A 115343-nucleotide genomic window follows, 5' to 3' on the forward strand; every position below is an offset into this window, starting at 1 on the left:
AACCGCCCTAACTCCCTGTCAGGCGGTGCCTTTTCAAAACGAAAGCCGCAGTTTAATATCACGCCACGCCGCGCAAGAAAGGCCCACGCTTATGTCCAAGACCAAGATCGCCGTTGTCGGTATCGGCTACGTCGGGCTTTCGAATGCGGTGCTGCTGGCGCAGCACAACAACGTGACGGCGGTCGATTTGAACGCAGAACGGGTGGCGCAGGTGAATGCCCGCCGCGCGCCAATCGTCGATCCTGAGATCGAGCAATATCTCGCGGAAAAGCCCCTCACCCTCGGGGCCACGACCGATGCCGAGGCGGCATATCGCAACGCTGATTATGTGCTCATCGCCACGCCGACCAACTATGACCCACGCACCAATGTCTTCGACACCTCCAGTGTTGAGGCGGTGGTGCGGGATGTCTTGGCGGTCACGAAAACGGCCACCATCGTCATCAAATCCACCGTCCCGGTGGGCTATACTGCGGGCCTCTCCGCCAAGGTGAACAGCGACCAAGTCATCTTCAGCCCGGAATTCCTGCGCGAGGGCCGCGCGCTCTACGACAACCTCCACCCCTCGCGCGTCGTCGTCGGCGAAGACAGCCCGCGGGCCCGGCGCTTTGCGGAATTGCTGGCCGAGGGGGCAATCGACGACGACATTCCCATGCTCTTTACCGGTGCGTCCGAGGCAGAGGCGGTCAAGCTCTTCGCCAATACCTTCCTTGCCATGCGGGTGGCCTATTTCAATGAGTTGGACAGCTACGCGTTGACCAATGGGTTGGACACGCGGCAGATCATTGACGGTGTCTGCCTCGACCCGCGCATCGGTGGGCATTACAATAACCCGTCCTTCGGCTATGGCGGTTACTGTTTGCCAAAGGATTCCAAGCAGTTGCTGGCCAATTACTCTGACGTCCCGCAAAACCTGATCAACGCCGTGGTCGAGGCAAACCGCACCCGCAAGGATTTCGTCTCGGAGCAGATTCTGGCGCTTGGCCCTCAGCGGGTGGGCATCTACCGGTTGGTGATGAAGGCCGGGTCGGACAATTTCCGGCAAAGCTCGGTCCAAGGCATCATGAAGCGGCTCAAGGCCAAGGGCATCGAGGTGATCGTTTATGAGCCCGTATTGCAAGAGGAACGCTTCTTCGGATCCGAAGTCACCCGCGATCTAGAGGCGTTCAAGACGCGCGTGGATGTGATCGTGGCCAACCGCAATCACCCAGATCTGGCAGATGTCCCCGACAAGGTCTTCACCCGCGATCTTTTCGGTGCGGATTGACGCACCAACGGCACCCCAAACTCTCGAAGGCAAAATGCGCAATACGATCGACAGCAAGAACTGGTGGACCCTGCCCACGGCGCCACAAAATACCATCTGCGATGTCGCGGGGGTGCGCGTGGGCAGCCAAGACCTACGCGGGGAGGGGCTTTGCTCCGGGGTGACGGCGGTTCTGCCGCATGAAGGTGATCTTTTCCGCAATCCTGTGCCTGCGGGCGTCGCCGTGTTGAACGGTTTCGGCAAAAGCGCGGGCCTGATACAACTGGCCGAACTGGGTCAGATCGAGACGCCGATCCTGCTCACCAACACCTTTGGCGTCGGCCCCTGTAGCACGGCACTGATCCGGCGGGCGATTGCAGAAAACCCCGAGATCGGGCGGGGCCTTTGCACGGTCAACCCGCTGGTTTTGGAATGCAACGACGGCACGGTGAACGACATTCAGGCGCTGGCGGTGACCGAGGATCACGCGCAGGCGGCGATTGCGGCTTGCGGGCCAGCGTTTGCGCAGGGCACCGTCGGGGCGGGCAGCGGGATGAAGACCTTTGGCTATGCCGGTGGCCTCGGCTCCGCCTCGCGACAGGTCACCCTGCCGGGCGGCGCGGGTTTCGACCTTGGCGCGCTGGTCCTGTCGAACTTCGGCCAGCAAAGCGCGCTGCGGGTCTTTGGCCAACAGCTGCCGCCGCCGGGGCAGGGCGATGCCCCCGACAAGGGCTCGATCATCGTCATACTGGCGACCGACGCGCCGATGGGGTCGCGGCAGTTGACCCGCATGGCCCGGCGCAGCGCCGCGGCCCTTGGCCGGTTGGGCAGCCACATCGGCCATCAAAGCGGCGACATCGCGCTGGCCTTTTCAACCGCCAACCGCATCACCCGTGGGGGGGCCGACACGCAGAGCGGCGAGCGGTTGAACGAAGACCGGATGGATGCCTTCTTTATCGCCGCGGTCGAAGCGGTTGAGGAGGCGATCCTCAACGCGCTTTGGCATGGCGTCCCGCACCGGGGCTATGATGGCAGCCTTTTGCCCGCCTTCCGCGACCGGATGGCCGAGGTCTATCGCGGTTAAGCCGCGCTCACCGGGTCCATTGGGGCGAGGTCGAGCCCCCCGACCTGCGCCAGATGCGCCAGCAGCGTGTCGATCCCCTCGCCGGACTTCAACGCACAGAAGACCGTCGGCAGGTCCGGGCGCATCCGCGCGCTGTCGCGCTGCATGACGTTGAGCGAGGCGCCGACATGGGGGGCAAGGTCGGTCTTGTTGATGACCAGAATGTCGGACTTGGTGATCGCCGGACCGCCCTTGCGGGGGATCTCCTCCCCCGCCGCCACATCGATCACATAGAGCGTCACATCCGCCAGTTCAGGGCTGAAGGTGGCCGACAGGTTGTCGCCGCCGCTTTCGATCAAGACCACTTCCACATCCGGGTGCCGCGAAACCATCTCCGCCACGGCGGCAAGGTTGATCGAGGCATCCTCGCGAATTGCCGTATGCGGGCAGCCGCCGGTCTCGACCCCGATGATCCGGTCTTGGGGCAGCACCTGCATGCGCATCAGCGCCTCGGCATCCTCTTGGGTGTAGATGTCATTGGTGATCACGCCGATCGACAGCCGATCACGCAGCGCGCGGCTGAGCGCGGCGGTCAGAGTGGTCTTGCCCGCGCCCACCGGGCCGCCGATGCCGACGCGCAAAGGGCCGTTGTTGCGTTTCATGTGCGGAAAATCCTTGAATATTGGGTTTCGTGTTTCATCGCAGCGATGTCGCTGAGAAAGGCGGTGGAGGAGAGATCGTCGAGCGTGCCGTCCTCTGCCGCTGCGGCGATCTCAAGACAGAGCGGCGCAAGGTCGCGGATGACGATCTGCCCCTCGGTCTGCCCCAAGGGGATAAGGCGCATGCCCGCGGTGGCGAGGTTGGTGGTGAAGGCGTGCAAGAACATCTCAAGCGTTTGGCGCAGCGGCAGCCCTTGCAGCCGTGCGGCGCGTCCGACGGCCACGGGATAGCAAAGCGGCGGCATGTCCTGCTGCCAGATCGCGGCGCTGGTGCGGGCAAAGGCTTCGCCCTGTAGCACGGTCTCTTTCAACCGCTCGGCAGAGGCGGCAAAGGCGCGGGCCTGCGCGTCGATCTCCGATGGGTCGTTGGCGCGGTACGCGGCTGCGAGGAACAGCGCATCCGCCTGACCCGACCCGTGCCGCAACACCGTGCGCAGCCAGCCGTCCAACGTTTCTTGGTCCGTCACATCCCCGTTCTGCACCGCCCATTCCAACCCATGGCTATAGGCGAAGGCCCCCACCGGGTAGGAGGGCGACAGCAACTGCACCAAGGTCAGAAGCGCGTCGGCCTGTAGGGTGTCAGCCATGCGCATGGTCATGCGGGTGGTCGTGATTGTGAACAGCGTGGTGGACATGGCCGTGGTCATGCCCATGGGTGCGCCCATGGCCATAGGCACCGCCTTCGGGGCGGAAGGGGCCGGTGATCTCTCGCGCGGTGGCACCGATCTGGCCGAGCATCTTGGCGATCACATGATCGCGCTGGATCACCAGCCGGTCGGCGTCGATTTGACAGGGGGTGTGGCGGTTGCCGATGTGCCACGCGATGCGCGGCAGGTCGGGGCCGGTCACCTCCAGCAGGGCTTCGTCGGCAGCCACAACTTCGACCAGACGCCCGTCGGCCAGCACGAAAGCATCGCCGTGGTCGAGCGAGGTGGTCTGCGCCAGATCGACCAGAAACGTCAGCCCGTCCGCCGTGGTCAGCACCTTGCGGCGCAGAAAGCGCCCGTCATAGGTCAGCTCGACCCGATCACTGGCATCGGACCACGCTCCGGCGCGGCGCATCTCTTGGCAAAGGATTGGGGTCATCTCGGTCTCTTCAAAACAGGAAATAGCGCTGCGCCATCGGCAGCACAGAGGCGGGTTCACAGGTCAGCAATTCACCATCCGCGCGCACCTCATAGGTCTCGGGGTTGACTTCGACCTCAGGCAGCGCGTCGTTCAACTTCAGATCGCGCTTGCCGATCTTACGGGTGTTGCGCACCGCAAGCGTCTGTTTGGCAAGGCCGAGGCTGCCGCCCACTCCCGCGGCCTCCGCCGCTTCGCTGACAAAGACCACGGCGGAATTTTCCACCGCCCGGCCATAGGCGCCGAACATGGGCCGCGAATAGACCGGCTGCGGCGTGGGGATCGAGGCGTTGGGGTCGCCCATCTGCGCGCAGACGATGCTGCCGCCGAGCAAGACCATCTCGGGCTTCACCCCGAAAAAGGCGGGGTTCCAGAGCACCAGATCGGCGCGCTTGCCCTCTTCGATGCTGCCGATATGGGTCGAGATGCCATGAGCGATGGCGGGGTTGATGGTGTATTTCGCAATGTAGCGGCGCACACGGAAATTGTCGTTGTCGCCCGTTTCCTCGGGCAGCCGCCCGCGCTGCTTTTTCATCTTGTTAGCGGTCTGCCATGTGCGGATCAAGACCTCTCCGACCCGGCCCATGGCCTGACTGTCGGAGGCGATGATCGAGAACGCCCCCATGTCATGCAGGATGTCTTCGGCGGCGATGGTCTCTCGCCGGATGCGGCTTTCGGCAAAGGCCACATCCTCGGGGATCGATTTGTCGAGGTGGTGACACACCATGAGCATATCCAGATGCTCTTCCAACGTGTTGACCGTGAAGGGCCGCGTGGGGTTGGTCGAGGAGGGCAGCACATGCTCTTCGCCGCAGATCTTGATGATATCTGGCGCATGGCCCCCGCCCGCGCCTTCGGTGTGGAAGGCATGGATCGTGCGGCCTTTCATGGCTTTTACGGTATGTTCGACAAAGCCGCTTTCGTTCAGCGTGTCGGTGTGGATCATCACCTGCACGTCCATCGCATCGGCCACGCCAAGGCAGCAGTCGATGGCCGCCGGGGTGGTGCCCCAATCCTCATGCAGTTTCAGCGCGCAGGCGCCCGCGTTGATCTGCTCTTCCAGTGCTGCGGGTTGCGAGGCGTTGCCTTTCCCCGCGAAGGCAAGGTTCATCGGAAAGGCGTCGGCGGCCTGCATCATGCGCCCGATATGCCAGCCGCCCGGCGTGCAGGTGGTGGCCAAAGTGCCATGCGCAGGGCCAGTGCCGCCGCCGAGCATGGTGGTCAGCCCCGAATGCAGCGCGTCTTCGATCTGTTGCGGGCAGATGAAATGGATATGGCTATCAAACCCCCCGGCGGTGAGGATGCGCCCCTCGCCCGCGATCACCTCGGTCCCCGGCCCGATGATGATATCGACCCCCGGCTGCGTGTCGGGGTTGCCTGCCTTGCCAATCTTGGCAATGCGCCCGTCTTTCAGGCCGACATCAGCCTTGTAGATGCCGGTATGATCGACGATCAGCGCATTGGTGATGACCGTGTCGACGGCCCCGCCCGCGCGGGTGACCTGCGACTGGCCCATGCCGTCGCGGATCACCTTGCCGCCGCCGAACTTGACCTCTTCGCCATAGGCCCGGCCCTCGCCGGTGGTCAGGTCACGTTCGACTTCGATAATAAGGTCCGTATCGGCCAGCCGCACCCGGTCGCCCACCGTGGGGCCGAACATGGCGGCATAGTCACCGCGTTTGATCTGTGCAGGCATCAGAGGTCTCCCATCACCGCGCTGTTAAAGCCAAAGACCCGCCGCGCCCCGTCGATCGGGATGAGCGCGACCTCGCGCCGTTGGCCGGGCTCGAAACGCACCGCAGTCCCCGCCGCGATGTCGAGGCGCAGGCCCCGCGCGGCGGCGCGGTCGAACTCAAGCGCGGGGTTGCTCTCGGCAAAATGGTAGTGGCTGCCGACCTGCACCGGGCGGTCGCCGGTATTGGCGACCATCAGCGTGATCGCCGTGCTGTCGGCATTGAGGGTCAACAGGCCCTCCGCCGGAATGATCTCTCCCGGGATCATGCTTTGGCGGTCTTCAGACGCCGCAGGACGAGGATCCCCCCCGACAGCGCAAAGGCCGCGGCGGCGATCAGGTAGACGGCGAGCGATCCGTCGCCCTCTCCGCCATGGCTGTGGGGGAGCGGCGCGCTATGGGCGAAGGCCGCCATGGCGAGCGACATAAGCGGCAGGGCAAGAAGGGGGGAAAAACGCGGCATGGGATATCCTATCTGATGGGGTTGTGCACGGTGACCAATTTGGTCCCGTCGGGAAAAGTGGCTTCGACCTGCACCTCGGAGATCATCTCGGCCACCCCCTCCATACAGTCGTCGCGGGTGATGACATGGGCGCCCGCCTGCATCAGATCGGCCACGCTGCGGCCATCCCGCGCGCCTTCGACCACGGTGTCGGTGATGAGGGCGATGGCCTCGGGGTGGTTCAGCTTGACCCCCCGCGCAAGGCGCTTGCGGGCGACCTCGGCGGCCATGGAGATCAGCAGTTTGTCTTTTTCTCGCGGGGTCAGTTGCACGTCAGGTCATCCATGATCGGGGAAGGGTGTCACCGCTCAACGCGCCCAAGATCGGGACGAGCGATTGGCGAAGGTCGAAACTATCTGCGGCGAGGATCCGGGCGACCAGCAGGTCAGGACCGATGAGGCTGGCCCCGGCGCTGTTGGGCAATTGGGCGCGGAGCCGGGGCAGCCGCGCTTCGGCATCGGGGGCCACATAGATCAGCGTGGCAAGGGCACCGGCCCCCGCCGCGATATGAGGGGCCGCCAGATGGGCGGTGACATCGCCGCTGAGTGTCATCGCATCGTGAAAAAGCGGCTGGCCCGCGCGGTTGACCTCGATCCGGTCGCGGAAATAAGCATGACGCAGCGCTTCACCCATAGCGGCGCGGCCAAAGACCAGCGGCTCCACCAGCAGGAGAGAGGCGTCTTGCGCCAGGTCGACCGTCAGATGCCGCCGCAGGGCGCATCCGTCGTAGAGAATGGACTCTTGCGGCAGCCAATGCAGCGTCGCGCCGGAGTCGACGGTAAGGGTGTTGCGCAGCGCCGCCACTTGCCCCGGTTGCGCGCGATAGGCGCGTTCGGCGGCCTGCGTGGTGAGGCTGAGCGCCGCTTGCGCCTCGGCGCGGGCGTTCAGGGTAAAACTATCGCCGCCGGTGATGCCGCCTGCGGTATTGATGACGATGGTCTGCAACAGCGCGGGATCGGGGCGGGGGAAGAGCAGCTTCATCGCGCCCGACTGGCGCAATTCGCCGATTGTCGACCCGCCCCGCGCAGCCTTGGCCGAGACCATCGCAGCACCAAGGGCGCGTGGCTGCACCGGGGTCGCTTGGGGGCTGTTTATGCTGCTGTCGATGAGAATGAGGAACGCTCCGCCCGGTAAAGTCTGATGATTTTTTAATCACCATAGAGACGGGGGAGTGTCATCGCCGAGGCGGTTCAGAGCCGCCTGCGCGGCGGGTTTGCTTGAAAAATGGGCGGCAAATCGCGGTGCTGTCCGAAACTTGGGCATTCCGCGCATGGGGCGGCGGCCCCGGGGAGGGAGGGCCGCCGCTGTCGTCAAATCCCGATCACGGGCGGAGCATGACCTTGCCGCCACGGCCCGTGGTCAGCGCGGCTTTCATCGCCTCGGTCACCTCGGCCAGCGGGTAGATGCCGCCGGTGTCGAGGGGCAGTTGGCCCTTCGCGGCCAGTTGCACCAATTCGCCAATCAGGCGGCCCCGCGTCTCAGCCGCCATCTCGCCGCTCACGCGCGAGCCCCAGAAGCCTTTGACGGTGATGTGCTTCATGATCAATTCGCCCGAAGACATGGTGAGCGGCTGGCCCGTCGCCGTGCCGAAGACGATCAGCTCACCGTCCTTGCCTAGCAGTTCGACCAGTTGGCCGCCCAACTCGCCGCCGACGGAATCGATGGCCGAGACCGCGCCGTCTTTGCCGATCAACTCACGCGCTTTGCTTTGCCAATCCGCATCTTCGGTGGAGAGGACATGTTCCGCGCCGGTGTCGCGCATCTCTTCGGCGGCGCCTTCGCGGCGGACGAGGTTCAGCAGGTTGACGCCGCGCGCCTTGGCCAGACCGACCATGATCTTGCCGACCGCGCCATTGGCGGCGGTTTGGATCAGCCAATCGCCTTCGCCGACCTTGAGGGTCTCCAACAAAGACAGGGCGCTGAAGGGCATGGCAATCAACTGCGCGCCCGCTTCGTCCGAGATCGCCTCGGGCAGGGGCAGCAGGCCCGCGGCAGGGGCGGTGAAATACTCGGCCCATGCGCCGTGGAAGCCAGCCGCGGTGACGCGTTTGCCGATCAGCGCCTCATCAACGCCTTCGCCCACGGCCTCGACGATGCCAAGCGCTTCGGAGCCGCCGATGGCGCCGGGCAGTTCGGGCTTGTAGCCATAGTTACCGCGCACGGTCCAAAGGTCGTGGTTGTGGATGGGCGAGAGCACCATGCGCAGCAGCGCTTCGCCTGCGGCGGGCGCGGGCTTGTCGGTTTCGCGGGTGGTCAGAACCTCGGCGGGCTCGCCGAATGTGTCGTGGATGGCAGCGAACATGCTGTTTCCTTTCAGGTTGGGAATTGGCCCCCGGTGAGGGAGAGTTGGGCAGAGGTTTCAGCGCGCGCCATGCGCAGGGGCGCATCGCTGCGTGCCAGTTTGGCCAGCACCGCAGCGCCGAGCCATTTGGCATAGAGCATGCGGGCTGTGGTCTCGGGGTCTTCGAGCACCCGGACGGTCCCATCCTCTGCGCCTTGGCGCAGCAATTGGGCAATCCGGGCGACCAAAGCATCGACACCCTGATCGAGCGTTTCGCGCATCGTTTCCGACAGGTCGGCAACTTCGGATCCGAGTTTCACCACCAAACAGGCGCTGGCGATCCCCGGGGCGCTGGATTGGCTGAGCCATGCATCCCAGAAACTGTCGAGCTTATCGCCTGCCGTTCCCGGGGCCGCGATCAGCGCATCGACACGGTCGAGATAGGCCTCGACGTAATCTGCCAACATCGTGGTGCCAAAAGCCTCTTTCGACGCGAAGTAATAGTAGAACGAGCCCTTGGGCACGCCGCTTTCGCTCAGAATGCGCGACAGGCCAACGCCAGAGAACCCGTGCCGCAACACGAGGCTGCGCCCTATGTCCAAAATGCGTTGCCGCGTCTGATCCGATTTCTTTGCCTCTGTCATACCGGGGCATCTAAGGAATAATAGACCGGTCGTCTAGTGCGCTCGCGCGAATGTGAGACAGCCAAGTTGAACGAGGCGCCAAACCAGAAAATAGCGAAAAAACCTATTCTTGCGCGATCATATATATTAGATTCCACACAACGGCCCGGAGGGCGATGACAGGGATGGAATGAGAAGATGGATCAAAAGATTGCTCTGATAACAGGGGCCGGAAGCGGGGTGGGCCTTGCCTGTGCGCAGCGTTTGGCGAAGGACGGTTTCACCCTCGTGCTGACGGGGCGGCAGCAGGATAAGATCGACGCGGCCTGCGCGACGCTCGACGGGCAGGGGCATATCGCCGTGGCCGCCGATGTTGGGATCGAGGCGGAGGTCGATGCGCTTTTCGAGCGGGTGGAGACGACCTTTGGGCGGCTGGATTTGCTGTTCAACAATGCCGGGCGCAATGGCTCGGCAGTTGAGGTAGACGGCTTAAGCGTGGCGGAGTGGAACGACATCGTCGCGACCAATCTGACCGGGTCATTCCTCTGCGCCCGCGCGGCTTTCGCCCTGATGAAACGGCAGAGCCCCAAGGGCGGGCGGATCATCAACAACGGTTCAATCAGCGCTCATGTGCCGCGCCCTCTGTCGGTGCCCTATACGGCGACGAAACACGCGATCACCGGGTTGACCCGCGCGCTGTCGCTCGACGGGCGGGCGCATGACATCGCCTGCGGGCAGATCGACATCGGCAACGCGGCGAGCGAGATGACCGAGCGGATGAAGGAGGGCATTCTGCAACCCAACGGCAGCCGCATGTCCGAGCCGCGCATGGATGTGAACGACGTGGCCGAAACGCTGTCATATATGGCGAAGCTGTCGCTCGACTCCAACGCCATGTTCGTCACCGTGATGGCTACTAAAATGCCCTTCGCGGGGCGCGGTTAAATGGTCAAAGCACCTTGCCCGGGTTCATCAAATGGCCCGGGTCGAGGGTGGCCTTAATCTGCGCCATTAACTCCAGCGCGACCGGGTCCTTATACCGGCGCAGCTCGGCGCGTTTGAAGGTGCCGATGCCATGTTCCGCCGAGAAAGAGCCGCCCATCTGGTGCACGATATCATGCACGATCCGGTTGAAGGCCCCGTATTCGGCAAGGAACGCCGCATCCGCCATATCCACCGGGCGCGACAGGTTGAAATGCAGGTTGCCGTCGCCGAAATGGCCAAAGGGGCAAGGGCGCAGCCCGGGCATGTGATCCATACAGGCTTGGGTCGCCTCGCGGATGAAATCCGCCACGCGCGACACCGGGACCGAAACGTCATGTTTGATCGACGCGCCTTCGGGTTTCTGGGCCTCTGACAGGTTCTCTCGCAGCGCCCAAAGCGCGTCTTTCTGCGCCTCCGAGGCGCCGATCACGGCGTCGATGATCTCCTCCGCCTCGAAAGCCGCTTCCAATGCGGTTTCCAGCCGGGCGTCGAGGTCTGTCGGCGCGCCATTGCCGGTGAGTTCGATCAGGCAATAGGCGGGATGCGCCTCGGCCATCGGATCGCTACAGCCGGGCGCGTGGTCGATCACCATTTGCAGGCCCAGCCGGTCGATATACTCGAATGTCGAAAGCGTGTCAGCGGTCTGGCCGCGCATCCGCGCATAGAGCGCGAGCGCCGGATCGGGGCCGGTGCAGGCCACCAGCGCGGTGGCCCGGGCGGTGGGTTTGGGAAAGAGTTTGATCACCGCCGCCGTGATGATGCCAAGCGTGCCTTCGGCGCCGATAAAGAGGTGTTTGAGGTCAAAACCGGTGTTGTTTTTCCGCAGGCCGTTCAGGTCATTCAGCACCCGGCCATCTGGCAGCACCGCTTCGATCCCCAGCACGAGGTCACGGGTATTGCCATAGCGCAGCACCGCCGTCCCGCCCGCGTTGGTCGAAAGGTTGCCGCCGATCTGGCAGGACCCTTCAGAGGCGAGCGAGAGCGGGAAGAGCGCATCGACCTCATCTGCCGCAGCTTGGATATTGGCGAGGATGCAGCCTGCCTCAACCGTCATCGTGGCATTGGTCGGATCGATCGCGCGGATACGGTTCAGCCGGTCTGATGTGAGGATAATGCCGCCATCGGGCACGCCGCCGCCTGCAAGACCGGTGTTGCCGCCTTGCGGTGTGACCGGCACTTCGGCTGCGTGGCACAGACGCATGCAGGCAGCGACCTCCTCGGTTGAACCGGGGCGGATCAGCGCCAGCGCCGTGCCGCGCCGCAGCCCGCGGTCTTCGATCAGCCGCGCGTCGAAATCCTTGGCGTCGGTCACCACATGGGCAGGGCCGATGGCATCGCGCAGCGCATCGAGCAAGGCGGCGTGGTCTTGCGCGTCCGTATCATCTGCGCGGCGCGGCGCGGTCAGGGTCGTCATCTGGGTCATCCTTCAGCGCTGGTCGGCGTCGACTTTTTTCTGGGCCGCCGCGCGCAGCTTGCTGATCGTGGTGCGGGTCGAGATCTGCTCGGGGTCGGTTACCAGTTCGATCAGCGCGGGACGTCCACTCTCGCGGGCGCGGGTGAAGGCGGCGGCGAAATCCTCGGTCTTGGTCACCCGTTCGGCATGGGCGCCCAGACCTTCGGCCATCTTCACGAAGTCTTGGTTCTGCAAGGTGGTGCCCGAGATGCGTTCGGGGTGGTCGCGTTCCTGATGCATGCGGATGGTGCCGTAGATGCCGTTGTTGAACAGCAACACGATGGGCCGCCCGCCATATTGCGCGGCGGTGGCGAGTTCGTTGCCGCTCATCATAAAGCCGCCATCACCGACGAAGGAGAGCGTCAGCCGTTCAGGGTCTGCAATCGACGCGGCCACGGCAGCAGGCACGGAATAGCCCATCGCGCCACAGGTGGAGCCGACGATTCGGCCCGGACGCCCAAAGCGCAGGAACCGCTGCGCCCAGCCGGTGTGGTTGCCCGCGTCGAGCGTGACCACCACGTCGTTGGGCAGCTCATCGCGCAGTTGCGCAAGGGCCACCCCCATGTCGAGATCCCATTCCCCGCCATTGGGCGCTTCGGTATCGGTGAGGTAGTCGGCATGCAGCTTGTCGCACCAATCGCCCCATGCCTCTGCCCGGCCCAGATCGACGCCGTCCAAGGCAGCGGCCACAGCGACGGGCGCTGCCGCAATGCCCAAATCCGGCGAATAGACGCGGCCAATCTCATCCGCCTCGGGATAGAGATGCACCAGACGGGTCTCGGGGTTGGGCGATTGCATGGTGGTATAGGTCTTGGTCGTCATCTCACCCAAACGCGCACCGATCACAATGAGCAAATCCGCCTCACGTTGATGTGCGTAGAGGCTGGGCGCGGTAGAGGTGCCGAAATCGCCTGCATAGACCGGCGAGAGGTTGTTCACGATGTCCTGCCGCCGGAAAGAGGTGGTAACGGGGATCTTGTTGGCTTCGGCAAAGCGGGTGATGGCCGCCGCACTCTCATCCGACCAGCCGGAGCCGCCGAGCAGCAGGAGGGGCCGTTCGGCCTGCGCGATCTCGGTCTTGAGCATATCGAGGCTATCGGGCGACAGGCCGGCATGGGTGGCCGTATAGGGCCGCGCATCGGCCACGGAAACCACCTCGGTCAGCATGTCTTCGGGCAGGGAGATCACCACCGGGCCGGGGCGGCCCGAGGTCGCCACGCGGAAGGCGCGGGCCATATATTCCGGCACCCGCGCCGGGTCATCGATCTGGGTGGCCCATTTGGCGATGGGGCCGAACATGGCGCGGTAATCGACCTCCTGGAAGGCTTCGCGGTCGGTCGTGTCCCGGGCGATCTGTCCCACGAGCAGGATCATCGGCGTGCTGTCTTGCTGCGCGATATGCACCCCGATGGCCGCGTGGCAGGCGCCGGGGCCGCGGGTGACCATGCAGATGCCGGGCTTGCCGGTGAGCTTGCCATAGGTCTCGGCCATATTCGCGGCCCCGGCTTCGTGCCGCGCGTTGATCAGGTTGAAACGGTCCTGCACGTCATGCAGCGCGTCCAGCACCTCAAGGTAGCTTTCGCCGGGCACGCAATAGGCGGTGTCGGCGCCGTGGATCAAAAGCTGATCCACAAGGACCTGTCCGCCGGTCCGCGCCTTGAGGGAAGTTTTTTGCAGCATGGAGAAGGCTCCGTTTCGTTCGTTCAAAGAGTTAAGTATGTGTGGCCGCTTGGCTCTCGGGGCTGGGGTTCCTGGCCTTTTGGAAGGCCAGGATAACGCCCGCGATGACCAGCCCCGAGGCGGTGAGCCGCAGATCGGGATAGATCAGCAAGAGCGACGCCGCGAAAAGCACCACCGACAGCACGTTGGACAGTCTGCCAAAGTAGTAGCGTTGCAGGGCGGCGGCCAGCAAGATGACGCCAATGGTGGCCTGCAACAGGACCAAGGTGATCTGGGTGGCCGAACCCTGCATCAGGATCGCCGGTTCATAGACGAACATGAAGGGCACGATAAAGCCGGTGGCCCCGAGTTTCACCGCGGCCCAGCTCGCCTCCACGATTTTGGCGTGGGACAGGGTGTTGGCCGCATAGACCGCCATGGCGACGGGGGGTGTGATGGCCGACAGGATGGCGAAGTAGAACACGAAGAGATGCGCCGCTTCGACCTGCACGCCCAGTTTCACCAGTGCCGGCACCAGCAGGGCGACCTGCACGATATAGGCCGGTGTGGTCGGCATCCCCATGCCAAGGATGATGCCCGCAATCATCGACAGGAAGAGCGCGATGACCAGCGTGTCTTGGGCCGCTTCGATCACGAAGTTCGAGAAGGTCAGGCCAAGGCCGGTGATGTCGATCACGCCGACGACGATGCCCGCACAGGCACAGGCTGCGGCAATCGCCAGCACGTTGCGTGCGCCGCCTTCGAGCGCTTCGAGGATGTTGTCGACGGTGACGTAATGCCGTGTCGTCTTGCGCAGCGCCGCGACGGGCACGACCGAGACGATACCGCAAAGCGCCGCATAGGGGGCCGAATAGCCCAGCATCAGCACGCCCACGATGATCGTCAGCGGCAGGAACAGGTGGCCGCGTTCAAGCAGCACGGTTTTCAGCGGTACTTGATCCTCTTTCGGGACCGACCCGATGCCCTTGCGCTTGGCCTCGAAATGGACCGCGGCGAAAAGGGCCACATAGAACAGGATCGCGGGCGCCAGCGCGTATTTCGCAACCGTGAGGTATCCGACGCCGAGGTATTCGGCCATGACAAAGGCCGCAGCCCCCATGACGGGCGGCATAATCTGCCCCCCGGTCGAGGCCACGGCTTCGACCGCGCCGGAGAAGGCGGGTTTAAATCCCATGCGTTTCATCAGCGGGATAGAGAAGGTGCCCGTCGTCATCACATTGGCCACGGCAGAGCCGGACACCGACCCGAAGAGGCCCGAGGTCACACAGGCCACCTTGGCCGGACCGCCGACCTGCCGCCCCGTAAGCGCCACCGCGAAATCCATGAAGAGCTGGCCCACGCCCATCCGCTCGACCAAGGAACCGAAGAGGATGAAAAGCACCATATAGGTCGCGGAAACCGCGATCGGGATGCCGAAGATGCCTTCGGGCGTCATGAACAACTGCTCAAGGATCACCGAGGGCAGGGTCGAGGTGAAGGCGAGGCCGTAGCCGAGGAACAAAAGTGCCGTGATCGGCAGCATCGGCCCCAGCATCCGGCGCGTGGCTTCCAATAGCAGAGCCACAAGCGTGATCCCCACCACGATGTCCATCGGCATTAGCGGATCGACGTAGAGGAAGCGCTGCGTGATGTAATTAAGGTTAAAGGAAGGATAGAGCGCAGCACCCGCCGCGAAAAGCCCGATGACCACATCATACCAACTGGGCACATCATTGCGCAGACCCTTGCGGTTCACCGTCAAGAAAATCAGCAGAAGCGCCAGAGCGACGTGTACGCCGCGCATAATATAGGGGTTGGGCGGGCCGACGAAGGCGACATAGAGATGCCACACAGCCATGCCGATCAGGATCAGCCTTGCTATGCGGGTAATCAGGGGCATCTTGTCCAGAAAGATCGACAGTTGCATGGGGGTTCTCTCGTCTAGAGTGGAAGGCGGCCTCTGTGTGTCAGCGCGCGGAATGCACGGGGCGCAGGGACCTTATGGATGTGGGCCGGACGAAGCGCTTGGCTCCGACCGACCCGTTTCGTGTCGGAAGGGAATTACATCCCCGAGACGCCACGCTCTGCGTAGAACTCTTTCGCGGCGGGGTGGAAGGGCACGCCGATGTCGGTGGCCATTTCCTCAACCGTCAGGTTCGCCATGGATTTGCTGATCGCGGCGAAGCTGTCGTTGTTGTCGGCAATCGCGGCGAGCACGGATTTGACGATCTCACCGTCATAGTCGCAGGGCGCGACCATATGGGTGTCATAGCTGATCGCATGCACGGTCTCATCGAAACCGGGGTAGGCGCCCGCCTTGACTTCGCGGCGCTGGAAGGCGGCGTTCTTGTCTTTGAAGTGGGCAAAGGTCTCTTCATCCACGTCGATCAGGCGGATTTTGCGCGAGGATGCCAGATCCATCACCGAGCCGGTTGGCAGGGACGACCCCAGTGTGAAGAAATCGGCCTGACCGTCTTTCATCTGCGAGGCGGAGTCGGAGTAGGACGTGTTGGCGACGCTGTCGAGGTCGTCAAAGGTCATGTCGGCAGTCGACAAAAGCTCGCGCGTCAGGAATTCGCCGGTGTTGCCAAGCTGCTGCGTGGTCAGGCGTTTGCCCTTCATGTCGGCGATTGTCTTGATGCCCGAATCTTCAAGCGCGACGATCTGGAAATACTGCGGATAAAGAATGCCAAGGTTGCAGACATTGGTCGTGGCCTTGCGGAACGGCTCTTTGCCCGAAAGGCTGTCCACGGTCGAGATCGAGTTGGCGAAGGCGATGCCGAAGCGGCCCGCATCCACGCCGACCACATTCGACACGCCCGCGCCCGGCGTGACAGTAATGTCCATGTCGGGGTTCTCACGCTCTACAATCGCCTTGATCGCGCCGCCCACCGGATACCACGACCCGCCCTGCTGGCCGGTCGCCATGACAAAGCTCTGCGCATGGGCGGCGGCGCCTGCGACGGCGAAAAGGATGGTGGCCGCTGTGGTGCGACGGATCGATTTGAAGATGGGTGACATAGAAACTCCTCCCGAGTTTTGACTGTGTGTCGGCAGCTACTGGATGGGTTCCGGGCTCCCCCCTGACATCCTCTTGCCGTGATCCGCAGACTGCGGGGGAATCTCTAGCCTGTCAATTAAAAATACAAATTTACGGGGATTTCATCTTACTTGTAATGTTGTATTCTGGTTGTAATGCTGGGAATGGCCCTACCTTCTGATTATTGACAGCTTGTCATACAGGTGGTTCAATCGGCGAAAGGAAGTTGTTATTATGGCTGCAAATCTTCAGGCGACCGCGCCCCTCGTCGATGGTGCCACGCTGAGCGATCAGGTGACCGAGGTGCTGCGCCACAATGTGGTGAACGGTGTGTGGAACGTGGGCGATGTGCTGCCCTCCGAAACCACATTGGCCAGCGATTTCGATGTGAGCCGCACGGTGATCCGCGAGGCGGTGTCGCGCCTCAAGGCCGAAGGTATGTTGTCGAGCCGTCAGGGCCGGGGGGCCTTTGTCGCCAGCGACCGGCCCCGCCAGGGCTTTGCTATCCCTGAACGTGACATGGAAAGCCAGCGCAAGCTCGAACAGATCCTAGAGCTGCGCATGGGGCTTGAGATCGAAGCCGCTGCCATCGCCGCCGCCCGCGCCACCCCCGAGGCCCGCGCAGAGATTGAGCGTGCCGCCGCCGCTTATGATCAAAGCAACAAGATCGGTGGCCCGGCAGTGGCGGCAGGGGTCACTGCAGACCTCGATTTTCACCGCGCGGTTTGCGAGGCGACGGGGAACAGCTATTACCTTAGCCTGTTCAACTACCTCGTCGCCAGCCTGCGCGAGACGATGCTGGCCGGGCGGCTGCAAGCGCTGAAACGCGGCGGCGAAAGCCGTGACGCGATACAGGAGCACTACGACATCGCCGCCTCTATCGCCGAGGGTGACGCAGAGCGCGCCCGCCAGCGGATGCGCGACCACCTCCAGATGTCGAGCGGGCGGCTTTTGGCACAACTCAAGACCGAGGACGGGCTGGCAGAGTGACCATTCCTGCCGCCCTCCATGCCGCCCTCGCGCGGCCCCCCTCACTGACCATCGCGCTCAGCGGGGGGATCGACAGCCTGACGCTCTCGGCTGCCGCGGCCAAGGTGCGCGGCGCGGCGGGCGTGACGCTTTGCCATGCGGTTTCACCCGCCGTTCCGGCGGCGGCGACCGCGCGGGTGAAGGATTTCGCCACCACTTGGGACCTGCCGCTGAAGCTGGTCGACGCGGGGGAGTTCGCCGATCCCGCCTATCGCGCGAACCCGGTCAATCGCTGTTATTTCTGCAAGTCGAACCTCTATGGCACTTTGGCGCGCATGGGGCCGCTGGTGGCGGCGGGCACCAATACCGATGATCTGACGGACTACCGTCCCGGCCTGCAAGCCGCGGCGGAACACGGCGTGCTGCACCCTTTCGTCGAGGCGCAGATGTCCAAGTCGGATGTGCGCGCCTTGGCCCGCGCGCTCGGGCTGGGGGATCTGGCGGAACTGCCAGCCGCCCCCTGTTTGGCCAGCCGGATCGAGACCGGTCTGCGGGTGGAGCCTGCGGATCTGGTGGTGATCGACCGGGTAGAGACCCTGCTGCGTGAGGTCATGGGCAATATCACCCTGCGCTGCCGACGCCTGCGCGGGGGCTGGGTGGTCGAGCTTGATCCGCTTGTTTATGAAGACCTCTCCGCCCAGAAACGTGCAGCGATATTAACGCAGGTTCGGCAGGCCACGGATGACGGGCGCGCGGTCGATCTGCGGGCCTATTCAAGAGGAAGTGCATTTGTCCATCACTAAGGCCGGCCCCGACGGGCATCCAGACGTGACCTTTGATCGGGGCCGCGGGGGGCGTATCGGCATCGAAGAGGCCGTGCTTTGCGAGCATAAATCCGTGGCGCAGATCGCCGCCATCATCGGCGATGCAGCGGCAGAGGAACGGCGGCTGTTGCTGACCCGGCTGACGGCAGAGCAATTCGCCGCGCTGCCCGCCGACTTGGCGCAACGGGTCGATTACTGCACCGCCTCGCGCACCGCCATTTTGGGAGAGATCGGGCCCTTGGCCAGCACCCCGCGCATCGCCCTCGTCAGTGCGGGCACCTCTGATTACGCCCCTATGGCCGAAGCGCGGCGCACGCTGGCCTATGGCGGAATGGCGGCGACCGAGGTTTCGGACGTGGGCGTCGCCGGGCTGTGGCGTCTGCTCGCGCGGGAAGAGTTGCTGCGCGAGATGGATGTGGTGATCGTCTTTGCCGGGATGGACGCGGCGCTGCCCTCGGTCGTGGCCGGGCTGGTGCCGGGGGTGGTCATTGGTGTGCCGACCTCCGTGGGCTATGGTGTCGCCCGCGGCGGGAGGGTCGCGCTTGATTCGGTACTCGCCAGCTGCGCGCCGGGGGTGACGGTGGTGAACATCGACAACGGCTATGGGGCTGCAACATCGGCGCTGCGGCTGGCCAATATGATGCGCCGCGCCGCGGCGGGAGGGTAGCCGGTGACAGCACCGAAACTGAAGATCAAGAAACGCCAGACCTTGGCCGACCAGCTCTACGGGCAGGTTCTTGAGCAGATCGTGTCGAACAAGCTGGTGCAGGGGGAAAAGCTGCCTTCGGAAAACCAGATCGCCACCGCCTTTGGCGTGTCGCGGCCCGTGGTGCGTGAGGCGCTGCGCAAGCTGCAAGAGGACGGTCTGGTCGAAGCGCGGCGCGGCGTGGGCACCTTCGTCAGGCGGCGGCCTTCGGAAAAGCTGATCGAATATGCCACGGCGGGTTCCGTCGCCGGGCTGATGCGCGCGATGGAAGCGCGGATCACGATCGAAAAGGCCACCGCCCGCATGGCCGCGCAGCGTGCCAGCCCCAAAGACATCGCCCGGATCGAGGCAGCCTTGCAAACGCTGGAGGCATCGATGCAGGCGCGCGATCCGTCCTTTGATGCCGACTACCAATTCCACCGCGCCATCGCGGCGGCTTCGGGCAATGAGGTTTTCGTGCAAATGCTCGACTGCGCCCGCGGTTCGATCGAACAGGGGATCGATGTGGCGCAAAAGCTGACCCGCCAAGGCTCCCAAGCCCGGATCGACGTGGTGATCAGCGAACATCGGGAAATCCTCGAAGCGATCCGCGCGGGCGACAGCGAAGTCGCAGGCGTGTCGATGGCCTATCACCTTTTGCAGGCGCGGGCCCGGATCACCGACCACGCCGGTATCGCATGACCCAAGCAAGCAGAAAGACCACCCCATGATCTACGACCACCGCACCTATTGCTGCCGCCCCGGCACGATCAAGAAACACCTCGCGCTCTATGCCGAATTCGGCTTCCCGGCGCAGCGCCGCATCCTAGGTGAGCCGGTGATCTATGCGCAGGTCGAGACGGGGGACGTGAATTCCTTCGTGCATATCTGGGCCTATAAGGACGCCGCCGACCGTGCCGCACGCCGGGCGCAGATGGCGGCGGACCCTGAGTGGCAGGCCTATCTCAAGAAAAGCGCCGAGGCGGGGTATTTGGTGAGCCAGACCAATAAGATCCTGATGCCCGTGCCGCTAGAGGGTTAAGCCGCGCCCCGGCCTGAGAGGTCAGGCCGGGGCAGCCTTCAGGTCACGAGGCAGGCCTCGTCGATGCCGCGCCCTTCGTGGAAGGCGCGGATGTTGCCCGCCCAATGGCCGACCATGCGTTTGAGGTTGTCCTCACTATGGCCGCCGATATGCGGCAGCGGCAGGACATTATCGAGACGCAGCAGCGGGTTGTCCGGCTCCACCGGTTCTTGGGTAAAGACATCCAATGCCGCCCCGGCGATGCGCTTGTGGGTCAACGTGTCGATCAGGGCCGCCTCGTCGATCAGCCCGCCGCGCCCGGTGTTCACCAAAAGCGCATCCGATTTCATCCGCGCCAGTTCATCCGCCCCGATGGTGTGGTGTGACGCATCGGTCAGCGGCATATGCAGGCTGACGATATCGCAGGTCTCAAGGATCTCATCGCGTTCGGCATAGCGTGCGCTGGTGCCTTCAGCTTCCCCCGAGCGGCGGTAGTAGAGCACCTCGCAGTCAAAGCCCGTCAGCCGTTTCGCGACAAGCTGCCCGATGGCGCCAAAGCCGATCAGCCCGACCTTCTGACTGCTGAGATCCCGCGCCCCGGGGACGATCTCGGGCACGATCCATTTGCCCGCGCGGGTGTTGTTGTAATGCAGCGGGATGCGGCGCAGCGCGGCGATCATCATGCCGATGGTCAGATCGGCGATGGTGGGCGCGTTGACCCCGGGGCTGCGCGCGACCGGCACACCCATCTCGCGCGCGACATCCAAGGGGATTTTGTCATACCCGGTGCCCCATTGATGCACGAGGCGCACGCTATCTGCCCCCCGCAAGACCTCGGCCGGAAGCCCCCGCCCGCGTGGGACGATATAGGCCGCCCCCTTTACCGCTTCGGCAAAGGCTTCTTCCGAGAAGGAGGCCGCAAAGCGCAGGTCGAGCCCTTCGGCATAGCCGCGCACCTTGTCTTGCATGTCCTGCGGCATCGCGTCGAGCACGGCGACGGGGCCGATCAACCCGCCGCTCATGCCGAAGCCCCGCGCAGGTCTTCGGGCAATAGCGCCTCGGGCAGGTTTTGGTAGGACACGGGCCGCAGGAAGCGGCGGATCGCCATGGTGCCGACGGAAGTCGCGCCGAAGTTGGTGGATGCGGGGTAGGGGCCGCCATGCACCATGGCGTCACAAACCTCGACCCCGGTGGGGAAGCCGTTCACAAGTACCCGGCCCGCTTTCCGTTCCAGGATCGGCATCAGCGCCTTGGCGGCGTCGGTGTCGCCCTCGTCCATCTGGAGCGTCACGGTCAATTGTCCCTCGAACCCCTTGGCAAGCTCTTGCATCTCATCGCCCGAGGACACCCGCAGCACCAGACCCAAGGGGCCAAAGACCTCCTCCCCAAGCGCGTGGTCTTGCAGGTAGGTATCGGCGTCGGTTTCAAACAGGTTCGGCTGGGCGGCGCGGCCTTCGCTGTCGTTGCTGACCAGCGCGCGGACGGCGTTGCGCCCGGTGAAACGTTCCTTGCCGTCGCGGTAGGCTTGGGCGATGCCGTCGGTCAGCATGACCTGCGGGCCGACCTGCTCAAGCGCCTCTTTCGCGGCGGCGACGAATGCGTCGCCTTCGGCCCCCTTGGCCACGACCGCGATGCCGGGGTTGGTGCAGAACTGCCCCGCGCCCATGGTCAGCGACCCGGCCCAGCCTGCGCCGATTTCCGCGCCGCGATTGCGGGCGGCATCGGCCAGAACGAACATAGGGTTCACCGACCCCAATTCGCCAAAGAAAGGGATTGGTTCGGGGCGTTGGGCGCAGAGATCGAACAGCGCGCGGCCTCCACCGAGCGATCCGGTAAAGCCCACGGCCTTGATCAGCGGATGCTGCACCAGCGTCTGCCCCACCTCGCGGCTATTGGCGTGGATCAGGGAGAAGACGCCGGGGTGGATGTCGCATTTCTGGATCGCCGCGTGGATCGCTTCGGCCACAATCTCCCCCGTGCCGGGGTGGGCGGAGTGGCCCTTGACCACGACCGGACAGCCCGCCGCCAGCGCCGCGGCGGTGTCGCCGCCCGCGGTGGAGAAGGCCAGCGGGAAGTTCGACGCGCCGAAGACCGCGACCGGTCCGATGGGGCGCTGGATCATGCGGATATCCGGGCGCGGCATCGGCTGGCGTTCGGGCAGGGCGCCGTCGACGCGCCGGTCCAGATGCGCGCCTTTGCGGATGTGATCTGCAAAGAGGCGAAGCTGCCCGGTTGTCCGCCCACGCTCGCCCTGAAGGCGGGCTTCGGGCAGGCCGGATTCGCGGGTGCCGATCTCGGTAATGGTCTCGGCACGGGCCTCCATCTCGTCTGCGATGGTGTCGAGGAAGGCGGCGCGGGTCTCGCGGCTGGCATAGGCGTAGGACCAAAAGGCCTCCTCCGCCGCTTGGCAGGCCCGGTCGACATGGGCCGGGGTGCCGCTTTGGAATTGGTCGCTTTCGCCGGTGGCGGGGGAATTGGCGAAGGTCTCTCCGCCGCCGACCCATTCGCCGGCGATCAGATGCTTGCCGTGGGGGTGAAATCTCTTGCTGTCCGCGGTCATGATCAATCCTTATGGGTTTGCTGTGTCAATGTGGGGGAGGGCCGCGCCATGGTCTGCACCAGCGCATCCATCTGCCGCGTGAGCAGCCAGGCGTCGCCCGCGATGGCGACGAATTCGATACCCTCATCAAAGTACCGTTGCGCAAGATCGGCACCATAGCCGAGGATGCCCGCAGGCAGCCCGGCGGCATGGATGGCCTCGACCGCCTCGCGGATCTTCTCTTGAACATCGGGGTGCATCGGGTTGCCGGTATGGCCCATCGCGGAGGAGAGATCCCCCGGCCCGATAAAGATCGCATCGACCCCCGGCACGCCGGCAATGGCGGGGATTTCGGCCACCGCTTCGGGGGTTTCGACCTGCACGATCACGCATTGCGCCTCTGCATAGGTGCTGAGGTAATCGGTTTGCCGCGCGTAATCATTGGCGCGGATCGTGGCCGAGATGCCGCGCAGCCCTTCGGGCGGGTAGCGGGTCCATGATACGGCTTGGCGGGCGGCCTCGGCGGTTTGGATCATCGGGAACATCAGATTGCGCACGCCGATATCCAGCAGCCGCTTGGTCATCGTTTGGTCCGAGGATGGCATGCGCACAATCATCTGCGCATCGGGATTGGCACTGCCTGCCGCGCGCAGATGGTCGGTAATTTGGCTCAGGTCGTTGGGCGCATGCTCCATATCCAACAACAACCAGTCGATCCCGCTGCCCGCCGCAATCTCTGTCACCGTAGGAGAGCAAAGCGAGAGCCAAAAGCCCGACAGGCGGCTGCCGGGGCGGAGCGTTTGTTTCAGTGGTTTTCCCGACATTTTCGCGGCTCCTCCCTCAAATGGTATCGACAATTGGGGTGATACGGTAATATATCAGTTCGAGCAAGATGTGTTTTCCAACCTTTTTGTGATGATGTTTTAGCTGGCGAGGAATCCATGACCGAGACCAAGAAAACCGCCGATCAGCTGCGCAGCGCGCGCTGGTTCGCCCCCGACGATCTGCGCAGCTTTGGCCATCGGTCGCGCATGATGCAGATGGGTCTGGGCCCCGAGGATTGGGAAGGCCGCCCGGTGATCGGCATCCTGAACACTTGGTCCGAGATGAACCCCTGCCACCTTCATTTCCGCGACCGCGCGGAGGACGTGAAGAAGGGAATCGCGCAGGCCGGGGGGCTGGGGCTTGAGATACCGACGATCTCGATCGACGAGAGCTTCACCAAGCCGACTTCGATGCTCTACCGCAATATGATCGCGATGGAGACCGAAGAGACGATCCGCTCGCACCCGCTCGATGGCGTGGTGCTCATGGGCGGATGTGACAAGTCCACGCCCGGTCTGACCATGGGGGCGATCAGCGCAGGCGTGCCGTTCATCTTCTTGCCCGCGGGGCCGATGCTGCGGGGCAATTACGCGGGCCGGGCGCTTGGCTCTGGTTCGGACGCCTGGAAGTTCTGGGACGAACGCCGCGCAGGCACGATCTCGGCCGAGGAATGGGTCGGCGTCGAAGGCGGCATTGCGCGGTCCTACGGGCATTGCATGACGATGGGCACCGCCTCCACCATGACCGCGATTGCCGAGGCGATGGGGTTGACCCTGCCGGGGGCGACCTCGATCCCCGCTGCGGATGCGGGGCACAAACGGATGAGCGCCTCTTGCGGGCGGCGCATTGTCGATATGGTTTGGGAAGACCTGACGCCGGACAAGATCATCACCCCCGCCGCCGTGCAAAACGCGGCGACGGTGGCGATGGCGACGGGCTGTTCGACCAATGCGGTGGTGCATCTCTTGGCCATGGCGCGCCGGGCCGGGGTGGCGCTGGAGTTGAGCGATCTCGACGCTCTGGGCCGCATCACGCCGCTGATCGCCAATATCCGCCCCTTGGGCAGCAGCGAATATCTGATGGAGGATTTCTATTTCGCGGGCGGGCTGCGGGCGCTGATGGACCAGTTGGGCGACAAGCTTGACCGGTCGGCCATCACCTGCACCGGCAAACCGCTGGAGGAGGGGATCGCGAATGCGCCTGTCTATAATGACGACGTGATCCGGCCCCTGTCGAACCCGGTCTATAAGGAAGGCTCGCTTGCCGTGCTCAAGGGCAACCTTTGCCCCAATGGCGCGGTGATCAAACCGGCGGCCTGCGATCCAAAGTTCCACCACCACGAAGGCCCGGCGCTGGTCTTTGACAGCTACCCCGAGATGAAGGCCGCCATCGACGACGAAAACCTCGATGTGACGCCCGACCATGTGCTGGTGCTGCGCAACGCAGGTCCGCAGGGCGGGCCGGGGATGCCGGAATGGGGGATGCTGCCGATGCCCAAGGCGCTGCTGAAACAGGGGCACCGGGACATGCTGCGGATCTCGGATGCGCGGATGTCGGGCACCTCTTACGGCGCTTGCATCCTGCATGTCGCGCCGGAGTCTTTCGTGGGCGGGCCGCTGGCGCTGCTCAAGACGGGGGACATCGTGCGCATGGATCTTGAGGCCCGAACCCTCGACATGTTGGTGGCTGAGGACGAACTCGCCGCCCGCCGCGCTGCGTGGAAAGCGCCCGAGCCACGGTTTGAGCGGGGCTGGGGCTATATGTTCCAGCGTCATGTGGGGCAGGCCGATCAGGGCTGCGACTTTGACTACCTCACCGCGGCCTTCGGCCAAGCGGCGGGTGAGCCGGATATTTTCTGAGAGGGGCTGGCAATGACACATGATCTTTCGAAAGCGCTTACCGGCATCTCGGGCATCCTCGTGACGCCCTATGACGCGGGCGGAGAGATCGCGCCGCGCAAGCTGACGCCGATCATTGACCGCGCGCTTGCCGCCGGGGTGCATATCCCGGTGGTGAACGGCAATACCGGCGAATACTACGCGCTGACCAATGACGAGGCCCGCACCATGGTGCGCGAGGTGGCGCAGATGATCGACGGGCGCGCGCCGCTGCTTGCGGGTGTCGGGCGCGGCATTCGCGATGCCTGTGCGCTGGCCAAGGCAAGTGCCGAGGCGGGGGCGGATGCGCTGATGATCCATCAGCCGCCCGATCCCTTTGTCTCTCCCCGTGGTACGGTCGATTATGTGCGCGCGGTGCGTGATGCCTCGGGCGGGCTGCCGGTGATGCTGTACCTGCGCAACGATGCGATGGGGCCCGAGGGCATCGCGCGGCTGTGCGAGGTCGACGGGGTGAAGGGCGTCAAATGGGCCACGCCGAACCCCTTGAACCTTGCCCGCGCGATCGAAGCGGCGCCGAAAGACATCGTCTGGGTCGGCGGTTTGGCCGAGGTCTGGGCGCCGCCGCTCTATGCCGTGGGGGCGCGGGGCTTCACCTCGGGCCTCATCAACGTCTGGCCCGAGCGCTCGGTCGCCATCCACGCGGCACTCGACGCAGGCGACTACGGCGAAGCGAACCGCCTCATCGCCGGGATGCGCGCCTTTGAGGACATCCGCGCGGAAGAGCATAACGGCACCAATGTCACCGGCGTCAAAGCCGCCCTTATGGCCATCGGACAGGATTGCGGCCCCACGCGCCCGCCTTCCGCATGGCCGCTGACGGAACAGCAGCAGGCGGTGTTGGATCAATTCGTGAAAGACAATCAACTGAAGGGAGAGGCGGCATGAGCCCCGAACTACGCGAGAAACTCCAAGCGGTCTCGGTCGCGACATTGGCGACGGCGCTGTACAAGCGCGGGCTGCGCAATCAGGTGGTGCAGGGGGTCGGTCCGGTAGCCGCCAAGGGGCGCAACATGGTCGGCCCTGCCTTTACCCTGCGCTATATGCCTGCCCGCGAAGACCGCAACCAATTGGTCGAATTCCGCAATCCCGAGCACCCGCAGCGCGTCGCGATCGAGACCTGCCCCGAGGGCCATGTGTTGGTGATGGACAGCCGCAAGGATGCCCGCGCCGCCAGCGCCGGTGACATCCTGATCACCCGGCTGATGATGCGCGGCGCGGCGGGTGTGGTGACCGACGGGGGCTTGCGCGATGCGGCGACCATCGGCGCGCTTGAGATTCCCGCCTATCACGCGCGGCCCTCCAGCCCCACGAACCTGACGCTGCATGAGGCGATTGAGATCAACTGCCCCGTAGGCTGCGGCGATGCCCCGGTCTTTCCCGGCGATATCGTGGTGGGCGACGACGACTGCGTGATCATCATCCCCGCGGATATTGCCGAAGAGGTGGCCGAAGAGGCTGTCGAGATGACCGCCTATGAGGATTTCGTGGTGGAGCAGGTCAAGGATGGCGCCGGGATCATCGGGCTTTACCCCGGCACCAAGCAAGAGAACCTTGATAAGTTCGCCGCGTGGCGCAAGGCCAACAACCGCTGAGTTAGGGCTTTTCCGGGGTGAAATACTCCGGGAAAGCCGCCCGTTTCTCGGTCATCCGGTCGACGGTGCGTTGTAGGTGCTGGCGCAGCGCCCCCATCGCCGCGGGCGCATCGCCCGCTTCGATCCCGTCGAGGATGCGGCTGTGGCCGCCGATCACGTCCTTGTTGTTCAGAATGCGGCCCGCCTCATCAATATCGTCCAGATGCAGGCGGCGCAGACGTTCCAGATGGCCCGCATGGCTGCGCATGATACGCTGGCTTTGCACATGGCCCGCCGCCACGAAGAGGGTCTGGTGAAACACCTCGTCCAACTCCTGAAAGGTCGGCACATCGCCGGGCTGGTCCGAAATGCTGCTTTGCAAGGCGACGATGCTGCGCAGACGGGTGAGGGCTTCGGGCGCGATCTCATCGGCCAAACGGCGCACGACTTCGGTCTCAAGCGCGATGCGCATGAACTGCGCCTCGCGGATCGCCGACATATCGATCGGCGTGACCAGCGTGCGCGATTGCGGGTAGATCTTGACCAGCCCCTCTTTGGCCAGCTGTTGCAGCGCATCGCGCAGCGGCGTCAAGCTGACGCCATGGGTCTCGGCCAGTTCGGCACGCAACAGCGGTGTGCCGGGCGGCAGGTCGAGCCTTACGATCTGATCGCGCAGGGTGGCGTAAACCCCGCGTCCCGTGGGCCCGCCCTCGAACAGTCCCAAGTCGGCCCCACCGCCAAGGATGCTTTTGGCAAGGGTCTGTGCGCTCTGCGCGGCGGGTTTCTTCGATGCGGTCATGCGGGCTCTTCCATAGCTGTTAAATCTAATATATCAGTTAATGACATCTTACCGAAGCGGTTTTTTCGACACCCGAGGGAGGGGAGCATCCGATGGACAGCCAGACCATGCAAGAGGACAGACGCGCAAAGGTAATGCTGCTGTCACCGACGGATAACGTGGTCGTGGCAACCGCGGCGGTTCCCCGTGGCGCGGTATTGCCGCAAGACGGGCTGCGTGCCAACCATGATACGCCCCAAGGTCACAAGATCGCGATCCGCCCGATCCAGCGCGGCGCGCCGATCCTGAAATTCGACACGGTGATCGGCTATGCGGCAGAAGAGATCGCCGCAGGCGATTGGTTGCACAGCCATAACATCAAGTTCGACGCGGTTGACAAAGACTATGCCTTTGCCCGCGATTATACCCCGACCAAGCTGCTGCCACCGCAAAAGCGCGCCCAGTTCATGGGCATCCGCCGCGCCAATGGCCGGGTCGGCACGCGCAACTACATCGGGCTTTTCGTCACCGTGAATTGCTCGGCCACCGTGGCGCGCAAGATCGCCAATTACTTCGACGAAGAGCGGATGGAGGCATGGGAGAACGTCGACGGGGTGATCCCCTTCATCCACGAATCCGGCTGCGGAATGGAGCTTACGGGCGAGCCGATGGACCTGCTGCGCCGCACGCTCTCGGGCTATATCCGCCACCCCAATCTGGCCGGTGCCGTGGTCCTGTCGCTGGGTTGTGAGCGCAACAACCTCGCCCAATTCTTTGAAGAGGAGGGGTTGGCCGAGGGCAAGATGCTGCGCTGCGTCACCATGCAACATGTCGGCGGCACGGCCCGCGCGATTGCCGAAGGCAAAGAGGCGGTGCGCGAAATGCTGGATCAGGCCAATGCCGTCCGGCGTGAGCCCTGTTCGGCGGAACATATCACCATCGGGATGCAATGCGGCGGGTCGGACGGGCTTTCGGGGCTCTCGGCCAACCCCGGTCTGGGGGCGGCGGCTGATATCCTCGTGCGCAACGGCGGCACGGCGATCCTTTCGGAAACGCCCGAGATTTTCGGCGTCGAACACCTGCTGACCCGGCGTGCCCGCAGTGAAGAGGTGGGGCGCAAGCTGGTCGAACGCATGGATTGGTGGCTGGACTATACCAAGGGCCGCGACACGCAGATCAACGGCGTGGTCAGCCCCGGCAATCAGGCAGGCGGGCTGGCAAATGTGCTCGAAAAATCGCTCGGCGGGGCCAAGAAAAGCGGCAGCACGGGGCTGATGGAGGTCTACCGCTATGCCGAACCGGTGACGCAAAAGGGGCTGGTCTTCATGGATACGCCCGGCTTCGATCCCGTCTCGGCCACCGGGCAGATCGCGGGGGGCGCGAACCTGATCTGCTTCACCACCGGGCGCGGGTCGTGCTTTGGCTCCTACCCCTCACCGACGATCAAACTCGCTTCCAACACGCCGATGTTCACCAAGATGCAGGACGATATGGACATCAACTGCGGCACGGTCATCGACGGCGACCAAAGCCTAGAGGAATTGGGCCAAAGGATCTTCGAGCGCATCCTTGCCATCGCCTCGGGCGAGCAAAGCAAATCCGAAGCGCTCGGCGTGGGCGAGGAAGAATTCGCGCCTTGGCCGATTGGGGTCACGGGGTAACAGATGTCGAAGGGGACAGCGCAGATGAAACCGAACTATGTGAAACTGGTCGAGGATACGCCGCTGCCGCGCATGGCGCTTTGCCGTCAGACCTTTGCCGCAACCCAGATCGACGACCCGCGCGCCGCCGTGGCAGAGGCGATGCAGGCCGATTGCGCGGGCAAGATCAAGCCGGGCATGTCCATCGCCATCACCGCAGGCAGCCGCGGGCTGGCGAAGCTGCCGGAACTGCTGGCCGCCATCGTGGCCGAGGTCCGCGCGCGCGGGGCGCATCCCTTTGTTGTGCCTGCCATGGGCAGCCATGGTGGGGCAACGGCAGAGGGGCAAACGGCGCTTTTGGCTAAACTGGGCGCCACCGAGGAAAGCCTCGGTTGCGAAATCCGCTCTTCGATGGAAACCGATGAGATCGGCGTCCTCGACAACGGCATGTCGGTGCGGATGGACCGCCATGCCAATGCCGCCGATGGGATTATCCTGTTCAACCGGATCAAGCCGCATACTTCTTTCCGCGCGCCGAACGAAAGCGGGCTGGCCAAGATGCTTTCGATCGGGTTGGGCAAGCAATCGGGGGCCGAAACCTGCCATTCGCGGGGCATCGATAACGTCGGCATCTTCGTGGCCAAGATGGCGCGGATGAAGTTGGAGCGTTGCAAGGTGCTTTTCGGCATCGGCACGATTGAGAATGCCTATGACGGGCTGGCGCAGGTCGTGGCGCTTGACAGCGACGGGATGCTGGAGGCCGAAGCGCCCTATCTGCAAGAGGCGATGCGCAACATGCCCCGCCTGCCGCTGGGGCCGCTGGATGCGCCTTCGGCCTCGGGCGATCTGGACGTGCTGGTGGTGGATGAGATCGGCAAAGAGTTCTCTGGCACCGGGATGGACCCCAATATCACCCATCGGTTTTCGAGCGAGAAGATGCAGGTCCATCTGCATATCTCCCGGCTGGTGGCGCTTGGCCTTTCGCCGCGCAGCAACGGCAACGGCAATGGCGCGGCGCGGGCGGATGTGATCACGCAGCGGTTGGAGCAGGATTTTGACCGCGAGGCGGTCTATGCCAATGCCATCACCTCGCAGGTGCTAAAACAGTCGAAAATCCCGATGGTCATGCCCTGCGACCGCACCGCGATCCAGACGGCGGTCAAGACCTGCGGGGCCGAGGATATCACCAAGGTCCGGCTGCTGCGCATCCCCAACACGTTGAAGCTTGAGTATCTCTATGCCTCCGAGGCGATGCTGCCGGAACTGCGCGACCGCCCGGGGCTTGAGGTGGTGGGCGATCTGCAAGAGATGCAGTTTGACGCAGGTCTGCTGCGCAACCCATGGCCGGAGGGGCATTGATGCGGGGCCAAGGGCTGCACCTACACCTCGACCCCGTTGGCGGAGCGGCGGGGGATATGTTCATCGCAGCGATGCTGCATGCCTTCCCCGATCTGGCCGAGCGCGCAATGGCCGATGTCGCCGCCGTGCTCCCCGCTGAGGTGGGATATGCAGAACTGAGCGAACATGTCGCCTCGGGCATCACGTCGCGACGGTTTGAGCTGGTGCTGACAGCGCCCGACGCCGGCAGGCGGCACGGTGCCGAGACGACCTATCGCGCCATGCGCAACTTGCTAGAGAACGCAGCGCTGTCCGAGGGCACGGCGGAGGCCGCCTGCGCGATCCTTCACCGGATTGCCGAGGCCGAAGCGCAGGTGCATGATATCCCCATCGACCGGGTGCATTTTCACGAGATCGCGGATTGGGACGCGCTGATGGATGTCACCGCCGCGGGCAGCATCTGCGCCGCGCTGGCGGGGGCGACCGTCTCGCTCGCGCCGCTGCCTCTTGGCGGGGGGCTGGTCGAGACGGCGCATGGCAAACTGCCGGTGCCCGCGCCCGCCACGGCGCTGATCTTGCAGGGCTATGATTGGCATGACGACGGGGTGCCGGGCGAGCGGGTGACACCCACCGGGGCCGCGATCCTTGCCCATCTCACCGGCGGCAGCCCCATTGCCAGCCGTCCACCCGGGCGGCTGCGCTGTACCGGATCGGGCGCGGGGATGCGGGTGATGAAAGGCCTGCCGAATATCCTGCGGGTCAGCGTTTTTGACACCGCCACGGCGGGCATCGCGCAGGACAGTCTTGTGCAATTCGCCTGCGATATCGACGACATGACGGGCGAAGAACTGGGCGCGGCGGTGGATCGGTTGCGCGAGATGGAGGGCGTGGTCGATCTCATGATGTTCAGCGGGCAGGGCAAGAAATCCCGCCCCGTCACGCGGCTTGAGTTGCTGGTGCAGCCGCAAGAGGCTGAGGCGGTCGCCGCGCGGGTCTTCGATCTGACTTCGACCCTCGGCCTCCGCCGCAGTCTTGTCGACCGGCTGATCCTCCCACGGGAAAGCGATGACAGCGGCCCGCTTCGGCGCAAGCGTGCACGGCGCCCCGGTGGGCATGAGACCATTAAGGTCGAAAGCGACGATCTGGCTGAGGCCGAGACCCTGCACGCCCGCCGCAGCCGCGCCCGCGCGGCGGAGGTGTAGGGGCCAGTGATCTAACTTGCTTATCACCGGCCCGCGTGTGAAAACCCTTTGACGTCAGTTCAGGGGGCCGCATGGAAACGCCACTCACCGCCACGTTGCGCCAGTATGAGGTCTTCGTCGCCATCGCGGAAACGCTGCATTTCGGTCAAGCGGCTGCCGCGCTCGGCGTGGCGCAACCGGCGCTGACGCAGCAGCTGAAACATCTCGAAACCGCCTTTGGCGGTGAGCTTCTCTTTGACCGCAACCGCCGCCGGGTGATGCTGACCGACTTCGGCAAGTCGCTGCTGCCCGAGGCCCGCGCGCTGCTGCAACAGGCCCGGCGGGTCGAGGCATTGGCCGAAGCGGCGCGCAGCGGTCAGCGCGGGCGGATCGAATTGGCCTATGTCGGCTCGGCCTCCTACGCGGGAATCCTCGGACGGCTCCTGCGCGAGTTGCGCGCGGGCGCGGCAGAGGTGGATCTGATCCTGCGCGAGTTGGACATGGACCTGCAAATCGCCGAGATCGTGGCGGGCAGGCTCGACGCGGGTTTCGTGCGCCTGCCGCTTTCCGGCGTGCCAGAGGATTTGGCCACCCGCACGGTTCATACCGAGGATATCTTGCTGGCTGTGCCGCCCGATCACCGCCTTGCCGAGGTGCCTTCCGTTGCCATGGCGGCGCTGCGCGAGGAGAGTTTCATCTTCAGCCACCTTGGCCCCGACATGGGCTTTGCCGCCTGCGCCTATCAACTCTGCGCCGATGCCGGTTTCGCCCCCAGCGTGGCCCATCGCGCGCCGCAGTTCACCGCCATCGTAAACTTCGTCTCGGCGGGTCTCGGGGTGGCTTTCGTCCCCGCCTCTGCCGCGCGGATGAAGGATGCAGGCGTGTCCTTCCTGCCGATCCGCGACGCCAAGGTGCAAAGCCGGATCGGGCTGGCCTATCTGCGCAATGCGCGCAATCCGGTTCTGCGCCGGCTGCTTGAGGCCCTAGAACCCGAAGGCTGATTACCCGACCGCCGTGCCACCACAGACAAAGACCGTCTGCCCAGTGATAAAGCCACTGCGCGGATCGGCAAAGAAGGACACCGCCTGCGCCACGTCTTCAGGTGTTCCCATCCGGCCCATCGGCACCGCATCGACAATGGCGCGGGTTTCCGGCGCGTCTTCCGGGTTGTTCTCCCAAAAGGCGGTGGTGGCGATGGGGCCGGGGGCGACGCAGTTCACGGTGATCCCGTCGCGCGCCAGTTCCAGCGCCCAAGTCCGCGCCATCGACTGGATCGCACCCTTGCTTGCGGAATAGAGCGTGCGGTCGATCTTGCCCTTGGTCACGCGGCTGGTGTTCATCACGATCCGCCCAGCCCCCGCCGCGCGCATTCCCGGCACGACCAGTTTCGCCGCCAGAATGCTGGGGCGCAGGTTCAGATGCATGATGGGGTCGAAATCGTCGAGGTCGACGGTGTCGAAGGATGCGGGCTTCACGATACCGACGTTATTGACCAGACAGGTCACCGGCCCCTGCGCGAGGATGCGTTGGAGGGCAGCCGTGGTCGCCGCGATGTCCGTCAGATCCACCCGCTGCGCATCCGCCCGAAGCGCGGGGTCTTCGGGGGCTTCGATATCCAGCACGAAGACACGCCAGCCGTCCTCACGCAGCCTGCGCGCGATGCCGAGGCCGATGTTGCGCGCCCCGCCGGTGACGAGCGCATGGCGCGGAGAGGGGTCTTGGGTCACGGGGCGGCATCCTTTTTCCTATTTGCTATTTACTTATCACTACGCTCTGGTGATAAGTAAACAACTGATATCCGGGAGGGGGATCACATGGCCAAAGGCATCATCATCGTGGGGGCGGGCACGATGGGCCAATCCATCGGCAGGCTCTTTGCCCAGCACGGCTGGAGGGTTCAAGCGGTCGACCCGACCGAGGCCGCGCGGGAGGCATTTTTGGCCACGGTGCCGGGGGCGACCGCCTACGCTGCCTTGGAGGAGGCAGGGCATGCCGATCTCGCGCTGGAATGCGTGCCGGAAGACCTCGCGCTGAAACGCCGTGTGCTCGCTGCTTTGGAGGGGGCCGTGCCGGAGGGCGCGCCGATCTTGTCCAACACCTCTGGCCTGAGATTGGAAGAGATGACGGCGGATATGGCTCGGCCCGAACGCGCCGTGATCACGCATTTCTTCAACCCCGGCGATGTGATCCCCGCCGTCGAAGTCGTCGCAGCTGAAGACGCGCCCGAAGGGCTTTGTGCCGAGGTCATGACCCTGCTGCGCGGGTTGGAGCGGCGTCCCGTGCGGCTGGATCACGCGCCGCCCGGTTTCGTGGCCAATCGCATTCAGCATGCCATCATGCGCGAATGCCTGCATTTGGTGGACCAAGGGGTCGCCAGCCCGGCGGAGATCGACGAGATCGTGCAATGGTCGGTGGGCGTGCGCATGGCGCTTTCCGGCCCGTTCCGCCAGCGCGATCTGAACGGGCTGGGCACCCATCTGAGCATCGCCGAATACCTCTACCCGGACCTTTGCGACCGGCACGACCCTTCGCCCAGCCTCACCGCATTGGTCGAGCGGGGGCAGCTTGGCAAGCGCAGCGGCAAGGGGTTCTACGACTGGCCCGAGGGGGAGAGCTCAGGCCCGACGGAGGAAGCCCTCCGCCGTGTCATCGCCCTCGCCCGCGACAGCGCCGATTGATTTTCCAGAAAGCCGAGGACACCCATGACCGATACTCCTGCCATCATCTGCGTGGCCATCACCGGATCGCTGCCGACCAAGGCCGACAACCCGGCGGTGCCGATCGACATTAGCGAGCAGATCGAAAGCACCCATGCCGCCTTTGAGGCCGGGGCGACGATCTGCCATGCCCATGTGCGCACCGCCGATGGCACCCCCACGGCGGACCCCGACCGTTTTGCGCGGTTGCAAGAGGGGCTGCGGGAACATTGCCCCGGCATGATCGTGCAATTCTCGACCGGTGGGCGTTCGGGCGCGGGCAAGAACCGGGGCGGGATGCTGCCGCTGCGGCCCGACATGGCCTCGCTTTCGGTGGGGTCGAACAACTTTCCCAACCGCGTCTATGAGAACCCGCCCGAGCTTGTCGACTGGCTGGCGGAAGAGATGATGACCTATAGCGTGCTGCCCGAGATCGAAGTCTTTGACCTCAGCCACATCCTACAGGCCAAGGCGATGGCGAAGGCGGGCAAGATCCCGGCCCGGCCCTATATCCAATTCGTCATGGGCGTGAAAAACGCCATGCCAGCGGATCGGGAGGTTTTTGATTTCTATATCAAAACCGTCAAACGGCTCTTCGGCGATATCCCGTGGTGCGCCGCCGGGATCGGGCGGCATCAGGCCGAGTTGAACGCATGGTGCGCCGCCGCGGGGGGCCATCTGCGCACGGGGCTGGAGGACAACATCCGGCTGGACAAACAGACCCTCGCCCCCTCCAATGCCGCCCTCGTGACCCGCGCGGCCGAGATCTGCGCAGAGGCCGGTCGCCCCGTCGCCACCGCGCAGCAGGCGCGTGAGATTCTGGGGCTGGCCTGAGGCCGCCCGGTCCACCGTGATAGATCAAGGAGATTGAGATGAAGAAACTGACATTCGCCCTCGCCACCTTTGCCGCACCGTTGGCGGCGCATGAGGGCGCGCATGTGCATCCCCATGGCAACGATCCCTTCTGGGCGGTGGCGATGCTGTCGCTGGCGATCGTGATCCTTGCCGCAGCGGTGCTGCGCCGCAAGTAGGGCGTCAGCGCCGATCAGCCACCAAAGCCGCGCGATCCGCCCGCCCGGCCAAAGCCGCCGCGCGATGCGGCGGTGGCGCGGGTCATCGGGGTTTTGCCGATGGTGGTGCTGGGCCGGGTGAATTGCGAGGTGCTGAGCTTGGCCGCGCCGCGATTGGTCGAATAGGTGCTTGAGCGTGCCGCGTTGGTAAAGCGGCCATCCTTCGTCTTGTACAGTGGCTGCGCCGCCGCCATGCCCGCGCGGTTGCTCATCATATTGCCGATCAGATAGCCCGCCAGCAGGGGCATGAATATGCCGCCCGATCCGCCTTGGGTCGCTGCCTCTTCCGAGCGGCAGGCGCCTTCGCCATGCTGCTCTTCGCAGACCTCAAGGCTGTCGTAGCGCGGGGCGGATTCCACATGGAGGGTTTGCGCCGCGTCAAAGGCGGTTTCGCATTCCTGTTCGCTGTACATCCCGCCACGTTCGGCATCGGCAAGACAGCTTTGCAGGTCGGGAAAGGCGGCGGCGTCGACCTTTTCCTCCTCACAGCCAGCAAGGGTGAAGGCGGCGGCGCCGACAATGGCGATGGAAACCCGTTTCGAGCGTTTGGTCATAATGGTCGTCTTTCTGCCAAGGGGCGGCGGAGCGGTGGGCTATGCCACAATGTAGTGCGGTTTGAAGCGTGACAAATCCTGCGTGATGCGCGAGCGATCTTCGCGGATGCCGATGCCGGCGCAACTCTCGCCCACGATCCACGAGCCGATCACCGGGCGGAAACCGTCGAATGTGGGCAGCGGGGCATAGGCCTGCAGGATGCGCGGATGCTCGGCGTAATCAGAGTTTTGCGACTGTTCGATCACCTTACCGGACTGGTGGATCGTGACCGAGGCCCCCTCGCGCGAAAGGATCGGCTTGCGGACATGCGCCTCGGCCAGTTCCGCCGCGGCACGGTCAAAGGCGTCGGCGCAGGCGGGGGCGGCGGGGCCGCGCCCGGCGAGCGCATCGGCCACATCAGCCTCGAAAAACGCGGGCAGCAGATTGGGGTGGCCTTCGAACATCTGCCACAGCACCGGCAGAAGGCCCTTGTTGGACAAAAGCGCTTTCCACGCAGGCTCCAGAAACAGACAGCCCGAGCCTTGGATATGGGCGGCGTAGTCGTCGCGCAGCAGGTCTTCCCATGGGTAGAGTTTGAACAGGACGGCAATGCGGCGGTCTTGATCATCAAGGAAATGGCCATCGTCGCTTAGCCCGATCTTGTCGAGATCGCAGTAATGCGCGCCCAGCCCCGCTTCGCGTGCGGCCCAGCCCATGGCTTCGACGGTGCCGTAGTCTTCGGGGTTGTCGGCCACGGCGGTGAAATGCAGATCGCTGTCCTGCTCGAAGACATCGCCAAAGCGGGCGACCAGCGCCTCATGAATGCCGTTGAACTGATCCGTGCCCTCGGGCAATGCGCCCGCTTTCAAGTGGTCCTCAAGCCACTGCCACTGAAAGGCCGCGCTTTCGTAAAGCGAGGTCGGTGTATCTGCGTTATATTCCAACAGTTTCGCCGGGTTTGTGCCGTCATAGGCCAGATCGAAACGGCCATAGATCTCAGGATCGCCCCGGCGCCAGCTGTCGGCCACAAGGTCGCGGTGGGCATCTGGAATGGCGAGCCGGGTCATCAACTCTTCGCTGGCGATGATCTCGGCCACGGCCTCGCGGCACATGGCGTGAAGCTCGGTCGAAGGGTCTTCGATGTCATTCTCGATCTGGGTGAGGGTGAAGGCATAGGCCGAGGTTTCGTCCCAATAGGGTTCGCCATGCATATCGGCAAAGGTAAAGCCCACCTCTTGCGCATGGGCGCACCAGTCCGGTCTTTCGGGCAGTGTGATCTTTTGCAACGGTTCGCTCCCCCGGTTTCGCCCTCGCTTCTAATCGGCTTTGCGCCAAGCGGCCAGAGGGGGCGGCGGTTGGACGCGGCTGCGCAGTCAAAAGCCTCGTAATCATGGTTATGTTGCTAATGTGCGCTGCCCCAGCTCCACCAGCCACACCCGCTTGCCGCTCATCCACGCCGCCCTACGTCCCGAGGCAGCCGATAGCCGGAGGGGGCCGCTCCTCCGCCCCCATTTAGCCAAAGGAAATTGCCGTGGAAACGAATCTGACCATCAATGGCACGAAGCAGCGGCTGGATCTCGATCCCCGCACGACGCTGCTGGATGCGCTGCGCCACCATCTTGGACTGACCGGCAGCAAGAAGGGCTGCGATCACGGGCAATGCGGCGCCTGCACGGTCATGGTGAATGGCCGCCGGATCAACGCCTGCCTGACATTGGCCTGTATGCATGACGGTGATGAGGTGACCACCATCGAAGGCATCGGAGCGCCCGGCAACCTCAGCCCGCTGCAAGAAGCCTTTGTCAGCGAAGACGGGTTCCAATGCGGCTATTGCACGCCGGGGCAAATCTGCTCGGCCACCGCGATGCTGGAAGAGATCGCAGAGGGCTGGCCCAGCCATGTGACCGATGACCTGAGCGGCAAGCCCGCGCTGACGACGGAAGAAATCGCGGAACGGATGAGTGGCAATCTCTGCCGGTGTTCGGCCTATCCCAACATCGTCGAGGCGATCCGAAAAGCGGCGGGAGAAAGCGCATGAGACCATTCGACTATACCCGCGCCGAAAACACAGAGGCCGCCGCGCGGCAAGCAGCCAGCGGTGGTACCTTCATCGCCGGGGGCACCAACCTTCTCGATCTGATGAAGCTGGAGGTCATGACCCCCGAGGCGCTGATCGACATCAACCGGCTCGACCTTGGCGAGATCGAAGAGACCGAAGACGGCGGGCTGCGCATCGGGGCCTTGGTGACCAACAGCGATCTGGCCAATGACGCCCGCCTGCGCAAGGGCTGGCCGGTGCTGAGCCGTGCGTTGCTGGCCGGGGCCAGCGGGCAGTTGCGCAACAAGGCGACGACTGGCGGCAACCTGCTGCAACGCACGCGCTGCCTGTATTTCTACGACCGCGCCATGCCCTGCAACAAACGCGAGCCGGGCACGGGCTGTTCGGCGAAGGAGGGGTTTAACCGCATCCTCGCCGTCTTGGGCACCTCGGAGCATTGCATCGCCACCCATCCCAGCGACATGGCCGTGGCCATGCGGGCGCTCGGGGCCGAGGTGGAGACGCTGAAAGAAGACGGCAGCACACGTCGGCTGACGCTGGATGAACTTTACCTGCTGCCCGGAGAGCGGCCAGACCAAGAAACCGTTCTTGAGCCGGGCGAATTGATCACCGCCGTGGTGCTGCCTGCGCCGGTAACGGGCAACCAGACCTATCGCAAGGTGCGGGACCGGGCTTCTTATGCCTTTGCCCTCGTCTCGGTCGCCGGGATTGTCGAGATGGAGGGCGGGCGGATCACCCGTGCCGATCTGGCCTTTGGCGGGCTGGCGCCGAAACCTTGGCGCAATGGGGAGGTGGAGGATCTGCTGACCGGCAACGTGCCTTCGGAAGACCTTTTCAACAAAGCCGCCGATCTGCTGCTGGCCGAGGCCAAAGGCTATGGCGCGAATGATTTCAAAATCCCCCTCGCCCGCCGCACGCTGGTGTCGGTGCTGAACGAACTTACCGCGGAGGCCCAGCAATGACCGAGCAATTCAAGATGGACGCGCCTGCGACCGCCCGCAGGCTGGACGATATGGCGCAGGGGCTTGTCGGCGCGCCGCTGGACCGCCCCGAGGGGCCGCTGAAGGTGAGCGGCACGGCGACCTATGCCAATGAATGGCAGGTTGAGGGCATGGTGCATGGCGTCATGGTCCGCGCGCCGGGCAATAGCGGCCGGGTGGTCTTGGCCAACCGCGACGCGGTGGCGCAGATGCCGGGGGTATTGGCCGTGATCCAAGACCCGCGCCTGCTGCGCAACCCCGCGCAAGGCACAGCGAACCAAGCGCCAATTCAAGGGCCGGAACAGGCCGCCTATCTCGGCCAGTTGATCGCAGTGGTCGTCGCCGAGGAATTCGAACAGGCCCGCCATGCGGCGCAATCGCTGAAGGTGGAGCTGGAGAATGGCGAGGTCATGCCGGTCGATCCCGCAACGGCGGCGGTTGAACCGCAAGAGGCGAAAACGCTGGATCAGGGCGATCTGGAGGGCGCTATGGCTCAGGCTGCTTTCTCAGTCGATGTAACCTATACCACCCCGTCGCATTCCAGCACCCCAATGGAGCCGCATGCCTCCATCGCCTCATGGGACGGGGAAGACCTGACCCTGCGCGGCAGCTATCAGATGCTGAAATACAACCGCAATGAGCTGTCCGATGCCTTGGGCATCCACCCTGACCGGCTGCGCATCCTGTCGCCCTATGTCGGCGGCGGCTTCGGGTCAAAACTCGGCATCGCGCCCGAGGCGGTCGCGGCGGCGATTGCCGCGAAAGAGGTGGGCCGCCCGGTCTCTGTCGCGCTGCACCGCCAGCAGGTCTATGAGGCGACGATGCGCCGGTCCGAGACCACGCAGCAGGTGCGCCTTGCCGCCGATGCCGAAGGTCGGCTGACCGGTCTGGGCCATGATGCGCGGGTGTCCAACCTGCCCGGAGAGAGCTTTGCCGAGCCGGTTTTGCAAGCCTCGCATTTCCTCTATGCCGGGGCGAATCGCAAGATGTCGATGGATTTGGCGCGGGTGCACCGGCTTTGCGCAGGCTCCGTCCGCGCACCGGGCGAGGCGGTGGGCGTCACCGTTTTCGAAGGCGCGATGGATGAACTGGCCGATAAGATCGGCATGGACCCTGTCGAACTGCGCCGCCGCAACATCCCCGAGAAAGACCCCGAAAGCGGCAAGGAATTCTCCTCCCGCCGTTTCCGAGAGGCGCTCGACAGCGGGGCCGAGACATTCGGCTGGGCCGACCGCCCCGGCGTCAAGGAGCGGCGCGAGGGGGAATGGCTGATCGGCTATGGCATGGCCTCTGCCGCACGGGTGAACGTGTTGATGGAGAGCCAAGCCCGCGTGACGCTGATGCCCGATGGCCGCCTGCGGGTCGAAACGGATATGACCGATATCGGCACCGGCACCTATGCGATCTTGGGCCAAATTGCAGGCGATATGATGGGTCTGCCGCGCGATGCGGTCGACGTGGTCTTGGGCGATACCACCCTGCCCCCGGCATCTGGTTCCGGCGGGTCGTGGGGCGCGTCGTCGAGCGGCACCTCAGTCTATCTGGCCTGCGAGGCGATCCGCAAACAGCTCGCCGCGCGGCTGGAGGTGGAGGAAGGCGACCTCACGCTAAAAGACGGGATGGCAACCTTTGACAACCAGACCCGCAGCCTGAGCGATATCCTGAACGGGGATGAGATTGCCAAAGTGGGTCACGTCCAGCCCGGCGATACTTCTGAGGCAGTGCGGCAGGCCACCTTCGGGGCCTATTTCGCCGAGGTCGCGGTGCATGCCGCTTCGGGCGAGACGCGGGTGCGGCGGATGCATGGCACCTTTGCTGCCGGGCGGATCCTGAACGCCAAGACGGCGCGGTCGCAATGTCTGGGGGGCATGACCTTTGGCATCGGCATCGCACTGACCGAGGAGCTGGCCTTTGACCCGCGCGACGGCCATGTGGTCAACCACAACCTCGCGGAATACCACATCCCGGTGAACGCGGATGTGCCGCAGCTGACCGTCGATCTGCTGGAAGAGCGGGACGATTGGGCCAACCCGCTACAGGCCAAAGGGATCGGCGAATTGGGCATCTGCGGCGCGGCGGCAGCGATCACCAATGCGATCTACAACGCCACCGGCGTGCGGGTGCGCGACTATCCCGCCACTTTGGACAAGGTGATTGCCGGGATGTGATGAGGGGGGGGCGGCGTGATGGCCGCCCCACTTTTTGCCTGCTTTACGCTTGATACCTACCGCGTCAGCCGCTGCTCCCAAGCCGCCCGGAAGTCGGCATAGCGGTCCGCATAGGCTGACGTGAGCGCGGGGTTGGGCGCGATGCTTTTGCGTATCTTCGGGGGGCGGATCACCTCGGCCTCCGCCGCCCCGCCACAGCCCAGCGTCGCCAGCCGCGCCGCACCGAGCGCCGCGCCCTGCGCACCGCTTTCTGGCACATCGAGGGTCAGCCCGGTGATGTTGGCGATTATTTGCAACCATGTCTCTGACTGGCTGCCGCCGCCCGCCACGCAGACCCGTTCGGGCAAGGAACCACAGTGGTCGAGGGCGCGACAGCAGTCGGTAAAGGCAAAGCCCACCCCCTCCATCACCGCTTGAACCATGTCGGGCAACCCATGCGCGCGGCGTAGCCCGTGGAAGGCTCCGGCGGCATCGGGGGCGTTATGCGGCGTCCGCTCGCCCGAGAGGTAAGGTAGGAAGGTGATCGCAGAGGGCTCGCTAACCGCATTGACCATCCCCGCCAAAGCCGCCGGGCTTTGCCCCGTGATCTGGCCCAGCCATGCCAAAGCGTCGGTTGCCGATAGGATGACCCCCATCTGGTGCCAGGTTTTCGGCACCGCGTGGCAGAAACTATGCACGGCGCTTTCGGTGTTGCTGGCGAAACGGTCGGTCACGGTGAATAGCACGCCAGAGGTGCCGAGCGACAGAAACCCCTGCCCCGGCTGCACCAGCCCCAGCCCCGCGGCGGTGGCGGCATTGTCCCCCGCGCCGCCCGCGACGGTGACGTTGCCGACACCCCACTGAGCGGCAAGCTCGGCCCGAAGCCCGCCCGCCCGTGCGCTGCCTTCGACCAATCGCGGCATGTGATCGCGGCTAAGCTCCGTGGCGGCGAGCAGTTCATCCGACCAATCGCGCTTTTCCACATCAAGCCAGAGCGTCCCCGCCGCGTCGGACATTTCCGAGACATGCTCCCCCGTCAGCCAAAGACCGACATAGTCCTTGGGCAGCAGGACCTTGCAGACCTGCGCGAAAATCTCGGGCTCATGCTTTTGCACCCATCGCAGCTTGGGCGCGGTGAAGCCTGCCATGACGATATTGCCGCCCAGCCCGCGAAAATCGGCGCGCTCTTCCAGTTCCGCGCATTCGGCATGGGCGCGGCCATCGTTCCACAGGATCGCCGGGCGCAGGGGCTGATCGTTGGCATCCAGCAGCGTGGCGCCGTGCATCTGGCCCGAGACGGCAATGCCGCGCAGCGCCGCGAATGCCTCCGGGGCCGCGGCGCGGACCTCGGCGATGGCACTCTCGCAGGCGGTGATCCATGAATGGGGGTCTTGCTCGCTCCACATCGGGTGCGGGCGCTGAACCTCCAATGGGGCATGACCCTCGGCCAAGGGCCGTTGGCCTTCGTCAATCAAAAGCGCTTTGACGCCCGAGGTGCCAAGGTCCAAGCCGAGATAGGTCATGCGGTACTCGTTACTTCAGAAATGAGAGGGAGCCACCGGCAGGCTGCCGGTGGCCTTGGCCATTAGAACGGGCTGTCGGGATAGTAGAAATCCATCGCGTTCTCTTGCGTCACCAACACCGAGCCGATCACGAAAGTGCCCGAGACCGGCGCGTTGGAGGTGAGGCCCACGGCGGTCAGCTCAATCGCGGTGGCGATCATCGACGGCGGGTAGGTCACATTGGCCGGGATCATCTCATCGCCATCGGCGGTGCGCTTGATCATCTCTTTCATACCAGCCCCGCCGAGCACGAATTTCACGTCGTCACGCCCTGCCGCTTCGATCGCGGCCAGCACGCCAATCGCCATATCGTCGTCCGAGGCCCAGACCGCGTCGATATTGGGGTATTTCGACAGGAAATCCTGCATCACGGTGAAGCTGTCGTCGCGGTTCCAGTTGCCATGCTCCATGTCGAGCACATTGATGCCGGAGCCTTCGATCGCCGCGTTGAACCCCTCGACACGCTCGTTGTCGATGGTGGTGGGGATGCCGCGCAGCACGACGATGTCGCCGCCATCTGGCATTTGCTGGGCCATGAATTCACCCGACACTTTGCCAAAGCCGCTGTTGTCGCCCGCAACGTAAAGGTCTTGGATGCCTTCCACGGAGAGGCCACGGTCCACCACGGTAACCCATGCACCGCTGTCGGCCACGGCTTGCACCGGCGGGGTCAGCGGGTCGGATTCAAAGGGCAGCACCACCAGCGCGTCGATGTTGCGCGTGGCGACCATGTCTTCGATGTCGTTCACCTGTTTGCCGGGGTCCGACGCGGTGGCGAGGACGAAGTCGAGATCGGAATAGACCTCTTCCAGACGTTCGACGGTTTCCTTGGCGTGGAAGTTCATGCCCCCCGCCCAGCCGTGGGTCGCCGCCGGGATCGACACGCCGATGACTTTGGTGTCTTGGGCAAAGGCGGCGGTGCCAACAGCCGTGGCCAGCGCGGTGGCAATAAATGTTTTGGTAAATGTCATATTTGCTCCTCCCATGAAGCGTTCAACTACGGCTTAAAGGGCCGTCTTCCTTTCGCGCTGTAGGATCACAGCGAGAATGATGATAATCCCTTGGATCGCGCCGTTGAGATAGGGCGACACGAAATCGGTGAGGTTGAGGATATTGCCGATCAGGCTGAGGATCAGCACGCCGATGACGGTGCCCCAGACCCGACCGAAACCGCCCTTGAGCACGGTGCCGCCAATGATCACGGCGGCAATCGCCTCCAACTCCCACAGCACCCCGGTGGAGGCCGAGGCAGAGCCGAGGCGCGGCACATACATGATCGTCGCGATGCCCACCAAGATGCCCAAGGCGGCATAGGAGATCAGACGGGTGCGATTGACGTTCACATTAGAATAATGCGCCACATGTTCGTTCGAGCCGGTGGCGGCGCAGTGGCGGCCATAGACGCTGCGCGACATGATGATCTCACCAATAATGACCACCAGTGCGAAGACGATGATCGGCCAGCTGATCCCGAGGATGCCGTCGAAATAGACGGGCCGGTAAAAACTGCGCAGGCCGAAATCGAGCGACAGGGTGCCGCCATCCGCCAGCCACGTCACCAGCGAGCGGTAAATGCCCATGGAGCCGAGCGTGACGATGAAGGCCTCAATACCGAGGGCGGTGATCAAAAAGCCGTTCAACAGCCCCGCGAGCAGCCCTGCGACGATGGCCGTGAACATGCCCAATAGGATGATCGGCACGCCGACACCGAGGCTCGGCAAGGCGGCGTTCATCACCAAGATCATCAGCCCCGCGATAAAGGCCGCCATCGACCCCACCGACAGGTCGAGCCCGCCCGCGGTGATGACAAAGGTCATGCCCACCGCAATGATCCCGATAAAGGCCGAGCGGGCGAGGACGTTGGTGATATTCGCCGCACTCAGGAAGTTGGAATTCAGCGCCGTGCCGATCAGCAGCAGAACGATCAGCGCGATGATCGGCCCGAGGACAGACATCGACGGCATCCGGAAGCTTTTGGTTTGAGGTGTGGTTACATCTGTCATCTTCGGTTTCCTTAGGCCGTCATCGGCATTTGTTCGGCGCTCAGCCCCATGGAGAGGCGGACAATCGCGTCTTCCGTGATCTCGCCTGCGTTCAGTGTGCCGCTGACCTCGCCCAAACGCATGACCATCACGCGGTCGGCAAGACCGATGAGTTCGGGCATCTCGGAGGTGATCACGATAATGGCGTGGCCCTGATCGGCCAATTTGCGCAGGAAGGCATAGATTTGCTGCTTGGTGCCGATGTCGATGCCGCGGGTGGGTTCATCGACGATCAGGATGCGCGGCTCGGAGAGCATGATCTTGGCCAGCAACAGCTTTTGCTGGTTGCCGCCTGACATATTGCCGACGCGCACATCACGGCTGCCCGCGCGAATGTCGAACTCGCCAATGGCCTCGGTCAGTGCGGTTTCCTCTGCGTTGCGGTCGATCAGGAAGCCGCCGAACTTATGGAGGTTCTGCAGGGTCAGGTTCTCACGCATGCCGCGTTCCAGCAGCAGACCGCGCAGCTTGCGGTCTTCGGTCAGATAGCACAGCCCGGCCTGTTGCGCGTCGCTTGGCCGCTTGAACTGTACCGGCTCCCCAAAAAGGGTGACACGCTCGGCGCTTGCCGGGCGCAGCGCGGCCAGGCCTTCCATCACCTCGGTCCGGCCAGAGCCGATGAGCCCGCCCAGCCCGAGGATCTCCCCCTGTCGCAGCGAGAAGGACACATTGCTGGCAAAGCCCGGCACGCTGAGGTTTTCGACCGAGAGCACCTCTGGCGCGTCCTCCTCCACGCCGGGTTTGGCGGGGTAGAGGTCGGAGACATCGCGGCCCACCATGGCGGTGGCCATTTCGTCTTCGGTGATCTCAGAGGTCGGGCTGGATTGCACCACCGCGCCATCGCGCATGATCGTGACATGGTCCGAGATCTCGGCCACTTCGTCCAATTTATGGGAGGTGAACAAGACCGCCGTTCCCGCCGCGCGCAGGGCCGCGACCTGTTTGAACAGCACATCGGTCTCGCGTTTGGTCAACACCGCCGTCGGCTCGTCCATGATCAGCACCCGCGCATCGCGCGACAGGGCCTTGGCGATCTCGACCATCTGTTTGTCGGAATTCGACAGGCGCGAGACCAGCGCATCCGGAGAGACGTTGCAGGCCACCCGATCAAGATAGTCCCGCGTGCGCCGCCGCATCTCGGCCTTGTCGAGCAGCGGCCCGCGTTTCAACTCGCGGCCCAGAAAGATGTTCTGCTCAACAGTCAACTGCTCCGCCAAGTTGAACTCTTGGTGGATCATCACGATCCCGGCCATCTCGCCCTCGTGCAGACTGTCGAAACGGACCGCTGCACCATCGAGTTCGACAGCGCCTTTGGAGGGCAGTTGATAGCCCGCCATGATCTTCATCGTCGTCGATTTGCCCGCCCCGTTCTCACCGATCAGCGCATGAACGGTCCCCGGCTCTAGCGCGAGGGTCACGCCGTGCAGCACTTCGATCGAGCCGAAGCTCTTGCTCACGTCGCGCAGGGCAAGAACGGGGGTGGCACTCATAGCTTGGTCCACGCCGCATCATTGGCCGAGGAGGTGACGCAGGCGTTGATGAAACGCATCCCCGCCATGCCCGCCGTGATGTCCGGCAGCACGCCCATGGCGCTTTCGCGGCTCGCCCCGCCCTGCACCGCGCGGATCGCATCGGCGGCCTCGTTATAGATCGTGGCGAACCCTTCGAGGTACCCTTCGGGGTGGCCGCCGGGAATGCGGCTTACCGATTGCGACGCCTCAGACGCCCCTGCCCCGTTGCGGGTGATCAGGCGCTTCGGCTCTCCCAAAGGCGTGAACCACAGGTAGTTAGGATCCTCTTGCGACCATTCCAAACCACCCTTGTCGCCATAGATACGCAGTTTCAGCGCGTTCTCATTGCCCGGGGCCACTTGGCTTGACCACAGCATGCCGCGCGCGCCACCGGCGAAGCGCAGCATCATATGGGCGTTGTCATCCAGCTGGCGCCCCGCGCCCCAGCTTTGCAGATCGGCGGCAAGGCTTTCGACCTCCAGACCGCTGACAAAACAGGCAAGGTTATGGGCATGGGTGCCGATATCCCCCACCGAGCCGCCCGCGCCCGAGCGTGCGGGATCGGTGCGCCATTCGGCCTGTTTGACGCCTTCGTTCTCCATCGGCGCGGTCAGCCAGTCCTGCGGGTATTCCGCCTGAACGATGCGGATCTCGCCCAGATCGCCCGCCGCCACCATGGCCCGCGCTTGGCGGATCATCGGATAGCCGGTGTAATTATGGGTAAGGATGAACAGCGCCTCGGCCTCCGCGACGCTGGCCGCCAACGCCTCCGCATCCTCGAGCGTGGAGGTCAGGGGCTTGTCGCAGATCACATGGATGCCCTTGGCCAGAAAGGCCTTGGCGGCAGCGGCATGGACGTGGTTGGGCGTGACGATCGAAACCGCCTCAATCCCGTCATCGCGGGCGGCTTCGGCCTCGGCCATCTCTTCGAAACTGCCGTAGGAGCGGGGGATCCCCAAAGCCTCTGCACTGGCGGCGGATTTCTCGGGCGTCGAAGACAGCGCGCCTGCCACCAGATCGAACCGGTCGTCGATACGCGAAGCGATGCGGTGCACCCCGCCAATAAAGGCGTCATTGCCGCCGCCCACCATGCCAAGTCGAATACGTGGCATCAGTCGATCCCCAGCATTTTGCGGTTTGCGGCCTCATCGGTGCCGCCATCGGCGAAGTCATCAAAGGCTTTGTCGGTCACGCGAATGATGTGATCTGAGACGAATTGCGCCCCCTCACGCGCCCCGTCTTCGGGATGTTTCAGGCAACATTCCCATTCCACCACGGCCCAGCCATCGAAATCATTCGCCGCCATTTTGGAAAAGACAGCGCCGAAATCAACCTGCCCGTCGCCCAGCGACCGGAACCGCCCGGCGCGGTCCGTCCAGCTTTGATAGCCCGAATAGACCCCCTGACGGCCCGTCGGATTGAACTCGGCATCCTTGACGTGGAACATCTTGATCCGGTCTTTGTAGATGTCGATGTTATCAATGTAATCAAGACATTGCAGGACGTAGTGGCTGGGGTCATAGAGCATGTTGGCGCGCGCGTGATTGCCGGTGCGTTCCAAGAACATTTCATAGGTGATGCCGTCATGCAGGTCTTCGCCGGGGTGGATCTCATAGCAGACATCGACACCGCAATCCTCGGCGTGGTTCAAGATCGGCAGCCAACGCGCGGCGAGTTCGTCAAAGGCCGTCTCAATCAGCCCGGCAGGCCGCTGCGGCCAAGGGTAGACATAGGGCCAAGCCAAAGCGCCCGAGAAGGTCGCATGCGCCCCGATCCCCATGTTCTTGGACGCCGAAAGCGCCAGTTTCACCTGCTCGACCGCCCATTCCTGCCGCGCCTTGGGATTGCCGCGCACTTCTTCGACGGCGAAGCCGTCAAAGGCAGTGTCATAGGCCGGATGCACGGCGACCAACTGGCCCTGAAGGTGGGTCGAAAGCTCGGTCACCGCCACGCCGTTTTCGACCGCCTTGCCCTTGAACTCATCGCAGTAATCCTTGCTCGACGCGGCCTTGGCCAAGTCGATCAGCCGCGCGTCCCAACTGGGCACCTGCACGCCTTTGTAGCCACAATCGGCAGCCCATTTGGTGATGCTGTCCCAAGAGTTGAAGGGCGCGTCATCGCCCGCGAATTGCGCCAGAAACAGCGCCGGTCCCTTGATCGTCTTCATAATGTTCCTCCCTTTCCCCGGCTCAAACGAACCGGTTCACGATGTTCTCCAGAATTTCCTGCCGGCCCGAGCGGGGCTGCGGGTTAATGCCGTCTTGGACGACCTGCGCAGCGATTGAGGCCAGATCCCCCTCCAGCATCGCCTTGGCCTTGGGCGTCTCCCACCCCGCGTAGCGATCGGCGCGCATGGCCTCAATCGTGCCATCCTCCAACATGGCGGCGGCGGCTTTGAAGCCCCGCGCGCAGACATCCATCGCGCCCGCATGGGCCGCAACGAGATCGACCGGATCGAGCGATTGCCGCCGCAGCTTGGCGTCGAAATTGGTGCCGCCGGTGGTGAAACCGCCCGCCTTCAGCACCTCGTAATAGGCCAGCGCCACTTCGGGCACGTTGTTGGGGAATTGATCCGTGTCCCAGCCCGATTGATAGTCGTTGCGGTTCATGTCGATCGAGCCGAAAATCCCCAAGGACGCGGCGAGCGCCAGCTCATGTTCGAACGAATGGCCTGCAAGGATAGCATGGCCCTGTTCGATGTTCATCTGAACTTCGTTCTCCAGCCCAAACTCCTTGAGGAAACCATAGACCGTGGCGACATCGAAATCATACTGGTGTTTGGTCGGTTCCTGCGGCTTGGGCTCAACCAGAATGGCGCCCTTGAAGCCGATCTTGTGTTTGTATTCCACCGCCATCTGCAAGAAGCGCCCGGCCTGCTGGCGTTCGCGTTTCAGGTCGGTGTTGAGCAGCGTCTCATAGCCCTCGCGCCCGCCCCAGAGGACGTAGTTCTGACCGTCCAGCTTATGGGTCGCATCCATGCAGGCTTTGACCGTGGCGGCGGACCAAGCGAAAATCTCAGGGTCGGGGTTGGTGGCCGCGCCCGACATGAAGCGCCGGTGGCCAAAGAGGTTCGCCGTGCCCCAAAGCAGCTTGGTTTTGGAGCCTTCCATCTTGGTGCCGAGATAATCAATGATCTCTTCGAAATTGCGCAGGCTTTCGGCGAATGTGTCCCCCTCGGGGCGGATGTCGGCATCGTGCCAGCAGAAGAAGGGCGCGTTCAGCAGATCGAACATCTCAAAAGCCACATCGGCCTTGAGCTTTGCCAAATCCATCGTGTCACCGAACCACGGGCGATCAAAGGTCTGCCCGCCAAAGGGATCGCCGCCCGGCCATGCGAAGGAATGCCAATAGGCCACGGCGAAACGCAGGTGATCTTCCATCCGTTTGCCCATGACGATCTCGTCAGGGTTGTAGTGGCGAAAGGCCAGATCGGCCCCCTCGGGATCATAGGTGAGGGGCTTTATATCTTTAAAGAAATCAGTCATCTATCTTGGCCTTCATCTTATCGGTCAATGTGTCGGCGGGCAGATTGTCCCGCACATAAATCGTCGGCACGAGGTCCGGCATCGGCGGCAATTCTTTTTGGTCGATCAGCGCGCGCAAGACGGTGAAGGCGCGGTTGATCTCGACATCCGGGCGCTGGTCGATCACCAGATCGATGTGCCGATCAAGCAGCGCCTGACGTGAATGGGCCACCAGTTCATGCACCACGCAGAAGGGCCGCTCTCCCTTCCCCTCTTGCAGGGCGGCGACCAACCCACTGTTGCCCGCGCCCACGTTGTAAAGTGCTGTCAGCTCCGTCTGGTCGAGCGCCTGACGCGTCTGCGCGTTCAGCACCTGCGCGTCGTCCTTCGTCATGATCGGATCCAGCAATTCAACCTGTGGGAAATCGGCCTGCAACACTTCGCGAAAGCCGGTCAGACGCTCCGCGTGGTCGCGCGCGTCCAGCGAGCCTGCAAAGGTCTGCACCCGTCCGCCCTGCCCGCCATGGGCAAGCCCCACCATGCGCCCCGCCGTGCGCCCGGCGGCGATGTTGTCGATCCCGATATAGGCGGCGCGGGCGGCCTGCGGCAGGTCGGAGACGAGGCCCACCACGGCCACCCCCTTGTCCCGCAGGGCGGCCAAAGGTGCCTCAAGCGCCGCGCTTTGCAAACCGACGATGGCGACACCGTCGAAATCCCGCTCCAGCAGGTCCGAAATGCTGTCTTGCAGCCCTTCGACGGCAAAGGCCGCGACCTCGATCACCTCGGCGGAGACGCGTTCGGTGGCCTGATGGGCGGCAGTATGGTCGATGTGTTGACGGATGCGGTTGAAAAAGGCGTTGGAGCCGCGGGGGATCAGGAAAGCGAGCCGGTAGACCCGCCCGCGTGACAGGTTCGCCGCCGCGACGTTGCGCACATAGCCAAGCGCCGCGACCGCTTCGCGCACCTTGGCGATGGACTTTTCTGCCACGTTGCCACGGTTGTTGATCACCCGGTCCGCGGTGGCATAGCTCACCCCGGCAGCGCGTGCGACATCGCTTAACGTCGGACTTGTCATGGCCCCTCCCCCGCGCGCTGGCCCTCCCAGCCTGCGCATCTCGGGGCCTATCTAGGGGGATATTTTGATATACGTCAATCATTTTTGATAGACGTATATCATTTTTCGCGGATAGGGCGGGGCGGCGGCGAACGCACGCCACCCCTAAGAGGCTGATTGTTTTGAAATTTTCACACCAAGGCTGCCCACAGACTTACTGCGCCGCGGTCTCGCTGGCTTGCAGCGGGCCGGGGTGAATGCAGGCGACCTGATGCAGCGACTCGCCCGGTTGCGGCACCACCTGCGCGCAATCGGCCTGCGCCCGCAGGCACCGGCCACGAAAGACACAGCCCGAGGGCGGGTTCATCGGCGAGGGCATGTCGCCGCTCATCGGCACGATCTGCTTGGCGCGTTCGGCAATCGGATCGGGGATCGGCACAGCGGAAAGCAGCGCCTGCGTGTAGGGATGCTGCGGGTCGTCGTAGAGCTGCGCCTTCGGCGCCTTCTCCATCACGCGGCCCAGATAGAGCACCATGACCTCGTCCGAGATGTTCTTCACCACGCTGAGGTCATGGGCGATGAAAATCATCGCCAGCCCCAGATCGCGCTGCAGCTCTTTCAGAAGTTCAATCACCTGCGCCTGAATCGACACGTCGAGCGCCGAGACCGGCTCGTCGCAGATCAGGAGCTTCGGCTCGACGATCAGCGCGCGGGCGATGCCGATGCGCTGGCACTGGCCGCCGGAGAACTCATGCGGGTAGCGGTTGATCATCTGCGGCAGCAGGCCCACGCGCTCCATCATCTGCGCCACCCGGGCGCGACGCTCGCGGGTAGGCACGTCGGGGCGGTGGGTCTTCAGCGGCTCGGCGATGATCTGCCCCAGCGTCATACGCGGATTGAGCGAGGCAAGCGGGTCCTGAAACACCATCTGGATTTCGGACCGGTAGGGCTTCATCCGACGCGGGCTGAGCGACAGAAGATCCGTCTCGCCCTGCCACATCACTTGCCCTTCGGCGGGCACCATCTGGATCAGCCCGCGCGCGAGGGTGGATTTGCCGCAGCCGGATTCACCGACGACGCCAAGGGTCTTGCCCGGCTCCAAATCGAAGCTGACGCCGTTGACCGCATGCAGAATGCGCGGCTTCGTCCAAGGCATGTCGCCCGCGCGGGTGATCGGGAATTTAACGTGCAGGTCGCGGACGGAAAGCAGCGGGCTCATGAGGTGACCTCCGCGATGGGACGGTGGCAGGCACGGGCGCGCGCGCCGTCGAAAGGGGCGAGCGGCGGCATCACGCGGCAATCGTCACCGGCGTAATCACAGCGCGGGCGGAAGGGGCAGCCTTCGGGCGGGGCGGCCATGTTGGGCGGGTTGCCGGGGATTGCCTTCATGGTGGCGTCTTCGTCGTCGACGCGCGGCACGGCGGCGAGAAGGCCGCGGGTGTAGGGATGCGTGGGCTTGGCAAAGAGCGGCTCGGTCGGGCCTTGCTCCATCACCCGGCCGCCGTACATGACCAGCACCCGCTCGCAGAAGCCCGCCACGACGCCGAGGTCATGGGTGATGAGGATCGTGGCCATGCCGAAATCCTTCTGCAGATCGCCCAGAAGATCCATGATCTGCGCCTGCACGGTCACGTCAAGCGCGGTGGTCGGCTCGTCCGCGATCAACAGGTCCGGTTTGCACAGCAGCGACATGGCGATCATCACCCGCTGGCGCATCCCGCCGGAGAATTCATGCGGGAAGAGGCGGATACGCTCCTTGGCGGCGGGGATCTTCACCGCGTCCAGCATCCGCACCGATTCCGCCAGCGCGTCGCGTTTGGACAGTCCATGGTGCAGGGTCAGCACCTCGGCCATCTGCTCCGAAATCCGCATGTAGGGATTAAGCGAGGTCATCGGGTCTTGGAAGATCATCGCGATCCGCTCGGCCCGGATCTTGTTCAGCACCTTGGGCTTGGCGCCGAGGATCTCCTGCCCGTCGAAGCGGATCGACCCGCCGGTGCGCCCGTTCGGCGCCAGAAGGCCCATGATCGAAAAAGCGGTCTGCGACTTGCCCGAGCCGCTCTCGCCAACGATGCCGAGGGTCTCGCCCCGGTTGATGGCGAGCGACAGGTCATTGACCGCGTGAACGGGGCCGTCGTCGCCCTCGAAGGTGACGTTGAGCTTGTCGATTTCCAGCAGAGACATCAGCGATCCTTGGGGTCGAGCGCGTCACGAAGCCCGTCGCCGATGAAGAACAGGCCGAACAGCGTGAGACAGAAGAACAGCAGCGGGAATCCCAACTGCCAGGTGGTGCCATAGGCGATGGTGCCCGCGCCTTCGGAGATCAGCGCCCCGAGGGAGGTCAGCGGCTCCTGCACGCCGAGGCCGAGGAAGGAGATGAAGCTTTCCGTAAGGATCATCAGCGGCACCAGCAGCGTGGCATAGACGGCGATCACGCCCAAGAGGTTGGGCACGATATGGCGCAGGATGATGACCGGGGCCGAGACGCCGGTGGCGCGGGCCGCCTCGACGAACTCACGGCCCTTGATGGTCAGGGTCTGGCCGCGCACGATGCGGGCCATCTCCATCCAAGAGATCAGGCCGACACCGGCGAAGAGGATGGTGATCGAACGGCCATACATGACCAGAAGCAAGATCAGCACGAACATGTAAGGCACGGCCATGAAGATATCGACAAGCCGCATCATGATGCTGTCGGTACGCCCGCCGAAATAGCCCGCCACGGCGCCATAAAGCGTTCCCACGACACAGGCGATCAGGGCGCCGACGAGGCCCACGGCGAGGCTGATCTGCGTGCCCTGCACGGTGCGCGCAAAGAGGTCGCGGCCCAGATCATCGGTGCCGAAGTAATGGCCGCTCTCAATCGACGGGCCGCCCAATTCGACGATCTGGCCCATGACGTTATAGTCGAGTTCCTCGTTCGACCATTGCGCGAGGCTATTGCCGAAAAGCGCGAAGGCCACGACGAAGCCGAGGATCACCAGCCCCATCAGCGCCGCCTTGTTGCGGAAGAAGCGCCGCCGCGCATCGGCCCAGGGCGATCGGCCCTTGGCGGCGATCTCGCTGGTCTCGACCCGTTGTTCGGATGTCATCACCATGTCAGTACCGGATCTTGGGGTCGATCCACCCGTAAAGGATGTCGACCACGAGGTTGAAGAAGATGGTCAGCGCGCCGACGAGAATCGTCACCCCCATCATCACCGCGTAGTCGCGGTTCAGCGCCGAATCGACGAAGGCCTTGCCGATGCCGCCGGTGGAGAAATAGATGTCGACCACCACGGAGCCGGTGATCATCGCGACGAATGCCGGCCCGAGGTAGGAGATCACGGGCAACATCGCGGGTTTCAGCGCGTGACGGAGGATGACACGGCGCTCGGGCAGCCCCTTGGCGCGGGCGGTACGGATGTGGTTGGAGGTCAGCACTTCCAGCATCGAAGAGCGGGTGATCCGCGCAATCGAGGCCATGAAGGACGTGGACAGGGCGATCACCGGCATGATCCAATATTCCGGCCCCTGCCAGCCGCCGCCCGGCAGCCAACCGAGCCATAGCGTGAAGACCAGCACGAGGATCGGCGCCATGACGAAGTTCGGCAGCACCTGCGCGCCGATGGAGACGCCGACGGCGGCATAGTCCAGTACCGTATTGTGCCGCACGGCGGCGGCGACGCCGAGGCCCACGCCGACGATGACCGCCACGGCGAAGGACAAAAGGCCGTAGGTCAGCGTGATCGGGAAACCTTGGGCGATGATCTCGTTCACCGAACGGTCCTTGTAGACGAAGCTCGGCCCGAAATCGAACTCGGTGACGATGCCCCAGACGTAAGTTGTGATCTGCTTCCACAGCGGATCGTCCAGCCCGTATTTCGCATTTAGGTTGGCCAGCACCTGCGGCGGCAACTCGCGCTCGGAGGTGAAGGGGCCGCCGGGCGCGGAATGCATCAGCAGGAAGGAGATGACGATCAAGACCAGAAGCGTCGGAATAGCGATGGCAAGGCGCTTGAGGATGTAACTGAGCAAGAGGCGCGCGCTCCGAATACGGGGTTTGTGGGGGTGTAGAATAGAATCGGGCAGCCCGTGCCATAACCGCCGGGCTGCCCGAATGTCGAGAGGTTACTCTGCGGTACGGTAGAGGTCTTTGCCGTACCAAGTGTTGTTCACGTTGTTCTCGGGCAGACCTTCGATGTCTTCCGCGATCATGTCGACGTTCGCGTAATGGTAGATCGGGATGATCGGCATTTCCTCGGCCAAGATCTTCTCCGCCTCTTGATAAAGCGGCTGCGGATCTTCGGCGGTCTTGCTGTCCTTCATGAGCTTGTCATAGGCGTCGTTATAGAACTCGCCGTTGTTGTGGCCCGAATAGGAAGTCATGAGGTCGAGATAGGTCGACGCCTCGTTGTAGTCACCGCACCAAGCATAACGCGCCATATCGTAGTCTTGGTTCTGCATCCGGTCGGTGTGGACCTTCCACTCATAGTTGTCGAGCGTGAGGTTCACGCCGATCTGCTTGAGCATCTGCGACGCCGCGATGGCGATCTTCTTGTGATCTTCCGAGGTGTTGTACTGCAATGTCAGATCCAGCGGGTTGTCTGGGCCGTAGCCCGCCTCGGCCAGCAGTTCCTTGGCCTTCTCCACGCGCTGCGCCTGATCCATGTTGTCGGCCCAGTCCAGTTCGGGACGCTCGAAATCGGCAATCGCCCAGTGGGTCCAGTTGTACGAGGGCTTCTGGCCGCCTTGCAGGATGCGCTCGACGATGATGTCGCGGTCGATGGCATAGGCCAGCGCCTTGCGCACATTGACGTTTTTCAGCGCCTCCGGCCCCTTCTCGCCCACGTTCAGCATGTAGATGTAGGAGCAGTTATAGGGGGTGGAGACCGCCTGCTCGGGATACTCTTTTTTCAGACGGGGATACTGACCGGCGGGGATGTCCACGCGGTCCAGCTCACCGGCCAGATAGCGGGTCAGGGCTTGGTTCACGTCGTTGATCGTCAGCGCGATGATCTCTTCCATCACCACATTCTCGGCATCCCAATAGGTGTCGTTCTTCTCCATCACGACGCGCTCGCCCAACTGGTGTTCGACCAGCGTATAGGCGCCATTGCCGACAAGCGTGCCTGCATCGGTCCAGTCGTCGCCATGTTCCTCGACCACGCTTTGCAGCACGGGGAAGGTCGAGCCATGCACCAGCATCTGCGGGAAATAGGGCAGCGGCGTGGTGATCTTGACCTCAAGCGTGTGGTCGTCGATGGCGCGGATGCCCAGCTCCTCGGCGGATTTGTCCCCGGCGATGATCTCAGGCGCGTTCTCGACCTGCATCAACTCCATGTACCAGGCGTATTCCGAGGCGGTCGCCGGGTCGGCCAGACGGCGCCATGAATAGACGAAGTCATTCGCGGTGACCGGCTCGCCGTTGGACCACTTGGCGTCGTCGCGCAGGTTGAACGTATAGGTCTTGCCGTCTTCCGAGACTTCGTGATCGAGCGCCACACCGGGGACCAGCTCACCGTTGCCATCTTCGTTGTAGAGCCCCTCGAAGAGGTTGCGCAACACGTCCGAGCCTTCAACGTCGGTGTTGATCTGCGGGTCCATCGACTTGATCGCGTCGAGCAGCCAGAAGGTATAGGTTTGATCTTCGGCAAGATTCACGCCCTCAGGCACATCGGCGGCATGGGCCTGAAAGGCAAGGCTTAGCGCCAATGCGGAGGATGCGAGTGTGGTGCGTAGCTTCATGGTGACTCTCCGTTGTTTGAAAGTTCGTGTTCTGATTGAAAAGTAATCAATCGAAAACGAAGAGCACATGCAAGACGTTGCCTCGCGTCAGCCAAACACGGCGGCTTCGCGCCGAGGCGGCGCGAGGTTGTAAAGATTGGTGCCCGGTCTGCCCCGGGCGGCGGGTTTCGACCCTGCGTAGAGCGCGCCTAGCCGCGCGCGCCCCATGTGTCGGACAAGCGGTAGCCGCCCGGCCAAGGGTCATCGGGGTCGAGCATATGTTGGTGGATGCCCGTGACCCAGCCCCGGCCCGACAGTTCTGGCTGGATGGCCGTATGTTCGCCCACCCGCGTCCCGCCCAAGATGCGCCCCGTGAAGGTCGACCCGATCAGCGACACGGTGGTCAGACTGTCCTCCAGTCCCATTTCCCCCCGCGCGTGCAGCAGGGCCATCCGCGCGCAAAGGGCGGTGCCAGTGGGCGAACGGTCCACCTTTCCCGGCTGGATCGCGACCGCCGCCCCGGCGCGCAGGCCGGTCTCATCGCGGGTCACCGGACCGGCGAACAGGCAGAAAGAGAAATGCTGCCAATCAGGGTTCTCAGGGTGGTCGAACCGCATCGCCGCATTCGCCGCGTCGGTGATCCGCACGCCGAGCCGCGCGATGTCATGGGCCTCATGCGCCTCTAGCGAAAACCCCATGGCGGCGGCATCGACGACCACAAAACTGTCGCCGCCATAGGCGGTATCGACAGTGAGCGTGCCCAGCCCTTCGACCTCAAGCGGCACATCCAGAAGCGCCGCGAAACTTGGCAAGTTCTGTACGAAAATACGCTCCGCCTTGCCATTGCGACATTCCGCGCGGACCTTGACCAACCCGCCCGGCGCTTCGAGGGTTAGCTCGGTCACAGGCTCCGTCATCGGCAGGATGCCCCCGTCGAGCAGCACGGTCGAGACGCAGATCGAATTGGAACCGGACATCGGCGGCGTGTCCTCCGGCTCCATGATGATGAAGGCCGCATCGGCGCGGGGGTTTTTCGGCGGGACCAGCAGGTTCACATGGCGAAACACCCCGCCGCGCGGCTCGTTCAACACGAAGTTGCGCAGGGTTTCATCCCGCGCGATCCAGCGGCTCTGCTCCCACAGCGTCTCCCCCGGCGGCGGGGCGACACCGCCCACGATCACATCGCCCACCTCACCCTCGGCATGGGCCGAGATCACATGAACCGTCTTGCTGCTACGCATCCTTTGTCTCCTCCTCGGTCAGCCATCTCGGCAATGCCTCCCCCGCCTGCCCCGTCACGGCGGCCTCCACACAATCGGCGATACTGCCAAAGCGCACGGCCCGGCCCGACAGACCGGGGGCGTAATGGGCGTATTTGCCCGAGTTGGTCATCAGCACCTTGGCCGATGGCGGGAAGACCGGCTCGGAGATCGAACACCAGCAGATATCAGGCACGACTTGCACGCCCGCCGCTTCGAGCCGCGCCACGGTGCCGTCATCGCGCGCCGCTTGTAACGTGTCTTGGCCAAGCGTCACGATGACCGCCGTGTCGGCATGGCGCTTGCGCCCGGCGAGGGCGGTGTCGAGCGCGCGGCATTCGGCGTGCGAGAAATGCGGGCTGCCAAAGGCCACGAGGTCAACCGTCGCGGCCCCGGCGTTGAACTGCCGCCAAACGCGGCGCAGGTCGTCGGCTGTGAGGCGAACCGTATCGGCCTCCGCGACAGGGGGCAGATCGGCCTCGGGTGTGATCCCAGCCACATGCAGCATTGGGGCTGCGGAGGTGGTGCCAAAGGCCGCGCAGAGCGCTTTGAGGTCATCCTCATTCGGGGCAGCCCCCTCCAACCCGCGCAAAAGCGGGATCCGGTCCGGGGCGGCCTGCCCCGCAAGCCAGCCCAGCATCGGCCAGATCGCCTCGTCATACTGCGCGGGCAGCGCCACTTCGATCACCCGGCGCGGGGCGCGGTGTTCTTCCAGATAGACCCCTGAGAGCGGCGCGCGCGCCGTGAGCGCGATGCACAGGTCGAGGAAATCGGGATGTTTCACCGTCCGCGCGCCAAGCACGCTATTGGCATAGATCACCGCGTTGGACTCCGACCACGCGATGAACTCGCCGCGTTCGGGCGGGGCGGGGAGTTGGTAGGGCGCGCAGGTGAAACTGGGCCGGGCACCCATGGTGACATAGGCGTCGGCCAAACGGCTGGCGGGCAGGCCGAAGTCCGGCGGCACGCCTTGATCGCGCCAATTGCCGTGATCGACCGAAATCGCATTCATCGTCGTCGGCACACGCACCTTCGAGCCCATATCGGCCATGGTCTGGGCAAAGAGCAGGTTGGCGGGGCTGGCGTAGATGCAGCCGTCGATATGCACGCGCGTCACATCGACCAGCCGCTCGGCCCCCTGCCCCCGCGCCATGGTGCAGGTGATCTCCATCGCCAGTTGCACGGCCTTGCCCTCGGCCCCGTCGAGCATCGCTTGATCCTCGGCAGTGAGATGCAGGGCGCGGGCGGGCCTGTCCGACAGGGGCAGATCCCAGTCATCGGTGCTGAGCATCTCAGGCGTGATCCGCGCGCTGCGGGATTTGGCGAGCAGGTCGTAATCCTCGGTCCCGAGGCGCAGCACCGCGAGCGGCTTGTCGAACATCTTGCCCGCGATCAGCGCGCCCAAGGTCAGGATGTCTTCGGCCTCGCGAAACACGAGGGCAGCAGGGGCATGACCGTTCAACGCCAGTTCCAGCAGCACGCCGCTGCCGGTGCAGGAGCCGCGGCTGGTGGGCATGAGCAGGATCTTCCCCGCCAGCGACTGACCGCAAAGCGGATGATGCGCGTCGATGACCTTGCCCGTGGCCGGATCGACGCCGCCCCAGAAACTCAGCCCCTCAGAGGAAGCCAGCACCGCGCCTTGGGCTGCGGCGGGAACGATGATATGCGCCATGGGGAGCCTCTTTAAATCAGGTGACGACAAATCCGTGCGCGAAGGGGTCACGCTCGTCGATGAAAATGGTGTTAAAGCCCGTCACCCGCGCCCAACCGGCGATGGAGGGGATGATCGCGGGCCTGCCCGCCACCTCTGCCGCCGCTTCGATACGGCCTTTGAACATGGAGCCGATGATGGATTCATGCACGAAATCATCGCCGACATTCAGCTTCCCCTTGGCCGCCAACTGCGCCATCCGCGCCGAGGTGCCAGTGCCGCAGGGCGAACGATCGATCGCCTTGTCACCGTAGAAAACCGCGTTGCGGGCTTGCGCCTCTCCCGCGCGGGGGGCGCCGGTCCAGAGGATATGGCTCAGCCCGTTGATCGCGGGATGTTCGGGGTGGATGAACTCATATTTCGCATTGAGCGCGGCGCGGAGTTTCGGGCTGAGACCGACCAGTTCGGAGACCGAGAAATCCGCCATATCGCGGAAGTTCTTCTGCGGCTCGACGATAGCGTAGAAATTGCCGCCATAGGCCACATCGACCACCACTTCGCCCAAACCCTCGACCTCCGCCGTCAGCCCTTCGGCGTAGAGGAAGGCGGGCACGTTGGTCAGGCGCACCTCTTCGACGAAACGCCCCTCTTGCCGGTAGGTCACATCGACCCGCCCGGCGGGGGTTTCAAGGCGCAATTGCCCGGGGGTGGCGGGGGTGACCAGCCCGTTCTCAAGCGCGATGGTGACGGTGCCGATGGTGCCGTGGCCGCACATCGGCAGGCAGCCCGAGGTCTCGATGAACAGCACCGCGATGTCGCAGTCATCCCGCGTCGGCGGATAAAGGATCGCGCCCGACATCTGGTCGTGCCCACGCGGCTCGAACATCAGACCGGTGCGGATCCAGTCGTATTCCGCCAGAAAATGGGCGCGCTTTTCCAGCATGTTCGCGCCCTTCAACAGCGGCGCGCCGCCGGTAACGAGCCGTACCGGATTGCCGCAGGTATGGCCGTCGATACAGGGAAATGTGTGTTGCGTCATGTCAGCCTCTAGAAACGGGCGGGAGAGAAGGGGGTCAGGTCGATGCCGGGGTCTTGGCCGGTCATCAGATCCGCGATGATGGCGGCGGTGCCCGCCGATTGGGTGAGGCCCAGATGCCCGTGGCCAAAGGCGCAGAACACATCCGGGCGGTTCGGCAGCGCGCCGATGGCGGGCAGGCTGTCGGGCAGTGAGGGGCGGAAACCCATCCATTGCGTGCCGCCCGAGGTGTCGAGCCCCGGCAAAAAGCGCTTGGCCTTCTTCAGCATCGCATCGGCCCGGGCAAAGTTCGGCGGCAGGTCGAGCCCGCCGAGTTCCACCGCCCCGCCGACGCGCAGCCCGTGGCCCACCTTGCTGATGACAAAGCCATGGCCGCCGAAAGTGATCTGGCGCTTTAGGTCGAAGGCCCCGGCGGGCAGGGTCGTGTTATAGCCGCGCTCGGTCTCAAGCGGGATTTTCACGCCAGCGGTCCGCGCGAGGTGATGCGAATGTGCGCCGGCGGCCAGCACCACGCGGCCCGGTATGAACCCATCAGAGGTCTCGACCCCGCCCGCGACCAGACGTTCGGCGCGGGTGATGGTGATCTCGCCACCCCCCGCCCGGAAGCGTTCGGCCATCGCCACCACATAGTCGCGCGGGTCCGAGATCGATTGCCATTCCGGGGTGAAGGTCGCATGGGTGAAGCCGGGCGCGAGACCGGGCTGATAGGCCGCAATCTCATCGCCCTTGAGATGGGTGAAAGCTATCCCCGCCTCTTCGCGGGCCTGCCATCCGGGGAGCGATGCGCGGAACTCGGCCTCGCTCTCATAGACCTGCAACTGACCGTCATGGCGCAGCATATGGGCCAGACCGCTCAGCGCCAGATGCGGGTCGAGCGCGGCTTGCGAGAGCTTCATCAGCGCGGTCTGTGCCACGGTCGAGGCCCGCACCTGCGCGGGCCAGCTTGCTCTCCAGAAACGCCACATCCACGGGGCGATCCGCCCGGCATAGCGCGGCGGCACCGACAGCGGCCCCAGCGGATCAAGCAGCCATTTCGGCGCCTGCCGGATCATCCGGGGCGAGGCCAGCGGCAGGATCTCGGTAAAAGCAAAGGCGCCCGCATTGCCCGCCGAGGCGCCCGCCGCCGCGCCTTCACGGTCGATCACCCGCACGGGCAGCCCGCGCGCCTGAAGCGCCAGCGCGATGGACAGGCCCACCACGCCCGCGCCGACGACCGTCACCGGGGTTTGGTTCATTACCGCACGCTCGACAGGAATTGACGGGTCTCTTCTTGCTGCGGATCGCCAAAGATCTGATCCGGCGCGCCGATCTCGGCCATGACGCCCTTGTGAAAGAAGGCCACACGGTCCGACACATCGCGTGCGAAACTCATCTCATGGGTGACACAGATCATCGTCATCCCTTCATCTGCCAGCAATTTGAGCGTGTCCAGCACCTCGCCCACCAGTTGCGGGTCGAGGGCCGAGGTCACCTCGTCAAAGAGAATGTAGTCGGGCGACATCGCCAATGCACGCGCAATCGCCATCCGCTGCTGCTGCCCGCCCGACAGGCGGCTAGGGTAGACATCCAGCTTGTCGGCCAGACCCACATGCGAAAGTTGCTGCACCGCGATTTCTTCGGCTTCCTTGCGGCCCATACCTTTCACTTTGCGCGGGGCCAGCGTGACATTCTCCAGCACCGTCAGATGTGGGAAGGCGTTGAATTGCTGGAACACGATGCCGATCTTGCGGCGCAGCTTGTTCAGGTCGGTGTCGCGGGCGTGAACCTCGGTTCCGTCGACGACGATGCGGCCACTGTCGATCGGCTCTAGCCCGTTGATGCAGGTCAAAAGCGTCGATTTGCCCGAACCTGAGCCGCCGATCACCGAGACGACCTCGCCTTTTTGCACGGTCAGGTCGATGCCCTTGAGCACCTGAAGCGCACCAAAGGATTTGTGGACGTTTTCAATCTCAATCATTTTCTTGCCACCTTTTTTCCAAGCGGCTGCCAAGCCGGGCAATGGGGAAACTGAGCGCGAAGTAGATCGCGCCGGTCACGAGCAGGATGAACATCGGCTCTTGCAGGCGTGTCACCAGAATTTGCGAGGCGCGCAGCAATTCGATGATGCCGAGCCACATCACCAGCGCGCTGTCTTTCATCACGCCGAGCGTCAGGCCGATCCAACTGGGCAGGCCAACCCGCAGCGCCATGGGAAAGACGATCTGCGTGAGATCCTGCCCCCATGTCATGCCGAGCGAGCGCGCCGCACGGCGGGTGACCGAAGGCACCGCCTCGATCGCGCCGCGCACGATCTCGGTGCAATAGGCCGAGGTATAAAGCGCCAACACGATACAGGAGGTCACGAAGGGCGAAATCCCCCAGCCCGCGATGGCCTGAAAGGCGTTGGCGAGGATCAATTGGATCAGCAGCGGAACCGAGCGGAAGATATCCAGCACGAAGGTCAGCGGCAGCGCCGCCCATGGGCTGATCTGGCTGCGCAGCACCCCGAAGAACACCCCCAGCAGCGTGCCGCCCACCACCGCGAAGGCGGTGACCGAAAGCGTCACCCCTGCGCCTTTGAGCATGAACAACAGGTCGTTGAAGGTCAGAGCCGTATCAAACATCTATTCTCTTCCTTCAGTAGCGAAACAGGCGGGCCGCAAGCAGCCGTGCGCCAAGCATCACGGTCTTGGCGATCACGTAGTAGATCACCGCCGCCAATGCGAAGAATTCAAAGGTTCGGAAGCTGCGCGCGTTGAGGTCTTGCGTCACCCCGGCGAGATCCGAATTCAGCCCCACCGTGACCCCCAGAGAGGTCATCAAGATCGCCCAGATCATCTGGTTCGTCGTCGGCAGGAACGAGATGCGGAACATCTGCGGCAGGATGATCAGGCGAAACGCCTTGGCCTGCCCCATGCCCAGTGACCGCCCGGCGCGCAGCTGCGTGCCCGGAATGGCGCGCATCGCGCCGCGGAACGTCTCGCAAAGGTAGCCCGCATTGTTAAAGGCGATCCCCGCCAGCAGCGCGGCGTAGGGGCTGAGATAGATCCCGAAAGAGCCAAGCCCGAAATGCGCCATGTAAATCTGAAACAGCGCCGGCGTGTTGCGCGCCACTTCGACCCATGCGGTCGCCGGCGCCCGCAGCCAAGCCGATTTGGCATCCCGGCCCACGGCCAGCAGCACGGCGATGGCAATGCCGATGAGCATCGACAGGATCGATATTTGCAGCGTGACCAGCGCGCCTTCCAGCATCTCTGGTAAGGCGCGAAAAGCCTGTCGCCATTGAAAGGTATAGTTGCCCATCTCTTGCTCCGATCAGCGGTTATCGGGAGGGGGGCCGCAGGTCGCGGCCCCCGCATTCATCAGCGATAGGCTTTGGCGATGGTCAGGTCCGGCGCCTCGCCGCCGACCCATTTGTCGAACAGTTCCTGATAACGGCCCGAGCGCACCTGCTGGTTCACGAAGAGATCGAGGTAGTTCAGCAGACCGTATTCCTGACGCAGGCCGATCAGACCGACATAGTCCACGTCAAAGGGCGCATCGCCCGCGATGGTCAGACCGTCGAACTTGCCGCTCGCCACGATGGAGGAAGCCACGGTGGAGGTCACGACAGTCGCGTCGATCTGGCCTTGGGCCAGCGACAGGAAGACATCCGCTTGGCTTTGGTAGGAACGGAAGCTGCCCTCGTCCCATGCGTCGACCTGCTCTTCCAGCGCGATGGCTTCGAAAGTACCCGCGACGGAGCCCACGGTCTTGCCCTTAAGGCTTTCAAAGCTGTCGACGCCCGCGTCTTCGCGGGTCAGCACGACGTTGGTGAAGGCGAAATAGGGCACCGAGAAACCAACGGTCTTGGCGCGCTCCAGCGTGTCGGAGGTGGAGGCAACACCCACATCCGCGCGGCCCGAGACGAGGGCGGGAATACGGTCGGGGAAGGGCGTCTCCACGATCTCGGCTTCGACGCCAAGGGCGGCGGCCAGGTCGTTGCAATAGTCCACGTCGAAGCCGACGGGCGTGTTGCTGTCATCGCGCGAGCCCATGGGCGGGAAGTCCAGCACCACGGCGCAGCGCAGCGTGCCCGAAGAAATGATGTCGTCCAGTTTGTCGGCCTGAGCGGCTGTGCCGATCACGGTCGCAGCCACGAGGCTCCCGGCGAGTTGCGTGAATTTCATAGGTATCTCCCTCTTGGGTTGGTCGCCCCCGACTCTCTCTGGACGGGGTGCGGGGTGGTATGAAGGAACAATGTCTTCATTAAAAATACAATATGTATTTTTAGCTTTTATCGGCATGTCGACATATTTTTGATACATTTCGGTCTGGCCAGCATGGTCGCGAAAGAGCAGCCGGTTGGGCTGCTCCCCTACGGCGAAACAAATGCGAAAAGCCGGGCGCGCGGCCCGGCTTTTGCGATCTTAGATTATTCCGCCGCGTCTTCCGGCAACAGCGCCTCAGGCAGGTTCTGATAGGACACGGGCCGCAAGAAACGGCGGATCGACAGGGTGCCCACACTGGTCGCGCCGAAGTTGGTGCTGGCCGGATATGGCCCGCCATGCACCATGGAATCCACCACCTCGACCCCCGTCGGAAAACCGTTGGCCAGCAGACGACCCGCCTTGCGCTCCAGCACCGGCATGAGGTCGCGCGCGGCGTCGACATCCGCGTCATCCATATGCAGGGTGATGGTCAATTGCCCGTCCAGTTCCAACGCCAGCGCGCGCATCTCTTCCAGCGAAGAGACCCGCACCACCAATCCGAGAGGGCCAAAGACCTCTTCATGCAGCGCCGGATTGGCCTTGAACTCTTCGCCCGTGGTCTCGAAGAGGGCCGGCGCGGCGGTGCGGCCTTCGCTGTCGGCCAGATGCACTTGGCGCAGGCTTGGCGCGGATTTAAACTTGTCCCGCCCTGCGCAATAGGCCTCCGCGATACCGTCTGTCAGCATGACCTGCGGGGCCACGTCTTGCAGCGCTGTGGCCGCGTTTTGCACGAAGGCGTCGGCGCCCGGCCCGTCAATCACCACGGCGATGCCCGGATTGGTGCAGAACTGGCCCGCGCCCATGGTCAGCGATGCCGCCCAGCCCTTGCCAAGCTCTTCGGCCCGCGCCGCCATCGCGGCAGGCAGCATGAACATCGGGTTGACCGAGCCCAACTCGCCAAAGAAGGGGATCGGCTCTGGCCGCGCGGCGCAGAGATCGAAGAGCGCCCGGCCCCCGGCGAGCGAGCCGGTGAAGCCCACGGCCTTGATCCGCGGATGCTGCACCACGGCCTGCCCCACGGCGCGGTTGCCGCCTTGAATCAGCGAGAAGACCCCGCTCGGCATGCCGCAGCTTTCAACCGCCGCATGGATCGCTTCGGCCACGATCTCTCCGGTGCCGGGATGGGCGGAGTGGCCTTTGACCACGACCGGACAGCCCGCCGCCAGCGCCGCTGCGGTGTCACCGCCCGCCACGGAGAAGGCTAGCGGAAAGTTCGACGCGCCAAAGACGGCCACGGGGCCGATGGGGCGTTGCACCATGGTGATCGCGGGCCGCGGGGCGGGCTGGCGTTCGGGCATGGCGGCATCGAAGCGACGGTCGAGGTAGTCGCCCTTTTCGATATGCGCCGCGAACAGGCGAAGTTGGCCCACGGTCCGGCCCCGCTCCCCTTCGAGCCGCGCTTCGGGCAGGCCGCTTTCTTGGCTGCCGATCTCGGTGATCTCGGCCCCGCGTGCGTCGATCTCATCCGCGATGGCGTTGAGGAATTTGGCGCGGGTCGCGCGGCTGGAATAGCCATAGTCCCAAAACGCCGCTTCGGCGGCTTCGCAGGCTTGGTCGACCAGTTCCACCGTGCCGACCGAGAAGTCATGCGCCTGCCCATGGGCAGGGCTGGAGCTAAAGCAGTCATCCGTGGCGATCCATTCGCCAGCGATCAGGTGTTTGCCATGGGGGGTAAAGGCCATCGTCTATCCTTTCATGCGGGCCGCGGCCCGGTGTCAGCTTGCGTCTCTTCACATCTGCATACATGATGTATGCATGATTGCAACCCAAGCCCTGCGAGGATCCAGATGGCCGACACAACCCTCTCCCACGATGACCTGACCGCGATGGTCATTCGGATTTTCCAAGGCGCGGGCCTGTCGCCCCTGAATGCCGCCGCCCTCGCGCGGGTGATCGTCGCGGGCGAAGGCGATGCCTGCAAATCCCACGGCATCTACCGGATCGAAGGCTGCCTGCGCACGATCAAGGCAGGCAAGGTGATCCCCGACGCGGTGCCGCAGGTGCACCATGACGACAGCGCCGTGGTGCGCGTGAACGCAGGCGGCGGCTTCTCCAACGCCGCTTTCGAAGCAGGCGCGCCGGTGCTGGCAGAGCGTTGCCGCACCACCGGAATCGCCGCCATGGTGATCAACGATTGCACCCATTTCGCCGCGCTCTGGCCCGAGATCGAGGCGCTGACCGAGATGGGCCTCGCGGCCATGGCCATGTGCCCCAGCTATGCCAGCGTCGCCCCTTCTGGCGGCACCGACCCCTTGATGGGGACCAACCCTTTCGCCTTTGGCTGGCCCCGGGAAGGGGGCGACCCTTACGTTTTTGATTTCGCCACCAGCGTCGCCGCGCGGGGGGAGATCGAATTGCACCGCCGCGCGGGCACGCCCCTGCCCGAAGGCTGGGCGATCGCACCCGATGGCAGCCCGACGACCGACCCCGAAGCCGCCCTCGCAGGGGCTATGCTGCCCTTCGGCGGGCACAAGGGGTCGGCCATCTCGACCATGATCGAATTGCTTGCCGGGGTGATGATCGGTGACCTGACCAGCCCTGAAGCGCGCGATGCCTTGGGCTCGCTCACCCTCGCGCCCGCCCATGGCGAATTGATCATCGCCTTCGACCCCGAAAAGTTTGCCGCAGGCCGCCCCGGCGATCCCTTCGCGCGGGCGGAAACCCTCTTTGACGCGATCACCGGCCAAGGCGCGCGGCTGCCCTCGCAGCGCCGGTTCAAGGCGCGTGCCGAGACGCGGGCGAAAGGGATTCCTTTGACGGATGCCGAGATGCGCAGTCTTGAGCGTTTGCTAACAGAAGGGCTCGACGCCGTTTGATGCGTTTCGTGCTCCGACCCGCGGTCGGGGCGCGGCCACCTCAAAGCGATTGTCACAAAAAAGCGGCGATCCTACGGAATTCAAGGCAAAATTTTGTGCAAGCCCAATCCGGCGGCGCAGCAATCGGCGGTTTTCCGCGCTGCTCTGCGGCATTCCGCTGAAAGTTGCAAAATGAAGTTTCCAGCGGTCGCGAAAAGATTAGATAGGGAAAAAATTGCACACTCTTAACGTGTCTTCCGAGGTATTGTTTTGCCGAATTTCCGACCCACACGACCCAATGAACTGCGGACCGAAAACCTAGAGCGACGTCAGTTTCTGACCCTCTCTGCTGCGTCCTTTGCCGCCGCCCTGATGCCGCGGCACAGCCGCGCGCAGGAGGTGCCCGCCGCCTCCTTCAGCTTCGACAAACTGGTCGAGGATATGCGGCAGTTAGCGCAAACGTCCTATGCCGCGCCGGAGCCCGTCGAAGGGTTCCTTGCCGATCTTGATTACGACGCCTACCAGCGCATCCGGTTCCGGCCCGAACAAGCCCGCTGGCAAGAAAAGGGTGTGGCCTTTAGGCTCCACGCCTTCCACCCCGGTTGGCTGTTCAAGGAGGCGGTAAAGATTAACGAAGTGCGCGGCGACGCGGCTGAGCCTATGGGCTTTACCACAGCGGATTTCGAGTATGACGACGAAGAACTCGCCAAGTCGATCCCACCCAATGCCGAGATGCCGGGCGTCGCCGGTTTCCGCCTGCACACCCCGCTCAACCGGGCCGATATTTTCGATGAATTGATTGTCTTCCAAGGGGCGAGCTATTTCCGCGCCTTGGGCAAGGACACGCTCTATGGGCTGAGCGCGCGGGGATTGGCCGTGAACACTGGCCTGCCCGAAGGCGAGGAATTCCCCCGCTTGAGCGAGGTTTGGCTGCGCCGCCCCGAACCGGGTGACGATAGCGCCACGATCTATGCCGCACTCGACAGCCCCTCGGTCACCGGGGCCTATCAATTTGTGATCACCCCGGGCGAAGACACCACCGTCGAGGTCACCATGCGTCTGTTCCTGCGCGAGGACATCAAGCAGCTTGGCATCGCACCGCTGACCTCAATGTTTTTGCACAATGGCGCGGATAAGGGGAATTTCGACGACTTCCGCCCCGCGGTGCATGACAGCGAAGTATTGGTGCTGAACACAGGCAAGGATACCACCCTCTGCCGCCCGCTGAACAATCCGCCGCGTTTGGCGAGTTCCTATTTCGGGGCGCAGAACCCGCGGTCTTTCGGGCTGGCGCAGCGCAACCGGGACTTTGAGCATTACCTCGACGCGCAGGCCCATTACGAGCGCCGCCCCTCGCTGATGATCGAACCCATGGGCGACTGGGGCAAAGGCACGCTGCGGCTGGTCGAGATACCTTCGGATCTGGAAGGCAATGACAATATCGTGGCCTATTGGATCCCCGAAGGGGAGACCCGCGCGGGCGATGAACTGGCCTACGGCTACCGCATGCACTGGGGGATGACCCCGCCGGGCGCGACGCCGCAGACCCTTGGCCGCGTGGTACGGCTGCGCTCGGGCCATGGCGGGGTGGCGGGTGTTGAGGCAGACACCGAGACCCGCAAATTCGTCATCGACTTCGCAGGCGGACAGCTCAGCGATATGCCGAGCGACGCCGAGCTTGAACCCGTCACCAGCGCACAAAACGGCGAGATCGTGGAGGCGATCCTAAGCCGGGTGGATGGCAGGGACGAATGGCGGCTGGTGCTGGAACTGCGCGCCGAGCCTGATGCCATCGTCGAGATCAAGGCAGTTCTATCGGGATATGACCGCAACCTGACAGAGACATGGGTGTACCAATGGATCAACGCATGACCCTTCAAGACGCGACGACCCCCACTTCCGCAATGGCTGGCGAGGCCGAGAACTGGATGCCGCCCGCCGCCCCGCTTGCGATGCCACGGCAGAGCTTGGAACGGCGCGGCCATCTGGCCGGGCTGGCCGACCTTGCGCGGGCATTTCTGCTGCGGCGTAAGGCCTGAGCACCATGGCACCCCAGCACAGGCAGATCGCGGCGGATGGCCCGACCCGTTTTGCACGGGCGGTCGCCCTGCTGTTGTCGCTCGGCTCCGCAGCCCTTGCCGCGACCCTTTTGGCCGAGGCTGCGGCGCGGGATGGGTTCAGCGGCTGGGACGGCCTCCGCGCCCTGCTCGTTTTCGCCACCACCGCTTGGTTGGCTTGGGGCGCGTCACTGGCGCTGATCGGGCTCTTCGGCAGCAGATCAACGCCGCCCCGCCCCGCGCTTGAGGCACCGCAGCCGCGCACGGTGATCGCGGTGCCCATCTGCAACGAAGACCCGCTCACCACCTTTGCCCGCATCGCCGCGATTGACCGCTCCGTCGCCCGAGCCGGGGTTACGGCGGATTTCGTCGTTCTGTCGGACACCCGCGATGACGCGCTGGCCGGGAAAGAGCAATTCGCCTTCGCCCGCCTGCTGCGCGAGACCGAGGGCCAAGGGCGCATCTTCTACCGCAGGCGGCAGGACAATGCGGGCCGCAAGGCGGGCAATATCGAAGAATTCATTCGCAGCTACGGCGGGGCCTATGACTTTGCCGTGATCCTTGACGCAGACAGTCTGATGGAGGGCGAGACGATCCGCGCCATGATCGCGCGGATGCAGGCCGATCCGCAGCTAGGGCTCTTGCAAACCCTGCCCAAGATCATCGGCGCGCGGTCTTTCTTTGGCCGCGCCTTGCAGTTCGCCTCGTGGTTCCACGGGCCGATCTTCACCCGTGGCCTTGCCCGGATGCAGGGGGCGACGGGGCCGTTTTGGGGCCATAACGCAATCATCCGCGTCCGCGCCTTTGCCGAAAGCTGTGGCCTGCCCGAACTCTCAGGCCCGCCACCCTTGGGCGGGCATATCCTGAGCCACGATTATGTCGAGGCGGCCTTGCTCGCCCGCGCGGGTTGGAAGGTCGAGGTGGATGAGACCTTGAGCGGCTCCTTTGAGGAGGGCCCCGAAAACGTCCTTTCCTTCGCGCGGCGCGAGCGGCGCTGGTGCCAAGGCAACCTGCAACATGCGCGGCTGATCTTTGCGCCCGACTTGGCGGGGTGGAGCCGCTTCGTCTTTTTGCAGAATGTGACTGCCTATGTCGTCTCGCTTCTCTGGGCGGCCTTTCTGATCACCTCGGCGATCAGCACGCTCTACGCGCCGCCGCCGGAGTATTTCCCCGGCCCCTATCAGCTTTTCCCCGTCTTCCCCGATACCAGCGCGCGCGAGATCACGCTGCTGGCCTTGGGCGTGCTGGGGCTGTTGGTGGTGCCTAAGCTGCTGATCCTGATCCATGCGCTTCTGACCGACCGCGCGCGCGACTTTGGCCGCGCTTTGCGGATGGCGCTCTCGGTGCTGACCGAGATCGTGCTGACCACGCTTCTGGCCCCTTTGATGCTGCTCTACCACAGTCGCTCGGTGATGCAGGTGCTCTCGGGCCAAGACGGCGGCTGGCCCGCCAACCAACGCAACGAGGGCCAGTTGAGTTTGGCCGATGGCTGGACGGCGGGCCGGTGGATCGTGTTCATTGGCGCGGTGATCCTCGCGGCGGTGCAATGGGTCGCGCCGGATCTGACCGTCTGGCTGCTGCCCGTGGCGGTCCCGATGTTGCTGGCCCCGCTGCTCATCGCCTGGACCTCCCGCCCCCTGCCCCGCGGGCTTTTCGCCGTGCCCGAGGATGCCGCGCCGCGCGATGTCGTCGCGGAATACGACAGTATATGCGATGTCTGGCGGCTGACGTGGAATGACGAGCATCTGAAGCCAGAACCCAAAGCGGCGGATTTGCCCCATGCCACCGCCTAACACCGGGCTATCGCCCGCCGCGCTGGCTGCCGGCGCGGTTCCCAAATCCGCCCGCGATCCGCGCATCGACCTGTTTCGCGGGCTGGCGCTGGTGATGATTTTCATCAACCACGTCCCGGGCAACCCCTATGAGGCCCTGACCATCCGCAACCTCGGTTTCGCCGACGCGGCGGAGGCGTTCTTTCTCATGTCCGGCATCGCCGCAGGCTTGGCCTATACGCCCCGTTTCATCGCGCGGGATCGGGTGCGTCACGGCCTCTGGCGCGCCATCGCCCCACTGTGGAAACGGGCGTGGTCGCTTTATGTGGTGCAGCTCCTGCTCTCAGCAGTGGCCTTGGGCATCTTCGCCGCCGCCTTCCAGATCACGACAGAGGCCGCGTTCCTGACCAAGATCAACATGCGGCAGGTCTTCCAAAACCCGACCCAAAGCGTGATCGGCATCCCGCTTTTGACGCATCAGTTCGGCTATGTGAACATCCTGCCCGCCTATTCCGTTTTGCTGGTCTGCGCCCCGGCGGCGATCATGCTGGGGCTACGCTGGCCGTGCCTGCTTCTCGCGCTGTCCCTGGTGCTTTGGCTGCTGACGGGTGTCTTCCGGCTGAACCTGCCGAACTACCCCAACCCGGGCGGCTGGTTCTTTAACCCTTTGGCATGGCAAGCGATCTTTGTCTGCGGATTGCTGGTGGGCCTAAGCCAGCGGCAGGGCTACCGCTTTTTCCCGAACTCGCAGGCGCTGTTCTGGCTGTCCGCCGCCGTCCTGCTGGGCGTCCTCGCATGGCGCTATGTGCCGGGTTTGGGCCGTTTCCTGAACCTCCAAATGCATCATATGAGAGAGGCCGGGGTGCCCTTCAACATCACTTCGCACGACAAGACCTATCTTTCCGCCCCGCGGTTCGTTCATATCTTGGCCGTGGGGTATTTTCTGTCACAGTTGCAGACCGTCACCCGCCTTTCGGCCCATGCCGTGGCCAGCCCCGTCCGGCTGATCGGTCGGCATGGTCTGCTGGTCTTTGCCAGCGGCACCGTTCTGGCGCTGATCTGTCAGGTTGCGATGATGGCGCGGCCAGACGCGCAGTGGATGCCGTGGGTTCTGCCTGTTGTCGGAACGGCGGCGCTCTATGCCATCGCTTGGATTGCAGAGATCTCGCGGCAGGTGCTTGCCGCATCGGCCGACCCCAAACCCGCACCCGTCTCGCTTAAAGCACCAACCGTCGAAGCCGCCCCGTAACCTTCACGAACGCCGGTCGTCGCTGCGCCCCCATTTGCGCCAGGCAAGCCACGCAAGCCCCAGCCCGCCCGCGATCAGCGCCATGTGCCGCGGGCGAATGCCGCGCCCGGTGGCGGTGTTTTCGCCCGGATGGTAGCGCGGGTCGAGCAAGCGGGTATTGGCGAGAAAACCACCGACGACAGTCTCGCTGCCCCGGAACACCGCCCGCAGGCCACGGCCCTTCTTGCGGTTCAAGGTTTCGATGGTCCCGATCATCGACTTCTTCTCTTCCATCACCTCGGCCACACGTTCGAGCGGCAGGCCGAGGTGTTCGGCAATCAAGCGGGTTCTGAACCCTTCGATCACCTCTGCGGGGTGTTCGATCGCGACATCGCATTCGGTATCAAACCCCATGGAGCGGTTGTTAAGGTTGCTGGAACCGAGGCGCAAAAGATGATCGTCGATGATCATGATCTTCGCATGAACATAGATCGGCTCCCCCTCCTCGGTGACGGGGAAATAGATGCGAAAGCGGTTTTGGTGATCGGCGCGTTTCAGGTCTTCGACGAGCCGCTCCCGCAGGACATGCATGGCGTCATCTTCCAACTGGGATTCCGCATCGCGCGGGTTGATGATGACGACCTCCGGCCCGTCCTCTTCGGCCAATCGCGCCCTGAGCGCATCGCAAACCGAGGCGGCGGCGAGGTATTGCGATTCAATATAAATATAGTCACGCGCTGATTGGATCCCCGCGATATAGAGGCGTTCGATCTCATTGATCATCGGCTCTTCGTCAAAAGGCGGCTCGGTCCGGGCGATGCCCACCTCGACGCCTTCGGCATCGATCGGCAGGTCTTCGGGCCATTCGGACATGGGCGCATCATCAGGGCGGGCGATCTCATCCCCCGTGGCGCGGAACCAACGCCGACGCGAAAGCTCACCCAAGGCGGCGGCGGCGGGGCCGGACATGGCCGAGGTCGCGTCATGCCAAGGGTCGGAAGGCGTGCCATCCTTGCGCAGGCGGCGCGGGTCGTGCGGCAGGTGGTCGGGCGTGTCCCACCGGTCTTCGGTCGCGTCGATCCCGCCGCAAAAGGCCAGAGCATCGTCGGCCACGACGATTTTTTGGTGGTGGCAGGCGCCGAAGGGGTGATGGCCGTCCAAGGCAAAGTGAATCCGGTCGCCACCGAATAGGCTCAGCGCCAGTGAGGGCACCAATCGCCCCGGCGCGGCCAGCACGGCGCCATTCCATTTGAGCAGATAGACATTCAGTTCCGGCCTCCGCTCCACCACCGCCTCGACAAAGGCGCCAAGCTGGTTGGGATAGCCGTCGGGCGCATTGCCGTTTTCGTCACTTTCGCCGGGCAGCATCTCAAGCTCGAAATCGAAATCCCAGCCGATCAGCATCAACTGCTGCCGCGCCCCGAGGAAAATCTCGCGCAGGACCCGGAAGTAATCCGCCGCATCGACGATGAGGCCAAACCGCTCGGCCCGGGCGACACGCCATGTGGTCTTGTCATTGAACAGGCTTTGGCTGTTCGCCCCTTGGGTCGACTCCGCGTGGTTCGCCTTTGCCATATCCAAATCGCCCTGCACGTTTTCGCCCCTTTCCACTCAATCCTACATGACTAAACGCCCATTCCCGCGCGAAGTTGCATCGATGCGTAAATATCGGGCAGGCTCAGACCGGTTGCGCCTCAGACAGCTCGGCCTGAAGCCGGGCTTCTTCGGCGGCTTTGGGCGTGGTGAACCGGGCCAGCAGGAAATAGGCGACCGGGGTGAGATAGAGGGTCGAGAGCGTGGCCATGCCCAGCCCCCCGACGATCACCCAGCCAAGCGCCTCGCGCGCCTCGGCCCCCGCACCCGCCGAGAGGATCAGCGGCACGCCGCCCAAGACGGTCGAGGTCATCGTCATCATCACCGGACGCAGCCGGATGGTAGAGGCGCCAAAGATCGCCGCGTGGATATCCGCCCCCTGATCGCGCAATTGGTTGGCGAACTCGACGATCAAAATCCCGTTCTTGGCCATGATCCCGATCAACATGACCAGCCCGATTTGGCTGTAGACATTGAGGCTCTGCCCCGTCATCAGCAGCGCGAAGATCGCGCAGGCCAGCCCCAAGGGCACCGTGGCCATCACCACGATGGCAGAGATGAAGCTTTCGAACTGCGCGGCGAGGACAAGGAAAACCACGAGGATCGCAAAGCCGAAAGTCACGAAAAGCCCTGAACTGGTTTGATCCAACGCGGCGGCCTCGGCCAGCGGCACGATCAGGTTTTCATCGTCCAACACCTCTTGCCCGACCGCGCGCACCTGTTCCAATGCATCGCCCAGCGACAGGCCCGGCGTCAGCCCGGCGGAAATCTCGACCGAGCGGTTCTGCCCTTCGCGGTCCAACTCGGGCGCGACGGCGCGCTCTTCGAGGGTCACGAAACTGGCCAGCGAAATCATCTGCCCGTTGCCCGATTGGACAAAGACGTTCTCAAGGTCGCGCGGGTCGTTCACCGGGTCCGAGGTCGACAGCATCTGCACGCCATAGCTGGTGTCGTCGATAAAGACCGATGCCACCTCGCGCCCGTCGAGCATGGCCTGCAAAGCCTGCCCGAGCCCGGTGATGTCGACGCCCAAGTCAGCGGCCAGCGTCCGGTCGATCTGCACGAAAAGCTGCGGTTGCGTGCGTTCATATTCCAGCCGCACCTGCCCCATCGCGGGGTTCGTGCTCAGCCGGTCCACCATCGTCTGCGCGACCAGCGACAGTTGTTCGTAATTATTCCCGGTGATCGCGAAAGACAGCCCCCGCCCCGCGCCGCGAATGCCGAGGGAATTGGGTTGGATTGCAAAGGCCCGCACGCCCACGATGCCGCGCAGCTTGCCATTGATCTCGCCCACAATCTCATCTTGGCTGCGCGCGCGGTCTTCCCATCCGGCGAGCGTGAACACCATGAAACCCCGATTGTCCGCGCCAAACCCGGTGATGGAGAAGATATTCGTCACCTCTCCGGCCTCTTGCAGCGGGGTGATCAGGTCTTCGATCTCGCGCATCTTGCTTTGGGTATAATCAAGCGAGACGCCCTGCGGGGCCGAGACGCTGAGCAGCGCCACGGCGCGATCTTCGCGCGGGGTCAGCTCTTGCCGGATCTCGCCAGAGACCAGCACTGCCGTCAGCGCGACGAAGGCCGCGATCAGCACCACGACATAGGGCATCGCCAGCGCCCATCTAAGCGTCGCCGCATAGGCGCGGTACAGCAGGTTGCCAAGCCACACGACAGGGCCGCGCGGGTTCTCTGCCGCGGGTTTGGTCAACAAGCGGCTCGCCAAGACCGGGCAAAGGCTGAGCGCCACGACCGAGGACAGCATCACCGCGATGGCGAGGGTGAAACCAAACTCCCGAAACAGCCCGCCCGCCTGTCCGGGCAGGAACGACAGCGGGATAAAGACCGCCGCCAGCGTGGCCGTGGTGGTGACGACCGCAAAGAAGACCTGCGAGGTGCCCAGCACCGCCGCCGCGCGCGGCCCCATGCCCGCCGCCCGTTGGCGCACGATATTCTCCAGCACCACAATCGCGTCATCCACGACCATCCCGGTGGCCAGAACCAGCGCCAGAAGGGTCAGGATGTTGATCGAAAAGCCCACCAGATAGATCGCCGCCAAAGTGCCGATCAGCGCCACGGGCAGGGTCAGCGCCGGGATCAGCGTGGCGCGGAAATCACGCAGGAAGACAAAGATCACCGCCACCACGATGCCCACGGCAAAGGCCAGCGTTGAGAGCACCTCGCGGATCGAGCCTGAGATAAAGGTCGCATCGTCCGAGGTCACGAAAATCCGCACGTCTTCGGGCAGAGTCTCGTTCAACTCCCCCACCACGGCGCGCACATCGCGCGAGATCTCAAGCGTGTTCGACGTGGCCTGCCGGATGATGCCGATGCCGAGGCCCAATTGCCCATTGGCGCGCAGGATCGTCTCCCCTTCGGCGGGGCCGAGCGTGACGCTGGCGACATCGCCGAGCCGGACGTTCTGCTTGATCTCCATCGCCTCGAACGCCTGTGTGGTGACGACGCTGGCCGTGGTGCGCACGTTGATCGACTGACGGTCGCCCGCCAGATCGCCCGCGGGCGCGTCATAGGCCACATCGGCCAGGGCGCGCTGGACATCGCCTAGGGTCAGGCCCCGGCTGGCCAGTTCCAACTGGTCGATATCGACGCGGAAAAATGGCTCACGGTCGCCGTAGACCTGCAAATCCGCCACCCCGTTGACCGAGATCAGCCGGTCTTCGACCCGGTCTTGCACCAGTTTGGTCAACTCCTCCGGCGAGCGGCCCATGGAGGTCACGGCGATGCGCATCACCGGCTGGGCATTGGCATCGGCCTTGACGATCTGCGGCTGGTCGGCCCCTTCGGGCAATTGGTTCACAATCCGCGCCACCGCATCGCGCACATCGGTCGCGGCCACGTCGATATCGGTGCTGTCGTTGAACTCCAAGGTGACCCGGCTGCGCCCGAAGCGCGAGTTCGATGAAATCGCCCGCACGCCCGAGACCCGGCCCACGGCCCCTTCGATCCGCCCCGTGAGTTCCTGATCGACAGATTCCGGGGAGGCGCCCGAGAAGGTCGTGGTGACCGTGACCACGGGCCGGTCGACATTGGGCAGCTCCCGCACCTCCGCACCGAAAAGCGCGGCGATGCCTGCCAGTACGATCAGCGCGTTCAGCACGAAAGCAAGGATCGGGCGACGCACGAAAAGCGCGGTGCCCGAGGCGGTGCGCGCGGGCGGCGTGGCGTCCTCGGTCGGGGCGGCGCTCATAGGGTTGTCTTCTCAGTCGGGACGGCATCTGACTGCACGCTGCCCGCGCGGTTGACCTCGCGCACCTCGCCGCCTTCGCGCAGGGTTTGCACGCCTTCGGTCACCACCACATCATCGGCGGTCAGATCATCCGACAGGACGAGCACCGAATTGCTGTTGCGCTGTGCGATCTCGACCGCGACTTGATGCGCCTTGCCCTCCCGTACCGTCCAGACAAATGGCCCGTCCGAGGACCACTGCACCGCCAGCGGCGGGATCGCCAGAAACGGATCGCCGACAAAGGTCAGGCTGACCGAAAAGGCCATGCCCGCGCGCAGCTGGTCGCCTTCGTTCGGCACGCGGCCTTGCACCAGAAGCGTGCGGCTTGCACGGTCGATCACGCTGTCGATGGCGCTGACTTCGCCCGTCAGGGTCAAATCGCGCATGCCAAGCGGGGTGACGGTGATTTCCTTGCCTAACGAAAGCTTGCTCACCACCCGTTCAGGCACGCGGAAATCGATCAGGATCTCGCTGCGGTCGGTGATGGTGGCGAGTTGATCCTGCGCATTGACGCGGTCGCCTTCTTCGATATCGGTGATCCCCACCCAGCCTGAGATTGGCGCGAGGATGCGGCGTTGCGACAGATCGAACTGCGCTTGGCTGAGCGCAAGCTCGGCACTTTGCAGGGCCAGTTCCGTCTCGCGCAGGCGCACTTCGCTGACCGCGCCGGTGTTTTGCAGCCGCTCCACGCGGTCTTGCTCGGTCTGGGCGTTTTCAAGCTGCAATTCGGCTTGCTTCAGGGCGATCTGCTCGGCCTCATTCTCCAATAGGGCCACAACGGTGCCCGCCTCGATCAACTGTCCGGCGGGCAGGTTGAGATCGGTGATGACCCCTACGGCGTTAGAGCGCAGCGTGACGGAGCGGCGCGCGCGGCCGTCGCCGATGGCGGTGATCCGGTCGGCCAAAGTCTCTTCGCTGACCCCGGCGGTGACGACCAGCGAGGGCCCGCCGCCGCCCCAACCCCGGCCAGAGCCCTGTGGCGCCTCCGCGACCTCCTCGATCCCCAGAAGATCCAGCAGACCGGTCTCCGCCACATAGGGGCGGGAGGCGGGGACATAGGTTAACATCGCGTAAAGACCCGCAACGAGAACCAGCAGAAATACGAAAAATTGGCGCAGGGCTTTCACGGGGGATGCGCTTTCAAAATATGTTACGAGGCGCATAATTGAGCATCGGCCCCAAAAAGGCACGTCAATTCTGCTTGATCACTGGCTGGGCATTCCCCGAAGGGGCCGCTGGCTGCTAGCACTATGGCGCGGAAGCCTGCCGGGTGGAAGGGCAATGGGGTTGATTACTAGAAATTCCGTTTCCGCCGCACATATTCTGGCCCTAGCCGGATCAAAGACCAAGGGGACATCATGCGCGCGACGGTTCTACCACTGGCGACACTGCTACTGGGCTTTTCGCTTTTGCAGATGAGCAACGGGTTGCAGGGCACGCTTCTGGCCGTGCGCGCGGGGCTCGAAGGGTTTGGCGGGGCGACCACCGGCCTTATCATGTCGGGCTTTTTCGCGGGGCTGAGCGTGGGCTCCTTCGTGGCACCGCGGCTGATCAGCGGGGTGGGCCATATCCGCACCTTTGCAGCACTCGCCTCTGTCGCCTCCGCCGCGGCGCTGATGCATTTGGCTTTCATCGACCCTTGGGTCTGGATCGCCGTGCGCTGCCTCACCGGCTTTGCCTTTGCCGGGTTGATCATCGTGACGGAAAGCTGGCTCAACGCCTCTGTCAGTTCCGCGCAGCGGGGCAAATTGCTCGCGGTCTACGGCATGGTCGGCATGGCCTCAGGCGCGGCGGGGCAGTTCCTGCTGAACCTCGGGGATCCGGCTGAGTTCATCCTCTTCGTGCTTGTCTCCATCGTGATGTCGCTGTCGCTGGTGCCAATTTCGCTTAGCCGTGTAGAGGGGCCGCGCTCAGAAGGCGCGCAGGAGCCGCCATCGCTGCGCCGCCTGTGGGGGCTGTCGCCCTACGGCGCGGTCAGCGCAGGGCTGGTCGGGGCCTCTATCGGGACTTTCTACGGGCTGGCACCGCTCTTCGCGCAAGAGATGGGCTATACCCAATCACGCATCGCCCTGCTGATCGCGGCCTTTACCATCGGCGGCTTGGTGCTTCAGTTCCCGCTGGGCTGGATGTCTGACCGGATGAGCCGCCGCGGTCTTGGCGTGGGGCTGGCCGCCGCTGGCAGCGCCTTGATGATGCTGACCCTGCCGATCCCCGCCCCTTCGGGGTCGATGCTGCTGGTGCTGGGCTTTGCCATTGGCGGGCTAGTCTTGCCTGCGCAATCCATCGTCATCGCCCATGTCAACGACCGCGCCCCCGGCTCGGCGGTGGTGGCCGTCTCGGGTGGGCTGGTGCTGATGCAGGGGATTGGCGCCGCGATCGGGCCTTTGCTGGCGGGCGTGCTGCTGGATACGCTGGGCCCGCGCGGCCTGCCGCTGGCGCTTGGCGGTTTTCAGTTGACCATCGTGGCATGGGGGCTGCTGCGCATGACCCTGCGCAGCGATCCCGAAACCCAAGAGCGTCACGCGGCACCGCCGCTGACCCCCAACTTTGTCGAAGGCGAGTTGAGCCGCGAGGAATAGCGCGGCTTAGCTCTGGGGCCAACTCTCCGGCACGTTGCTGCGCAGCTCTTCCAGCCACGGGGTGGCGACGGAGTCCGACGGGGCGCGCCAGTCCCCGCGCGGCGACAATGCCCCCCCGGCGCTGACCTTTGGCCCATTCGGCAGAGCCGATCGCTTGAACTGGCTGGTGGCAAAGAAGCGATGCAGGAATTTTTCGAGCCAGTGGCGGATGGTCTCCAGATCATAGGCGTTGCGTTTGCCCTGCGGAAAGCCCTCGGGCCAGCGCCCCGCCTCGACATCATGCCAAGCGTGCCAGGCCAGAAAGGCCACTTTTGACGGGGCGAGCCCGTAGCGCATGGTGTGAAAGAGGAAGAAGTCGTTCAGCTCATAGGGGCCGATCATCGACTCGGTGCTTTGGATCTCTTCATCTTCGCCCGCGGGCACCAGTTCGGGCGAAATCTCGGTGTCGAGAATGGCTTGCAGCACCTTGTCCGTCTCCGCGTCGAACTGCCCTGAACGGGTGGCCCAACGGATGAGATATTGGATCAGCGTTTTCGGGACGCCGGTGTTCACCGCATAGTGGCTCATCTGGTCGCCCACGCCATAGGTGCACCAGCCAAGCGCCAATTCGCTCAGATCGCCGGTGCCGATGACAAAGCCCTGCCGCTGGTTGGCGAGCCGGAAGAGATAATCGGTGCGCAGCCCGGCTTGGACGTTTTCAAAGGTGATGTCGTAGACCGGCTCCCCGTCCGAGAAGGGGTGATCCATATCCTCAAGCATCTGGCGCGCGGCAGGACGAATGTCGATCTCATCCGCGGTGATCCCCATGGCCTGCATTAATTTCCACGCGTTGGATTTGGTGCCCTCGGAGGTGGCGAAACCCGGCATGGTAAAGCCGAGGATCCGGTCGCGCGGGATGCCCATACGGTCACAGGCTTTCGCCGCCACGATCAGCGCATGGGTCGAATCCAACCCGCCGGAAATGCCAATGACCATGGTCTTGCCCTTGGTCGCCTCAAAGCGGCGGCGCAGCCCTTCGACCTGAATGTTGAACGCCTCGTAGCAGTCTTGGTCGAGATGGCTTTCGCGGTTCGGCACATAGGGGAAACGACGCACGGGGCGGATCAGACCGGCGTTCTCGTGATGCGGTTGATGGGCAAAGGTCACCCGGCGGAATTCTGGCGCGCGGTGCCGCGCGGCGTCATGGAAACTGCCCGTCCGCATCCGCTCGGACTGGATACGCCCGCAATCCACATCGGCGATGGTCAGCTCCGGCTCCAGCGGGAAACGGGTGGATTCGGCCAGAAGATCGCCCAACTCATGGATCATCCCCTGCCCGTCCCACGCCAGATCGGTTGTGCTCTCCCCCGGCCCCGCGGCGGAGTACACATAGGCCGCGAAGGCGCGCATGGATTGCGACCGGCACAGCAGGTGACGGTCAGAGGATTTGCCGATCACGATGTTGGACGCCGAGAGATTGGCGAGGATGAGCGCCCCACCAAGGGCCGCATCCGCCGAGGGCGGCGCCGGCGTCCAGAGGTCTTCGCAGATCTCGGCATGGAAAATCAAACCGGGCAGATCCGTCGCCTCGAAAATCAGGTCATCGCCAAAGGGCACTCGCCGGCCCGCGACAGTGATCTCTCCGTCGGTGTCACGGCCATGGGCAAACCAGCGTTTCTCATAGAACTCGCGGTAATTGGGCAGGTAGGATTTCGGGACCACGCCCAGCACTTGCCCGCGTGAAATGGCGATGGCGCAATTGTAGAGCCGCCCCTCACGGCGCAGTGGCGCGCCGAGCAGGATCACGGGGGTCATCTGGGCGCTGGCCTCAATGAGGTCGCCAAGCGCCTCTTCCACCGCCGTCAGCAGCGCATCCTGCATGTGCAAATCGTCGATGGCATAGGACGAGAGTGACAGTTCGGGGCAAACCAACAAATCCACCCGCGCCGCATCGGCCCGACGCATTTCGTCCAGCAGGCTGTCGCGGTTGAAGGCCACATCGGCGGGCCGCACATGCGGCGTGCAGGTCGCCACCCGGACAAAGCCATGACGGTGGTAGGCGGTAAAGGCGGCGGCTTGGCTCTTGCTCACGTCAGGCTCTCCTCCAACATATCCAAAATCGTTTCAAGGCATCGCTGCCGGATCGCATCCCGGCCAATGGCACCAAAGGACTCGGCCCGATGAACCGTGTTACACCCCTCGCGTGCAAGCGCAAAATGTACAAGCCCCTCTTCATCCTCGGCGCTGCCCGGCCCGGCGAACCCGGTGGTCGAGACGGCAATCTGCGCACCGGAACGGTCCTGCGCGCCTTCGGCCATGGCAATCGCCACGGGGCGCGAAACCGCGCCGCAGCGGTCCAAAAGCGCCCGGTCGACGCCCAACAGCTCATGCTTGGATTGATCCGTATAGGTGACGAAACCCCGCTCGAACGCGTGGGAGCACCCTTCGATATCCGTGAGCAGCGCGGCGACCAGCCCGCCGGTGCAGCTTTCCGCCGTGGCGATGTGAATGTCGCGGTCGCAAAGCACTCCCAAAACGGATTTCGCGCGGTCTGCGATGTCGGGCTGCGCTAGGGGGTCACTGTTCTGCATCTTCGCTCCGCAAATTGGTGCTTTGTTAAGCAAAACCCCCGCAGGCCGCTGTGGTTCCTTGCGTTGACCCGCCGCAAACCGCCTGCTTAACATTGCAAGAAACCGAAACGCACCTCTGCATATGGGACCGAAGCGATGATTGATTTCTACACATGGACCACCCCCAACGGCCGCAAAGTCTCGATCCTGCTCGAAGAATTGGGGATCGACTACAATGTGCATGCCATCAACATCGGCAAGGATGAGCAGCACGCGCCCGAGTTTCTAAAGATCAGCCCCAACAATAAAATCCCCGCCATCGTGGACCATGACACCGGGGTGAGCCTGATGGAATCCGGTGCGATCTTGGTCTACCTCGCCGAGAAACATGGCCGCTTCCTGCCCGAGGGTCAGGCCGCGCGGGCCGAGGTCATGCAATGGTTGATGTGGCAGATGGGCGGCTTTGGCCCGATGGCTGGGCAGGCGCATCACTTCTTGCATTTCAACCCCGGCAAGGCCGCCTATGCCGAAGAGCGTTTCGGGGCCGAGGTCAAACGGCTTTACGGCGTGCTCGACAAACAGCTTGAGGGGCGGGACCACATTTGCGGCGAATATTCCATCGCGGATATGGCCTGCTGGCCTTGGGTGTCGCGCTATGAATGGCAGCAGATCGACCTCGCCGACTACCCCAACGTGCGTGCGTGGTATCAACGCCTGCGCGCGCGCGACGCGGTGCAAAAGGGCTACCGTGTGCCAAAGGTGATGGGCGAGATTCCCGAGGGCTGACATCCGCCCCCCGCCGCGGTTGCAACGTAGGCGGGAACCAAGAGACAAGTTGAACGGTTGCACTCCCGAAGGCAGCGCTGCCACGCGCGCAGGCTGCCCGTTTCACGAATGGGGGGCAGTATCGTGGCGCTTAATCTCAAAGGTGTATCCTTGCGCGGCTGTCGGGCACTGCCATGAACAGTGCGCCGCGTTTCGACCCTTTCCCGCCCCAGTCGCAAAGGGATATCCTTTCGCAATCTGCCCGAAAGGCCCTGCGCCGCGCGGCACGGGCCGAGGAGGCGGGCGCCGCCCCGATCAGCGGCTCTATCGACATTCTGCGCGACGCGGGGCTGATGCTGGAAGATGGCGCCACGGCGCCTTTGCGCACCGCCCATGCGCTGATGCAGATCGGTGCCGCCAACCTCAGCGTCGGCCGCTTATGGGAGGGCCACGTCAACGCGCTGCGCCTGATCCGCCTATACGGCAGTGTGGCGCAGGCGGAGCGGGCGAAGCAGGTGATCCGGCAGGGCGGGCTTCTGGGCGTTTGGGGGGCCGATGCCGGCAATCCGGCGCGTTTCGAGAAGGGTGTTTTGAAGGGTGAGAAGATCTTTGCCTCCGGCCTCGGCACTGTCACCCATGCGCTCGTTTCGCTCAACTCCGGCCCCGAGGTACAGCTTGCGCTGATCGATGTGACCGACCCCGCGCGCGGCGATGCCTCGCAATGGGACATGCTGGGGATGCGGGCGACGGCCTCGGGATCGTATGATTTTTCTGGTCTGCCACTTGAGGATGACGCGCTTATCGGCGCCCCCGGCGACTATCTGAAAGAGCCGCATTTCGTCGGCGGCGTCTGGCGGATCGCAGCGCTTCAGGCGGGCGCCGCGGCGGGGTTGATCGATGCGGCGGCCAGTACCCTGCGGGACATGGACCGGCTTGAGGCCGAGGCCCAATTAAGCCGCCTGATGCAGGTGCTGATGCGGATCTGGGCCGGAATGGCATTGGTCGAACGCGCCGCTCTCGCCGATGCGGATGACCACGCGGAAGAGACCCTCGTCAGCACCTCCATCGCCGCGCGGATTTATACTGAGGAAGTCGCCCTCGACGCGATCAAAGCGGTGGAGCAGAGCCTTGGGTTGCGCCATTTCACCGGAACTTCCGAGACAGGTCGCATGGCGCGCGATCTCTCGGTCTATCTGCGCCAAGCCGCGCGCGACGCCTTCCTGCAACGCGCCGCCCGCCATGCGCTTTCAAGCGACCAGACGGTTTGGGGTGTCTTTGGATGAGCCATAACGCCCCCCTCGCCGAGGCTCTGTCGGGCCGCGAAAAGATCGTGGTTCTGGCGCCGCACCCGGACGACGAAACACTCGGCTGCGGCGGGCTTTTGGCCCGCGCTTTCGCAGGGCCCGGGGCGCATGTCATCTGCCTGACCGATGGCGGCGCCAGCCACCCCGGTTCCCGCGCATGGTCCCCGGTCCGATTGGCCGAAAGGCGACGCGCGGAATTAGCAGAGGCGCTCGATCTCCTTGGTGGCGGCGCGGCGGATTTGACATGGCTCGGCCATCCCGACAGCCGTTTGCACGAGGTGCCTGCTGACGCCATCCTGACTGAGCTGAGGCAAGTGATCGACGCCCAAGCGGCACGCCACGTCTTCGTCCCGGCCCGCGAGGACAAACATTGCGACCATAAAACCACCGCGTCACTGGCCGACGGCCTGCGCGCGCAGCGCCCCGATCTGCATTCTCATAGCTATCCGGTGTGGAGCCGTTTCGATGATCCGAACTTTGCCGAGAACACGGCTGGCTACGCCCCCCTGACCCTCGACACCGCCGCCTACCGCGCAGCCAAGAGCGCCGCGATCCGCGCGCATCGCAGCCAGCTTGGCCAAGTCGTGCAAGATGATCCCGAGGGGTTCGTTCTGCCCGAGGCGATGATCGACCTCTTCGCGCAGCAAGACGAGATCTTTTGGAGGATGCCGTGATGGGTGTGGGGTTGGATCATCTCCAAGGTCTCTATGCCGAGACGAGCGATCCTTGGGGGTTCGAACATAGCGCCTATGAGCAGGCCAAATTCGCGGCGACGCGGGCGGCGCTTTCACAAGATGGCTACCGCTCGGCCTTTGAGTTGGGCTGTGGCAATGGTCAACTGGCACGCCACCTGATCGACATCTGCGCGCGCTATACCGGGATGGATGCAGTCGCCAGCGCCCTGACCGCCGCGCGCAAAGCGGTGCCGGAGGGGCGCTTCGTCCAAGGGTTCTATCCCGGCCCCCTGCCTGAGGGGGACTTCGATCTGCTGATTCTCTCCGAAGTGCTCTATTTTCTGGATCATGCGGGGCTGGGCCAACTGGCGACCGACATTGCGACCCGCTGGCCGAAGGCCGAGATCATCTGCGTGACTTGGCGCGGTGACACCGGCAATCCGTTGCAAGGGGAGGAGGCGCTGAACGGTTTTGCCAAGGCGCTCGACACCCATGCCTTCACCTGCGTCAGCGAGACCGAGAACTACCGCATCGACCGCGCCTTTCCGGAGGGTGACAGATGAGTTTCGAGCGCTGGAAAGACACCGCGATCATCATCCCCGCCCGGAACGAGGCACAGCGGATCGGCGATTGCCTCACCGCCCTCGCCCCCCAGTGCAACGACCGTGTTCGCGTGATCCTCGTGGTGAACAACACCGATGACGACACCGCCAAGATCGCCAAGGCGGCGGCGGGGCGGCTTGGCCTCGACCTCACCGTGCTCGATCTCACCTTCCCCCCCGGCATGGGGGTCGGCGCGGCAAGGCGGAGGGGCTGCGCTGTGGCACTCGAACAGATGCCTCATCTGCGCCAGATCCTGACCACCGATGCCGATTGCCGTGTCAGCCCCGATTGGGTCGCGCTCAGCATTCAGCACCTTCAGCGTTTTGATGCCCTTTGTGGCAGGGTCACGCTGAACCCCGAAGAAGCCGCCTGTTTGGCGCAGCAAGACCCGATGCTTGAAGCCCATGAAATGGCCTATCGCCGCTTGGTGCTCACGCTCTACGCGCGGCACGCCCCGAACTGCGCCGATTTGCAAGGCAGCCACGGCGAAGCGCCGGGGGCCAGCCTTGGCTTCACCCGCGATGCCTATGAGGCCGTCGGCGGTTTCGCCCCGATCCCCTGCGGCGAGGACCGTGAGATCATCCGCGCCCTGCGGGCCGCGGGCCGCCGGGTGCAGCACGCGGATGACGTTTGGGTCGAAGCCTCTTGCAGGCTGGTCGGACGGGCAGCGGGGGGCATGGCGGATACGCTGCGCAACCGGCTGAGTGGGGCGGGATACTTCGCGGATGACTGTTTGCCGGATGCGGCGCGTCTAATCGACCAATCACGCCGGGGGGCCTTGGGGTGCTGGCCCGCACAGGTGTCGCAGGACCGGCGCATCCCGGTCGAAGATCTACCCACCCATATCGCGATGCTGCGGGCCTTTTTGGACATGCCTGCGCGTGATGAAGCCGCCACCACACTTCCTCAAGCCGCACCCAATCGCGGGGCGCGCAAGAACTTTCCCGCCCGCCGGGCAAAAGCATCGGAACCCCTCGCCGCGGGGGTGGTTGAGCTCTCATAGGGTCGGGCGTTGACCGCCCGCTCTGGAGCGGCCCTCTCGGCCCGCCACATATTAGCAACAAATCCTCCCGATTATATTCCGGGGGCGCTGTGGAGAAAGATCATGACAGACAAAGAACTTGGCAAAGGCGGCGAACCCCGCCAGCAAACCACGGACCGCGAAAAGACGATGACGACCGCGCAGGGCGGCCCGATTGCGGATGATCAGAACTCACTCAAAGCAGGTCCGCGCGGCCCGGTCTTGATGGAAGACCACGTATTCCGCGAGAAGATGTTTCACTTCGACCACGAGCGCATTCCAGAGCGTGTCGTTCACGCCCGCGGCTACGGCGTGCATGGGCATTTCGAGCTAAAGGAAGCGATCCCCGAACTGTCCTGCGCCGATATCTTCCAGCGCGTCGGCGAAAAGACCCCGACCTTCACCCGTTTCTCCACCGTGGCAGGCAACAAGGGCTCTTTCGATCTGGCCCGCGACGTGCGCGGTTTCGCGACGAAGTTCTACACGCAAGAAGGCAACTGGGACCTCGTCGGCAACAACATCCCCGTGTTCTTTATCCAAGACGCGATCAAGTTCCCCGATCTCATCCACTCCGTCAAACCCGCTCCTGACCGTGGCTTCCCGCAGGCGCAGTCGGCGCATGACAACTTCTGGGATTTCGTCTCGCTCTCGCCCGAGGCGATCCATATGACGCTGTGGCAGATGTCCGACCGGGCGATCCCGCGCTCGTTCCGCTTTATGGAAGGCTTCGGCGTGCATACCTTCCGGCTGGTCAATGCCGAGGGCAAATCGCATTACGTGAAGTTTCACTGGAAGCCGAAGCAGGGTCTGCAATCGGTGGTCTGGAACGAGGCGCTCAAGATCAACGGCGCGGACCCGGATTTTCACCGCCGCGACATGTGGGATGCCATCGACGCGGGCGACTATCCGCAGTGGGATCTGGGCATTCAGGTCTTTGACGATGAATTCGCCGATAACTTCGAGTTCGACATCCTTGACGCCACCAAGATCATCCCCGAAGAGCAGGTGCCGGTGCGCATCATCGGCACGCTGACGCTCGACGCCAATGTCGACAACTTCTTTGCCGAGACCGAGCAGGTGGCTTTTTGCACCCAGAACATCGTGCGCGGGATCGACCACACGAACGACCCGCTGCTACAGGGGCGGAACTTCTCCTACCTCGACACGCAGCTTAAGCGTCTCGGCGGGCCGAACTTCACCCATATCCCGATCAACGCGCCGAAATGCCCGTTCCACCACTTCCAGCAAGATGGCCATATGGCGATGCACAATCCCAAGGGCCGCGTGAACTACGAGCCCAACAGCTGGGGCGAGGATGGCGGCCCGCGCGAGAACCCCGAGATCGGGTTCAAAAGCTACCCCGAAGAGGTCGAAGGCACGAAACAGCGCGTGCGGTCCGAGACATTCGCCGATCACTACAGTCAAGCGCGGCAGTTCTACATCAGCCAGACTGAGATCGAACAGCAGCACATCGCGACGGCCTATACCTTTGAGCTGTCGAAATGTCAGGAAGAGCGCATTCGCCTGCGGATGCTCTCGCATCTGATGAACGTGCATGACGATCTGGCGAAACAGGTGGCCGAAGGCTTGGGCGTGACCGAGATGCCGGAACCCGCCAAACCCGCGCGGGAGCCGATCACCGATCTGCCGCCGTCGGATGCGCTCAGCATTCTAAAGAACGCGCCGAACAGCTTCGCGGGCCGCAAGTTGGGTCTGTTCCTGACCGAAGGCGCGGATGCCTCTGTTGTGGAAGCCTTGGAAAAAGCCTTTGCCGATGAAGGCGCGATGGTCGCCATCGTGACGCCGCATATCCAAGGGGTGACCCTCTCGGACGGCAGCATCCGCGAAGCGGATGAGAAGATCGACGGTGGCCCGTCGGTAGTCTTTGACGCGGTGGCCTTGGTCTTCGGGAATGAGAAAGCCGACAAGATCGCCAAGAACAAACCGGCGCAGGATTTCGTCTCGGACGCCTTTGCGCATAACAAGTTCATCGCATGGACCACAGCCGCCGATCCGCTGCTCAATGCCGCCGGGATCGAGAAGGACGAGGGCACGATGGAGGTCTCTGCCAATAATGCGGACGCGTTCCTTCAGACCTGCCGGAAACTTCGGTTCTGGCAACGCGAAGAAAAGCTAAACTGGGAATAAGAGAACACCGGGCCGGGGCGGCGATGCCCCGGCCCTTTTCTAGCGCCGATGCACCTGTGATGAGGGCGAAATCGCGTTCGCCGTGTCCTGAAGGCGCGGCAGAATCTCGGCCCTGATCCGCTCCCGCGTCCAGGTATGCGCCGAGACCGAACATTGCACCGCCGCAAAGGCCCGCCCATCGGGGCCGGTAATCGGACAGGCCACCCCGATCTCGGACAAAATCATCTGATCGCTGGAGATCGCATAGCCCTGCTGCACGGCCTCACCGATGCTGTTGCGGATCGTGGCGCGGTCCATTGTGGTGCGCGCGGTAAAGGGTTTGAGCGGCCAAGTCTCGATCGCGTCTTCCCGGTCCTCGGGCGAGAACGTCGAGATGATCGCCCGCCCCGCTGACGTCGAAAGCGCTGGCAGCCGCCGTCCGATCACCGTCGCCGCGAAATAGGTTCGCTGGCAGGGCAATCGGCTGACGTAGATGATATGATCGGTCGAAAGCTCGGCGAGGTTCACCGTCTCCCCGATCTCTTGGCTAAGATCGATCAGCTTGGGAATCGCCTGTCCGACCAATTGATCCGACCAGTAATAGGCATAGGCCAGCTCCAACCAAGCATGAGACGGGCGGTAGCGCCGCGTGGCCGGATCCTTTTCCAACATGCCCTCGATATGCAGCGTATTCGCCAGCCGCTGAACCGCGCTCTTGTCCAATCCGCTGCGGGAGGCAAGCTCAACCAGCGACAATTCCGTATGCGATTCATCGAAGGCGCGAAGCAGCCGCAGCCCCTTGGCAAGCGACCCGACGTAGAGGGTATTTTGCTTCTTTTCCAATCACCTACCCCGAAATCTAGCCCAATTGTTCAAACCGGGGCTTGACGTATGTCGATCTGATTGCGTTTATTAATCGTATTGCGATATCAAGTATTATTATATGATACGAGACGCAAGTCAAAAAGATACGGAACCGAATTCGTTAACCAGCAGGGGAGTTGACCATGAAATCCACGGTCCTGAAATCAACCATCACCGGGCTTGTCTTGGCCGCCGCCACGGGCGCGGCTTGGGCGGACAAAGCCAATGACACGCTGAATGTCGCCTTCACCAAAGAGCTTGAGAACGTCGACAGCTACTTCAACTCGTCCCGCGAAGGCGTGGTGCTGCAACGCGCGGTCTGGGATGGTCTGATCTACCGCGATCCGGTCACCAACGAATACATGGGCAATCTCGCCACCGAATGGGAATGGATCGACGACACGACCATCGAATTCAAACTGCGCGAAGGCGTGAAATTCCACGACGGGTCGGACTTCACCGCCGATGACGTGGTCTTTACCGTGAACTACGTCGCCGATGAAGCCAACGGCGTGAAAACGCAGCGCAACGTGAACTGGATGAAATCGGCCGAGAAAGTCGACGATTACACCGTGCGCATCATGCTGAAAGAGAAGTTCCCGGCGGCGATTGAATTCCTCTCTGGCCCCGTCTCGATGTATCCCAGCGACTACTACGAAGAAGCCGGCCCCGAAGGCATGGGCCTGAAACCCGTCGGCACCGGCCCTTACAAGGTGACCGAAGTCGTCCCCGGCCAGCACTTCAAACTGGAAGCCTATGAGGGCTACCACGACAGCCCCAAGGGCAAGCCCAGCATCAAGAACATTGACATCCGCACCATCCCGGATGTGAACACGCAGATGGCTGAACTGTTCAGCGGCTCGCTTGATCTGATCTGGCAGGTGCCTTCGGACCAAGCCGAGAAACTGGCCGAGCGGGATGAATTCCAAGTCTCCAACGAATCCACCATGCGCGTGGGCTATCTGACGCTCGATGCGGCAGGCCGCTCCGAGGACAGCCCCTTCACCGACGTGCGCGTGCGCAAGGCCGTGAACTATGCGATCAACCGTCAGGAACTGGTCGACGCGCTGCTCAAAGGCAAATCCAAAGTCGTCTACACCCCTTGCTTCCCCAGCCAGTTCGGCTGCGACGAAGACGCGGCGGTGAAGTATGAATACAACCCCGAGAAGGCCAAGGAATTGCTGGCCGAGGCGGGCTACGAAGACGGTCTGACCATCGACTTCTACGCCTACCGCGACCGCGAGTATGCCGAGGCGATCACCAGCTATCTGAACGCTGTGGGCATCGATACCAACTTTAAGATGTTGCAGTATTCCGCCCTGCGTGAGCAGAACATGAAAGGCGAAACCGCCGTGTCGTTCCAGACATGGGGCAGCTATTCGATCAACGACGCCTCCGCCATGGTCAGCCAGTTCTTCAAACATGGCTCGCTCGACTACGCGATGGACGACGAAACGCTCGAATACCTCAACATCGCCGACAGCTCGACCGATCCCGAGGTCCGCAAAGAGAACTACTCCAAGGCGATCGAACGCATCACCGAGGAAGCCTATTGGGCGCCAATGTTCTCCTACAACACCAACTATGTGACCACCAACGAGGTGGAATACACACCCACAGCCGACGAAGTTCTGCGCTTCACCACGGCCAGCTGGAAGTAAATCAACCGGCGGGGGCGCCGTCACCGGTGCCCCTGTCCTTCTCCCCTTCCGCACCCAACCCAGACCCACGCGGCAGGCCCTCGCCTGCGGCGCAGCCTCAAGGTAGTTGCACCCGTGCTTCAATTCATTCTCAAACGATTGGGACTGGCCCTTCTCGTGGCCTTCACCGTGTCGTTTATCAGCTTTAGCCTGCTGTTCCTGTCGGGCGACCCCGCTGCCGCTCTGGCCGGTGAAACCGCCAGCGGCGAAGATATCGAGGCCCTGCGCCGTCTCTATGGTTTTGACCGGCCCATGCTGGTGCAATATGGCGAATGGCTGTTCTCGGCCCTTCAGGGCGATTTCGGCGAAAGCTACTATTTCCGCCTGCCCGTCGCCTCGCTCATCGCCGACCGATTAAGCGTGACCATGACGCTCGGGGTCTGCGGGATCACCTTCGCGTTGCTGACCGCCGTGCCCTTGGGCGTGGTCGCCGCGATCCGCCCCAATTCGATCATCGACCGTGTGGCCCTGTTCATCTCGGTCGCCGGCCAAGCGATGCCGAGCTTCTGGTTCGGCCTCATCCTAATCGTCGTCTTCGCCATCCAACTGGGCTGGCTGCCACCTTCGGGCACCGACACATGGCGGCATTTCATCCTGCCGACCGTGGTGCTGGGCTATTACGCCATGCCCGCCATCATGCGCCTGACGCGCGCGGGCATGCTGGACGTGCTGAACTCCGACTACATCCGCACCGCGCGGGCCAAGGGTGCGAACGAGCGCCGGGTGCTGTTCCGCCACGCCCTGCGCAACGCGATCATCCCCGTGGTCAGCCTCGCCGCCGTGCAGATGGGCTTCATGCTGGGCGGCTCCATCGTGGTCGAATCGATCTTTGCGCTACATGGCGCGGGCTATCTGGCGTGGGAGAGCATCGCGCGCAACGACCTGCCCACCGTGCAGGCGCTGATCCTGATCTTCTCGATGTTCTACATTGTTTTCACCTTCCTCGCAGACGTGCTGAACGCATGGCTCGACCCCCGCATGAGGAGCAGCTGACATGGCCACGGCAAGTACACATGACAGCCTTTTGGACGAAATCACCGGCCCGACCCCCGGCCAGATGCTGCGCAAGCGCATCTTCGGGCACCAAGGTCTGCTGATCGGGGCGGTCGTTCTGATCATCCTCACGATCATCGCGATCCTTGCGCCTTGGATTGCCCCGCATGATCCCTATGCCCAAAGCCTGATGACCCGGATGGAGCCCCCCGTGTTCATGGGCGGCACATGGGAGCATCCCTTGGGCACCGACCATCTGGGCCGCGATTACCTGTCGCGTCTCATCTACGGTGCGCGGATTTCGCTGCTGATCGGGGCCGTGGCGGCGCTGATCTCGGGTCTGATCGGGACCGCGATGGGCGTGGCCGCGGGCTACTTCGGCGGCAAGGTCGACGCGGTCGTAACCTTCCTCATCAACGTGCGTCTCGCGATGCCGGTGGTACTGGTGGCGCTGGCCGTGGTGGCGATCCTTGGCGGATCGCTGCAAGTGGTGATCATGGTGCTGGGCCTGCTGCTGTGGGACCGTTTCGCGGTGGTCATGCGCGCCTCCACCATGCAGGTGCGGCGGCGCGAATATGTGGCCGCGGCACAGGTCATCGGCGCCTCCACCCCGCGCATCCTCTTGTCCGAGATCATGCCCAACATCGCCAACAACCTGATCGTCGTCGTCACGCTGGAGATGGCCCATGCGATCCTTCTGGAAGCGGCACTCTCGTTCCTCGGCCTTGGGGTGCAACCGCCGACGCCGAGCTGGGGGCTGATGGTCTCCGAAGGCAAGAACATGATGCTGTTCGAGCCGTGGCTCGTGCTGATCCCGGGCGCCGTGCTTTTCGTGCTGGTGCTGGCGATCAACCTGATGGGTGACGGTCTGCGCGACGTCACCGCCCCCGAAAACCGGAGCTGACCCATGACAGAACCACTTCTGAGCGTCCGCAACCTGCGGCTCGATATTCCCACGGGCGGCGGCACCCTGCATGCGGTGCGCGGGATCGACTTCGACCTCAACCGTGGCGAGACCCTGTGCATCGTCGGCGAAAGCGGCTCGGGCAAATCGCTCACCTCGCTGGCGCTGATGGGGCTCTTGGGCAGATCCATCAAGCGGAACGCAGATCGGATGACCTTTGACGGGATCGAGCTGACCACCGCCAGCCAAGGCCAGATGCGCAAGCTGCGCGGGGCGCGGATGTCGATGATCTTCCAAGAGCCGATGACCTCGCTCAACCCGGCCTACACCATCGGCGACCAATTGGCCGAGGCGCTGCTCTTGCACCGCAAGGTCAGCCGCCCACAGGCGCGGGACCGGGCGATTGAACTCTTGGAGAAGGTCGGCATCACCGCCGCCGAGAGCCGCTTGTCGCAATACCCGCACCAGCTTTCAGGCGGGTTGCGCCAGCGCGTGATGATCGCCATGGCGCTGATGTGCGAGCCGGAACTGATCATCGCGGATGAGCCGACCACCGCGCTCGACGTGACCATTCAGGCGCAGATCCTGCGGCTGCTCCACGATCTGGGGCGCGAGATGAATATGGCCGTGATCCTGATCACCCATGACCTCGGCGTGGTGGCCCGCGTGGCCGACAAGGTTGCGGTGATGTATGCGGGTGAATTGGTCGAAACTGGCCCGGTGGGCGATATCTTTAACGCGCCCTCGCATCCCTACACCCGCGGACTGCTGCGCTGCATCCCGCTCCCGGGCAAGACCGACCGCGGCGCGAAACTGGGCACCATCCCGGGCATCGTGCCCTCGCTGGTGGGCGAGGTTGAGGGCTGCGTCTTCCGTACCCGCTGCCCGCATGCCGTCGCAGAATGCCGTGGCGACATCCCCAAACGCGAGGACGGCAACCACGCCTTCCGCTGCATTTTCCCCGATGGCAAACGCCAGTCCGAGAAGGAGCTGACCGTATGAAGGACAGCGTGAACACACCCCCGGTGCTGGAGCTTTCCGGCGTCAGCAAGACCTACCGGGTGAAACAGGGCATGTTCGGCAAGGTCAAACCGCTCACGGCGGTGAATGACGTGTCGCTGCAATTGGGCAAGGGCGAGGTGCTGGGCCTCGTCGGAGAATCCGGTTGCGGCAAATCCACCCTCGCCAAGATCCTCTTGGGGCTGGAACAGCCCACCGCCGGTCACGTCAAGATCGACGGCGAAGAGATCACCGAACAGGGCCGTCTGGCGCTGGCGCGGCGGATCCAGCCGATCTTTCAAGACCCCTATTCCTCGCTTAACCCGCGCAAGAGCATTTATGACGTGATCTCTCTGCCGCTGCGGGTGCACAACATCGGTGACGAGGAAAGCCGCAAGAAAAAGGTCAAAGAGATCCTCGACGTTGTGGGCCTGCCGCAACGGGTGATCAACACCTACCCCAGCCAGATGTCGGGCGGCCAGCGCCAGCGTGTGGCCATCGCCCGGGCGCTCATCATGAAGCCCGAGGTGGTGATCTGCGATGAGCCGACCTCGGCGCTGGATGTGTCGGTGCAGAGCCAGATCCTCAACCTTCTGGGCGAGCTGCGCGAAGAGTTTGGCCTTACGTATCTCTTCATCAGCCATGATTTGGCGGTGGTCGAACACCTCGCCACCCGCGTGGCGGTGATGTATCTGGGCGAGATCGTCGAGCAGAACTCGGTCGCCGGTCTCTTCGACGCACCACGTCATCCCTACACCAAGGCGCTGTTGAAATCCGTGTTGACGCCCGAGCCGGGCTTGGGCGTGCCGGACACCCAGCTTGGCATGGCCTACCCCAACCCCATCGCACCGCCGCCGGGTTGCCATTTCCATCCGCGCTGCCCGCGCGCGACGGATCTTTGCAAACAAAAGGCACCGCGTCACACCCCGATCCCGCAGGGGCATGTCGCCTGCCATCTGCACGATCCGGAAACCCCCATGTACGAACAAGAGTAATCCCATGTCATCGAACCTGTCGCACAGCAGTCAAACCCGCAAAACCGTCATCGAAACCGAACATGGCGTTGTCGCCGCGCAGCATCGGTTGGCAGCAATCGCGGGGGCCGAGGTGCTTGCGGCAGGGGGCGACGCGGTGGATGCGGCTGTGGCCACCTCCTTCGTCATCGGCGTGTTGGAACCTTGGATGAGCGGCCCTGCGGGCGGCGGGGCGATGATGCTCTGGCGCGCCGAAGAAGGCCAAGCCCATGCACTGAACCACGGCATGCGCAGCCCCGGCGCGCTCGACCCGGCGAATTATCCGCTGAGCGGGCGGGGCAAGGCGGGCGATCTCTTCCCATGGGAGCATGTGGAGGGGGACCGCAACGTCCAAGGCGCCACCGCCATCGCCGTGCCCGGCGTCGTTGACGGGCTGGGCCAAGCCCATGAACGGTTCGGCAAGATGCCTTGGGGCGAGCTGCTTGCCCCGGCGGTCGATCACGCCCGCAAGGGTCTATTGGTGGATTGGTATGCCGCGCTGGTCATCGCCTCTTGCACGCGCGCCCTTGCGCAGGATGCGGATGCGGCGGACCTCTTTCTGGAAGACGGGCAATGGCCGACGATCAGCGGCTGGACCGCGCTGGCCGAAAAGCGGCTGGACCAGTCGCGCATGGCCGACAGCCTTGACCAGATCGCGCGGCACGGGGCGCGCGCGCTCTATGATGGTGACCTCGGCGCCACGATGGCGCGGGATGTGCAGGACAAGGGCGGCTGCCTCAGCCACGACGACCTGCAAGCCTACCGCGCCGAATTCAGCGCGCCGCTCGACTTTGCCTACCGCGACGCGCGCTTCCATGTCGTGCCAGGGCTGACCGCCGGGCCGACCTTCCGCGACACTTTTACCTCTCTCGCGACCGACGACCTCGGGAACGCCCCCGGCCCCGACAGCTATGCCGCCATGGCCGAGGCGCTCAAAGGCGCCTATGCCCGCCGTCTGGGCTCCATGGGCGATACCGGCGAAAGCCCCGAGGCACCGGGCTGCACCACCCATTTCTCGGTCGTCGACCGTCACGGGAATATGGTGGCGCAGACCCAGACGCTCTTGTCGATCTTCGGCTCCCGCGTCGTCTCGCCCTCCACCGGCTTTTTGATGAACAACGGCATCATGTGGTTCGATCCGGTTCAGGGCCGCCCGAACTCGCTCGGCCCGAACAAGCGCTGCCTGATGAATGTCTGCCCGGTGATCGGCGAACAGGGCGACAAACGCTTTGCCTTCGGGGCCTCCGGCGGGCGCAAGATTCTGGGCGCGGTGGCGCAACTGTCCTCCTTCGTCACCGATTTTGACATGTCGCTCGAAGACAGCTTCCACGCGCCGCGCATTGACGCTTCGGACGCCAACCAGCTCATCGCCGATGAAAGCCTGCCGCGCGATGTGCTCGACCGTCTGCGCGAGAACAATGAGGTCGCCGAGACCAAACGCACGATCTTTCCCTACGCTTTCGCCTGTCCCGCAGGCGTGATGCGCGCGGGCGGGCAGAATTCCGGCTGCACCGAGATCATGTCGCCTTGGGGCGACGCCATTTCTGAAGATATGACAAAGGACATTGAAGCATGACCCGCGATCAAGCGATCGAAGCGATCTCGACCTATTTCGATGAGGGGACGTTCCAAGCCGAACTGGCCAACCTCGTCTCCTACGAGACCGAGAGCCAGAACCCCGACCAAGCCACCGAACTGAAACGCTATCTGGTCGAGACGATGGAGCCAAGGCTAACGGCGATGGGCTTTGCCTGCAGCTTTCACGACAATCCTGACCCGCGCGGCGGCCCCTTTCTGGTGGGCGAGCGCCGTGAGGGGGATGACCTGCCGACCGTGCTGACCTATGGCCACGGCGACGTGATCCGCGCCCAGACCGACCAGTGGCGCGAGGGGCTGCATCCTTTCAAACTGGTCGAAGAGGGCGACAAGCTTTATGGCCGAGGCACCGCCGACAACAAGGGCCAGCACCTGATCAACATCGCCGCCATCGAAGCGGTGCTGAAAACCCGCGGCAAGCTGGGTTTCAACTGCCGCATCGTGATCGAGATGAGCGAAGAGACCGGCAGCGCGGGTCTGCCCGAGTTCTTTGCCGAACACCGTGAGGAACTGACCGCCGACGTGCTCATCGCCTCCGACGGGCCGCGGCTGCAACCCGAAGTGCCAACCATGTTCATGGGGTCGCGCGGGGGCGTGTCGTTTGATCTGATCGTCGACAAACGCGAAGGGGCGCATCACTCGGGCAACTGGGGTGGCTTGCTGGCCGATCCTGCGATGATCTTGGCGCAGGCGCTGTCGACCATCACCGACAAGCGCGGGCAAATCCAGATCCCCGAGTGGCGGCCCGACAGCCTGACCCCCTCGGTCCGCGCGGCGTTGAAAAACCTGCCGATCGAAAGCGACGATGGCCCCGCCATCGACACCGATTGGGGCGAAGAAGACCTGACCCCGGTCGAGCGCGCCTACGGCTGGAACAGCTTTGCCATTCTCGCGATGAAAAGCGGCGTGCCCGAGGCGCCGGTCAACGCGATCTCGGCCCATGCGACGGCCACCTGCCAATTGCGCTATGTCGTCGGCACCGATCCCGAAGACATCCTGCCAGCGCTGCGCCGTCACCTCGACAAAAACGGGTTTGAGGATGTGCGGATCGAGCCGCATGACCGTGGCTTCTTCCGCGCGACGCGGTTGGGTGCAGATCACCCTTGGGTGAAGTTCGTGGCCATGTCCCTGACCGAGACCGCAGGCAAAGCGCCGCATATCCTGCCCAATCTCGCAGGCTCACTACCCAACGACAGCTTCAGCGAAATTCTGGGTCTGCCAACGGTCTGGGTGCCGCATTCCTATCGAAGCTGTTCGCAGCACGCGCCGGATGAACATGTGCTGAAACCCGTCTGCCGCGATGCGCTGCGGGTGATGGCGGGCGTGTTCTGGGACTTGGGCGAAGGCAACACGCCGCCACGCAACGCGTAAAACCTGCCGGGCGGGGACCTTGTGCCCCTGCCCGTTCTACATCGCCGCGCGGATGCAGGCTTCGAGCGCTTCCGTCTCAAGCACGCAAGGATTGGCGCGCATGGAGGAAGATGCCGCCGCTTCGCGGGCAGTCTCACCAAGGTCCGCCTCTTCGGGAATCCAGCGGTCCAAACGGTCCAGCCCCCAGTTATCAAGCAGATCGGAAAGCGCGTCGAATGTGCCTGTCTGGGGCAGATCGAACCCGTCCGACAGCCACCTCTGCACTTCCGTGAAGCGGGCCGAGACCCCGAGCACATCCGCGTTCGCGGCCAGAACCGGCCCCAACAGCCGCCCGCAGATCAGCCCATGCGGCGCAGCGAAACGCCCGCCGATCACACCGGCCAGCCCATGCACGGCCCCGAGGCCCGCATTGGCCAGCGCCAAACCGCCCGATAGGCTAACATAGGCCAGCGCATCCCGCGCGGCCTGATCCTCTCCCGCAGCCAGACGTTTAAGCGCAGCGATGCCCTGCGGGATCGCGGCGCGGCAGAGGGCATCGGTCAGCGGGTTGGCCTTGCTGGACAGATAGGGCTCGATCACCTGCACCAAAGCGTCGAGACCGGAGCCCAAAGTCACCCCGCGTGGCGCGCCATCGGTCAACGCGGGGTCGACCAAGGCCAGACGCGGCAGCATACGGTCGTCGCGCAGGCTGACTTTTCGCGCGGCCTCCGGCACGGCGATGACGGCGTTTTTGGTCACCTCGGCCCCTGTGCCTGCGGTAGTGGGGATCGCGATCATCGGCAGGGGATCGGCCTGCAAGGGCTTGCCCGCGCCCACGACTTCAAGATGCTCCATCACGTCGCACTCCGACGGGATCAGCGCCGCTGCCGCCTTGGCAAGGTCGATCACCGCGCCGCCGCCCGCGCCCAGCACCACATCCGCGCCGCGCCCCGCCGCCACGGCGGCGCGCACGTCTTTGACCGACGGCTCGCCGCTGCCGCGCGACTGGGTCACCTCGCAGCCCGCCGCCGCCAAATCGCGCGCCAGTTCATCGACCCAAGCGACCGAGCCGCCGCGCAGCAAAAGCACCTGCCGCCCATAGGCCCGCGCGGCTGAGGCCGCTTCACCCGCGACACCGCGACCAAAGCGGATGCGCCCGGCGGTGGCGAAACCGAAAGGGGAAATCCTCTGCATCAGAACTGCAACGTCGCCTGAACAGCCCGCTGCCAAGCGCCGTATTTCTCTTCGCGCGCGGCCTCGTCCATCTCAGTTTCAAACCGCCGATCAAGCGCCCATTCGCGGGCGAAACCCTCCATATTGGGGTAGATGCCCGCCCGCTGCCCGGCCAACCATGCGGCCCCAAGTGCTGTGGTTTCCAGCACATCGGGGCGGTCCACCGAGGCGCCGATCACGTCCGAGAGGAACTGCATCGCCCAGTCACTGGCGCTCATCCCGCCGTCGACGCGCAGGGTCGCAATCTCGCCCGGTTGGCCTTGGGCGGCCCAATCGGCCTGCATGGCTTCCAAGAGGTCACGGGTCTGGTAGCCCACGCTTTCCAGCGCCGCCCGCGCGAGTTCCGCAGGGCCGGAGTTGCGCGTCAGCCCGTAGATCGCACCACGGCATTCGGCGTTCCAGTAAGGCGCACCGAGGCCCACGAAAGCAGGCACCAGCACCACGTTCTGATGCGGATCGGCCTGCTCGGCCAGCGCTTGGGTCTCGCCCGCCTCGCGGATCATTTTCAGCCCGTCGCGTAGCCATTGCACCACGGCCCCGGCGACGAAGATCGAGCCTTCGAGCGCATAGGTCGGTTTGCCATCAAGCTGGTAGGCGATGGTGGTGAGCAACCGGTTGGTCGAGGTCACCGCCGTCTCGCCCGTATTCAGGAGGGCGAAACAGCCGGTGCCATAGGTCGATTTCATCATGCCGGGCTGGAAACAGGCTTGCCCGATGGTCGCCGCCTGCTGGTCGCCCGCGACGCCGAGGATCGGGATCTCGCGGCCAAAGAGATCGGGGCGCGTGGTGCCGAAATCGGCGGCGCAGTCCTGCACCTCGGGCAGCATTTCGAGCGGCACGTCGAACATCTTGCAGATCGTCGTGCTCCACCGGCCCTTGTGGATGTCATAAAGCATGGTCCGTGCGGCGTTGGTCGCATCGGTCACATGGCGCGCGCCGCCGGTGAGCTTCCAGATCAGGTAGCTGTCGACGGTGCCGAAAAGCAGCTCGCCCGCCCGCGCCCGTTCGCGCGCGCCCTCGACATTGTCGAGGATCCATTTCAGCTTGGTGCCCGAGAAATAGGGATCGGCCAGAAGGCCGGTGCGTTCGGTGATGATCTTGTCGTCGCCGCTTTCGCGCAGCGCGCGGCAGAAATCGGCGGTGCGGCGGTCTTGCCAGACGATGGCGTTGTGGACGGGCGTGCCGGTTTTCGCGTCCCAGACCAGCGTCGTCTCGCGTTGGTTGGTGATGCCGATGGCGGTAATGTCATCGGGGCGCAGACCGGCCTTTTCGATCACCGCGCGGCAGGTGCCAGCCGTCGTCGACCACAGGTCGCCCGGATCATGTTCGACCCAGCCGGAACGGGGGAAATGCTGCGGAAATTCTTCTTGGGCCGTGGCCGTCACCGACATGTTGCCGTCAAAGATGATCGCCCGCGATGAGGTGGTTCCCTGATCAATGGCGAGGATATGGGTCATGGCGCGGCCCCCGGATGTTGGATGAAACGAAAAAGGGGCCGGAACGCTGCTGCGCCCCGGCCCCCGAAAGTTTGGCTTACTGCCAGGACTTGATCAACTCTTCGTAGCTGATGGTCTCGGGCTCGGGGTCTTCGTTGTCGAGCTTGGCAACGGGCGAACCTTCCTGCTCGAGCCAGTAGGAGGCTTCACGCTCCTCGTTCATTTTCGGACCCAGATCACCTTGGACGCCTGCGCGCTCAAGACGTTCCATGACCTTTTCCTGCTCGGCGCAGAGGCTGTCGAGCGCTTCCTGAGGTGTTTTCGCACCCGACATCGCGTCGCCGATGTTCTGCCACCACAGCTGCGCCAGCTTGGGGTAATCCGGCACGTTCGTCCCGGTGGGCGACCATGCGGTACGCGCGGGTGAGCGGTAGAATTCCACCAGACCGCCGAGCTTCGGCGCACGTTCGGTGAAGCTTTCGTGCTGGATGGTCGACTCGCGGATGAAGGTCAGACCGGCATGGGCCTTTTCCACGTCCACGGTTTTCGAGGTCACGAACTGCGCATAGAGCCATGCGGCCTTGGCACGGTCGACGGGCGTGCTTTCCATCAGCGTCCAGCTGCCCACGTCCTGATAACCAACCTTCTGGCCTTCTTTCCAGTAGGCGCCATGCGGGCTGGGGGCCATGCGCCACTTGGGCGTGCCGTCTTCGTTCAGCACGGCCTTGGCGCTGTCGTTCACCATGTCGGCAGTGAAGGCGGTGTACCAGAACATCTGCTGGGCGATGGCACCCTGCGCAGGCACCGGACCGGCTTCGCCGAAAGTCATGCCAGCGGCTGCGGGGGGCGTGTACTTCTCAAGCCATTCGATGGATTTGGTGATCGCATAGACCGCCGCCGCATCGTTGGTGGCACCACCACGGGTCACACAGGAACCGACGGGCTGCGAGTTTTCGTTGACGCGAATGCCCCATTCGTCGACCGGCAGGCCGTTGGGCTCACCCACATCGCCGCCGCCCGCCATGGAGAGCCACGCATCGGTGTAGCGCCAGCCAAGGCTCGGGTCTTTCTTGCCGTAGTCCATGTTGCCATAGACTTCGACGCCGTCGATGGTGCGGCCGGTGAAGAATTCGGCGATGTCTTCGTAAGCGGACCAGTTGACCGGCACGCCCAGGTCATAGCCGTATTTCTCTTTGAACTCGGCCATCAACTCAGGATCGGTGAACCAGTCCTGGCGGAACCAGTAAAGGTTCGCGAACTGCTGATCAGGCAGCTGATACAGCTCGCCATCGGGCGAGGTGGTGAAGTCGAGGCCGATGTAGTCATCGAGATCGAGACCGGGGTTGGTCACGTCTTTGCCTTCGTTCGCCATCCAGTCGGTCAGGCTGCGCGCCTGCTTGTAGCGCCAGTGGGTGCCGATCAGGTCAGAGTCGTTGATATAGGCGTCGTAGATGTTCTCGCCCGACTGCATCTGCGTTTGCAGCTTTTCAACCACGTCGCCCTCGCCGATCAGGTCGTGGGTGATGTTGATGCCGGTGATCGCGCTGAAGGCCGGGGCCAGCACATTGGCTTCGTATTCGTGGGTTGTGATGGTCTCGGACACGACTTTGATGTCCATGCCTTTGAACGGCTCGGCCGCGTCGATGAAGAATTGCATCTCCGCTTCCTGCTCTTCGCGGCTCAGCGCGGAGCGTTCGATTTCCTCGTCGAGGAACTTCTTCGCGGCTTCCATATCCGCGAATGCTGGCCCGGCGAGCAGACCGAGCGTGACCGCCAAAGCGGTACTCGATTTCATGACAGATCGTTTCATTATGTCCTCCCTAGACATTTGGTCGTGTCGTATGGCGGCCCCGGTTGCCCGGGGTCCGCCGTGATAGCGCCTAGACCCAGCGAAATACGGCTGCGGCATAGGCAAGGCAGACCAGCAGCGCATAGGGCTGCGGACCCGCCTCGAAACCCAGCCAGATCAAATTGATAAAGGCCGAGCCGAGAAGCGTGATGAACAGACGGTCACCACGGGTTGTCTCAATCCTGAGAATGCCTACACGGGGCGTCTCAGGGAATTTGATCGCGAGGATCGTGAAGGTCACGAGTAACAGCGCGATGACACCGAAGAAGATCGCGGTGGGCATGGTCCAAGCCATCCAAGACATGGGCGGTCTCCTCTCTTATACCCGCCCGAGGGCAAAGCCCTTGGCGATGTAGTTGCGGACGAAATAGATTACCAGCGCACCCGGCACGATGGTCAGCACACCCGCCGCGGCCAAGACCCCCCAGTCGAGGCCAGAAGCGGAGACGGTACGGGTCATGGTAGCGGCGATGGGTTTGGCATCGACCGAGGTCAGCGTGCGCGACAGCAGCAGTTCCACCCATGAGAACATGAAGCAGAAGAAGGCCGCGACCCCGATGCCGCTGGCAATCAGCGGGGTGAAGATGCGGATGAAGAAACGCGGGAAGGAATAGCCGTCGAGGTAGGCCGTCTCGTCGATTTCTTTCGGCACGCCGCGCATGAAACCTTCGAGGATCCAAACCGCGAGCGGCACGTTGAACAGGCAGTGTGCCAGCGCCACGGCGATATGCGTGTCAAAGAGGTTGACCGAAGAATAGAGCTGAAAGAACGGCAGCGCGAAAACGGCGGGCGGCGACATGCGGTTCGTCAGCAGCCAGAAGAACAGGTGTTTGTCGCCCAGAAACGTGTAGCGCGAGAAAGCATAGGCCGCCGGCAGCGCCACGGCGAGCGAGATCACCGTGTTCATCACCACATAGATCAGGCTGTTCACATAGCCCATGTACCAGCTCGGATCGGTGAGGATCTTGGCATAGTTCGCCAGCGTCAGGTCCCGCGGATAGAGCGAGAAGGACCCGAGGATTTCGGCGTTGGTTTTCAGGCTCATATTAATGAGCCAATAGATCGGCAGCATCAGGAACAGCAGGTAGAGCGTCATCACCACCACAGACCCTTTGGGCCGGAAGCGGCCGCGTCGGGCGCGTTTGGCGGTGGTCACGTCGCCCGGAATGGGCGCGGCGCCGGGGGCTTGCACGGTTGTGTCGGTCATCACACACCATCCCTTTTGTCGAGGTTGACCATCACGGTGTAGAACACCCACGAAATCAACAGGATCACGAGGAAATACATCAGGCTGAACGCCGCTGCGGGGCCGAGGTCAAACTGGCCGATGGCCATTTTCACCAAGTCGATGGAGAGGAAGGTCGTGGCATTGCCCGGCCCGCCACCCGTCACGACGAATGGCTCGGTATAGATCATGAAGCTGTCCATGAAGCGCAGCAGAATGGCGATCATCAGCACGCCCGCCATCTTGGGCAGTTCGATGTAGCGGAACACGGCCCAACGGCTGGCTTGGTCGATCTTGGCCGCCTGATAGTAGGCGTCCGGAATGGATTGCAGACCGGCATAGGCCAAGAGCGCCACGAGAGAGGTCCAGTGCCAGACATCCATGACCACAACCGTGATCCACGCCGAGGTGATGTCTTGAGTGTAGTTATAGGTGATGCCCAGCTTGTCGAGCGTATAGCCCAGAAGCCCAATGTCGACGCGACCAAAGATCTGCCAGATGGTGCCGACCACGTTCCACGGGATCAGCAGCGGCAGGGACATGAGGACAAGGCAGAAGCTGGCCCAGAACCCGTTCTTGGGCATGTTCAGCGCGACGAAAATGCCAAGCGGAATCTCGATCGCCAGAATGACCCCCGAGAAGATCAACTGACGGCCAAGCGCGTCCCACATCCGGTCGCTGTCGAGCATGTCGGAAAACCACTCGAGCCCGGCCCAGAAGAATTCGTTCCGGCCAAAGGTGTCTTGCACAGAGTAGTTGACCACGGTCATCAGCGGGATCACGGCCGAGAAGGCCACGAGGATCAGCACCGGCAGGACAAGGAACCATGCCTTTTGGTTGACGGTCTTGTTCATGCGGCCTCTCCCTCTGCGCTGATGCGCCAGTCGTCGTCATAGACGTTGATGCCCGCCGGATCGAAACTGATCGCGGTGTTTTCGGTCGGCACTGTCGCGCCCTCCTCAGCGATGGCGCTGACCTGCTGGCCTGCCACGTCGAGACGGATAATCTTGTGACGGCCCACATCCTCGACACGGGTCACCTTGGCCGGAAGGCCCAGACCTTCGCCATTGATCCTAACGAATTCGGGCCGGACGCCCAGTTGCGTTTTCTGGCCCTTGGGGGCGTAGGTCTTGTTCAAATTGACGCTCGTGCCCGCGACCTGCGCCGCATTGCCCGCGATCTGCGCGTCAAAGAGGTTCATCCCCGGCGAGCCAATGAAATAGCCCACGAAAGTATGGGCAGGCCGCTCGAAAAGCTCCTGCGGCGTGCCGATTTGCACCACGCGGCCATCATACATCACCACCACCTTATCGGCGAAGGTCAGCGCCTCGGTCTGGTCGTGGGTGACGTAAATCATCGTGTGGCCGAATTCGTGATGCAGCGATTTGAGCTGCGTGCGCAGTTCCCACTTCATATGGGGGTCGATCACCGTGAGCGGCTCGTCGAACAAGAGCGCGTTCACGTCCTCGCGCACCATGCCGCGGCCCAGCGAAATCTTCTGTTTGGCATCTGCTGTGAGGCCCCGCGCCTTGCGGTTCAGCTTATCCTCCATGCCGATCATCTTGGCGATCTGCTGGACCCGGGACGCGACATAAGAGGCATCCGCGCCACGGTTGCGCAGCGGGAAGGCCAGATTGTCATGCACGGTCATCGTGTCGTAAACGACCGGGAACTGGAAAACCTGCGCGATGTTGCGCTCGGCTGTCGGCGCATGGGTGACGTCTACGTCGTTGAACAGGATGCGCCCCTGCGAAGGCTGCAAAAGCCCCGAGATGATGTTGAGCAGAGTGGATTTGCCACAGCCCGAGGCGCCCAAAAGCGCATAGGCTTCGCCGTCGATCCAGTCGTGGTTCAATTCCTTGAGGGCGAAATCATCCTCACCGCTGGGATTGGGCAGATAGGAATGGGCGAGGTTATCAAGCGTGATCTTGGCCATTATGCCGCCTCCGCATAGGGCGCGGCCGAGACGAGCGCCCCGTTCGCGTCAAACAGGTAGATATGCGCCGGGTCTAGATAGACCGGCAGCGGCTGGCCGGGCTGCAAATGCTGGATGCCATGCACCAGACCGACCCATTTCGCACCGTGGTAATCGAGGTGGATAAAGGTCTCCGACCCCGTGATCTCGGTCACGTTCAGCACGGCGTCAAAGCCGATGGCCTCGGGCGCCTGCGCGCTTAGCGTGAGGTGGTTGGGGCGGAAACCGGCGGTATATTCGCCGTCGCGCAAGCTCGCCATCGTTGCGGGCGCCGCCATCTCACCGCCGTCGAACCGCAGCGTATCGCCCAATTTGGTCATGCTGAGGAAGTTCATCGGCGGGTCAGAGAACACCCGCGCCGTGGTCGCATTCTCGGGCCGGCGGTAGACACTCGGCGTCGGGCCGAATTGCGTAACGCGGCCTTCCCAGAGTGTCGCGGTATTGCCGCCCAGAAGCAGCGCTTCTTCCGGCTCGGTCGTGGCATAGACAAAGATCGACCCGGCCCGTTCAAAGATACGCGGAATTTCGGCGCGAAGCTCTTCGCGCAGCTTGTAGTCGAGGTTGGCCAGCGGCTCATCCAAGAGCACCAGCCCGGCATTCTTGACCAGCGCCCGCGCCAAGGCGCAGCGCTGCTGCTGGCCGCCCGAAAGCTCCAGCGGTTTGCGGTCAAGCATCGGGGTTAGCTGCATCAATTCAGCGGTTTCGCGGACGGCGCGGTCGATCTCATCCTTCGACTTGCCCACCAGCTTCATCGGAGAGGCGATGTTGTCGTAAACCGTCATCGAGGGGTAGTTGATGAACTGCTGATAGACCATGGCGACCTTGCGGTCCTGCACCCGCATGCCGGTCACGTCTTCGCCGTTCCAGATCACCTGCCCCGTGCCCGGCACATCGAGCCCCGCCATCAGCCGCATCAGCGACGTCTTGCCCGAGGATGTAGGCCCCAAAAGCACGTTCATCGTGCCTTTTTCCAAGGTCAGGTCGGTCGGGTAGATATGCGTTTGGCCGCCTACCGTCTTCGACACGTTCTTCAGGATCAAACTCACGTTCGACCTCCCCTCATTCCGCCGCAGAGGCGGCTTGTTTCGCCGCGCGCATCTGCATCCATTCATCAAGACGCGCGATCTGCGTCTCGTCCATTCGCAGGCCCAGCTTGCTGCGGCGCCAGACGACGTCCTCTGCGCTGAGGGCATATTCCTTGTTCATCAGCCAAGCGACCTCGCGCGCGGTGAGCGTGGCCCCGAAATGCTCGCCCATATCCGCCAGAGTCTTGGCCTCGCCCGCCATCGCCCAAGCATCCGTACCATAGGCCCGGATCAGCCGTGCTGCCCAGCTTTCATCCAGAAAGTCATAATCCGCTTTCAGCCGCGCGATCAACTGCGCCACGCCGTCCACCGGGAAATCACCGCCAGGCAGGGCAACGCCCGCGGTCCAATGGCTCGACAGCCCGTCGAAATGCGGCGCGATCAACTCCAGCGCGTCTTCGGCCAGCTTGCGGTAGGTCGTGATCTTGCCGCCAAAGACATTGAGGATCGGCGCGCCGCCGGTTTTGTCGACCTTGAGCGTATAATCCCGCGTCGCCGCCGTGGCGCTGCTGGCCCCGTCGTCATAAAGCGGGCGCACCCCGGAATAGGTCCAGACGATATCTTTGCGGGTGATGTCCTGCTTGAGATAGCCGTTCACGAAGTCGATCAGGTAGTCCTGCTCTTCGGGCGTGCATTCCGGGGTGACGGACGGATCGGGGTGATCCGCGTCGGTGGTGCCGATCAGGGTGAAATCCTGCTCATAGGGGATCGTGAAGATGATCCGCCCATCGGTGCCTTGGAAGAAATAGCATTTGTCGTGATCGTAGAGCCGCTTGGTCACGATATGGCTGCCGCGCACCAGCCGCACCCCTTCGGAGGAGTTCAGCCGCGCGGTGTTATGGATGATGTCGCCGACCCACGGGCCACCCGCGTTGACCAGCATCTTGGCGTGGATCACCTCGCGCCGGCCATCCGCGCCATGCTCTACCGTGACCGCCCAGCCATCGGCGCTGCGGTCGGCAGAGACGACTTTGGTCCGGGTCATGATGCGCGCGCCGCGCAGTTCGGCGTCGCGGGCGTTCAGCACCACAAGGCGCGAGTCTTCGATCCAGCAATCGGAGTATTCAAAAGCCTTCTCGAACCGATCCTCCAGCGGCGCCCCTTCGGGCGTACCGCGCAAAGAAAGGCTGCGTGTGGCGGGCAGGATTTTTCGCCCGCCGAGATTGTCATAGAGGAACAGGCCCAACCGGATCAGCCACGCCGGGCGGCGGCCCCGCATCCACGGCATGAACAACCGCAGCAGCTTAGAGGTCGGCGTGTCGCCCTCGAACCGCATGTCGCGGTGATAGGGCAGCACGAAACGCATCGGCCAAGAGATATGCGGCATCGCCTTCAGCAGCACCTCGCGCTCGGTCAACGCATGGCGCACAAGGCCGATCTCAAAATACTCAAGGTAACGCAGCCCGCCGTGGAAAAGCTTGGTCGAAGCGGAAGAGGTCGCCGAGGCGAGATCGTTCATCTCGGCCAAGGTCACGCTCAGACCCCGGCCTGCAGCGTCGCGCGCGATCCCGGCGCCGTTAATACCACCACCGATGACGAATAGATCGACCGGGGCAGCGGCCATATGGCTATCGGGCTGTTGGTTCACGATCCGGCCCTCCCCCAGCTCAGACTGTCCAATTTGGGGCAGTGTTACGAAACGACTCTCATCTGCACAAGAATTATTTTCGTTTATGTTCGTTTCACCAGCATAGCGAACATGTTAAACGTGTCTTGCTGCGCGATTGCTTGCGTTAGCCAAAACACTGGAGATAATGCGCCAACAGCAGGCAGGAGCGACGCCCATTTCACAGACATTCCGCCATCCCGACATCCTTGAAATCGCCCGGCGCGAAGGCAAAGTCACCGTCGATGGGCTGGCCGAACATTTCGGCGTGACCCATCAGACCATCCGCCGTGACCTTACGGAACTGGCCGACAGCGGTAAGCTTGAGCGGGTCCATGGCGGTGCGGTGCTGCCCTCGGGGGCCAGCAACATCGGCTATGCCGAGCGGCGCAATCTGCATGAAGAGGCCAAGAATCGCATCGCCCGCGCCTGCGCCGAACATATCCCCGACGGCTGTTCGGTCTTTCTAAATATCGGGACCAGTACCGAGGCAGTGGCCCGCGCCCTGCTTCACCACCGCGATCTGATGGTGGTAACGAACAACATGAACGTGGCCAATATTCTGGTCGACAACCCCGAATGCCGCATCGTGCTGACCGGCGGCGCACTGCGCCGGATGGACGGCGGTCTGGTCGGAAACTTGACGATCGAGACGATCCGCCAGTTCAAATTCGACATCGCGGTGATCGGCTGTTCGGCCATGGATGCGGATGGTGATCTGCTCGACTTCGACATCGAAGAAGTGGGCGTCAGCCAATGTATCATCGCGCAGTCGCGCAAGACTTTTTTGGTGACCGATCATTCCAAATTCAAACGCTCTGCCCCCGCGCGCATCGCCTCGGCGCGGGAGGTGGATATGTTCTTTACCGATCTGTCGCTGCCTGCGGGCCTCGCCGAGAAATGCAACGGTTGGGAGACTGCAGTGGTCTATGCGCCGGAAGAGTGACCCCCGCCGCTAGGCGTCTGTCCATTCCCGCGCCCGGGGCTTGACCACGAGCGTCGGCTTGCAGGCTTTCAAAGCGTCGACGAAATGCTGGCTCCAAAGGTTCACATCCGTGGCCCGCACCTGCGCCATGCAGCTTGCATGGCGGCGCTTGCGCTCTTCCAGCGGCAAGGCGAGCGCGGTCTTGAGGGCCTCGCTCATGTCTTCGATGTCATAGGGGTTGACCTGAATCGCATCCGCAAGGTCCTCGGCAGCGCCGGCCATATGCGACAGGATCAGCACGCCGGGGTCTTCGGGGTCTTGCGCGGCGACATATTCCTTGGCCACAAGGTTCATCCCATCGGCGAAGGGCGTCACGATCCCGACCCGCGCCCGGCGATAGAGGCGGGCCAAAAGGTTGCGATCAAGGTTGCGGTGGATATAGCGCAGCGGGGTCCAGTCGATCTCTCCATGCTCCCCGTTCACGCGACCGACAAGCTCTTCCAACTCGTAGCGTAACTCGCGATAGGCGGCGACTTCCTCTCGGCTGGGCGGGGCGATTTGGACCATGCTTACCCGGCGTTCCCGCTCATCCCGGGTTTCGAGATAGCGGCCAAAGGCGCGGAAGCGGTTGGGCAGACCTTTGGAGTAATCGAGCCGGTCGACGCCGATCACGATGTCACCCGCCATATCGTCGGCCAAACGGTCCTGCGCGCTGCCGCCCTGCGCGGCCTGCACAAAGGTCTCCACGTCGATGCCGATGGGGAAAGACCGCAGCGCCACCGCGCGGGAGCCGCATTTGATCGTGCCATCCATCAGGAATTCGGAATCGGTCTCGGCCCGGAACATCTCAAGACAGCGGGCCACGTCGGCGCGGGTTTGCAGGCCTACGAGGTCATAATCCGCCAGCCAATGCGCCAGATTGGCCTCCCGCGGGAGGGCGCCCATATCGCCCAAGGCGGGAAAGGGAATATGCAGGAAAAACCCGATCTTGCCGGTGAAACCCAGCTTGCGCAGCTCTGTAGCGAGAGGGAAGAAATGATAGTCGTGAACCCAGATCATATCGTCGGGCTCGGCCACCTCCATCACCTGCCGGGCAAGGCGGGCGTTGACGGCGCAATAGCCCCGCTCGAACCCGCGGTCGAGCTTGACCAGATCGCCGCGGCGGTGACAAACAGGCCAAAGCACGGAGTTCGAGAAGCCGAGGTAGAAATTCTTGTAATCTTCGGGGGTTAGGCTAAAGCTCAGCCGGGTGTAATTGCCCTGATCGCCATATTCGCTGAGACTGTTGGCGGGGGTATCCGTGGTTTCGGGGTGCGACCCGATCCAGATGCCGCCGATCTTGCGCAGGGTTTCATGCAGCGCATAGACCAGCCCACCGGAAGGGGCGGCCTCCGATGGGATGCGATTTGAGATTACAATTAATCTGCCAGCCATTTTATGCCTCGGGAACAATCATTTTCGGTCGCCGAGCCTGATTAGGCGGAACGCCGACCACCACTAACGGTTTAATGGTTTAGGTCGGTAAAGGTTCCCAGCTTGAGCGCCTTTGGTCAAATCTTTTGCAGGTGCAGCATGGCCAAGGGCGGGAATTATTTTCTCAGCGCCCAAGAAAGAACCACGCGACCCCCACAGGCAGCAGCGACATCAGGATCATCGACAGGATGACCACCCGCCCGTCGCGCATCAGATAGCCCGCCGCGAAGACGGCGATCATCGCCGACGCGATGGAGCCGGAGGTGGGCACGACCTCCATGAAGGGCATAAACATCGACAGGGCCATCACCATGAACAGGGGCAGGTAAATCCACGGGCGGTGCAGGATGAAGGTCGAGCGCTCGTGCAGATAGCGGTCCACGAAATCCACCGGGCGGCGCAGCCACCGCACCCCCTCGCGGAGTTTTTTTGCCGCGATGTCGCGGCGCATGACGAAACCGGGCAGCCAGAGGCTGTCGCGGCCAAAGATCATCTGCACCACCAGAAACAGCACCACCAAACCGATGAAAGCCGTGATCCCCGGAATGCCGCTGGCCGGCGAGGTTGAGATCAGGCTGAAAGCGAGGATGGTTGAGGCAAAAGAATGTTTGCCCAGACAATCGATGATCTCTTCCACGGTGATTTGCCGATCCGCGCCGCCGGAAAGATGCTCCATCTCATCTAGGACGCCGCTGAGGGTTGGCCGACCTGTATCGCTCATGAAATTCTAGTCCTTCTAACGTCGGGCGATAGCGCTACTCATGTTAACAATGCGTGAGCGCGGTGAAAGTTCACCCGAATTGTCAGTTCAAGTTCACGTCTTCGCGCGCAGAAAGGCCAGCAGCCCCCGTTCGGCTTGGGTCATATCGTCGATATCGGGCGGGTCCGGCAAGTCTTGCGGGGTCTGGGAAAGTTCGATCACCTGCGGATGGATATAGCTGTTACGCGCGATGGTGGGCGTGTTGTGCAACCGTTCGGCGGCGGCTTCGGCCATGGCTTTGATGCTGGGCTTGTCCTCCTTCAGCGCAACGTCGAAGGCGGCGACGGACCCGGCCCAAGTGCGAAAGGTCTTGGCCGAGAAGCCTTCGGTGCCAGCGGCCTCGGCAATGTAGTCGTTCAGCGCGGTGGAGGTCAGACTGCGCGGCTGCCCCTCTTCGTCGAGCCATGTCAGCAGGTCCGCGCCGGGCAGGTCGCGAATTTTCTCAAGCGCGCGCATTAGGGTGCGGTTGGCGATCTGGCGGCGAACCCGTTTGCCGCCCTTCGCCATGAAGGACGCCTGCAACTTGCCGTCGCGCAGGACCAGATGCCGCCGTTTCAGGGTCAGCGTGCCATAGGTGCGGTTGGTTTCGGCATAGACGTGATTGCCAACGCGCAGCGACAGCCGGTCGATCATCGCCACGGCGGCGGCCAGCGCAAAATCACGTTCGCCCAACTCCTCCTTGAGATCACGGCGCACGCGGCGGCGGATGCGCGGCAGAGTCTCGGCAAACTCGGGCAGACTTGCGTATTTCTCCTGCGCCTGCGCCTCGGACCAGAGCGGATGGTAACGGTATTGCTTGCGGCCCCGCGCATCGAAGCCGGTCGCCTGAAGGTGCCCATTGTCATAGGGGCTGATCCAGACCCGCTCATAGGCCGGGGGCACCGCCAGTTTCACCAGCCGCGCCCGCTCGGCCTTGTCCTTGATGCAGCGGCCATCGGGCGCGTGATAGGAAAACCCCCGCCCGCAGCGCCGCCGAGCGATGCCGGGTTTGCTGTCGGGGTAGTACCTGAGCGTCGACGGTGCGGTCATCTGGGCTTCCGATTGCGATAGGCGGGGTGGCGCCTGGGGCCTGCCCCCGTTTTGATCAACGCGGGCGCATCGGCTGGGTTCCCGCGGCGCACATCGCGCATCTCTGCGCAGTTGCAGCATAAATCCGTTGATTTCGCTGCGCTGGCGCATAGGTTTCTGGGGGAACGCCCGTGCAACGAAACGGATAGACCGGACCCTATGGATACCGCCCTGTCGCCCCGCAATCTGCCGCCCGTGATCCCGGTCGAGCGCCATGCGTTCTTCCTTGATCTCGACGGCACGCTCGCCCCCATTGTCGACAACCCCGAAGACGCCTGTCTGCCGGAGGCGACGCGCCATCTTCTGACCCGTCTCGTCGCAAAGACCGATGGGGCGGTGGCGGTGATCTCTGGCCGGGCCATGGCGGATGTGGACCGTATCTTGGGCGCGCTGCGCCTGCCGGTCTCAGGATCGCATGGGCTGGAGCTGCGGCTCAGCACCGCTGAAGATCACGCGCCGGAGCAGAGCGCGGGCATCCCCACCCCGGTCATCGACCGGGTCGAGGAATTCGCCGTACTGCATGGGGTAACATCCGAGCGCAAGCCCGGCGCGATCGCGCTGCATTACCGCAAGGCCCCGGAGCAAGAAGACGCCTGTCGCGGCTTCGTCGATACGCTGATCGGCGAAGACTCCAGCCTGCGCGGTTTGCATGGCAAGATGGTCAGCGAGGTCGCCTTGAAAGGTGTCGACAAGGGCGGCGCGGTGGCGCGGTTCATGGCCTCCCCCGCCTTCGCAGACCGTCTGCCCGTGATGGTCGGCGATGACGTGACGGACGAAGACGGCTTTCGCGCGGCGCAGGCCATGGGTGGCTTTGGCATCAAGATCGGCCAAGGGCCGACCGAGGCCCAACATCGCATCGAAGACGTGGCCGGTTTTGCCGATTGGCTGGAAGAGATTTTGCGCTGATCCGGCCCGCCCGGCAGTCGCATCATGAATAGAAAAGAGGGACTTATGGATCTGGGTGTCATCGGGAATTGCGCGGTTGCGGCGCTGGTCAGCCGCGAAGGGGCGATCAACTGGTTCTGCCTGCCGCGTTTCGACGGCGATCCGGTCTTTCACAGCCTGATGGGCCATGGCGCGGGCGAAGAGGGCGACGGGGAATTTGCCGTCGAACTCGAAGATATGACCGAGAGCGAGCAGAGCTACTTGCCCAATACCGCGATCCTGCGCACCATCCTGCGCAGCCCCAAAGGCGCGGTCGAGATTGTCGATTTCTGCCCCCGCTTCACGGCCTATGGCCGCAGTTTCCGCCCTCAGATGCTGGTGCGGCAGGTGCGGCGCACTGAAGGGTCACCCCGTGTACGGATGCATCTCAAACCACGCTTTCAATGGGGGGAGGTCGCCCCAACCCTCACCCGCGGCTCGAACCATGTGCGTTTCGTCGGGCCAGAGCAGAACATGCGCCTGACCACCGACGCGCCGATTGACCATGTGCTCGACGGGCGGATGATCAACCTCGAAGGTGAGATGACCTTCATCCTCGGCCCCGATGAGACCCTGTCGGACAGCCCTGAGCAGATCGGCACCACCTTTCGCACCAAGACGACCCGCTATTGGCAGCGCTGGACGCAGCGTTTGGCGATCCCTTTCGAGTGGCAGGAGGCCGTCATCCGCGCCGCGATCACGTTGAAACTGTGTAGCTACGAGGCCACGGGCGGGGTGATCGCCGCGATCACCACCTCCCTGCCTGAGGCGCCGGATTCGGGGCGCAACTGGGATTACCGCTATTGCTGGGTGCGCGATGCGTTTTTCACCGTGCGCGCCCTCAACAGCCTCGCCGCCACCCGCACGTTGGAGCATTATTTCCAATGGCTGATGAACGCTGTGGCCGATGCCGAGGGCGGGCATATCCAGCCGGTGCTGGGGCTGGGGCTAGAGACGGCGCTGACCGAACGTATCTCGCCCAGTCTACAGGGGTTCCGTGGCATGGGGCCGGTGCGGATCGGCAATCAGGCGCATGAGCATTTCCAGCATGACACCTATGGCAATATCATCCTCGGCGCCGCTCCGGCGTTTTTCGATCACCGGCTGCCGATGAACACAGGGCGCACCGCCTATGAGCAGTTGGAGCCCCTCGGCGAACAGGCGTGGGAGCTGCACGACCAGCCCGATGCGGGCATTTGGGAATTGCGCAGCCGCGCGCGGATTCACACCTCGTCGTCCCTGATGTGCTGGGCCGCCTGCGACCGTCTGGCCAAAATTGCGCGGCATCTGGACTTGGACGAGCGCGCCGCTCTTTGGGCCGAGCGGGCCGAGGTGATCCGCGACAAGATCCTCGACAA

General features: G+C 63.7%; 104 protein-coding genes (1 of these 104 running past the window's edge). 43 read left to right on the top strand and 61 right to left on the bottom strand.

The window, feature by feature from the left end:
- Positions 1-91 precede the first annotated feature (91 nt).
- Together ACGYLO_RS19230 and ACGYLO_RS19235 are read left to right on the top strand one after the other, a co-directional pair.
- Positions 92-1267, top strand: coding sequence for a nucleotide sugar dehydrogenase (locus tag ACGYLO_RS19230; RefSeq protein ID WP_276154485.1), 1176 nt, complete (start codon positions 92-94; stop codon positions 1265-1267).
- A 34-nt stretch (positions 1268-1301) separates the two neighbouring features.
- On the top strand, positions 1302-2330 hold the full coding sequence (locus ACGYLO_RS19235) for a P1 family peptidase (protein ID WP_271690316.1): 1029 nt from the start codon (positions 1302-1304) through the stop codon (positions 2328-2330).
- Here the strand turns inward: ACGYLO_RS19235 and ureG are convergent.
- The 10 genes from ureG to ACGYLO_RS19285 all read right to left on the bottom strand — a co-directional run bounded on the left by ureG (position 2327) and on the right by ACGYLO_RS19285 (position 9312).
- On the bottom strand, positions 2327-2971 hold the full coding sequence (gene ureG / locus ACGYLO_RS19240; RefSeq protein ID WP_271690317.1) for an urease accessory protein UreG: 645 nt from the start codon (positions 2969-2971) through the stop codon (positions 2327-2329). The genes ACGYLO_RS19235 and ureG overlap by 4 nt on opposite strands.
- The gene (locus tag ACGYLO_RS19245) at positions 2968-3615 is read right to left on the bottom strand and encodes an urease accessory protein UreF (protein ID WP_271690344.1); all 648 of its coding nucleotides are present in this window, start codon (positions 3613-3615) and stop codon (positions 2968-2970) included. The genes ureG and ACGYLO_RS19245 overlap by 4 nt, the downstream gene beginning before the upstream one ends.
- Entirely contained in the window at positions 3608-4114 is a 507-nt protein-coding gene (gene ureE / locus ACGYLO_RS19250; RefSeq protein WP_271690318.1) for an urease accessory protein UreE, read from the bottom strand. Before ureE ends, ACGYLO_RS19245 begins: the two co-directional genes overlap by 8 nt.
- Positions 4115-4124: 10 nt before the next feature.
- A complete protein-coding gene (gene ureC / locus ACGYLO_RS19255; protein WP_271690319.1) occupies positions 4125-5849 on the bottom strand; it encodes an urease subunit alpha in 1725 nt (574 codons plus the stop codon).
- On the bottom strand, positions 5849-6154 hold the full coding sequence (locus tag ACGYLO_RS19260; protein WP_271690320.1) for an urease subunit beta: 306 nt from the start codon (positions 6152-6154) through the stop codon (positions 5849-5851). The genes ureC and ACGYLO_RS19260 overlap by 1 nt, the downstream gene beginning before the upstream one ends.
- Entirely contained in the window at positions 6151-6348 is a 198-nt protein-coding gene (locus tag ACGYLO_RS19265) for a hypothetical protein (RefSeq protein ID WP_271690321.1), read from the bottom strand. The genes ACGYLO_RS19260 and ACGYLO_RS19265 overlap by 4 nt, the downstream gene beginning before the upstream one ends.
- Before the next feature lie 8 nt (positions 6349-6356).
- Positions 6357-6659: an urease subunit gamma gene (locus ACGYLO_RS19270; RefSeq protein ID WP_271690322.1), complete on the bottom strand. Its 303-nt coding sequence runs from the start codon at positions 6657-6659 to the stop codon at positions 6357-6359.
- A gap of 1 nt (position 6660) precedes the next feature.
- Positions 6661-7458, bottom strand: coding sequence for an urease accessory protein UreD (locus ACGYLO_RS19275; RefSeq protein WP_331618884.1), 798 nt, complete (start codon positions 7456-7458; stop codon positions 6661-6663).
- A gap of 250 nt (positions 7459-7708) precedes the next feature.
- Complete coding sequence (locus tag ACGYLO_RS19280) at positions 7709-8689, bottom strand: zinc-binding dehydrogenase (protein WP_271690323.1); 981 nt, start codon at positions 8687-8689, stop codon at positions 7709-7711.
- 11 nt (positions 8690-8700) lie between these two features.
- Positions 8701-9312, bottom strand: coding sequence for a TetR/AcrR family transcriptional regulator (locus tag ACGYLO_RS19285; RefSeq protein ID WP_271690324.1), 612 nt, complete (start codon positions 9310-9312; stop codon positions 8701-8703).
- Positions 9313-9489: 177 nt separating this feature from the next.
- Here ACGYLO_RS19285 and ACGYLO_RS19290 point away from each other — a divergent pair, with 177 nt between their 5' ends.
- On the top strand, positions 9490-10236 hold the full coding sequence (locus ACGYLO_RS19290; protein WP_271690325.1) for an SDR family oxidoreductase: 747 nt from the start codon (positions 9490-9492) through the stop codon (positions 10234-10236).
- A 4-nt stretch (positions 10237-10240) separates the two neighbouring features.
- Here ACGYLO_RS19290 and ACGYLO_RS19295 read toward each other — a convergent pair whose 3' ends face one another.
- From ACGYLO_RS19295 to ACGYLO_RS19310, 4 genes are all read right to left on the bottom strand, one after another.
- Positions 10241-11689, bottom strand: coding sequence for an FAD-binding oxidoreductase (locus ACGYLO_RS19295; protein WP_271690326.1), 1449 nt, complete (start codon positions 11687-11689; stop codon positions 10241-10243).
- A gap of 12 nt (positions 11690-11701) precedes the next feature.
- On the bottom strand, positions 11702-13408 hold the full coding sequence (locus ACGYLO_RS19300; protein WP_271690327.1) for a thiamine pyrophosphate-binding protein: 1707 nt from the start codon (positions 13406-13408) through the stop codon (positions 11702-11704).
- A 31-nt stretch (positions 13409-13439) separates the two neighbouring features.
- Complete coding sequence (locus ACGYLO_RS19305; RefSeq protein ID WP_271690328.1) at positions 13440-15314, bottom strand: TRAP transporter permease; 1875 nt, start codon at positions 15312-15314, stop codon at positions 13440-13442.
- A 134-nt stretch (positions 15315-15448) separates the two neighbouring features.
- A complete protein-coding gene (locus ACGYLO_RS19310) occupies positions 15449-16408 on the bottom strand; it encodes a TAXI family TRAP transporter solute-binding subunit (RefSeq protein WP_271690329.1) in 960 nt (319 codons plus the stop codon).
- Positions 16409-16661: 253 nt separating this feature from the next.
- On the opposite strand from ACGYLO_RS19310, the gene ACGYLO_RS19315 reads away from it, so the two are divergent.
- From ACGYLO_RS19315 to ACGYLO_RS19335, 5 genes are read left to right on the top strand one after another with little or no spacing between them, the layout of a single operon-like run.
- Positions 16662-17417 carry a FadR/GntR family transcriptional regulator gene (locus ACGYLO_RS19315; protein WP_073037919.1) on the top strand — a complete coding sequence of 252 codons (756 nt, stop codon included), beginning with the start codon at positions 16662-16664 and terminating at the stop codon, positions 17415-17417.
- Entirely contained in the window at positions 17414-18199 is a 786-nt protein-coding gene (locus ACGYLO_RS19320) for an adenine nucleotide alpha hydrolase (protein WP_271690330.1), read from the top strand. Before ACGYLO_RS19315 ends, ACGYLO_RS19320 begins: the two co-directional genes overlap by 4 nt.
- On the top strand, positions 18186-18887 hold the full coding sequence (gene larB, locus ACGYLO_RS19325) for a nickel pincer cofactor biosynthesis protein LarB (protein WP_276154486.1): 702 nt from the start codon (positions 18186-18188) through the stop codon (positions 18885-18887). The genes ACGYLO_RS19320 and larB overlap by 14 nt, the downstream gene beginning before the upstream one ends.
- Before the next feature lie 3 nt (positions 18888-18890).
- A complete protein-coding gene (locus ACGYLO_RS19330) occupies positions 18891-19607 on the top strand; it encodes a FadR/GntR family transcriptional regulator (RefSeq protein ID WP_209219268.1) in 717 nt (238 codons plus the stop codon).
- Positions 19608-19632: 25 nt separating this feature from the next.
- Positions 19633-19947 carry an NIPSNAP family protein gene (locus tag ACGYLO_RS19335; protein ID WP_271690331.1) on the top strand — a complete coding sequence of 105 codons (315 nt, stop codon included), beginning with the start codon at positions 19633-19635 and terminating at the stop codon, positions 19945-19947.
- A 38-nt stretch (positions 19948-19985) separates the two neighbouring features.
- Here ACGYLO_RS19335 and ACGYLO_RS19340 read toward each other — a convergent pair whose 3' ends face one another.
- Genes ACGYLO_RS19340 through ACGYLO_RS19350 form a run of 3 tightly spaced genes read right to left on the bottom strand, consistent with a single transcriptional unit; the run spans position 19986 to position 23289 of the window.
- Positions 19986-20948: a 2-hydroxyacid dehydrogenase gene (locus tag ACGYLO_RS19340; protein ID WP_271690332.1), complete on the bottom strand. Its 963-nt coding sequence runs from the start codon at positions 20946-20948 to the stop codon at positions 19986-19988.
- Positions 20945-22486 carry an aldehyde dehydrogenase (NADP(+)) gene (locus ACGYLO_RS19345; RefSeq protein WP_271690333.1) on the bottom strand — a complete coding sequence of 514 codons (1542 nt, stop codon included), beginning with the start codon at positions 22484-22486 and terminating at the stop codon, positions 20945-20947. Before ACGYLO_RS19345 ends, ACGYLO_RS19340 begins: the two co-directional genes overlap by 4 nt.
- Positions 22487-22488: 2 nt before the next feature.
- Positions 22489-23289 carry an HpcH/HpaI aldolase/citrate lyase family protein gene (locus ACGYLO_RS19350; RefSeq protein WP_271690334.1) on the bottom strand — a complete coding sequence of 267 codons (801 nt, stop codon included), beginning with the start codon at positions 23287-23289 and terminating at the stop codon, positions 22489-22491.
- A gap of 117 nt (positions 23290-23406) precedes the next feature.
- Between ACGYLO_RS19350 and araD the strand changes: the two genes are divergently transcribed.
- Genes araD through ACGYLO_RS19365 form a run of 3 tightly spaced genes read left to right on the top strand, consistent with a single transcriptional unit; the run spans position 23407 to position 26780 of the window.
- Positions 23407-25149 (top strand): L-arabinonate dehydratase, encoded by a 1743-nt coding sequence (araD, locus tag ACGYLO_RS19355; protein ID WP_271690335.1) that lies wholly within the window; start codon positions 23407-23409, stop codon positions 25147-25149.
- A 12-nt stretch (positions 25150-25161) separates the two neighbouring features.
- The gene (locus tag ACGYLO_RS19360; RefSeq protein WP_271690336.1) at positions 25162-26073 is read left to right on the top strand and encodes a dihydrodipicolinate synthase family protein; all 912 of its coding nucleotides are present in this window, start codon (positions 25162-25164) and stop codon (positions 26071-26073) included.
- Entirely contained in the window at positions 26070-26780 is a 711-nt protein-coding gene (locus ACGYLO_RS19365; RefSeq protein ID WP_271690337.1) for a ribonuclease activity regulator RraA, read from the top strand. Before ACGYLO_RS19360 ends, ACGYLO_RS19365 begins: the two co-directional genes overlap by 4 nt.
- A gap of 1 nt (position 26781) precedes the next feature.
- Here the strand turns inward: ACGYLO_RS19365 and ACGYLO_RS19370 are convergent, their stop codons facing one another.
- Entirely contained in the window at positions 26782-27558 is a 777-nt protein-coding gene (locus ACGYLO_RS19370) for a GntR family transcriptional regulator (RefSeq protein ID WP_271690338.1), read from the bottom strand.
- A 92-nt stretch (positions 27559-27650) separates the two neighbouring features.
- Here ACGYLO_RS19370 and ACGYLO_RS19375 point away from each other — a divergent pair, with 92 nt between their 5' ends.
- From ACGYLO_RS19375 to ACGYLO_RS19390, 4 genes are all read left to right on the top strand, one after another.
- Positions 27651-29198 carry a UxaA family hydrolase gene (locus tag ACGYLO_RS19375; protein ID WP_271690339.1) on the top strand — a complete coding sequence of 516 codons (1548 nt, stop codon included), beginning with the start codon at positions 27651-27653 and terminating at the stop codon, positions 29196-29198.
- Between the two features lie 3 nt (positions 29199-29201).
- Entirely contained in the window at positions 29202-30536 is a 1335-nt protein-coding gene (locus ACGYLO_RS19380; protein WP_271690340.1) for a lactate racemase domain-containing protein, read from the top strand.
- Positions 30536-31717, top strand: coding sequence for a LarC family nickel insertion protein (locus ACGYLO_RS19385; RefSeq protein WP_271690185.1), 1182 nt, complete (start codon positions 30536-30538; stop codon positions 31715-31717). The genes ACGYLO_RS19380 and ACGYLO_RS19385 overlap by 1 nt, the downstream gene beginning before the upstream one ends.
- A 71-nt stretch (positions 31718-31788) precedes the next feature.
- A complete protein-coding gene (locus ACGYLO_RS19390) occupies positions 31789-32697 on the top strand; it encodes a LysR family transcriptional regulator (protein WP_276154487.1) in 909 nt (302 codons plus the stop codon).
- On the opposite strand, the gene ACGYLO_RS19395 is transcribed toward ACGYLO_RS19390, so the two are convergent.
- On the bottom strand, positions 32698-33423 hold the full coding sequence (locus tag ACGYLO_RS19395) for an SDR family NAD(P)-dependent oxidoreductase (protein ID WP_271690187.1): 726 nt from the start codon (positions 33421-33423) through the stop codon (positions 32698-32700).
- Positions 33424-33510: 87 nt separating this feature from the next.
- Between ACGYLO_RS19395 and ACGYLO_RS19400 the strand changes: the two genes are divergently transcribed.
- From ACGYLO_RS19400 to ACGYLO_RS19410, 3 genes are read left to right on the top strand one after another with little or no spacing between them, the layout of a single operon-like run.
- Positions 33511-34374: a 3-hydroxyacyl-CoA dehydrogenase NAD-binding domain-containing protein gene (locus tag ACGYLO_RS19400; RefSeq protein ID WP_271690188.1), complete on the top strand. Its 864-nt coding sequence runs from the start codon at positions 33511-33513 to the stop codon at positions 34372-34374.
- 24 nt (positions 34375-34398) lie between these two features.
- Entirely contained in the window at positions 34399-35226 is an 828-nt protein-coding gene (locus ACGYLO_RS19405; RefSeq protein ID WP_271690189.1) for a 3-keto-5-aminohexanoate cleavage protein, read from the top strand.
- Between the two features lie 38 nt (positions 35227-35264).
- Positions 35265-35423 carry a peptidase M23 gene (locus tag ACGYLO_RS19410; protein ID WP_073037890.1) on the top strand — a complete coding sequence of 53 codons (159 nt, stop codon included), beginning with the start codon at positions 35265-35267 and terminating at the stop codon, positions 35421-35423.
- A gap of 14 nt (positions 35424-35437) precedes the next feature.
- On the opposite strand, the gene ACGYLO_RS19415 is transcribed toward ACGYLO_RS19410, so the two are convergent.
- Positions 35438-36016 (bottom strand): DUF1190 domain-containing protein, encoded by a 579-nt coding sequence (locus ACGYLO_RS19415; RefSeq protein WP_394377239.1) that lies wholly within the window; start codon positions 36014-36016, stop codon positions 35438-35440.
- A gap of 39 nt (positions 36017-36055) precedes the next feature.
- Positions 36056-37282, bottom strand: coding sequence for a glutathionylspermidine synthase family protein (locus ACGYLO_RS19420; protein WP_271690191.1), 1227 nt, complete (start codon positions 37280-37282; stop codon positions 36056-36058).
- Between the two features lie 245 nt (positions 37283-37527).
- On the opposite strand from ACGYLO_RS19420, the gene ACGYLO_RS19425 reads away from it, so the two are divergent.
- Genes ACGYLO_RS19425 through ACGYLO_RS19435 form a run of 3 tightly spaced genes read left to right on the top strand, consistent with a single transcriptional unit; the run spans position 37528 to position 41203 of the window.
- Complete coding sequence (locus tag ACGYLO_RS19425; RefSeq protein ID WP_271690192.1) at positions 37528-38034, top strand: 2Fe-2S iron-sulfur cluster-binding protein; 507 nt, start codon at positions 37528-37530, stop codon at positions 38032-38034.
- A complete protein-coding gene (locus ACGYLO_RS19430; protein WP_271690193.1) occupies positions 38031-39017 on the top strand; it encodes a xanthine dehydrogenase family protein subunit M in 987 nt (328 codons plus the stop codon). The genes ACGYLO_RS19425 and ACGYLO_RS19430 overlap by 4 nt, the downstream gene beginning before the upstream one ends.
- Entirely contained in the window at positions 39014-41203 is a 2190-nt protein-coding gene (locus ACGYLO_RS19435) for a xanthine dehydrogenase family protein molybdopterin-binding subunit (protein ID WP_276154478.1), read from the top strand. The genes ACGYLO_RS19430 and ACGYLO_RS19435 overlap by 4 nt, the downstream gene beginning before the upstream one ends.
- Before the next feature lie 56 nt (positions 41204-41259).
- Here ACGYLO_RS19435 and xylB read toward each other — a convergent pair whose 3' ends face one another.
- From xylB to ACGYLO_RS19545, 22 genes are all read right to left on the bottom strand, one after another.
- The gene (gene xylB / locus ACGYLO_RS19440; protein ID WP_394377240.1) at positions 41260-42705 is read right to left on the bottom strand and encodes a xylulokinase; all 1446 of its coding nucleotides are present in this window, start codon (positions 42703-42705) and stop codon (positions 41260-41262) included.
- Positions 42706-42767: 62 nt separating this feature from the next.
- Positions 42768-43715 carry an ABC transporter substrate-binding protein gene (locus tag ACGYLO_RS19445; RefSeq protein ID WP_209219132.1) on the bottom strand — a complete coding sequence of 316 codons (948 nt, stop codon included), beginning with the start codon at positions 43713-43715 and terminating at the stop codon, positions 42768-42770.
- Positions 43716-43748: 33 nt separating this feature from the next.
- Entirely contained in the window at positions 43749-44747 is a 999-nt protein-coding gene (locus tag ACGYLO_RS19450) for an ABC transporter permease (RefSeq protein ID WP_067263827.1), read from the bottom strand.
- 11 nt (positions 44748-44758) lie between these two features.
- Positions 44759-46276 carry a sugar ABC transporter ATP-binding protein gene (locus ACGYLO_RS19455; RefSeq protein ID WP_271690196.1) on the bottom strand — a complete coding sequence of 506 codons (1518 nt, stop codon included), beginning with the start codon at positions 46274-46276 and terminating at the stop codon, positions 44759-44761.
- On the bottom strand, positions 46273-47409 hold the full coding sequence (locus ACGYLO_RS19460) for a Gfo/Idh/MocA family protein (protein WP_271690197.1): 1137 nt from the start codon (positions 47407-47409) through the stop codon (positions 46273-46275). Before ACGYLO_RS19460 ends, ACGYLO_RS19455 begins: the two co-directional genes overlap by 4 nt.
- On the bottom strand, positions 47409-48464 hold the full coding sequence (locus ACGYLO_RS19465) for a sugar phosphate isomerase/epimerase (protein ID WP_271690198.1): 1056 nt from the start codon (positions 48462-48464) through the stop codon (positions 47409-47411). The genes ACGYLO_RS19460 and ACGYLO_RS19465 overlap by 1 nt, the downstream gene beginning before the upstream one ends.
- A 22-nt stretch (positions 48465-48486) precedes the next feature.
- Complete coding sequence (gene xylA, locus ACGYLO_RS19470) at positions 48487-49782, bottom strand: xylose isomerase (protein ID WP_271690199.1); 1296 nt, start codon at positions 49780-49782, stop codon at positions 48487-48489.
- The gene (locus ACGYLO_RS19475; RefSeq protein WP_271690200.1) at positions 49775-50836 is read right to left on the bottom strand and encodes a LacI family DNA-binding transcriptional regulator; all 1062 of its coding nucleotides are present in this window, start codon (positions 50834-50836) and stop codon (positions 49775-49777) included. The genes xylA and ACGYLO_RS19475 overlap by 8 nt, the downstream gene beginning before the upstream one ends.
- A 193-nt stretch (positions 50837-51029) precedes the next feature.
- Complete coding sequence (locus ACGYLO_RS19480; protein ID WP_271690201.1) at positions 51030-52034, bottom strand: oligopeptide/dipeptide ABC transporter ATP-binding protein; 1005 nt, start codon at positions 52032-52034, stop codon at positions 51030-51032.
- Positions 52031-52999 carry an oligopeptide/dipeptide ABC transporter ATP-binding protein gene (locus tag ACGYLO_RS19485; RefSeq protein ID WP_271690202.1) on the bottom strand — a complete coding sequence of 323 codons (969 nt, stop codon included), beginning with the start codon at positions 52997-52999 and terminating at the stop codon, positions 52031-52033. The genes ACGYLO_RS19480 and ACGYLO_RS19485 overlap by 4 nt, the downstream gene beginning before the upstream one ends.
- The gene (locus ACGYLO_RS19490) at positions 52999-53913 is read right to left on the bottom strand and encodes an ABC transporter permease subunit (RefSeq protein WP_271690203.1); all 915 of its coding nucleotides are present in this window, start codon (positions 53911-53913) and stop codon (positions 52999-53001) included. Before ACGYLO_RS19490 ends, ACGYLO_RS19485 begins: the two co-directional genes overlap by 1 nt.
- A gap of 1 nt (position 53914) precedes the next feature.
- Positions 53915-54832, bottom strand: coding sequence for an oligopeptide ABC transporter permease OppB (gene oppB, locus ACGYLO_RS19495; RefSeq protein WP_271690204.1), 918 nt, complete (start codon positions 54830-54832; stop codon positions 53915-53917).
- A 93-nt stretch (positions 54833-54925) separates the two neighbouring features.
- Positions 54926-56542, bottom strand: a complete 1617-nt coding sequence (locus ACGYLO_RS19500; RefSeq protein WP_271690205.1) for a peptide ABC transporter substrate-binding protein — start codon at positions 56540-56542, stop codon at positions 54926-54928.
- 188 nt (positions 56543-56730) lie between these two features.
- Positions 56731-57762: a proline racemase family protein gene (locus ACGYLO_RS19505; RefSeq protein WP_271690206.1), complete on the bottom strand. Its 1032-nt coding sequence runs from the start codon at positions 57760-57762 to the stop codon at positions 56731-56733.
- Entirely contained in the window at positions 57755-59452 is a 1698-nt protein-coding gene (locus ACGYLO_RS19510) for an aconitase X (protein WP_271690207.1), read from the bottom strand. The genes ACGYLO_RS19505 and ACGYLO_RS19510 overlap by 8 nt, the downstream gene beginning before the upstream one ends.
- Before the next feature lie 16 nt (positions 59453-59468).
- Entirely contained in the window at positions 59469-60470 is a 1002-nt protein-coding gene (locus ACGYLO_RS19515; RefSeq protein WP_271690208.1) for a 4-hydroxyproline epimerase, read from the bottom strand.
- Positions 60471-60478: 8 nt separating this feature from the next.
- Positions 60479-61702: an FAD-binding oxidoreductase gene (locus tag ACGYLO_RS19520; protein ID WP_271690209.1), complete on the bottom strand. Its 1224-nt coding sequence runs from the start codon at positions 61700-61702 to the stop codon at positions 60479-60481.
- The gene (locus ACGYLO_RS19525) at positions 61702-62424 is read right to left on the bottom strand and encodes an amino acid ABC transporter ATP-binding protein (RefSeq protein WP_243268455.1); all 723 of its coding nucleotides are present in this window, start codon (positions 62422-62424) and stop codon (positions 61702-61704) included. The genes ACGYLO_RS19520 and ACGYLO_RS19525 overlap by 1 nt, the downstream gene beginning before the upstream one ends.
- Complete coding sequence (locus tag ACGYLO_RS19530; RefSeq protein ID WP_067260889.1) at positions 62417-63070, bottom strand: amino acid ABC transporter permease; 654 nt, start codon at positions 63068-63070, stop codon at positions 62417-62419. Before ACGYLO_RS19530 ends, ACGYLO_RS19525 begins: the two co-directional genes overlap by 8 nt.
- A 13-nt stretch (positions 63071-63083) precedes the next feature.
- On the bottom strand, positions 63084-63749 hold the full coding sequence (locus ACGYLO_RS19535; protein ID WP_067260891.1) for an amino acid ABC transporter permease: 666 nt from the start codon (positions 63747-63749) through the stop codon (positions 63084-63086).
- Positions 63750-63808: 59 nt separating this feature from the next.
- A complete protein-coding gene (locus ACGYLO_RS19540; RefSeq protein WP_067260893.1) occupies positions 63809-64615 on the bottom strand; it encodes a transporter substrate-binding domain-containing protein in 807 nt (268 codons plus the stop codon).
- A 245-nt stretch (positions 64616-64860) separates the two neighbouring features.
- Positions 64861-66378 carry an aldehyde dehydrogenase (NADP(+)) gene (locus tag ACGYLO_RS19545; protein WP_394377241.1) on the bottom strand — a complete coding sequence of 506 codons (1518 nt, stop codon included), beginning with the start codon at positions 66376-66378 and terminating at the stop codon, positions 64861-64863.
- 105 nt (positions 66379-66483) lie between these two features.
- On the opposite strand from ACGYLO_RS19545, the gene ACGYLO_RS19550 reads away from it, so the two are divergent.
- The 5 genes from ACGYLO_RS19550 to ACGYLO_RS19570 all read left to right on the top strand — a co-directional run bounded on the left by ACGYLO_RS19550 (position 66484) and on the right by ACGYLO_RS19570 (position 72569).
- On the top strand, positions 66484-67512 hold the full coding sequence (locus ACGYLO_RS19550) for an Ldh family oxidoreductase (RefSeq protein ID WP_271690211.1): 1029 nt from the start codon (positions 66484-66486) through the stop codon (positions 67510-67512).
- Between the two features lie 351 nt (positions 67513-67863).
- Complete coding sequence (locus tag ACGYLO_RS19555; protein WP_271690347.1) at positions 67864-69363, top strand: glucan biosynthesis protein; 1500 nt, start codon at positions 67864-67866, stop codon at positions 69361-69363.
- On the top strand, positions 69360-69530 hold the full coding sequence (locus ACGYLO_RS19560; protein ID WP_156505591.1) for a hypothetical protein: 171 nt from the start codon (positions 69360-69362) through the stop codon (positions 69528-69530). The genes ACGYLO_RS19555 and ACGYLO_RS19560 overlap by 4 nt, the downstream gene beginning before the upstream one ends.
- 5 nt (positions 69531-69535) lie before the next feature.
- Positions 69536-71341, top strand: a complete 1806-nt coding sequence (mdoH, locus tag ACGYLO_RS19565) for a glucans biosynthesis glucosyltransferase MdoH (RefSeq protein WP_271690212.1) — start codon at positions 69536-69538, stop codon at positions 71339-71341.
- A complete protein-coding gene (locus ACGYLO_RS19570; protein WP_271690213.1) occupies positions 71328-72569 on the top strand; it encodes an OpgC family protein in 1242 nt (413 codons plus the stop codon). The genes mdoH and ACGYLO_RS19570 overlap by 14 nt, the downstream gene beginning before the upstream one ends.
- Positions 72570-72572: 3 nt before the next feature.
- Here the strand turns inward: ACGYLO_RS19570 and ACGYLO_RS19575 are convergent, their stop codons facing one another.
- From ACGYLO_RS19575 to ACGYLO_RS19585, 3 genes are all read right to left on the bottom strand, one after another.
- Positions 72573-74141, bottom strand: coding sequence for a phospholipase D-like domain-containing protein (locus ACGYLO_RS19575; protein WP_271690214.1), 1569 nt, complete (start codon positions 74139-74141; stop codon positions 72573-72575).
- Positions 74142-74226: 85 nt separating this feature from the next.
- Entirely contained in the window at positions 74227-77346 is a 3120-nt protein-coding gene (locus ACGYLO_RS19580) for an efflux RND transporter permease subunit (RefSeq protein WP_271690215.1), read from the bottom strand.
- Positions 77343-78452, bottom strand: a complete 1110-nt coding sequence (locus tag ACGYLO_RS19585; RefSeq protein WP_271690216.1) for an efflux RND transporter periplasmic adaptor subunit — start codon at positions 78450-78452, stop codon at positions 77343-77345. The genes ACGYLO_RS19580 and ACGYLO_RS19585 overlap by 4 nt, the downstream gene beginning before the upstream one ends.
- A gap of 291 nt (positions 78453-78743) precedes the next feature.
- Here ACGYLO_RS19585 and ACGYLO_RS19590 point away from each other — a divergent pair, with 291 nt between their 5' ends.
- On the top strand, positions 78744-79964 hold the full coding sequence (locus tag ACGYLO_RS19590) for an MFS transporter (protein WP_271690217.1): 1221 nt from the start codon (positions 78744-78746) through the stop codon (positions 79962-79964).
- A gap of 6 nt (positions 79965-79970) precedes the next feature.
- Here the strand turns inward: ACGYLO_RS19590 and ACGYLO_RS19595 are convergent, their stop codons facing one another.
- Both ACGYLO_RS19595 and ACGYLO_RS19600 read right to left on the bottom strand, forming a co-directional pair.
- Entirely contained in the window at positions 79971-82034 is a 2064-nt protein-coding gene (locus tag ACGYLO_RS19595; protein WP_271690218.1) for an NAD(+) synthase, read from the bottom strand.
- The gene (locus ACGYLO_RS19600) at positions 82031-82534 is read right to left on the bottom strand and encodes a CinA family protein (RefSeq protein WP_271690219.1); all 504 of its coding nucleotides are present in this window, start codon (positions 82532-82534) and stop codon (positions 82031-82033) included. The genes ACGYLO_RS19595 and ACGYLO_RS19600 overlap by 4 nt, the downstream gene beginning before the upstream one ends.
- A gap of 135 nt (positions 82535-82669) precedes the next feature.
- On the opposite strand from ACGYLO_RS19600, the gene ACGYLO_RS19605 reads away from it, so the two are divergent.
- The 6 genes from ACGYLO_RS19605 to ACGYLO_RS19630 all read left to right on the top strand — a co-directional run bounded on the left by ACGYLO_RS19605 (position 82670) and on the right by ACGYLO_RS19630 (position 89028).
- Positions 82670-83299, top strand: a complete 630-nt coding sequence (locus ACGYLO_RS19605) for a glutathione S-transferase family protein (RefSeq protein ID WP_276154479.1) — start codon at positions 82670-82672, stop codon at positions 83297-83299.
- Positions 83300-83472: 173 nt separating this feature from the next.
- Positions 83473-84561, top strand: a complete 1089-nt coding sequence (locus tag ACGYLO_RS19610; RefSeq protein WP_271690221.1) for an acyl-CoA dehydrogenase — start codon at positions 83473-83475, stop codon at positions 84559-84561.
- A complete protein-coding gene (locus tag ACGYLO_RS19615; RefSeq protein WP_271690222.1) occupies positions 84558-85256 on the top strand; it encodes a PIG-L deacetylase family protein in 699 nt (232 codons plus the stop codon). The genes ACGYLO_RS19610 and ACGYLO_RS19615 overlap by 4 nt, the downstream gene beginning before the upstream one ends.
- On the top strand, positions 85256-85819 hold the full coding sequence (locus ACGYLO_RS19620; RefSeq protein WP_271690223.1) for a trans-aconitate 2-methyltransferase: 564 nt from the start codon (positions 85256-85258) through the stop codon (positions 85817-85819). Before ACGYLO_RS19615 ends, ACGYLO_RS19620 begins: the two co-directional genes overlap by 1 nt.
- Entirely contained in the window at positions 85816-86862 is a 1047-nt protein-coding gene (locus tag ACGYLO_RS19625) for a glycosyltransferase family 2 protein (protein WP_271690224.1), read from the top strand. The genes ACGYLO_RS19620 and ACGYLO_RS19625 overlap by 4 nt, the downstream gene beginning before the upstream one ends.
- Positions 86863-86964: 102 nt before the next feature.
- Positions 86965-89028 (top strand): catalase, encoded by a 2064-nt coding sequence (locus ACGYLO_RS19630; RefSeq protein WP_271690225.1) that lies wholly within the window; start codon positions 86965-86967, stop codon positions 89026-89028.
- A 39-nt stretch (positions 89029-89067) separates the two neighbouring features.
- Here the strand turns inward: ACGYLO_RS19630 and ACGYLO_RS19635 are convergent, their stop codons facing one another.
- Positions 89068-89850, bottom strand: coding sequence for an IclR family transcriptional regulator (locus ACGYLO_RS19635; RefSeq protein ID WP_271690226.1), 783 nt, complete (start codon positions 89848-89850; stop codon positions 89068-89070).
- A 164-nt stretch (positions 89851-90014) separates the two neighbouring features.
- Here ACGYLO_RS19635 and ACGYLO_RS19640 point away from each other — a divergent pair, with 164 nt between their 5' ends.
- The 7 genes from ACGYLO_RS19640 (at position 90015) to ACGYLO_RS19670 (ending at position 98447) form a co-directional block, all read left to right on the top strand.
- Positions 90015-91532 carry an ABC transporter substrate-binding protein gene (locus tag ACGYLO_RS19640; protein WP_067265130.1) on the top strand — a complete coding sequence of 506 codons (1518 nt, stop codon included), beginning with the start codon at positions 90015-90017 and terminating at the stop codon, positions 91530-91532.
- A 114-nt stretch (positions 91533-91646) separates the two neighbouring features.
- On the top strand, positions 91647-92564 hold the full coding sequence (locus ACGYLO_RS19645; RefSeq protein ID WP_136720362.1) for an ABC transporter permease: 918 nt from the start codon (positions 91647-91649) through the stop codon (positions 92562-92564).
- A gap of 1 nt (position 92565) precedes the next feature.
- Positions 92566-93468 (top strand): ABC transporter permease, encoded by a 903-nt coding sequence (locus tag ACGYLO_RS19650; RefSeq protein ID WP_271690227.1) that lies wholly within the window; start codon positions 92566-92568, stop codon positions 93466-93468.
- Positions 93469-93471: 3 nt separating this feature from the next.
- Complete coding sequence (locus ACGYLO_RS19655) at positions 93472-94470, top strand: ABC transporter ATP-binding protein (RefSeq protein ID WP_271690228.1); 999 nt, start codon at positions 93472-93474, stop codon at positions 94468-94470.
- Positions 94467-95462 carry an ABC transporter ATP-binding protein gene (locus tag ACGYLO_RS19660; RefSeq protein ID WP_271690229.1) on the top strand — a complete coding sequence of 332 codons (996 nt, stop codon included), beginning with the start codon at positions 94467-94469 and terminating at the stop codon, positions 95460-95462. Before ACGYLO_RS19655 ends, ACGYLO_RS19660 begins: the two co-directional genes overlap by 4 nt.
- A 4-nt stretch (positions 95463-95466) precedes the next feature.
- Positions 95467-97056: a gamma-glutamyltransferase gene (locus ACGYLO_RS19665; RefSeq protein WP_271690230.1), complete on the top strand. Its 1590-nt coding sequence runs from the start codon at positions 95467-95469 to the stop codon at positions 97054-97056.
- Positions 97053-98447, top strand: a complete 1395-nt coding sequence (locus ACGYLO_RS19670; protein ID WP_271690231.1) for a M20 family metallopeptidase — start codon at positions 97053-97055, stop codon at positions 98445-98447. The genes ACGYLO_RS19665 and ACGYLO_RS19670 overlap by 4 nt, the downstream gene beginning before the upstream one ends.
- A gap of 36 nt (positions 98448-98483) precedes the next feature.
- On the opposite strand, the gene ACGYLO_RS19675 is transcribed toward ACGYLO_RS19670, so the two are convergent.
- From ACGYLO_RS19675 to glpD, 9 genes are all read right to left on the bottom strand, one after another.
- Positions 98484-99611, bottom strand: coding sequence for an iron-containing alcohol dehydrogenase (locus ACGYLO_RS19675; protein WP_394374311.1), 1128 nt, complete (start codon positions 99609-99611; stop codon positions 98484-98486).
- Positions 99612-99619: 8 nt separating this feature from the next.
- Positions 99620-101116 carry a glycerol kinase GlpK gene (glpK, locus tag ACGYLO_RS19680; protein ID WP_271690233.1) on the bottom strand — a complete coding sequence of 499 codons (1497 nt, stop codon included), beginning with the start codon at positions 101114-101116 and terminating at the stop codon, positions 99620-99622.
- 76 nt (positions 101117-101192) lie between these two features.
- Positions 101193-102890: an ABC transporter substrate-binding protein gene (locus ACGYLO_RS19685; RefSeq protein ID WP_276155712.1), complete on the bottom strand. Its 1698-nt coding sequence runs from the start codon at positions 102888-102890 to the stop codon at positions 101193-101195.
- Positions 102891-102975: 85 nt separating this feature from the next.
- Entirely contained in the window at positions 102976-103248 is a 273-nt protein-coding gene (locus ACGYLO_RS19690; protein WP_067268456.1) for a DUF2160 domain-containing protein, read from the bottom strand.
- A 15-nt stretch (positions 103249-103263) separates the two neighbouring features.
- Positions 103264-104151 carry a carbohydrate ABC transporter permease gene (locus ACGYLO_RS19695; RefSeq protein WP_271690235.1) on the bottom strand — a complete coding sequence of 296 codons (888 nt, stop codon included), beginning with the start codon at positions 104149-104151 and terminating at the stop codon, positions 103264-103266.
- Positions 104151-105023: a carbohydrate ABC transporter permease gene (locus tag ACGYLO_RS19700; protein ID WP_067268460.1), complete on the bottom strand. Its 873-nt coding sequence runs from the start codon at positions 105021-105023 to the stop codon at positions 104151-104153. The genes ACGYLO_RS19695 and ACGYLO_RS19700 overlap by 1 nt, the downstream gene beginning before the upstream one ends.
- Positions 105020-106105: an ABC transporter ATP-binding protein gene (locus ACGYLO_RS19705; protein ID WP_271690236.1), complete on the bottom strand. Its 1086-nt coding sequence runs from the start codon at positions 106103-106105 to the stop codon at positions 105020-105022. Before ACGYLO_RS19705 ends, ACGYLO_RS19700 begins: the two co-directional genes overlap by 4 nt.
- Positions 106105-107190, bottom strand: a complete 1086-nt coding sequence (locus ACGYLO_RS19710) for an ABC transporter ATP-binding protein (protein ID WP_271690237.1) — start codon at positions 107188-107190, stop codon at positions 106105-106107. Before ACGYLO_RS19710 ends, ACGYLO_RS19705 begins: the two co-directional genes overlap by 1 nt.
- 13 nt (positions 107191-107203) lie before the next feature.
- Positions 107204-108793, bottom strand: coding sequence for a glycerol-3-phosphate dehydrogenase (gene glpD, locus ACGYLO_RS19715; RefSeq protein WP_271690348.1), 1590 nt, complete (start codon positions 108791-108793; stop codon positions 107204-107206).
- 220 nt (positions 108794-109013) lie between these two features.
- Here glpD and ACGYLO_RS19720 point away from each other — a divergent pair, with 220 nt between their 5' ends.
- Positions 109014-109781 carry a DeoR/GlpR family DNA-binding transcription regulator gene (locus tag ACGYLO_RS19720; protein ID WP_271690349.1) on the top strand — a complete coding sequence of 256 codons (768 nt, stop codon included), beginning with the start codon at positions 109014-109016 and terminating at the stop codon, positions 109779-109781.
- 9 nt (positions 109782-109790) lie between these two features.
- Here the strand turns inward: ACGYLO_RS19720 and ACGYLO_RS19725 are convergent, their stop codons facing one another.
- The 3 genes from ACGYLO_RS19725 to ACGYLO_RS19735 all read right to left on the bottom strand — a co-directional run bounded on the left by ACGYLO_RS19725 (position 109791) and on the right by ACGYLO_RS19735 (position 113022).
- Positions 109791-111194 carry a trehalose-6-phosphate synthase gene (locus tag ACGYLO_RS19725; RefSeq protein ID WP_271690238.1) on the bottom strand — a complete coding sequence of 468 codons (1404 nt, stop codon included), beginning with the start codon at positions 111192-111194 and terminating at the stop codon, positions 109791-109793.
- A 163-nt stretch (positions 111195-111357) separates the two neighbouring features.
- Positions 111358-111954 carry an exopolysaccharide biosynthesis protein gene (locus ACGYLO_RS19730; protein WP_271690239.1) on the bottom strand — a complete coding sequence of 199 codons (597 nt, stop codon included), beginning with the start codon at positions 111952-111954 and terminating at the stop codon, positions 111358-111360.
- Positions 111955-112047: 93 nt separating this feature from the next.
- The gene (locus tag ACGYLO_RS19735) at positions 112048-113022 is read right to left on the bottom strand and encodes a DNA topoisomerase IB (protein ID WP_271690240.1); all 975 of its coding nucleotides are present in this window, start codon (positions 113020-113022) and stop codon (positions 112048-112050) included.
- Between the two features lie 198 nt (positions 113023-113220).
- Here ACGYLO_RS19735 and otsB point away from each other — a divergent pair, with 198 nt between their 5' ends.
- Positions 113221-113967, top strand: coding sequence for a trehalose-phosphatase (gene otsB, locus ACGYLO_RS19740; protein WP_271690241.1), 747 nt, complete (start codon positions 113221-113223; stop codon positions 113965-113967).
- 45 nt (positions 113968-114012) lie between these two features.
- Positions 114013-115343, top strand: partial view of a glycoside hydrolase family 15 protein gene (locus ACGYLO_RS19745; RefSeq protein WP_271690242.1) — the 5' portion only. Its footprint extends 445 nt past the window's final position; 1331 of the gene's 1776 nt are visible here — the first part of the coding sequence; the start codon lies at positions 114013-114015; its stop codon lies beyond the right edge, outside the window.

Source organism: Sulfitobacter sp. 1A13353 (assembly GCF_043557255.1).
Taxonomy (GTDB): Bacteria; Pseudomonadota; Alphaproteobacteria; order Rhodobacterales; family Rhodobacteraceae; genus Sulfitobacter; species Sulfitobacter faviae.

Coding starts and splice junctions, on each gene's coding strand:
- ACGYLO_RS19230 (WP_276154485.1), top strand. CDS start 92: ATGTCCAAGACCAAGATCGCCGTTGTCGGTATCGGCTACGTCGGGCTT.
- ACGYLO_RS19235 (WP_271690316.1), top strand. CDS start 1,302: ATGCGCAATACGATCGACAGCAAGAACTGGTGGACCCTGCCCACGGCG.
- ureG (WP_271690317.1), bottom strand. CDS start 2,971: ATGAAACGCAACAACGGCCCTTTGCGCGTCGGCATCGGCGGCCCGGTG.
- ACGYLO_RS19245 (WP_271690344.1), bottom strand. CDS start 3,615: ATGGCTGACACCCTACAGGCCGACGCGCTTCTGACCTTGGTGCAGTTG.
- ureE (WP_271690318.1), bottom strand. CDS start 4,114: ATGACCCCAATCCTTTGCCAAGAGATGCGCCGCGCCGGAGCGTGGTCC.
- ureC (WP_271690319.1), bottom strand. CDS start 5,849: ATGCCTGCACAGATCAAACGCGGTGACTATGCCGCCATGTTCGGCCCC.
- ACGYLO_RS19260 (WP_271690320.1), bottom strand. CDS start 6,154: ATGATCCCGGGAGAGATCATTCCGGCGGAGGGCCTGTTGACCCTCAAT.
- ACGYLO_RS19265 (WP_271690321.1), bottom strand. CDS start 6,348: ATGCCGCGTTTTTCCCCCCTTCTTGCCCTGCCGCTTATGTCGCTCGCC.
- ACGYLO_RS19280 (WP_271690323.1), bottom strand. CDS start 8,689: ATGTTCGCTGCCATCCACGACACATTCGGCGAGCCCGCCGAGGTTCTG.
- ACGYLO_RS19285 (WP_271690324.1), bottom strand. CDS start 9,312: ATGACAGAGGCAAAGAAATCGGATCAGACGCGGCAACGCATTTTGGAC.
- ACGYLO_RS19290 (WP_271690325.1), top strand. CDS start 9,490: ATGGATCAAAAGATTGCTCTGATAACAGGGGCCGGAAGCGGGGTGGGC.
- ACGYLO_RS19295 (WP_271690326.1), bottom strand. CDS start 11,689: ATGACGACCCTGACCGCGCCGCGCCGCGCAGATGATACGGACGCGCAA.
- ACGYLO_RS19300 (WP_271690327.1), bottom strand. CDS start 13,408: ATGCTGCAAAAAACTTCCCTCAAGGCGCGGACCGGCGGACAGGTCCTT.
- ACGYLO_RS19305 (WP_271690328.1), bottom strand. CDS start 15,314: ATGCAACTGTCGATCTTTCTGGACAAGATGCCCCTGATTACCCGCATA.
- ACGYLO_RS19310 (WP_271690329.1), bottom strand. CDS start 16,408: ATGTCACCCATCTTCAAATCGATCCGTCGCACCACAGCGGCCACCATC.
- ACGYLO_RS19315 (WP_073037919.1), top strand. CDS start 16,662: ATGGCTGCAAATCTTCAGGCGACCGCGCCCCTCGTCGATGGTGCCACG.
- ACGYLO_RS19335 (WP_271690331.1), top strand. CDS start 19,633: ATGATCTACGACCACCGCACCTATTGCTGCCGCCCCGGCACGATCAAG.
- ACGYLO_RS19340 (WP_271690332.1), bottom strand. CDS start 20,948: ATGAGCGGCGGGTTGATCGGCCCCGTCGCCGTGCTCGACGCGATGCCG.
- ACGYLO_RS19345 (WP_271690333.1), bottom strand. CDS start 22,486: ATGACCGCGGACAGCAAGAGATTTCACCCCCACGGCAAGCATCTGATC.
- ACGYLO_RS19350 (WP_271690334.1), bottom strand. CDS start 23,289: ATGTCGGGAAAACCACTGAAACAAACGCTCCGCCCCGGCAGCCGCCTG.
- araD (WP_271690335.1), top strand. CDS start 23,407: ATGACCGAGACCAAGAAAACCGCCGATCAGCTGCGCAGCGCGCGCTGG.
- ACGYLO_RS19360 (WP_271690336.1), top strand. CDS start 25,162: ATGACACATGATCTTTCGAAAGCGCTTACCGGCATCTCGGGCATCCTC.
- ACGYLO_RS19365 (WP_271690337.1), top strand. CDS start 26,070: ATGAGCCCCGAACTACGCGAGAAACTCCAAGCGGTCTCGGTCGCGACA.
- ACGYLO_RS19370 (WP_271690338.1), bottom strand. CDS start 27,558: ATGACCGCATCGAAGAAACCCGCCGCGCAGAGCGCACAGACCCTTGCC.
- ACGYLO_RS19375 (WP_271690339.1), top strand. CDS start 27,651: ATGGACAGCCAGACCATGCAAGAGGACAGACGCGCAAAGGTAATGCTG.
- ACGYLO_RS19380 (WP_271690340.1), top strand. CDS start 29,202: ATGTCGAAGGGGACAGCGCAGATGAAACCGAACTATGTGAAACTGGTC.
- ACGYLO_RS19385 (WP_271690185.1), top strand. CDS start 30,536: ATGCGGGGCCAAGGGCTGCACCTACACCTCGACCCCGTTGGCGGAGCG.
- ACGYLO_RS19390 (WP_276154487.1), top strand. CDS start 31,789: ATGGAAACGCCACTCACCGCCACGTTGCGCCAGTATGAGGTCTTCGTC.
- ACGYLO_RS19400 (WP_271690188.1), top strand. CDS start 33,511: ATGGCCAAAGGCATCATCATCGTGGGGGCGGGCACGATGGGCCAATCC.
- ACGYLO_RS19405 (WP_271690189.1), top strand. CDS start 34,399: ATGACCGATACTCCTGCCATCATCTGCGTGGCCATCACCGGATCGCTG.
- ACGYLO_RS19410 (WP_073037890.1), top strand. CDS start 35,265: ATGAAGAAACTGACATTCGCCCTCGCCACCTTTGCCGCACCGTTGGCG.
- ACGYLO_RS19415 (WP_394377239.1), bottom strand. CDS start 36,016: ATGACCAAACGCTCGAAACGGGTTTCCATCGCCATTGTCGGCGCCGCC.
- ACGYLO_RS19430 (WP_271690193.1), top strand. CDS start 38,031: ATGAGACCATTCGACTATACCCGCGCCGAAAACACAGAGGCCGCCGCG.
- ACGYLO_RS19435 (WP_276154478.1), top strand. CDS start 39,014: ATGACCGAGCAATTCAAGATGGACGCGCCTGCGACCGCCCGCAGGCTG.
- xylB (WP_394377240.1), bottom strand. CDS start 42,705: ATGACCTATCTCGGCTTGGACCTTGGCACCTCGGGCGTCAAAGCGCTT.
- ACGYLO_RS19445 (WP_209219132.1), bottom strand. CDS start 43,715: ATGACATTTACCAAAACATTTATTGCCACCGCGCTGGCCACGGCTGTT.
- ACGYLO_RS19450 (WP_067263827.1), bottom strand. CDS start 44,747: ATGACAGATGTAACCACACCTCAAACCAAAAGCTTCCGGATGCCGTCG.
- ACGYLO_RS19455 (WP_271690196.1), bottom strand. CDS start 46,276: ATGAGTGCCACCCCCGTTCTTGCCCTGCGCGACGTGAGCAAGAGCTTC.
- ACGYLO_RS19460 (WP_271690197.1), bottom strand. CDS start 47,409: ATGCCACGTATTCGACTTGGCATGGTGGGCGGCGGCAATGACGCCTTT.
- ACGYLO_RS19465 (WP_271690198.1), bottom strand. CDS start 48,464: ATGAAGACGATCAAGGGACCGGCGCTGTTTCTGGCGCAATTCGCGGGC.
- xylA (WP_271690199.1), bottom strand. CDS start 49,782: ATGACTGATTTCTTTAAAGATATAAAGCCCCTCACCTATGATCCCGAG.
- ACGYLO_RS19475 (WP_271690200.1), bottom strand. CDS start 50,836: ATGACAAGTCCGACGTTAAGCGATGTCGCACGCGCTGCCGGGGTGAGC.
- ACGYLO_RS19480 (WP_271690201.1), bottom strand. CDS start 52,034: ATGAGCCCGCTGCTTTCCGTCCGCGACCTGCACGTTAAATTCCCGATC.
- ACGYLO_RS19485 (WP_271690202.1), bottom strand. CDS start 52,999: ATGTCTCTGCTGGAAATCGACAAGCTCAACGTCACCTTCGAGGGCGAC.
- ACGYLO_RS19490 (WP_271690203.1), bottom strand. CDS start 53,913: ATGGTGATGACATCCGAACAACGGGTCGAGACCAGCGAGATCGCCGCC.
- ACGYLO_RS19500 (WP_271690205.1), bottom strand. CDS start 56,542: ATGAAGCTACGCACCACACTCGCATCCTCCGCATTGGCGCTAAGCCTT.
- ACGYLO_RS19505 (WP_271690206.1), bottom strand. CDS start 57,762: ATGCGTAGCAGCAAGACGGTTCATGTGATCTCGGCCCATGCCGAGGGT.
- ACGYLO_RS19510 (WP_271690207.1), bottom strand. CDS start 59,452: ATGGCGCATATCATCGTTCCCGCCGCAGCCCAAGGCGCGGTGCTGGCT.
- ACGYLO_RS19515 (WP_271690208.1), bottom strand. CDS start 60,470: ATGACGCAACACACATTTCCCTGTATCGACGGCCATACCTGCGGCAAT.
- ACGYLO_RS19520 (WP_271690209.1), bottom strand. CDS start 61,702: ATGAACCAAACCCCGGTGACGGTCGTCGGCGCGGGCGTGGTGGGCCTG.
- ACGYLO_RS19525 (WP_243268455.1), bottom strand. CDS start 62,424: ATGATTGAGATTGAAAACGTCCACAAATCCTTTGGTGCGCTTCAGGTG.
- ACGYLO_RS19530 (WP_067260889.1), bottom strand. CDS start 63,070: ATGTTTGATACGGCTCTGACCTTCAACGACCTGTTGTTCATGCTCAAA.
- ACGYLO_RS19535 (WP_067260891.1), bottom strand. CDS start 63,749: ATGGGCAACTATACCTTTCAATGGCGACAGGCTTTTCGCGCCTTACCA.
- ACGYLO_RS19540 (WP_067260893.1), bottom strand. CDS start 64,615: ATGAAATTCACGCAACTCGCCGGGAGCCTCGTGGCTGCGACCGTGATC.
- ACGYLO_RS19545 (WP_394377241.1), bottom strand. CDS start 66,378: ATGGCCTTTACCCCCCATGGCAAACACCTGATCGCTGGCGAATGGATC.
- ACGYLO_RS19550 (WP_271690211.1), top strand. CDS start 66,484: ATGGCCGACACAACCCTCTCCCACGATGACCTGACCGCGATGGTCATT.
- ACGYLO_RS19555 (WP_271690347.1), top strand. CDS start 67,864: ATGCCGCGGCACAGCCGCGCGCAGGAGGTGCCCGCCGCCTCCTTCAGC.
- ACGYLO_RS19560 (WP_156505591.1), top strand. CDS start 69,360: ATGACCCTTCAAGACGCGACGACCCCCACTTCCGCAATGGCTGGCGAG.
- mdoH (WP_271690212.1), top strand. CDS start 69,536: ATGGCACCCCAGCACAGGCAGATCGCGGCGGATGGCCCGACCCGTTTT.
- ACGYLO_RS19570 (WP_271690213.1), top strand. CDS start 71,328: ATGCCACCGCCTAACACCGGGCTATCGCCCGCCGCGCTGGCTGCCGGC.
- ACGYLO_RS19580 (WP_271690215.1), bottom strand. CDS start 77,346: ATGAGCGCCGCCCCGACCGAGGACGCCACGCCGCCCGCGCGCACCGCC.
- ACGYLO_RS19585 (WP_271690216.1), bottom strand. CDS start 78,452: ATGTTAACCTATGTCCCCGCCTCCCGCCCCTATGTGGCGGAGACCGGT.
- ACGYLO_RS19590 (WP_271690217.1), top strand. CDS start 78,744: ATGCGCGCGACGGTTCTACCACTGGCGACACTGCTACTGGGCTTTTCG.
- ACGYLO_RS19600 (WP_271690219.1), bottom strand. CDS start 82,534: ATGCAGAACAGTGACCCCCTAGCGCAGCCCGACATCGCAGACCGCGCG.
- ACGYLO_RS19605 (WP_276154479.1), top strand. CDS start 82,670: ATGATTGATTTCTACACATGGACCACCCCCAACGGCCGCAAAGTCTCG.
- ACGYLO_RS19610 (WP_271690221.1), top strand. CDS start 83,473: ATGAACAGTGCGCCGCGTTTCGACCCTTTCCCGCCCCAGTCGCAAAGG.
- ACGYLO_RS19615 (WP_271690222.1), top strand. CDS start 84,558: ATGAGCCATAACGCCCCCCTCGCCGAGGCTCTGTCGGGCCGCGAAAAG.
- ACGYLO_RS19620 (WP_271690223.1), top strand. CDS start 85,256: ATGGGTGTGGGGTTGGATCATCTCCAAGGTCTCTATGCCGAGACGAGC.
- ACGYLO_RS19625 (WP_271690224.1), top strand. CDS start 85,816: ATGAGTTTCGAGCGCTGGAAAGACACCGCGATCATCATCCCCGCCCGG.
- ACGYLO_RS19630 (WP_271690225.1), top strand. CDS start 86,965: ATGACAGACAAAGAACTTGGCAAAGGCGGCGAACCCCGCCAGCAAACC.
- ACGYLO_RS19640 (WP_067265130.1), top strand. CDS start 90,015: ATGAAATCCACGGTCCTGAAATCAACCATCACCGGGCTTGTCTTGGCC.
- ACGYLO_RS19650 (WP_271690227.1), top strand. CDS start 92,566: ATGGCCACGGCAAGTACACATGACAGCCTTTTGGACGAAATCACCGGC.
- ACGYLO_RS19655 (WP_271690228.1), top strand. CDS start 93,472: ATGACAGAACCACTTCTGAGCGTCCGCAACCTGCGGCTCGATATTCCC.
- ACGYLO_RS19660 (WP_271690229.1), top strand. CDS start 94,467: ATGAAGGACAGCGTGAACACACCCCCGGTGCTGGAGCTTTCCGGCGTC.
- ACGYLO_RS19665 (WP_271690230.1), top strand. CDS start 95,467: ATGTCATCGAACCTGTCGCACAGCAGTCAAACCCGCAAAACCGTCATC.
- ACGYLO_RS19670 (WP_271690231.1), top strand. CDS start 97,053: ATGACCCGCGATCAAGCGATCGAAGCGATCTCGACCTATTTCGATGAG.
- glpK (WP_271690233.1), bottom strand. CDS start 101,116: ATGACCCATATCCTCGCCATTGATCAGGGAACCACCTCATCGCGGGCG.
- ACGYLO_RS19685 (WP_276155712.1), bottom strand. CDS start 102,890: ATGAAATCGAGTACCGCTTTGGCGGTCACGCTCGGTCTGCTCGCCGGG.
- ACGYLO_RS19690 (WP_067268456.1), bottom strand. CDS start 103,248: ATGTCTTGGATGGCTTGGACCATGCCCACCGCGATCTTCTTCGGTGTC.
- ACGYLO_RS19695 (WP_271690235.1), bottom strand. CDS start 104,151: ATGACCGACACAACCGTGCAAGCCCCCGGCGCCGCGCCCATTCCGGGC.
- ACGYLO_RS19700 (WP_067268460.1), bottom strand. CDS start 105,023: ATGAACAAGACCGTCAACCAAAAGGCATGGTTCCTTGTCCTGCCGGTG.
- ACGYLO_RS19705 (WP_271690236.1), bottom strand. CDS start 106,105: ATGGCCAAGATCACGCTTGATAACCTCGCCCATTCCTATCTGCCCAAT.
- glpD (WP_271690348.1), bottom strand. CDS start 108,793: ATGGCCGCTGCCCCGGTCGATCTATTCGTCATCGGTGGTGGTATTAAC.
- ACGYLO_RS19725 (WP_271690238.1), bottom strand. CDS start 111,194: ATGGCTGGCAGATTAATTGTAATCTCAAATCGCATCCCATCGGAGGCC.
- ACGYLO_RS19730 (WP_271690239.1), bottom strand. CDS start 111,954: ATGAGCGATACAGGTCGGCCAACCCTCAGCGGCGTCCTAGATGAGATG.
- ACGYLO_RS19735 (WP_271690240.1), bottom strand. CDS start 113,022: ATGACCGCACCGTCGACGCTCAGGTACTACCCCGACAGCAAACCCGGC.
- otsB (WP_271690241.1), top strand. CDS start 113,221: ATGGATACCGCCCTGTCGCCCCGCAATCTGCCGCCCGTGATCCCGGTC.